114 protein-coding genes and 1 riboswitch (1 of these 115 running past the window's edge) are annotated in these 115,343 nt (G+C 38.8%); of the genes, 45 read left to right on the top strand and 69 right to left on the bottom strand.

Going from position 1 to position 115,343, the window contains the following annotated elements; translation table 11 throughout:
- The 3 genes from OQZ33_RS18820 to OQZ33_RS18810 form a co-directional block, all read left to right on the top strand.
- Nucleotides 1–1,636, top strand: partial view of a TonB-dependent receptor gene (locus OQZ33_RS18820; protein ID WP_265800842.1) — the 3' portion only. The gene continues 1,565 nt to the left of window position 1, outside the view; 1,636 of the gene's 3,201 nt are visible here — the last part of the coding sequence; its start codon lies beyond the left edge, outside the window; the stop codon is at nucleotides 1,634–1,636.
- Between the two features lie 104 nt (nucleotides 1,637–1,740).
- Entirely contained in the window at nucleotides 1,741–3,492 is a 1,752-nt protein-coding gene (locus tag OQZ33_RS18815; RefSeq protein ID WP_265800841.1) for an ABC transporter ATP-binding protein, read from the top strand.
- 14 nt (nucleotides 3,493–3,506) lie between these two features.
- A complete protein-coding gene (locus OQZ33_RS18810) occupies nucleotides 3,507–3,722 on the top strand; it encodes a PLDc N-terminal domain-containing protein (protein WP_265800840.1) in 216 nt (71 codons plus the stop codon).
- 460 nt (nucleotides 3,723–4,182) lie between these two features.
- On the opposite strand, the gene OQZ33_RS18805 is transcribed toward OQZ33_RS18810, so the two are convergent.
- The 6 genes from OQZ33_RS18805 to OQZ33_RS18785 all read right to left on the bottom strand — a co-directional run bounded on the left by OQZ33_RS18805 (nucleotide 4,183) and on the right by OQZ33_RS18785 (nucleotide 10,569).
- Nucleotides 4,183–5,466: an MFS transporter gene (locus tag OQZ33_RS18805; protein ID WP_265800838.1), complete on the bottom strand. Its 1,284-nt coding sequence runs from the start codon at nucleotides 5,464–5,466 to the stop codon at nucleotides 4,183–4,185.
- Between the two features lie 90 nt (nucleotides 5,467–5,556).
- Nucleotides 5,557–7,662 carry an ATP-dependent DNA helicase RecG gene (gene recG, locus OQZ33_RS18800; protein WP_265800837.1) on the bottom strand — a complete coding sequence of 702 codons (2,106 nt, stop codon included), beginning with the start codon at nucleotides 7,660–7,662 and terminating at the stop codon, nucleotides 5,557–5,559.
- Nucleotides 7,663–7,666: 4 nt separating this feature from the next.
- The gene (locus OQZ33_RS18795; RefSeq protein WP_265800836.1) at nucleotides 7,667–8,569 is read right to left on the bottom strand and encodes an EamA family transporter; all 903 of its coding nucleotides are present in this window, start codon (nucleotides 8,567–8,569) and stop codon (nucleotides 7,667–7,669) included.
- 2 nt (nucleotides 8,570–8,571) lie between these two features.
- Entirely contained in the window at nucleotides 8,572–8,952 is a 381-nt protein-coding gene (locus OQZ33_RS18790; RefSeq protein ID WP_265800835.1) for a RidA family protein, read from the bottom strand.
- 5 nt (nucleotides 8,953–8,957) lie between these two features.
- Complete coding sequence (locus OQZ33_RS24380; protein ID WP_323670582.1) at nucleotides 8,958–9,095, bottom strand: DUF6728 family protein; 138 nt, start codon at nucleotides 9,093–9,095, stop codon at nucleotides 8,958–8,960.
- 100 nt (nucleotides 9,096–9,195) lie between these two features.
- Nucleotides 9,196–10,569 carry an OmpA family protein gene (locus OQZ33_RS18785; protein ID WP_265800834.1) on the bottom strand — a complete coding sequence of 458 codons (1,374 nt, stop codon included), beginning with the start codon at nucleotides 10,567–10,569 and terminating at the stop codon, nucleotides 9,196–9,198.
- A gap of 171 nt (nucleotides 10,570–10,740) precedes the next feature.
- Between OQZ33_RS18785 and OQZ33_RS18780 the strand changes: the two genes are divergently transcribed.
- On the top strand, nucleotides 10,741–12,030 hold the full coding sequence (locus tag OQZ33_RS18780; protein WP_265800833.1) for an aminopeptidase P family protein: 1,290 nt from the start codon (nucleotides 10,741–10,743) through the stop codon (nucleotides 12,028–12,030).
- 58 nt (nucleotides 12,031–12,088) lie between these two features.
- On the opposite strand, the gene meaB is transcribed toward OQZ33_RS18780, so the two are convergent.
- On the bottom strand, nucleotides 12,089–12,988 hold the full coding sequence (meaB, locus tag OQZ33_RS18775) for a methylmalonyl Co-A mutase-associated GTPase MeaB (RefSeq protein ID WP_265800831.1): 900 nt from the start codon (nucleotides 12,986–12,988) through the stop codon (nucleotides 12,089–12,091).
- 67 nt (nucleotides 12,989–13,055) lie between these two features.
- On the opposite strand from meaB, the gene OQZ33_RS18770 reads away from it, so the two are divergent.
- The 6 genes from OQZ33_RS18770 (at nucleotide 13,056) to OQZ33_RS18745 (ending at nucleotide 19,639) form a co-directional block, all read left to right on the top strand.
- Nucleotides 13,056–13,931: a glycosyltransferase family 2 protein gene (locus OQZ33_RS18770; protein WP_265800829.1), complete on the top strand. Its 876-nt coding sequence runs from the start codon at nucleotides 13,056–13,058 to the stop codon at nucleotides 13,929–13,931.
- Between the two features lie 56 nt (nucleotides 13,932–13,987).
- Nucleotides 13,988–15,046, top strand: coding sequence for a glycosyltransferase family 4 protein (locus tag OQZ33_RS18765; RefSeq protein WP_265800828.1), 1,059 nt, complete (start codon nucleotides 13,988–13,990; stop codon nucleotides 15,044–15,046).
- Nucleotides 15,047–15,070: 24 nt separating this feature from the next.
- Nucleotides 15,071–15,874, top strand: a complete 804-nt coding sequence (locus tag OQZ33_RS18760) for a DUF5672 family protein (RefSeq protein ID WP_265800827.1) — start codon at nucleotides 15,071–15,073, stop codon at nucleotides 15,872–15,874.
- A 170-nt stretch (nucleotides 15,875–16,044) separates the two neighbouring features.
- A complete protein-coding gene (locus OQZ33_RS18755; RefSeq protein WP_265800826.1) occupies nucleotides 16,045–17,865 on the top strand; it encodes an ABC transporter ATP-binding protein in 1,821 nt (606 codons plus the stop codon).
- Nucleotides 17,866–17,876: 11 nt separating this feature from the next.
- Complete coding sequence (locus OQZ33_RS18750) at nucleotides 17,877–18,827, top strand: glycosyltransferase family 2 protein (RefSeq protein WP_265800824.1); 951 nt, start codon at nucleotides 17,877–17,879, stop codon at nucleotides 18,825–18,827.
- Between the two features lie 32 nt (nucleotides 18,828–18,859).
- Nucleotides 18,860–19,639 carry a glycosyltransferase family 2 protein gene (locus tag OQZ33_RS18745; protein WP_265800823.1) on the top strand — a complete coding sequence of 260 codons (780 nt, stop codon included), beginning with the start codon at nucleotides 18,860–18,862 and terminating at the stop codon, nucleotides 19,637–19,639.
- Here OQZ33_RS18745 and OQZ33_RS18740 read toward each other — a convergent pair.
- Nucleotides 19,617–20,516 (bottom strand): glycosyltransferase, encoded by a 900-nt coding sequence (locus tag OQZ33_RS18740; RefSeq protein ID WP_265800822.1) that lies wholly within the window; start codon nucleotides 20,514–20,516, stop codon nucleotides 19,617–19,619. The two genes, OQZ33_RS18745 and OQZ33_RS18740, sit on opposite strands and share 23 nt — an antisense overlap.
- A 5-nt stretch (nucleotides 20,517–20,521) precedes the next feature.
- Nucleotides 20,522–21,478, bottom strand: a complete 957-nt coding sequence (locus OQZ33_RS18735) for a glycosyltransferase (protein WP_265800820.1) — start codon at nucleotides 21,476–21,478, stop codon at nucleotides 20,522–20,524.
- A 155-nt stretch (nucleotides 21,479–21,633) separates the two neighbouring features.
- Between OQZ33_RS18735 and glf the strand changes: the two genes are divergently transcribed.
- Together glf and OQZ33_RS18725 are read left to right on the top strand one after the other, a co-directional pair.
- The gene (gene glf / locus OQZ33_RS18730; RefSeq protein ID WP_265800819.1) at nucleotides 21,634–22,758 is read left to right on the top strand and encodes a UDP-galactopyranose mutase; all 1,125 of its coding nucleotides are present in this window, start codon (nucleotides 21,634–21,636) and stop codon (nucleotides 22,756–22,758) included.
- Nucleotides 22,751–23,560, top strand: a complete 810-nt coding sequence (locus tag OQZ33_RS18725; RefSeq protein ID WP_265800818.1) for a DUF4422 domain-containing protein — start codon at nucleotides 22,751–22,753, stop codon at nucleotides 23,558–23,560. Before glf ends, OQZ33_RS18725 begins: the two co-directional genes overlap by 8 nt.
- Here the strand turns inward: OQZ33_RS18725 and OQZ33_RS18720 are convergent.
- From OQZ33_RS18720 to OQZ33_RS18700, 5 genes are all read right to left on the bottom strand, one after another.
- Entirely contained in the window at nucleotides 23,557–24,651 is a 1,095-nt protein-coding gene (locus OQZ33_RS18720) for an acyltransferase family protein (RefSeq protein ID WP_265800817.1), read from the bottom strand. The genes OQZ33_RS18725 and OQZ33_RS18720 overlap by 4 nt on opposite strands.
- 91 nt (nucleotides 24,652–24,742) lie before the next feature.
- Nucleotides 24,743–27,817 (bottom strand): translation initiation factor IF-2, encoded by a 3,075-nt coding sequence (gene infB / locus OQZ33_RS18715; protein WP_265800815.1) that lies wholly within the window; start codon nucleotides 27,815–27,817, stop codon nucleotides 24,743–24,745.
- Nucleotides 27,818–27,879: 62 nt separating this feature from the next.
- Entirely contained in the window at nucleotides 27,880–29,124 is a 1,245-nt protein-coding gene (gene nusA, locus OQZ33_RS18710; protein ID WP_265800813.1) for a transcription termination factor NusA, read from the bottom strand.
- A gap of 2 nt (nucleotides 29,125–29,126) precedes the next feature.
- The gene (gene rimP, locus OQZ33_RS18705) at nucleotides 29,127–29,591 is read right to left on the bottom strand and encodes a ribosome assembly cofactor RimP (protein ID WP_265800811.1); all 465 of its coding nucleotides are present in this window, start codon (nucleotides 29,589–29,591) and stop codon (nucleotides 29,127–29,129) included.
- Nucleotides 29,592–29,712: 121 nt separating this feature from the next.
- Nucleotides 29,713–30,144: a hypothetical protein gene (locus OQZ33_RS18700; protein WP_265800809.1), complete on the bottom strand. Its 432-nt coding sequence runs from the start codon at nucleotides 30,142–30,144 to the stop codon at nucleotides 29,713–29,715.
- A 17-nt stretch (nucleotides 30,145–30,161) separates the two neighbouring features.
- On the opposite strand from OQZ33_RS18700, the gene OQZ33_RS18695 reads away from it, so the two are divergent.
- Entirely contained in the window at nucleotides 30,162–30,506 is a 345-nt protein-coding gene (locus tag OQZ33_RS18695; protein WP_265800808.1) for a phage holin family protein, read from the top strand.
- A gap of 66 nt (nucleotides 30,507–30,572) precedes the next feature.
- Here the strand turns inward: OQZ33_RS18695 and OQZ33_RS18690 are convergent, their stop codons facing one another.
- The 4 genes from OQZ33_RS18690 to panC form a co-directional block, all read right to left on the bottom strand.
- Complete coding sequence (locus OQZ33_RS18690) at nucleotides 30,573–31,712, bottom strand: acyl-CoA dehydrogenase (protein WP_265800807.1); 1,140 nt, start codon at nucleotides 31,710–31,712, stop codon at nucleotides 30,573–30,575.
- 196 nt (nucleotides 31,713–31,908) lie between these two features.
- Complete coding sequence (locus OQZ33_RS18685; RefSeq protein ID WP_265800806.1) at nucleotides 31,909–32,892, bottom strand: lysylphosphatidylglycerol synthase transmembrane domain-containing protein; 984 nt, start codon at nucleotides 32,890–32,892, stop codon at nucleotides 31,909–31,911.
- A gap of 4 nt (nucleotides 32,893–32,896) precedes the next feature.
- Nucleotides 32,897–33,247 carry an aspartate 1-decarboxylase gene (gene panD, locus OQZ33_RS18680; RefSeq protein ID WP_056851131.1) on the bottom strand — a complete coding sequence of 117 codons (351 nt, stop codon included), beginning with the start codon at nucleotides 33,245–33,247 and terminating at the stop codon, nucleotides 32,897–32,899.
- Between the two features lie 151 nt (nucleotides 33,248–33,398).
- A complete protein-coding gene (panC, locus tag OQZ33_RS18675) occupies nucleotides 33,399–34,244 on the bottom strand; it encodes a pantoate--beta-alanine ligase (protein WP_265800804.1) in 846 nt (281 codons plus the stop codon).
- Between the two features lie 149 nt (nucleotides 34,245–34,393).
- Between panC and OQZ33_RS18670 the strand changes: the two genes are divergently transcribed.
- From OQZ33_RS18670 to glmS, 3 genes are all read left to right on the top strand, one after another.
- Nucleotides 34,394–35,218 (top strand): glycogen/starch synthase, encoded by an 825-nt coding sequence (locus tag OQZ33_RS18670; RefSeq protein ID WP_265800803.1) that lies wholly within the window; start codon nucleotides 34,394–34,396, stop codon nucleotides 35,216–35,218.
- Nucleotides 35,219–35,239: 21 nt separating this feature from the next.
- Nucleotides 35,240–36,640 (top strand): DUF4270 domain-containing protein, encoded by a 1,401-nt coding sequence (locus OQZ33_RS18665; RefSeq protein WP_265800802.1) that lies wholly within the window; start codon nucleotides 35,240–35,242, stop codon nucleotides 36,638–36,640.
- 133 nt (nucleotides 36,641–36,773) lie between these two features.
- Nucleotides 36,774–38,612, top strand: a complete 1,839-nt coding sequence (glmS, locus tag OQZ33_RS18660) for a glutamine--fructose-6-phosphate transaminase (isomerizing) (protein WP_265800801.1) — start codon at nucleotides 36,774–36,776, stop codon at nucleotides 38,610–38,612.
- A 34-nt stretch (nucleotides 38,613–38,646) separates the two neighbouring features.
- On the opposite strand, the gene OQZ33_RS18655 is transcribed toward glmS, so the two are convergent.
- From OQZ33_RS18655 to mutY, 3 genes are all read right to left on the bottom strand, one after another.
- A complete protein-coding gene (locus OQZ33_RS18655; RefSeq protein WP_265800800.1) occupies nucleotides 38,647–39,726 on the bottom strand; it encodes a hypothetical protein in 1,080 nt (359 codons plus the stop codon).
- Between the two features lie 8 nt (nucleotides 39,727–39,734).
- A complete protein-coding gene (locus tag OQZ33_RS18650; protein ID WP_265800799.1) occupies nucleotides 39,735–40,172 on the bottom strand; it encodes a single-stranded DNA-binding protein in 438 nt (145 codons plus the stop codon).
- A gap of 71 nt (nucleotides 40,173–40,243) precedes the next feature.
- A complete protein-coding gene (gene mutY, locus OQZ33_RS18645; RefSeq protein WP_265800798.1) occupies nucleotides 40,244–41,287 on the bottom strand; it encodes an A/G-specific adenine glycosylase in 1,044 nt (347 codons plus the stop codon).
- 167 nt (nucleotides 41,288–41,454) lie between these two features.
- Here mutY and OQZ33_RS18640 point away from each other — a divergent pair, with 167 nt between their 5' ends.
- The 5 genes from OQZ33_RS18640 to OQZ33_RS18615 all read left to right on the top strand — a co-directional run bounded on the left by OQZ33_RS18640 (nucleotide 41,455) and on the right by OQZ33_RS18615 (nucleotide 46,778).
- A complete protein-coding gene (locus OQZ33_RS18640; RefSeq protein ID WP_010601128.1) occupies nucleotides 41,455–41,757 on the top strand; it encodes an HU family DNA-binding protein in 303 nt (100 codons plus the stop codon).
- Between the two features lie 10 nt (nucleotides 41,758–41,767).
- The gene (locus OQZ33_RS18635; RefSeq protein WP_265800795.1) at nucleotides 41,768–42,646 is read left to right on the top strand and encodes a tetratricopeptide repeat protein; all 879 of its coding nucleotides are present in this window, start codon (nucleotides 41,768–41,770) and stop codon (nucleotides 42,644–42,646) included.
- 284 nt (nucleotides 42,647–42,930) lie between these two features.
- Complete coding sequence (locus OQZ33_RS18625; protein ID WP_265800794.1) at nucleotides 42,931–44,481, top strand: Rne/Rng family ribonuclease; 1,551 nt, start codon at nucleotides 42,931–42,933, stop codon at nucleotides 44,479–44,481.
- 115 nt (nucleotides 44,482–44,596) lie between these two features.
- Complete coding sequence (gene radA, locus OQZ33_RS18620; protein ID WP_265800792.1) at nucleotides 44,597–45,973, top strand: DNA repair protein RadA; 1,377 nt, start codon at nucleotides 44,597–44,599, stop codon at nucleotides 45,971–45,973.
- Between the two features lie 340 nt (nucleotides 45,974–46,313).
- Nucleotides 46,314–46,778, top strand: coding sequence for a DUF4920 domain-containing protein (locus tag OQZ33_RS18615; RefSeq protein WP_265800790.1), 465 nt, complete (start codon nucleotides 46,314–46,316; stop codon nucleotides 46,776–46,778).
- Between the two features lie 91 nt (nucleotides 46,779–46,869).
- Here OQZ33_RS18615 and OQZ33_RS18610 read toward each other — a convergent pair whose 3' ends face one another.
- Both OQZ33_RS18610 and OQZ33_RS18605 read right to left on the bottom strand, forming a co-directional pair.
- Nucleotides 46,870–47,934, bottom strand: a complete 1,065-nt coding sequence (locus OQZ33_RS18610) for a branched-chain amino acid aminotransferase (protein ID WP_265800789.1) — start codon at nucleotides 47,932–47,934, stop codon at nucleotides 46,870–46,872.
- Nucleotides 47,935–48,080: 146 nt separating this feature from the next.
- Entirely contained in the window at nucleotides 48,081–49,046 is a 966-nt protein-coding gene (locus OQZ33_RS18605) for a tryptophan 2,3-dioxygenase family protein (RefSeq protein WP_265800788.1), read from the bottom strand.
- Nucleotides 49,047–49,109: 63 nt separating this feature from the next.
- Nucleotides 49,110–49,171: riboswitch (Fluoride riboswitch) on the top strand.
- Between the two features lie 17 nt (nucleotides 49,172–49,188).
- Between OQZ33_RS18605 and OQZ33_RS18600 the strand changes: the two genes are divergently transcribed.
- The gene (locus OQZ33_RS18600) at nucleotides 49,189–50,478 is read left to right on the top strand and encodes a voltage-gated chloride channel family protein (protein WP_265800787.1); all 1,290 of its coding nucleotides are present in this window, start codon (nucleotides 49,189–49,191) and stop codon (nucleotides 50,476–50,478) included.
- 76 nt (nucleotides 50,479–50,554) lie between these two features.
- Here OQZ33_RS18600 and OQZ33_RS18595 read toward each other — a convergent pair whose 3' ends face one another.
- Together OQZ33_RS18595 and OQZ33_RS18590 are read right to left on the bottom strand one after the other, a co-directional pair.
- Nucleotides 50,555–51,856 carry an HAD-IB family phosphatase gene (locus tag OQZ33_RS18595; protein ID WP_265800786.1) on the bottom strand — a complete coding sequence of 434 codons (1,302 nt, stop codon included), beginning with the start codon at nucleotides 51,854–51,856 and terminating at the stop codon, nucleotides 50,555–50,557.
- Nucleotides 51,856–52,818 carry an NAD-dependent epimerase/dehydratase family protein gene (locus OQZ33_RS18590; RefSeq protein ID WP_265800784.1) on the bottom strand — a complete coding sequence of 321 codons (963 nt, stop codon included), beginning with the start codon at nucleotides 52,816–52,818 and terminating at the stop codon, nucleotides 51,856–51,858. Before OQZ33_RS18590 ends, OQZ33_RS18595 begins: the two co-directional genes overlap by 1 nt.
- A 71-nt stretch (nucleotides 52,819–52,889) precedes the next feature.
- On the opposite strand from OQZ33_RS18590, the gene OQZ33_RS18585 reads away from it, so the two are divergent.
- Nucleotides 52,890–54,071: a formimidoylglutamase gene (locus tag OQZ33_RS18585; RefSeq protein WP_265800782.1), complete on the top strand. Its 1,182-nt coding sequence runs from the start codon at nucleotides 52,890–52,892 to the stop codon at nucleotides 54,069–54,071.
- A 111-nt stretch (nucleotides 54,072–54,182) separates the two neighbouring features.
- On the top strand, nucleotides 54,183–55,328 hold the full coding sequence (locus tag OQZ33_RS18580; protein WP_265800780.1) for a TlpA disulfide reductase family protein: 1,146 nt from the start codon (nucleotides 54,183–54,185) through the stop codon (nucleotides 55,326–55,328).
- Nucleotides 55,329–55,566: 238 nt separating this feature from the next.
- Here OQZ33_RS18580 and OQZ33_RS18575 read toward each other — a convergent pair whose 3' ends face one another.
- From OQZ33_RS18575 to dcd, 6 genes are all read right to left on the bottom strand, one after another.
- A complete protein-coding gene (locus tag OQZ33_RS18575) occupies nucleotides 55,567–55,920 on the bottom strand; it encodes an SMI1/KNR4 family protein (RefSeq protein WP_265800778.1) in 354 nt (117 codons plus the stop codon).
- Nucleotides 55,921–55,923: 3 nt separating this feature from the next.
- Nucleotides 55,924–57,195, bottom strand: a complete 1,272-nt coding sequence (gene purD, locus OQZ33_RS18570; protein WP_265800776.1) for a phosphoribosylamine--glycine ligase — start codon at nucleotides 57,193–57,195, stop codon at nucleotides 55,924–55,926.
- Between the two features lie 53 nt (nucleotides 57,196–57,248).
- A complete protein-coding gene (locus tag OQZ33_RS18565) occupies nucleotides 57,249–58,130 on the bottom strand; it encodes an SDR family oxidoreductase (protein WP_265800775.1) in 882 nt (293 codons plus the stop codon).
- Between the two features lie 118 nt (nucleotides 58,131–58,248).
- Complete coding sequence (locus OQZ33_RS18560; protein ID WP_265800774.1) at nucleotides 58,249–59,010, bottom strand: enoyl-CoA hydratase/isomerase family protein; 762 nt, start codon at nucleotides 59,008–59,010, stop codon at nucleotides 58,249–58,251.
- Between the two features lie 85 nt (nucleotides 59,011–59,095).
- Nucleotides 59,096–61,786: a TonB-dependent receptor plug domain-containing protein gene (locus OQZ33_RS18555; RefSeq protein WP_265800773.1), complete on the bottom strand. Its 2,691-nt coding sequence runs from the start codon at nucleotides 61,784–61,786 to the stop codon at nucleotides 59,096–59,098.
- Nucleotides 61,787–61,867: 81 nt separating this feature from the next.
- Entirely contained in the window at nucleotides 61,868–62,404 is a 537-nt protein-coding gene (gene dcd, locus OQZ33_RS18550) for a dCTP deaminase (protein WP_265800772.1), read from the bottom strand.
- 71 nt (nucleotides 62,405–62,475) lie between these two features.
- On the opposite strand from dcd, the gene OQZ33_RS18545 reads away from it, so the two are divergent.
- From OQZ33_RS18545 to OQZ33_RS24570, 5 genes are all read left to right on the top strand, one after another.
- Nucleotides 62,476–63,117, top strand: coding sequence for a 4'-phosphopantetheinyl transferase family protein (locus tag OQZ33_RS18545; protein ID WP_265800770.1), 642 nt, complete (start codon nucleotides 62,476–62,478; stop codon nucleotides 63,115–63,117).
- 25 nt (nucleotides 63,118–63,142) lie between these two features.
- Nucleotides 63,143–63,862: a lipoyl(octanoyl) transferase LipB gene (lipB, locus tag OQZ33_RS18540; RefSeq protein WP_265800769.1), complete on the top strand. Its 720-nt coding sequence runs from the start codon at nucleotides 63,143–63,145 to the stop codon at nucleotides 63,860–63,862.
- Nucleotides 63,863–63,917: 55 nt separating this feature from the next.
- On the top strand, nucleotides 63,918–64,640 hold the full coding sequence (locus tag OQZ33_RS18535) for an SGNH/GDSL hydrolase family protein (RefSeq protein ID WP_265800768.1): 723 nt from the start codon (nucleotides 63,918–63,920) through the stop codon (nucleotides 64,638–64,640).
- 84 nt (nucleotides 64,641–64,724) lie between these two features.
- Nucleotides 64,725–65,090: a CD225/dispanin family protein gene (locus OQZ33_RS18530; protein WP_265800767.1), complete on the top strand. Its 366-nt coding sequence runs from the start codon at nucleotides 64,725–64,727 to the stop codon at nucleotides 65,088–65,090.
- 70 nt (nucleotides 65,091–65,160) lie between these two features.
- The gene (locus OQZ33_RS24570; RefSeq protein WP_416338763.1) at nucleotides 65,161–65,481 is read left to right on the top strand and encodes a DUF2752 domain-containing protein; all 321 of its coding nucleotides are present in this window, start codon (nucleotides 65,161–65,163) and stop codon (nucleotides 65,479–65,481) included.
- On the opposite strand, the gene OQZ33_RS18525 is transcribed toward OQZ33_RS24570, so the two are convergent.
- On the bottom strand, nucleotides 65,478–66,221 hold the full coding sequence (locus OQZ33_RS18525; RefSeq protein ID WP_265800766.1) for an RDD family protein: 744 nt from the start codon (nucleotides 66,219–66,221) through the stop codon (nucleotides 65,478–65,480). The two genes, OQZ33_RS24570 and OQZ33_RS18525, sit on opposite strands and share 4 nt — an antisense overlap.
- A 152-nt stretch (nucleotides 66,222–66,373) precedes the next feature.
- Here OQZ33_RS18525 and OQZ33_RS18520 point away from each other — a divergent pair, with 152 nt between their 5' ends.
- The 3 genes from OQZ33_RS18520 to rlmN all read left to right on the top strand — a co-directional run bounded on the left by OQZ33_RS18520 (nucleotide 66,374) and on the right by rlmN (nucleotide 69,137).
- A complete protein-coding gene (locus OQZ33_RS18520; protein ID WP_265800764.1) occupies nucleotides 66,374–66,937 on the top strand; it encodes a DinB family protein in 564 nt (187 codons plus the stop codon).
- An 81-nt stretch (nucleotides 66,938–67,018) separates the two neighbouring features.
- The gene (rluF, locus tag OQZ33_RS18515) at nucleotides 67,019–67,993 is read left to right on the top strand and encodes a 23S rRNA pseudouridine(2604) synthase RluF (protein ID WP_265800763.1); all 975 of its coding nucleotides are present in this window, start codon (nucleotides 67,019–67,021) and stop codon (nucleotides 67,991–67,993) included.
- An 88-nt stretch (nucleotides 67,994–68,081) separates the two neighbouring features.
- On the top strand, nucleotides 68,082–69,137 hold the full coding sequence (gene rlmN / locus OQZ33_RS18510; protein ID WP_265800761.1) for a 23S rRNA (adenine(2503)-C(2))-methyltransferase RlmN: 1,056 nt from the start codon (nucleotides 68,082–68,084) through the stop codon (nucleotides 69,135–69,137).
- Here rlmN and OQZ33_RS18505 read toward each other — a convergent pair.
- From OQZ33_RS18505 to OQZ33_RS18495, 3 genes are all read right to left on the bottom strand, one after another.
- Nucleotides 69,134–70,438 (bottom strand): leucine-rich repeat-containing protein kinase family protein, encoded by a 1,305-nt coding sequence (locus tag OQZ33_RS18505; RefSeq protein ID WP_265800760.1) that lies wholly within the window; start codon nucleotides 70,436–70,438, stop codon nucleotides 69,134–69,136. The two genes, rlmN and OQZ33_RS18505, sit on opposite strands and share 4 nt — an antisense overlap.
- Before the next feature lie 195 nt (nucleotides 70,439–70,633).
- Nucleotides 70,634–71,611 carry a relaxase/mobilization nuclease domain-containing protein gene (locus OQZ33_RS18500; RefSeq protein ID WP_265800759.1) on the bottom strand — a complete coding sequence of 326 codons (978 nt, stop codon included), beginning with the start codon at nucleotides 71,609–71,611 and terminating at the stop codon, nucleotides 70,634–70,636.
- Nucleotides 71,612–71,621: 10 nt separating this feature from the next.
- Nucleotides 71,622–71,981 (bottom strand): hypothetical protein, encoded by a 360-nt coding sequence (locus OQZ33_RS18495; protein ID WP_265800758.1) that lies wholly within the window; start codon nucleotides 71,979–71,981, stop codon nucleotides 71,622–71,624.
- 134 nt (nucleotides 71,982–72,115) lie between these two features.
- Between OQZ33_RS18495 and OQZ33_RS18490 the strand changes: the two genes are divergently transcribed.
- Nucleotides 72,116–72,382 (top strand): Type 1 glutamine amidotransferase-like domain-containing protein, encoded by a 267-nt coding sequence (locus OQZ33_RS18490; RefSeq protein ID WP_265800757.1) that lies wholly within the window; start codon nucleotides 72,116–72,118, stop codon nucleotides 72,380–72,382.
- A 397-nt stretch (nucleotides 72,383–72,779) separates the two neighbouring features.
- Here the strand turns inward: OQZ33_RS18490 and OQZ33_RS18485 are convergent, their stop codons facing one another.
- The 23 genes from OQZ33_RS18485 to OQZ33_RS18375 all read right to left on the bottom strand — a co-directional run bounded on the left by OQZ33_RS18485 (nucleotide 72,780) and on the right by OQZ33_RS18375 (nucleotide 91,915).
- Nucleotides 72,780–73,604, bottom strand: coding sequence for a hypothetical protein (locus OQZ33_RS18485; RefSeq protein WP_265800755.1), 825 nt, complete (start codon nucleotides 73,602–73,604; stop codon nucleotides 72,780–72,782).
- A 13-nt stretch (nucleotides 73,605–73,617) separates the two neighbouring features.
- Nucleotides 73,618–74,400 carry a DUF4099 domain-containing protein gene (locus OQZ33_RS18480; protein ID WP_265800754.1) on the bottom strand — a complete coding sequence of 261 codons (783 nt, stop codon included), beginning with the start codon at nucleotides 74,398–74,400 and terminating at the stop codon, nucleotides 73,618–73,620.
- Entirely contained in the window at nucleotides 74,401–75,588 is a 1,188-nt protein-coding gene (locus OQZ33_RS18475) for an ArdC family protein (RefSeq protein ID WP_265800752.1), read from the bottom strand.
- Entirely contained in the window at nucleotides 75,578–76,219 is a 642-nt protein-coding gene (locus OQZ33_RS18470; RefSeq protein WP_265800750.1) for a M23 family metallopeptidase, read from the bottom strand. The genes OQZ33_RS18475 and OQZ33_RS18470 overlap by 11 nt, the downstream gene beginning before the upstream one ends.
- Complete coding sequence (locus OQZ33_RS18465) at nucleotides 76,216–76,632, bottom strand: hypothetical protein (protein WP_265800749.1); 417 nt, start codon at nucleotides 76,630–76,632, stop codon at nucleotides 76,216–76,218. The genes OQZ33_RS18470 and OQZ33_RS18465 overlap by 4 nt, the downstream gene beginning before the upstream one ends.
- 11 nt (nucleotides 76,633–76,643) lie before the next feature.
- The gene (locus OQZ33_RS18460) at nucleotides 76,644–78,620 is read right to left on the bottom strand and encodes a TraM recognition domain-containing protein (RefSeq protein WP_265800748.1); all 1,977 of its coding nucleotides are present in this window, start codon (nucleotides 78,618–78,620) and stop codon (nucleotides 76,644–76,646) included.
- A gap of 12 nt (nucleotides 78,621–78,632) precedes the next feature.
- A complete protein-coding gene (locus OQZ33_RS18455) occupies nucleotides 78,633–79,454 on the bottom strand; it encodes a DUF4138 domain-containing protein (protein ID WP_265800747.1) in 822 nt (273 codons plus the stop codon).
- 10 nt (nucleotides 79,455–79,464) lie between these two features.
- Entirely contained in the window at nucleotides 79,465–80,619 is a 1,155-nt protein-coding gene (traM, locus tag OQZ33_RS18450) for a conjugative transposon protein TraM (protein WP_265800745.1), read from the bottom strand.
- Between the two features lie 6 nt (nucleotides 80,620–80,625).
- The gene (locus tag OQZ33_RS18445; RefSeq protein WP_265800744.1) at nucleotides 80,626–80,997 is read right to left on the bottom strand and encodes a hypothetical protein; all 372 of its coding nucleotides are present in this window, start codon (nucleotides 80,995–80,997) and stop codon (nucleotides 80,626–80,628) included.
- A gap of 8 nt (nucleotides 80,998–81,005) precedes the next feature.
- Nucleotides 81,006–81,626, bottom strand: a complete 621-nt coding sequence (gene traK, locus OQZ33_RS18440) for a conjugative transposon protein TraK (RefSeq protein ID WP_265800743.1) — start codon at nucleotides 81,624–81,626, stop codon at nucleotides 81,006–81,008.
- On the bottom strand, nucleotides 81,626–82,753 hold the full coding sequence (locus OQZ33_RS18435) for a plasmid transfer protein (protein ID WP_265800741.1): 1,128 nt from the start codon (nucleotides 82,751–82,753) through the stop codon (nucleotides 81,626–81,628). Before OQZ33_RS18435 ends, traK begins: the two co-directional genes overlap by 1 nt.
- Nucleotides 82,750–83,520 (bottom strand): hypothetical protein, encoded by a 771-nt coding sequence (locus OQZ33_RS18430; RefSeq protein WP_265800739.1) that lies wholly within the window; start codon nucleotides 83,518–83,520, stop codon nucleotides 82,750–82,752. The genes OQZ33_RS18435 and OQZ33_RS18430 overlap by 4 nt, the downstream gene beginning before the upstream one ends.
- On the bottom strand, nucleotides 83,517–84,185 hold the full coding sequence (locus OQZ33_RS18425) for a hypothetical protein (RefSeq protein ID WP_265800738.1): 669 nt from the start codon (nucleotides 84,183–84,185) through the stop codon (nucleotides 83,517–83,519). The genes OQZ33_RS18430 and OQZ33_RS18425 overlap by 4 nt, the downstream gene beginning before the upstream one ends.
- A gap of 1 nt (nucleotide 84,186) precedes the next feature.
- Nucleotides 84,187–84,837, bottom strand: a complete 651-nt coding sequence (locus OQZ33_RS18420) for a hypothetical protein (protein ID WP_265800736.1) — start codon at nucleotides 84,835–84,837, stop codon at nucleotides 84,187–84,189.
- On the bottom strand, nucleotides 84,834–85,496 hold the full coding sequence (locus tag OQZ33_RS18415) for a hypothetical protein (RefSeq protein ID WP_265800735.1): 663 nt from the start codon (nucleotides 85,494–85,496) through the stop codon (nucleotides 84,834–84,836). Before OQZ33_RS18415 ends, OQZ33_RS18420 begins: the two co-directional genes overlap by 4 nt.
- Nucleotides 85,496–87,931, bottom strand: coding sequence for a TraG family conjugative transposon ATPase (locus OQZ33_RS18410; protein ID WP_265800734.1), 2,436 nt, complete (start codon nucleotides 87,929–87,931; stop codon nucleotides 85,496–85,498). The genes OQZ33_RS18415 and OQZ33_RS18410 overlap by 1 nt, the downstream gene beginning before the upstream one ends.
- Nucleotides 87,928–88,203 carry a DUF4133 domain-containing protein gene (locus OQZ33_RS18405; RefSeq protein ID WP_265800733.1) on the bottom strand — a complete coding sequence of 92 codons (276 nt, stop codon included), beginning with the start codon at nucleotides 88,201–88,203 and terminating at the stop codon, nucleotides 87,928–87,930. Before OQZ33_RS18405 ends, OQZ33_RS18410 begins: the two co-directional genes overlap by 4 nt.
- Nucleotides 88,204–88,214: 11 nt before the next feature.
- Nucleotides 88,215–88,526 carry a DUF4134 domain-containing protein gene (locus tag OQZ33_RS18400; protein ID WP_265800732.1) on the bottom strand — a complete coding sequence of 104 codons (312 nt, stop codon included), beginning with the start codon at nucleotides 88,524–88,526 and terminating at the stop codon, nucleotides 88,215–88,217.
- Between the two features lie 13 nt (nucleotides 88,527–88,539).
- Nucleotides 88,540–88,857, bottom strand: coding sequence for a DUF4134 family protein (locus OQZ33_RS18395; protein ID WP_265800731.1), 318 nt, complete (start codon nucleotides 88,855–88,857; stop codon nucleotides 88,540–88,542).
- A complete protein-coding gene (locus tag OQZ33_RS18390) occupies nucleotides 88,854–89,168 on the bottom strand; it encodes a hypothetical protein (protein WP_265800730.1) in 315 nt (104 codons plus the stop codon). The genes OQZ33_RS18395 and OQZ33_RS18390 overlap by 4 nt, the downstream gene beginning before the upstream one ends.
- 27 nt (nucleotides 89,169–89,195) lie before the next feature.
- Nucleotides 89,196–89,816, bottom strand: coding sequence for a hypothetical protein (locus OQZ33_RS18385; RefSeq protein ID WP_265800729.1), 621 nt, complete (start codon nucleotides 89,814–89,816; stop codon nucleotides 89,196–89,198).
- Between the two features lie 86 nt (nucleotides 89,817–89,902).
- Nucleotides 89,903–90,874, bottom strand: a complete 972-nt coding sequence (locus OQZ33_RS18380; RefSeq protein ID WP_265800728.1) for a toprim domain-containing protein — start codon at nucleotides 90,872–90,874, stop codon at nucleotides 89,903–89,905.
- Between the two features lie 90 nt (nucleotides 90,875–90,964).
- Nucleotides 90,965–91,915, bottom strand: coding sequence for a toprim domain-containing protein (locus tag OQZ33_RS18375; RefSeq protein WP_265800727.1), 951 nt, complete (start codon nucleotides 91,913–91,915; stop codon nucleotides 90,965–90,967).
- A gap of 1,844 nt (nucleotides 91,916–93,759) precedes the next feature.
- Here OQZ33_RS18375 and OQZ33_RS18370 point away from each other — a divergent pair.
- The 4 genes from OQZ33_RS18370 to OQZ33_RS24560 all read left to right on the top strand — a co-directional run bounded on the left by OQZ33_RS18370 (nucleotide 93,760) and on the right by OQZ33_RS24560 (nucleotide 96,655).
- The gene (locus OQZ33_RS18370) at nucleotides 93,760–94,044 is read left to right on the top strand and encodes a PAS domain-containing protein (protein ID WP_265800726.1); all 285 of its coding nucleotides are present in this window, start codon (nucleotides 93,760–93,762) and stop codon (nucleotides 94,042–94,044) included.
- Nucleotides 94,045–94,200: 156 nt separating this feature from the next.
- Complete coding sequence (locus OQZ33_RS18365; protein WP_265800725.1) at nucleotides 94,201–95,895, top strand: S41 family peptidase; 1,695 nt, start codon at nucleotides 94,201–94,203, stop codon at nucleotides 95,893–95,895.
- Nucleotides 95,896–96,180: 285 nt separating this feature from the next.
- Nucleotides 96,181–96,387 carry a recombinase family protein gene (locus OQZ33_RS24565; protein ID WP_416338765.1) on the top strand — a complete coding sequence of 69 codons (207 nt, stop codon included), beginning with the start codon at nucleotides 96,181–96,183 and terminating at the stop codon, nucleotides 96,385–96,387.
- The gene (locus tag OQZ33_RS24560) at nucleotides 96,302–96,655 is read left to right on the top strand and encodes a PDDEXK nuclease domain-containing protein (RefSeq protein WP_416338764.1); all 354 of its coding nucleotides are present in this window, start codon (nucleotides 96,302–96,304) and stop codon (nucleotides 96,653–96,655) included. Before OQZ33_RS24565 ends, OQZ33_RS24560 begins: the two co-directional genes overlap by 86 nt.
- 63 nt (nucleotides 96,656–96,718) lie before the next feature.
- On the opposite strand, the gene OQZ33_RS18355 is transcribed toward OQZ33_RS24560, so the two are convergent.
- Nucleotides 96,719–97,594 (bottom strand): IS3 family transposase, encoded by an 876-nt coding sequence (locus OQZ33_RS18355; protein WP_265800858.1) that lies wholly within the window; start codon nucleotides 97,592–97,594, stop codon nucleotides 96,719–96,721.
- Nucleotides 97,579–97,869: a transposase gene (locus OQZ33_RS18350; RefSeq protein WP_265800724.1), complete on the bottom strand. Its 291-nt coding sequence runs from the start codon at nucleotides 97,867–97,869 to the stop codon at nucleotides 97,579–97,581. Before OQZ33_RS18350 ends, OQZ33_RS18355 begins: the two co-directional genes overlap by 16 nt.
- Before the next feature lie 371 nt (nucleotides 97,870–98,240).
- On the opposite strand from OQZ33_RS18350, the gene OQZ33_RS18345 reads away from it, so the two are divergent.
- The gene (locus OQZ33_RS18345) at nucleotides 98,241–98,885 is read left to right on the top strand and encodes a hypothetical protein (protein ID WP_265800722.1); all 645 of its coding nucleotides are present in this window, start codon (nucleotides 98,241–98,243) and stop codon (nucleotides 98,883–98,885) included.
- A gap of 297 nt (nucleotides 98,886–99,182) precedes the next feature.
- Nucleotides 99,183–100,766 (top strand): S8 family peptidase, encoded by a 1,584-nt coding sequence (locus OQZ33_RS18340; RefSeq protein WP_265800720.1) that lies wholly within the window; start codon nucleotides 99,183–99,185, stop codon nucleotides 100,764–100,766.
- A 450-nt stretch (nucleotides 100,767–101,216) separates the two neighbouring features.
- On the opposite strand, the gene OQZ33_RS18335 is transcribed toward OQZ33_RS18340, so the two are convergent.
- A complete protein-coding gene (locus tag OQZ33_RS18335) occupies nucleotides 101,217–102,119 on the bottom strand; it encodes a S41 family peptidase (RefSeq protein WP_265800719.1) in 903 nt (300 codons plus the stop codon).
- A 604-nt stretch (nucleotides 102,120–102,723) separates the two neighbouring features.
- Here OQZ33_RS18335 and OQZ33_RS18330 point away from each other — a divergent pair.
- Nucleotides 102,724–103,029, top strand: coding sequence for a hypothetical protein (locus tag OQZ33_RS18330; RefSeq protein WP_265800718.1), 306 nt, complete (start codon nucleotides 102,724–102,726; stop codon nucleotides 103,027–103,029).
- A 430-nt stretch (nucleotides 103,030–103,459) separates the two neighbouring features.
- On the opposite strand, the gene OQZ33_RS18325 is transcribed toward OQZ33_RS18330, so the two are convergent.
- The 3 genes from OQZ33_RS18325 to OQZ33_RS18315 are packed head-to-tail and all read right to left on the bottom strand — an operon-like array spanning nucleotide 103,460 to nucleotide 105,800.
- Complete coding sequence (locus OQZ33_RS18325) at nucleotides 103,460–104,371, bottom strand: helix-turn-helix domain-containing protein (protein ID WP_265800717.1); 912 nt, start codon at nucleotides 104,369–104,371, stop codon at nucleotides 103,460–103,462.
- On the bottom strand, nucleotides 104,371–105,336 hold the full coding sequence (locus OQZ33_RS18320) for an NADP-dependent oxidoreductase (RefSeq protein ID WP_265800714.1): 966 nt from the start codon (nucleotides 105,334–105,336) through the stop codon (nucleotides 104,371–104,373). The genes OQZ33_RS18325 and OQZ33_RS18320 overlap by 1 nt, the downstream gene beginning before the upstream one ends.
- A 26-nt stretch (nucleotides 105,337–105,362) precedes the next feature.
- On the bottom strand, nucleotides 105,363–105,800 hold the full coding sequence (locus tag OQZ33_RS18315; RefSeq protein WP_265800712.1) for a cupin domain-containing protein: 438 nt from the start codon (nucleotides 105,798–105,800) through the stop codon (nucleotides 105,363–105,365).
- Nucleotides 105,801–106,262: 462 nt separating this feature from the next.
- Between OQZ33_RS18315 and OQZ33_RS18310 the strand changes: the two genes are divergently transcribed.
- On the top strand, nucleotides 106,263–107,294 hold the full coding sequence (locus OQZ33_RS18310) for a hypothetical protein (protein WP_265800710.1): 1,032 nt from the start codon (nucleotides 106,263–106,265) through the stop codon (nucleotides 107,292–107,294).
- A 172-nt stretch (nucleotides 107,295–107,466) separates the two neighbouring features.
- Nucleotides 107,467–108,123: a hypothetical protein gene (locus OQZ33_RS18305; protein ID WP_265800708.1), complete on the top strand. Its 657-nt coding sequence runs from the start codon at nucleotides 107,467–107,469 to the stop codon at nucleotides 108,121–108,123.
- A gap of 1,013 nt (nucleotides 108,124–109,136) precedes the next feature.
- Here OQZ33_RS18305 and OQZ33_RS18300 read toward each other — a convergent pair.
- Nucleotides 109,137–110,156, bottom strand: a complete 1,020-nt coding sequence (locus OQZ33_RS18300; protein ID WP_265800706.1) for a DUF2268 domain-containing putative Zn-dependent protease — start codon at nucleotides 110,154–110,156, stop codon at nucleotides 109,137–109,139.
- A 380-nt stretch (nucleotides 110,157–110,536) separates the two neighbouring features.
- On the opposite strand from OQZ33_RS18300, the gene OQZ33_RS18295 reads away from it, so the two are divergent.
- Together OQZ33_RS18295 and OQZ33_RS18290 are read left to right on the top strand one after the other, a co-directional pair.
- Nucleotides 110,537–111,121, top strand: a complete 585-nt coding sequence (locus OQZ33_RS18295) for a hypothetical protein (protein ID WP_265800704.1) — start codon at nucleotides 110,537–110,539, stop codon at nucleotides 111,119–111,121.
- Nucleotides 111,122–111,722: 601 nt separating this feature from the next.
- A complete protein-coding gene (locus OQZ33_RS18290; RefSeq protein ID WP_265800702.1) occupies nucleotides 111,723–111,905 on the top strand; it encodes a hypothetical protein in 183 nt (60 codons plus the stop codon).
- 186 nt (nucleotides 111,906–112,091) lie between these two features.
- Here OQZ33_RS18290 and OQZ33_RS18285 read toward each other — a convergent pair whose 3' ends face one another.
- Complete coding sequence (locus OQZ33_RS18285; RefSeq protein ID WP_265800700.1) at nucleotides 112,092–112,694, bottom strand: hypothetical protein; 603 nt, start codon at nucleotides 112,692–112,694, stop codon at nucleotides 112,092–112,094.
- 585 nt (nucleotides 112,695–113,279) lie between these two features.
- On the opposite strand from OQZ33_RS18285, the gene OQZ33_RS18280 reads away from it, so the two are divergent.
- Nucleotides 113,280–113,414 carry a hypothetical protein gene (locus OQZ33_RS18280; RefSeq protein ID WP_265800698.1) on the top strand — a complete coding sequence of 45 codons (135 nt, stop codon included), beginning with the start codon at nucleotides 113,280–113,282 and terminating at the stop codon, nucleotides 113,412–113,414.
- A gap of 84 nt (nucleotides 113,415–113,498) precedes the next feature.
- Here the strand turns inward: OQZ33_RS18280 and OQZ33_RS18275 are convergent, their stop codons facing one another.
- The 3 genes from OQZ33_RS18275 to OQZ33_RS18270 all read right to left on the bottom strand — a co-directional run.
- Nucleotides 113,499–113,948, bottom strand: a complete 450-nt coding sequence (locus OQZ33_RS18275) for a DUF6705 family protein (RefSeq protein ID WP_265800696.1) — start codon at nucleotides 113,946–113,948, stop codon at nucleotides 113,499–113,501.
- 399 nt (nucleotides 113,949–114,347) lie between these two features.
- Entirely contained in the window at nucleotides 114,348–114,479 is a 132-nt protein-coding gene (locus OQZ33_RS24555) for a tetratricopeptide repeat protein (RefSeq protein ID WP_416338762.1), read from the bottom strand.
- 71 nt (nucleotides 114,480–114,550) lie between these two features.
- On the bottom strand, nucleotides 114,551–115,343 hold a 793-nt coding region (locus OQZ33_RS18270), incomplete at its 5' end, for a serine hydrolase domain-containing protein (protein ID WP_265800694.1).

Raw genomic sequence — 115,343 nt, 5'->3', positions numbered from 1 at the left:
ATATACAAACGGAGGTGCCACGGCTATCCAAAACTTCAACAATCTTGCTCCATATCTTTACTATCGTGAAGCCCCTTTGGTGGAAGACCCAACAGTTAAGGCCGGAATCTGGAACATGGCATTATATGGTCAAATGCAAACTAAGTTAGCTAAAGGCTTAGAGTTTGTCGGAGGTTTGCGTATGGACTACAGCTCATATCCAAAGTCGCCGCTAAACCAACAATTGTTTGATGCCATAGGTGTTAGAACTGACCATGAACTGAAACAGTTTCTTATTCAGCCAAGAATTCAGTTTAACTGGGATATCAATGAAAACAGAACAGATTTTGTTCGTTTCGGCGCAGGTATCTTTGGTTCAGACATTAACAATTACATGACTATTAATAACCTAACTTTCGACGGAAAGCATTTTGCTACCGTGGATGTTCAAGGGGCTGATGTGCCAAGACCAGATTTTATCGGTTACAGAAATGGGGTGGCTGCACCAACCTTAACAGCTTTACAGGTACCAACTATCAATACTTATGCTGAAGATGCTAAAGTACCCGTAATCTACAAAGCCAATTTATCATACAGTAAATTAATTACGGATAAATTTAAAGTTGGAATTACAGGTTACGCAAGTTTAGGTCGAAACAACTACATGTATGTAGATAGAAATATGGTAGCTAATCCTTTCTTTACCATTTCAAATGAAGATAATAGAGGTGTTTTCGTTCCTACTATCAATGCCTCAAACGGTGTTGTAGACTGGAAAGCGGGCCGCTTATCAAATCAGTTTGGACGCGTATTGGAAATGAACAGTAAAGGTAAAGTAAATCAGTTTGCAGTGGTATTAGATGCAACCTGGAATTACTTTAAAGATGGAGAAATTACAGCAAGCTATACCTGGAATGACGCAAAAGACAATACTTCTTACAATGGTAACGTAGCGAATACCGCAACATTATCACTTCCGGTAAAAGATGATCCGAGAGATTTAAGCAGAATGTCGTATTCAGATAATCACTTCCGCAACAAAGTAGTGGTTTACGGTACGCTTCCAACCTTTTACGGCGTAACCATTGGAGTTCGTTATTCAGGCATTGGCGGTACTCGCTATAGCTTGTTATCTGGAACAAACACCAATGGTGACTTCGTGGCCACTAACGATTTAGCTTTTATTTTCGACAGAAATAACCCTGCAGTCTCCCAAACAGTTCGCACCGGCTTACAAGCGATTATGGATAATCCATTGGCCAGCCAAAGTTTAAAAGATTACATCAATAAATATTCAGGACAAATGGCCGAAAGGAATGGTGGAGAAAATGGCTTTTATGGAATTGTAGATTTAAGAATCAGTAAAAAATTCAAGCTTTATAAAACTCACACACTTGAAATTTCTGGTGATATCTTCAACTTCGCCAACCTGCTGAATAAGAAATGGGGTGTGAATGAGACCTTGGGTACGCAAGCGCTTTACGCTTTAAACGGACGTGCGGCTGTACCTGCAACAGGCACTACACCTGCCGTTCCTGCAATACCTGCTTATTTTTCAGATAGCAGAACTTTCAATTACCGTGTAAATAATGCCGGTATTGTTAACCCAAGTGGCAATCCTTACCAGTTTCAAATCGGTTTGAGATACGGATTTTAGTCATTGAAAGATAGACTGTATCTTTCCAAAAAGTCATAAAAAAAGGGAATGGATTTTTATCCGTTCCCTTTTTTTATGTTTGCATTACAAACAACAAAACGTTAATGGGATTATTATTAGACTACCTGAAAAACCACAAGTGGATTGTGGCTTTAGCACTATTGCTTGCAGGTTTAAATATTGGCTTTTCACTTTTAGATCCATATATCACCGGAAGAATTTTAGACAAATTCATCAATCAAAAAGATAAATTAACTTATAGCCAATACCTATGGGGTTCGCTCGGATTAATTGGCCTGGCGATTGGCGCAGCAATGGTTTCGCGTATCGCTAAAAACTTCCAGGATTACTTCACTAGTGTTATTGTTCAAAAAGTTGGTGCAAAAATGTATGCTGACGGCTTACAGCACTCTCTAAAACTACCTTACCAGGTTTTCGAAGATCAGCGCAGTGGAGAAACATTGGGCATTCTACAAAAAGTACGTTTAGACTCCGAGAAATTTATTACCTCTTTCATCAGTATTTTGTTTGTGAGTTTGATCGGCATGATTTTCGTGATTGTTTACTCCGTTTCCATCAGCTACAAAGTAACACTGGTTTATTTTACGGCTATTCCAATTATCAGTTTTGTAAGCTGGTTTTTAAGCCGCAAAATAAAGACCATCCAGCGCTCCATTGTTGGTGAGACAACCGCTTTGGCGGGTTCTACAACAGAATCATTAAGAAACATAGAACTGGTAAAAAGTTTGGGTCTGGCCGATCAGGAAATTGAACGTTTGAATAAAACCACCTACAAAATTTTAGGTCTGGAGTTGAAGAAAGTAAAGTATGTCCGCAGTATGAGCTTTGTTCAAGGCACCACTGTAAACCTGGTTCGCAGCACGATGATCTTGGTTTTATTGTTGCTTATTTTCGATAATGCCATTACAGCTGGCCAGTATTTAACTTTCCTGTTCTATTCGTTTTTCCTCTTTGGCCCATTGCAAGAGCTTGGAAACGTAATTCTGGCCTGGCGTGAAGCAGAGGTTTCACTGGGTAATTTCAAAAAAATATTAAGTACGCCAATTGATAAAAAGCCAGAGAACCCCATTTCCATCAATAAAATTAAAGATTTAACTTTCAGCAATGTTGGCTTCAAACACCAAACTGCAAATAGAAATGCTTTAGAAAACATTTCGTTTAAAACGCAAAGTGGGCAAACCATCGCTTTCGTTGGTCCATCAGGAGCAGGAAAGTCAACTCTGGTAAAACTGTTAGTTGGCCTTTATCCAGCTAAAGAAGGGGAGATTTTATACAATGGCACACCAAGTAATGATATTGATTTAGATGCGCTAAGAGAAAAAATCGGTTTTGTAACGCAAGACACCCAGCTGTTCTCAGGCACCATCAGAGAGAATTTACTATTCGTAAATCCGACTGCTACCGATGAAGAGTGTTACAAGGTATTAAACCAGGCAGCTTGTCAAACTTTGCTTGCCAGAGCAGACAAAGGTTTGGATTCGTTAATTGGTGAAGGAGGTGTTAAAGTTTCAGGAGGCGAAAAACAGCGGTTATCTATTGCCCGGGCTTTGCTTCGCCGACCAGATATCTTAGTTTTTGATGAAGCTACATCCTCATTGGATTCTATCACAGAAGAAGAAATTACCAAAACCATTCGCTCTGTATCCGACTTAACAGACCACATTACAATCTTGATTGCCCACCGTTTATCAACCATCAAACATGCTGATGTAATCTACGTTTTGGAGAAAGGACATATCATCGAGCAAGGATCTCACGAAGCGTTGATCGCTCAAAACGGGTTGTATCAAGCCATGTGGCGACAACAAATTGGTGAAAGAATTGTTGAAGTATAATAAAACTTCATCCTATGTTAGTAGCAAAAATTGAAAGCAACGAAATTGGCATAATCATTATAATTGGCGCCATTTTATGGTTGGCGCTAATTTTAACCGCACTTTATCATATCTCGAGGAACAAAGGAATGCTGTTCCCGGTAAAAGCGCTATGGTTTGTTATCATATTACTGGCTCCATTTTTAGGGTCAATTATTTATTTAATTTGGGGTAAGAATAGAAAGTTTTAGGCTTTTTGCTTTATCCAGGGTTGATAAAATAAAAATTTAGTAAGAAATACTTCAGTTTGTATCTACCCCGCTGTATCTCCAAGCGCTATGAGAAATAGCGGCTTTCCGTCCCGTCCATTAGGTTCAATTTGCAATAGATTTCGTTTTGTTGAAAGTCTTTTACACTTGCGCTCATCTTTATAATTCACACCTGCGCTGGTTTCTAACAATTGCAATATAGCTTAACGGTTCCTGGCGTTTATTAGCATTTACCTTACTCACTACGCTCGTGTTAATGAGTGCAAAGAGCTCGTTTCCAATTATTAAAATGCAGAATATGCTCTAAGCTAAACCTAAGTGTACTAAAATCCGTTTTGTTTTTGGTTATTAATCGAATCGGCACAACCAGCGCAGAAAGATTGCGGAAAAGGCAGGCTCCAGCTCAATAGAGGCAGCGATGCCAGTTTTATTATATTTTATACTAACCTTTAGCAGTTTGCTCATTAATATCCTGTAAACTCAATTTGGTAAGAGATTTAGTTTTTAACCAGGTAATAAAAGCAATTGCGATGGTCATACTGCCGCCAAAAACTACCGCAGGAACTAGTTTCATATATTTTGCCGTTAAACCTGACTCAAACTCCCCAATCTCATTTGATGAGCCGATGAACATGCTATTTACCGCAGAAACGCGACCCCGCATATGATCTGGCGTGAGGAGCTGCATGATGGTTTGGCGTATAATTACGCTGACACTATCAAAAGACCCTTCTAAAAACAAAAAGAAAAGCGTGAGATAGAAGTTTTTGGATAAGCCATAACAAATAATACTGAGCCCAAAACCGGTCACAGCAATGAGCAAATTTCTCCACGGCTTGCCCATAGGAGAAAATCGCGTCATCAAAAGCATCGTAATCACTGCCCCAGATGAGGCTGCTCCACGCATCATACCCAAACCAAATGAACCTAAGTGAAAAACATCTTTCGCAAAAATGGGAAGCAGTGCCACTGCACCGCCAAAAAAAACAGAAAAAAGGTCTAAACTCATTGCCCAAACCATCATTTTGGTTTTAAAGACAAATTGAATTCCTTCTTTTAAACTGTGAAAGATATTTTGTGTTGGCGCAAAGGTAGCTGGATGCTTTTTAAAAGTGAAAATGCAGACGAGTGACACTGAAACTAGAAAAACGATAACGCTATAGGCAGCGGTGATTCCCCAAAGCCAATTAATTAATCCACCAAGTAGCGGACCAATAATGGTGGCCAGCTGCCAGCTGCTGCTACTCCAAGTGCTCGAATTCGGGTAGAGTTCCTTCGGGATGATATTGGCCATCAATGAAAAGGTCGCTGGTCCGAAAAAGCCACGAGCCAAACCGATACAGAAAACTAAGCCGTACATGATCAGTACAATTAAATCCTCTTTCAGGTTTAAATATTTACTGGTGATGATAAGCATGAGCACCGAAGCAAGCCATACACCCGAAAATATTTTAATCAGCAAGCCCCGTTTTTCACTTTTATCGGCGATGTACCCTCCATAGAGTGCAATTCCGATCGCAGGGATTGCTTCACACAAACCCACCAAACCAAGCTTCAATGCATCGTGGGTTAAATCGTAAATGTGATATCCGATAACCACAGCCTGCATTTGATAGGCCAACGTAAAGAAAAAACGCATTCCTAAAAAAGAACGAAATTCTTTAAAACGCAATGCTGCGAATGGATCCTGTTTAACTATAATGGGGTTGGAATCTGAATCTGCCACGAGAAAATATTTCCTACAAAACTAATGTTTGAAAAATTAAAAATCGCAAATGAATTAAACTCGGATTAGAATTGTTACCAGAAACCGATACTAAGAGATTTTATCAAATGAAATGCCTCTCTCTAGTTTTTGCAAATGCAGTTTCAAAACTTTATTCTCTGGTTTTTCCAATTGTGGATCATCTGAAAAAAGTTCTATAACTGTATTTCTAGCTTCAGATAGAATAATCTGATCCTTTGCCAAATCTGCCAGCTTCAAATCAAGGATACCACTTTGTTGGGTTCCAGAAATATCCCCAGGACCACGAAGCTGCAAGTCAATTTCCGAAATTTCAAAACCGTTATTGGTTCGCACCATGGTTTCTAAACGTACTTTACCTTCTTTACTGAGTTTGTTTCCGCTCATTAAAATGCAAAAGGACTGCTCCGCCCCCCTACCTACTCTACCGCGCAACTGGTGCAATTGGGAAAGCCCAAAGCGTTCAGAATTCTCAATTACCATAACAGATGCATTGGGAACATTCACACCGACCTCAATCACCGTAGTAGCTACCATGATCTGGCTTTTTCCATCAATAAACTGTTGCATCTCAAATTGTTTATCTGCATTTGGCATCTGACCATGCACAATGCTAATTTGATAATCAGGGCGAGGAAACTGGTAACTCAACTGCTCTACACCGGCTTCAAGGTGTAAAAGATCCAACTTTTCGCTTTCTTTTATCAATGGGTAAACGATGTAAACTTGTCGGCCTTTAGCAATCTCCTGTTTCATGAACCCGAACATTCTTAATCGTTGTCCTTCAAACAAATGCCGCGTTTCGATAGGTTTTCTTCCTGCAGGCAGTTCATCGATAATGGAAACATCAAGATCGCCATAGAGTGTCATCGCCAGCGTCCGTGGAATCGGCGTTGCGGTCATCACTAAAATATGTGGCGGAATGATGTTCTTCCGCCAAAGCTTCGCGCGCTGCTCTACCCCGAAGCGATGCTGTTCATCAATAACTACTAAACCGAGATTTTTGAACTTTACCTTATCCTCAATCAAGGCATGGGTTCCTATAAGAATATCTATTTCTCCATTTTCCAGTTGCTCATGCAGGATTGTCCTCTCTTTTTTCTTGGTGCTTCCGGTGAGGATTGCAACTTTAACCAAATCATCAGTTACCAATTCTGTAATTGAGGCGAAATGTTGTCGAGCCAAAATTTCTGTAGGAGCCATCATACACGCCTGGTAACCGTTATCGTTTGCTAAAAGCATACTCATCAAGGCTACAGCGGTTTTGCCACTACCTACATCGCCCTGAACAAGCCTGTTCATCTGAACTCCACGTTGTGTATCAATTCTAATTTCTTTAATAACACGCTTCTGAGCATTGGTTAGTTCAAACGGTAAAAACTCCTTATAAAATCGAGTGACCTTTTCGCCCACCTTATCAAAAGTCACCCCTTTAAATTTCAGTTGTCTCAATTGTTTGTTATGCAACAATTGAAGCTGAATAAAAAAAAGTTCTTCAAACTTCAATCTTCTCTCCGCAGCGTTCAAATCCTGTTGATTTTTTGGAAAATGAATACTCAGCAAAGCCCTTCTTTTATCTGGCAACTGATATTTATCAATAATATACTGAGGCAAGTTTTCAGGAACTTCTGTGATAACTTGATCTAGCAAACCAGCAATTAACCTTTGAATCCCCTTTGAATCCAAAGTAAACTTTTTTAGTTTTTCAGTAGAATTATAAACAGGCTGTAAACTTAAATTGCCCCTCCCTACAAGTTTGTTTTGGTACAGTTCCATTTCTGGATGAGAGATACTGAACGTTCCGTTAAATAAATTCGGTTTGCCGAAAGCCACATAAGCTGTTCCAACGGTAATATGATCATCTACCCATTTCAAACTTTGAAACCAAACCAGCTCCATCATACCCGTCTCATCTTTAAAAACAGCCACAATCCGCTTCGTTCTTTTATCGCCAATAACCTTTTTGCTGATTACACGACCAATAATCTGAATATATTGCGAATCGGGATTGATTTCATTGATTTTAAAATACTTTGTACGGTCGATATAGCGAAAAGGATAGTGCGCTAACATGTCTTGAAAAGTAAAAAGACCTAAATCCTTTTTCAAAACATCAGCACGACTTGGTCCTACGCCTTTTATAAATTCAATTGGTGTATCTAAAATCGAATGAAACAAATTTCTAAGCTTTTTTGTAAACAATGCTTTTTAGCAACTGCGCATTAAAAATAACAATCGACAACAGCAATAGCAAATAGGCGAAAAGCTGAAGCACATCTATCGGTTCCTTAAAATAGAAGAATGCAACTGCGAAAGCAACGATAGGATTTAGATAAATTAAAATACCTAACGCCGATGATGGCATTCCTAGTAAAGCATAAGAATTTAAAAAGAGTGGGATAATGGTAAACACCGCAGCAATTAAAAATATATGCGACCAAAAAAAATTATCTACAGGAAATGTGTTTGGGGTAAACAAATACATGGGCAACAACATCAGACCTGATAAAATTAACTGAACGCCTAAGAAATTGAACTTATCAATACCCTTAATTATTTTGAGCACAATAACATAAAGTGCATAAAATGATGCGATAAGTATTGCCCATAAAACCTCACGTAAAGACCCTGTGGCTAACAATGCAATGCTCATAGATGCAATAATCAGCGCAATTACTTTAGTCCTGGTAAGTTGCTCCTTAAGGATAACGAACCCACACAATGCGGTTAGAAGAGGACAGACCATATAAGCAAAAGCGGCAGCCCTTAGACTTACGCTGTTTACTGCATAGATGTATGTAAACCAATTCCCTGTTATTAAAAAGGCAGAAAGAAGGGTTAATAACAAGAACTTGGTCTTCTTAGGTGATATTAAATTCTTAAAGAAATTGAAATCATTTTTTAAGGCATCTTTCCTGAAAAGTAGAATAATTGTCCATACCATTATGATAGAAACAAATATTCTATAATAAAGAATTTCTTGAGGAGGAAAACCCTTGATGTTCCGTAGCGGAATTGACATTGTACCCCAGATAATGTAGGGAATAATGCCAGCTACAAAGTATTTCGCTCTAGCGGTTGCCAAAACTATTGAACGATCGCAATTACAGAAATCTCTACGTTCACATTTTTAGGCAGTACAGAAACCTGAACGGTTTCACGGGCTGGAAAATCAGCTGTAAAGTACTGACCATAAATTTCATTTACTTGTGAAAAGGTACCCATATCCGAGAGAAAAATAGTTGATTTTACAACGTTATCGAAAGATAATCCCGCCTCTAAAAGCACCGCTTTCAAGTTGCGCATAACCTGATGAGTTTCTTCTTCGATATTAACCAAATTTAGCTCTCCATTTTCTGGATTAATAGCTACCTGACCTGAAACGAATAAAAAATTGCCGGCTTGTACCGCCTGGCTATACGGCCCAATCGGAGCTGGAGCATTTGTAGTTGTAATGATTTTTTTCATAAAATTTATTTAGAAAGCCATTGAACGACTTTATAGGTTATACCTGCAAGAAAGATAATGATCGCCAATGCATTGATGAAATGCATAATTTTGATGTTGATGTTATTTGGCCTGTTAGGATCCTTTTTCCTGAAGAAATACATAATGCAAACTTAGATAAAAAGCCTTATACACAAAATTAAAAGGCATAAAAAAAGTCCCGATCTACATCGGGACTTTTCTATTAAACTTTATATTGAAATACTAGTTTCTAGAAGTTTCAACACGACGGTTTTGGATGCGACCTTCTTCAGTATCGTTAGAAGCAATTGGATTAGCTTCACCCATTCCTTTAGTAGCAACTTGACTAGCGTTAACACCAGAGTTTACTAAGTAAGTTTTAACAGAATTAGCTCTATCTTTAGATAATTTCATGTTATATGCAGCAGTACCTTCGCTTGAAGCGTAACCGTTTACAGTTACTTTACCACCGTTTTCACGTAACACTGAAGATAATTTATCTAAAGTTGGATAAGCTTCAGTTTTTAAAACTGATGAGTTGAAATCAAAACTGATTTTTTCGAAACCTGTTACATTACCAGTTGAAGTCGAATCAGCTTGAAATTTAGGAAGCGGACATCCTGAACCATCAACAGCAGTACCTGCAGGAGTTCCTGGGCATTTGTCGAATTGATCAGCAACACCATCACCATCAGTATCTTTTTTCAAATCTTCAACAGATTTTTCTACGTTAGATACACGGTTTTTCAAAGCTTCAACTTCCTGACGTAAAGTAGGATCTTTTAACTCATCATACATTGTAGCTAATGGGTTAGACCACTCTAAACTTGGTTTTGCAGAAGAACCTAAAGAAAATTCTAATCCAGCATATCCGTAAGAGAATTTATCTTGTGAAGTGCCTTTTGCATAAGTTCCGTCTAAGTTATCAGCATCAACAAAGTTCATAGTATAACCTAAGTTAAAATTAACACGCTCAGATACTTTGAACTTAACACCAGCACCTACTGGAATGTAGAAACCTTTAACGTAGTCATTTCTTTCACCTGTCTTAACAACGCTGTTACCATTTCCGTCATTACCACCAGCGTTACCTTTCCAATCAATAACGGTACCGTTATTCAAAGTAACCTTTGGTGCATAAGCCATATAACCGTAACCAGCAGTTAAAAAGAAACCAACTGAATTCTCACGACGTAAGAAGTCGATAGATCCCAAGTTTACAACACCGCGTAAATCTACCGCATATTGTAATTCAGTTTCAAATTCTCTGTTTGTAGAACCAGCACCTGTGAATGCAGCGTCATTTGAGCCAGAGATTTTACCACGTGTACCATTCAATTCTAATGCAAAAGAATGACCTAATTGTTTACGGATATTCAAACCGTAACCTAGGTTAACATCCCATTTGTTGTAATCATTAGTACTGCTGATTGGAGCGATTGGCATCAAAACACCACCGTTCAAACCAATTGACCAAGTTCTGTACTGACCTCTGCCACCAAATGCCTTGGTACCAGAAGTTGTTGCAGGTGCATCTTGAGCGACAGCAAGAGTAGCAACTCCTGTTAAGGCCACTAAAGAAAGCGCAACACTTTTCTTTAAAGTAGAATAATTCATAATCTTTTTTTCTTTTTAAGGGTAAACAATCTAATTGATTAATTTTTTAGTAATCGCAAAATTAAACAAAAATTTAAATTTTCAAACTTTTATACAAACTCCGTTCCAAACTTCTCTCTATTTAATCATTTTCTTACATTTGGCCATTACCTGATTAAAACTGTAATAACTATGAAATATCCCCAAATTGATCAATCACTTTTTATATTAAACAGAAAAAACTACACTAAACAACTAAAGAACAATTCGTTAGCTATATTCAATGCAGCTGATGAGTTCCCTAGAAGTGGTGATCAAAATTTTATCTTTAAACAAAATCCAGATTTATTTTATTTATCAGGAATTGATCAAGAGCAAACAATATTACTCCTATATCCTAATTGTCCTAATCCTTTGTACAGAGAAGTCCTGTTTTTAAGACAGACCAACGATTATATTAAGGTATGGGAAGGATATAAATATACAAAAGAGCAAGCAAGAGCCGCTTCTGGCATAGAAAATATATATTGGTTAGAGGATTTCGATAACGTACTGCACAGCATTGTACATTATGCAGATCATATTTATCTCAATACAAATGAAAATGATAGGTATTCACATTCAGTTCCATATCGCGATGTTCGATTTATTGAACAGATGCGCTCAAAATATCCATTGCACCATTATGAGCGCTCTGCTCCAATTATGCGTGGTTTAAGGGCTGTAAAATCTGAGCTGGAAATTGAACTGACTAGAAAAGCTTGTGCCATTACACGGGATGCTTTTGTAAGGGTGTTAAAATTTACTAAACCTGGAGTAAAGGAATATGAGATTGAAGCTGAAATTATCCATGAATTTATAAGGCAGGGCGGAACAGGACATGCTTATACACCAATTATTGCTTCGGGCCACAATGCAAACATTCTTCATTATAATGACAACAATCAGGAGTGTAAAGACGGCGATGTGATTCTTTTCGATTTTGGGGCTGAATACGCTAATTACAATGCAGATATGAGTCGGTCAATTCCTGTAAACGGAAAATTTACCCCCAGACAAAAAGAAGTTTATAATGCAGTTTTACATGTAATGAAGGAAGCTACTAAACTCATTGTCGCCAATACCGTTTGGAACACTTATCATGAACAGGTTGGAGAGATCATGTCGGAGCAACTCATTAATTTAGGTTTAATCTCTACAACTGAGGTTAAAAACCAAAATCCAAACTATCCTGCCTACAAAAAATACTTTATGCATGGTACATCCCATCATTTGGGAATAGATGTACACGATTTTGCTGGGAGATACACGCCGTTTGCCGAGGGAAATATATTAACCGTAGAACCTGGTATTTATATTCCTGAAGAAGGACTGGGGATTCGATTAGAAAACAACATTTTAATCAATGGCAGTGGCAATATCGATTTAATGGCTGATATTCCGGTAGAGGCTGATGAAATTGAAAGTATTATGAATAGTTAAAATAAATCTGAAGTCGATAGTCTGAAGTGCCAAGTCCCACTAGCCAAAATTGAAATGGCTAACTTTTCTTCGCGAAATCTGCTGCAAACTGATAAACATTAAAATCTGCTTTTATTAAGGCTGCCTGAATATCTTCTCGCAGCCTTTTTTTATCTACATCAATCATTTTTTGATTTTGAATCAGTCGCCAGGCTTTCTCGGCAAAAAGAAATTCCTTTCGCTGATTGGAACGCTTAATGGGTTTCGAAATCCATTTACATAATTCATCAATGCCAAGTTTTTTATCCGCGACGGTCTTAATGACAGGCAATGTCTTGATGCCTTGATGAACAATCTTTTTCAAGTTATTGGCAAAAGTATCAGCTCCTTCCCTATCGGCTTTATTAATCACAAAGCAATCGGCAATTTCCATCAAACCTGATTTAATATTTTGCACCTCATCGCCCGATTCTGGAACCAACACTACAATTGTTTTGTCTGCAAGTCCAGCAATTTCGACTTCCGATTGACCTACCCCAACCGTTTCAACAATAATCAGGTCAAAATTCGAAACTTTTAGCACATCTACCATTTCAATGGTTTTAGCCGAAATACCTCCCAAAGCACCTCTGGTTGCAAGCGAACGAATAAAAACATTTGGATTGTTAAATTGTGAGGCCATCCTAATTCGATCGCCCAGTAAAGAGCCAAAATTAAACGGCGAGGTGGGATCGATCGCTAGGATCGCTACACGTTGGCTTTTAGCGGTGAAATGATTTGTAATTGCATTAACCAGGGTACTTTTACCCGCACCAGGTGGGCCGGTAATACCAACCACCACTTTAGCCGATTGGCTATCCAGATTTTTCAGAATCAAATCCGCCGGCGCAATATCATTTTCAACGAGCGTTAATGCCCTCGCCAATGTCCTGTAATTACCGGCCTTTACTTCGCTTAAAATGGATAGATGGGTATTCATCAATAAAACTATCTTTGTACAAATTAACAAAATAATTAGCCACCAAGCGCAAAAACCAATATCCCGAATGAAAGTAACCGGATTTACCTTCTTAAGAAATGCGATTGCAAATGATTATCCTGCTAAAGAAGCCATACTTTCTGTACTGCCGTTGTGTGACGAATTTATCATTGCGCTGGGCGATTCTAGTGACACAACCGCGGAGTTGGTGAGCAACATTGGTCCAAAAATCAGAATTATCAACACCGTTTGGGATGAATCTATCCGCGAAGGCGGAAGAGTTTTTGCAGACGAGACCAACAAAGCCATTGCAGCCATATCTCCAGATACCGATTGGATGATGTACATACAGGGTGATGAAGCCATTCATGAAGACTACCTCCCATTGATCAAAACGGAGATGGAGCAAGAGTGGAAGAACAGTAACGTTGAAGCACTTTTGTTAAAATACAAACACTTTTACGCTTCTTACGATTACCTGGCAGAATCTCGCCGTTGGTATCGAAGAGAGGTTAGAATTATTAAAAATCTTCCTGGAGTTCGCTCTTACCGGGATGCTCAAGGCTTTCGAATTAACGATCGTAAACTGAGAGTGAAGTTGATTGATGCCTATATTTATCATTACGGCTGGGTAAAACCGCCCAAAGGTTTGCAGGGAAAAGTGAGAAACTTCAATCAATTTTATCAAACTGAAGAATGGATTGAAGAAAACTATCCCGTGCAGGAAACTTTCGACATGCATAATGCCGATCGGCTAGTTCACTTTAAAGGCACACATCCGAAGGTGATGGCCACAAGAATTGAGGCAGCAAACTGGAAATTCGATAAAGACCTCACTAAAGAGACGCCGAGAATGACTTTCAGAAGAAAGCTGCTGCAAAAAATTGAAGATCGGACTGGGTGGCGTTTGTTTGAGTATCGAAACTATAAAATTGTAAAGTAAGCGGTAATTTAAACTACCTATATTTGCCTTAACTTTAATAAAAAAAACCTTCTTTAATGAAAAAACCTCATGTTTTAGTCACTTTTGATTCTATGAAAGATGCCAACTGTGGCTATTTTTCTTTCGGAAAGGGACTCGGAGATGCGCTAATTAAACAAAATAAAGGAAAGTTTGAGCTAAAATTTTATCTATTTAAAAAAACTCAATATTTATTTGATGGCTTGGTTAATATTATTTATCTGTCCAGATTAGATCGGTTATTTTTTAAAGGTAGAAATGATTTTGACGTTGTTCATCTTTCTGACCAAACGTGTAGGTTGCGGCCAAGTAAAGTAAATGCAAAAAAAATAATGACTGTTCATGATATGAACAAGGTTCATTTGAAATTCAGCCGGCCTCATCGCATTAAAGTTTATCTCAAAAAACTTGGTAAATTGATATCTCAATGTGATGAAATTGTATGTATTTCGCAATTTGTAGCTAACGATGTTAAACACTATTTCCCCGAAGCGGCGTCAAAGATACAAGTGATTTACAATGGTGCCGATAAGTTGGTAGCTAATGCCCAACATCAACCAGGTTTCAGCCCGAAGAAAAATTTTCTTTTCACTATTGGACTTTTATCAGTTCAAAAAGGATTCCACTTATTACCTTCATTATTAGAAAATAACGATTTTGAGCTGGTAATTGCTGGCCGTGAAACCCCGCATAAGCAACGGATTTTAGAAGAGGCAGAAAAATATAACTGTACAGACCGGGTACATATCATCGGCCAGATTAGCGATGAAGATAAGGCCTGGTATTATAAAAACTGTAGTGCATTCTTGTTTCCGTCTGTTGCTGAAGGCTTTGGTTTGCCAATTATTGAGGCGATGCATTTTGGCAAACCAGTATTCTTATCGAAGTTTACATCATTGCCTGAAGTTGGAGGAGATGCCGCCTACTATTTCGACAACTTCGAGCCCGCGCACATGCAAAGTGTTTTCACCAACGGCATGAAAGATTTTATTGAGCGGAACAGAGCTAATGAAATGGTAAAGCAAGCCGAAAAATTTACCTGGGATATTGCCGCCAACCAATATTTAAGTTTGTACCAGAAATGCCTTGAAGAGTAAACATTTGTTATCAAGTTTATTAAATTGAAAAAAGTTGCCGTAGTAATTCCATTTTATCAAGATAAACTATCTGCTTATGAGGAGATAGCACTACAGCAATGCGAAAAAGTATTAGCCAATCACGACAAGATTGCAATAAAACCCATAGATTTCAACCTTCCGGCAGCAGCAGCAGGTACAGTAAACTTTCACCAAATAGTTAGTTTTGACAATCATTATTTTACAAGCATCTCCGGCTATAACAAGCTTATGCTCTCCGCCCAGTTTTATAAAGCATTCCTAGATTATGAATATATTCTAATCTATCAAATGGATTGCTTTGTTTTCTCAGATCAGTTGAATTTTTGGTGTAGCCAGAAATGGGATTATATCGGCGCACCCTGGATTAAAAAAACGTATCACAAAAGCACCCTGTCTTTACAGTTTTTAAAAATCAAGCATCATATTACATCTCGGTTTAATAGAGCAGACAATACGCAGCCCAATCAATATCAATTACATAATCAGGTAGGCAATGGAGGATTTTCATTAAGAAAAGTGAAAAAATTCTATGATTTAAGTTTACTTCTGCGCCCAACAATAGAAAAATATCTTTCTTTTGGAGGGAATTTATATAACGAGGATGTTTTCTGGAGCATTGAGGTAAATAGGGAAAATAGATTGCTGAATATTCCAGATTGTGAAACTGCCCTAAAATTTGCAATTGAAGTTCCACCTATTAAGTTAAGAAAGTTAAAAATTGCAGATTTACCATTTGGATGCCATGACTGGGATCATTACTTAGATTATTGGAAACCTGTATTTCAAAAACTCGGCTATACCATTTAAGAAGTATCCATTAATGTGCTGAAAATTCAACATCATTGTAATATTAAAAGAATGCGATGTTTGATTTTAAGCAGGTTTATTTGAAAAGCGTACATTTGCGAAGTTGTTATTTAGCGTTCTTAGAGCGCAAATTTTAGATTTTCTCATTAATATATATCCATTTTCATATAATGAAGATTTATTTTCGCCTATTATCATTTGCCAAGCCAATTGAGAAATTCGCTATTCCATATGTTATCGCTACGCTATTCGCAATTATTTTTAATACGTTTCTTTTTACCCTACTTGGCCCTTTAATGCAGGCTTTATTTTTAGGGAAAGTTATCGAAACGGATAAGGTAGCGGAAACCAAGGGCACATTCGATTTTCTGGGCCAGTTTAACAACTTCATGAACGAGGTAATTGCTGACGATAAAATCCATGCTTTGAAAGTAATTTGTGCCGTCATTGTAGTAACTGTAATCTTGTCTAATTTTTTCCGTTATTTTTCTCAGCGCTTTATGGAAGATTTACGTGTTCACACATTACTGAATTTAAGGAAAACCGTTTTCAATAATGTCATGAATCTTCATGTCGGTTTTTTCAACAACGAACGTAAAGGAGATATTATTTCAAAAGTTGCTTCAGACGTTCAAGTGGTCCAGTTTACGGTAACCAATACGCTCCAGGTCATATTCAAAGAACCCGTACAGCTTTTATTCTATATCGGCGTGTTAGTTTCCATTTCATTAAAACTAACGTTTTTTTCGCTGTTGGTGATTCCAGTCTCTGGATTTATTATTAGTAAAATAGTAAAAAGATTAAAGCAGCAAGCTACACAATCACACGAATCTTTTGCGAAAATGATTGGCTTTCTAGATGAGTCGCTTAGCGGCATTAAAATTATAAAGGCATTCAATGCAACTTCAAGAGTTACCCAAAAATTCGATGAAGAAAATAAATTCTATTCTTTTTTAAATAGAAAGATGGCTAGGCGACAACAGTCCGCATCTCCGGTTTCGCAAACACTGGGCGTAATTGTGGTGGTTTTTATCCTTTTGTATGGGGGAACCATGATTTTAAGTGGTAAAGGAGATTTGGAAGCAGCCGAGTTTGTTGTTTATTTAGCAACCTTTTCTCAGGTTATGCAGCCTATTAAAGCTATAACCGATTCTTTTAGTGGTATTCATTCTGGCATTTCTGCAGGTGAACGGGTTCTAGACTTAATAGATACGAAACCGGAACTAATTGATAATCCTGATGCTATAGAACTTCAAAAATTTAATCAAGCGCTGACTTTTAGTAACGTATCTTTTTTCTATGGGGATAAGCAGGTACTAAAAAACATCAATATTGAGATTGAAAAAGGGAAAACTGTTGCGCTTGTTGGACCCTCAGGAGGAGGTAAGAGTACTTTAATGGACTTGATTCCTCGCTTCCATGATCCAAAAACCGGCACATTAAAGATAGACGGCCAGGATTATAAAGATTTGATGGTAGAGAGTATCAGATCTAAAATGGGGACGGTAAATCAAGAATCTTTTTTATTCAACGATACTATTTTTAACAATATTGCCTTTGCTAAACCAAATGCCACTGAGGCCGAAGTAATAGCGGCTGCAAAAATTGCAAATGCCCACGATTTTATATTGAATACCGAAAATGGTTATCAATCTACAGTTGGAGACAGGGGCAATAAATTATCTGGCGGGCAAAGACAACGCGTTTGCATCGCAAGGGCGGTATTGGCAAACCCTCCAATCATGTTGCTTGATGAAGCTACATCAGCGTTAGATACAGAATCGGAAAAATTGGTTCAGGAAGCTTTGAATAATCTGATGAAAAACCGCACATCAATTGTTATTGCGCATCGTTTAAGCACCATTCAACATGCTGATAAAATCGTCGTGATTGATAAAGGTGAGGTGGTAGAAACAGGAAGCCATACGGAACTGATGACACAAAATGGGCTTTATCGCAGATTGATCGACATGCAGGCGTTTGGTGATTAACCGTCTTCAAAATGGCAAATGATATGGTTTCAATAATTATTCCGACCTATAATTATGGACATTTAATAGCACAAACATTAACCTGTTTAATTTCTCAAACCTATAATAATTGGGAAGCAATCATTATTGATGATGGTTCAAATGACGATACTGATGGAATAGTTCAATCTTTCCTGAATTCCGATTCAAGATTTTCGTATATAAAACAGGTTAACCAAGGTGTTGCCGTGGCGAGGAACCTCGGTTTAAAATTAGCTAAAGGAGAATTTATACAGTTTTTAGACGCTGATGATCTCATATCTGAAAAAAAATTGGACCTACAAATTTCTTATCTCGAAGCCAATCCCAGAGTAGACATTTCCGTTACGGATTACAGATATTTTGAGACCAGTAACCCCAAAATGCTCTATTCAGATTTTACGTTGAGAAATAAAACATTAGTTCAACCTGTTCATGGTTGCGGTTATCAGGTTATATCTGATTTTTTAATCCGCAATCCACTAGTAATACAAAGCCCGTTGATTAAAAGAGGTGTGATAGATAAAATCGGAAACTTTAGAAAAGGAATGCACTATCTTGAAGATTGGGACTTTTGGTTCAGGGCTGCTACTGCTAATTTTTGTTTCGGTTTTTTGGATCATAATGCCGCAATAGCATTAGTACGTGTTCATAAAGAGAGTGCCTCTCAACAGTCAGTCAAAATTATTGAAGCTGAGATTTCATTTAGAGATCTTGCAAAAGATAACATACTCCAATCGAATTTGATTGAGGCCGAAAAAATGAAACTTATTACAAGAAATGATGAGCTTCGAATCGATACTTATAAAAAAATGATGGCATACACTCATCTTTATGAACTAAGCAAATATGTTCGTTATTATAAAGAAATGCCGAGCACTGCAGCTTTTCTAAAAGCATTTATTAAAGCCCTTAACCTCAAAAGAAAACTTTTTACCAAATAAAAAGTATAGTTTCATATCCTACAAATAGTAAAATGAGTACAATTCAGCCTGTTAAAATAGACGTAATTATTCTAAGTTATGCGAAAAATGATATTTTAAAGCAAATGACTGAGCAGGGAATTAAATCCCTAATCAATTCAGAAAATCAGGATCAAATTGTATTCAATATCGTTGTAATTGAGTCTGAACTTAGTCTCGGGCCATTTAATTATGCTAACACTACAACCGTATACCCTAATGTGCCGTTTGGTTACCATAAGTTTATGAATATTGGAATCAAGCTTACGCAGAACCCATATTTGTGCATCTGTAATAATGATCTTCTTTTTCATCCAAACTGGGCTTCAGAAATATTGAGCGCATTTGAAGAAAATCCTGAATTAAGTAGTGCAAGCCCAATTTGCTCGATACATCATCCGGCAATTGGTATTTCTTTGAATTCAGGCGTGCATATAGGCTATGAAGTTAGGAAAGAAGTGGCGGGATGGTGCTTATTTTTTAAGAGAAGTAATCTTGAAAAAACGGGGCTTTTAGATGAAAAATTTACTTTCTGGTATGCGGATAACGACTATGCTACAACACTTGAAAAATATAATATCAAACATGCGTTAGTAACAACCTCAATAGTTGATCACCTTGAAAGCAAAACACTTAAAACTTTCGAGTTGCAGGAACAGATGAAAATGACTACAAGAGAACGTTTCTATTACGAATACAAATGGAAAAAGAGGGGCTATTTCTCCTATTTAAACCGGTTATTTAAAGCAAAAAGAGAAATTAATCGGCAAATTAGGAAATCAAGAGGCGTTTGAGCCCATACTTCGTGGCCTTCGCAATTAGTGTTAGGTAAAAATCCAAGGTGATTAGTTTAGAAGCTCTGCTTGCTTGGATAACCCGGAACATTTCCATTGATTTAAACCCCTCTCTGCACATCCTTCTAAAAATATTCTTAAATGCCCTCAACTCTCCTCTTTTAAGTTTTTCGTCATCTAAATTTGTAAAATTTATTGGCAGGTATCTACTCCATTTTGCGTGAATCTTTAAAATCTCCCGCAACCAATCTTTATTAAATTTTCCTTCAGAATAGTGCTCGATCAACACCTCAAATGTAACTGCAACCTCATGAGTTTGATTGATCCCCAAAGAAAAGTCTAAATCATAACCATGAAAACCTTGCAAAAGATTCTCATCAAAAGCATACGAATTGATAGCTTCTTTTGTACAGCACATCCACACGCCATCTAAACAAACTACCCTAGCCAGTTTTGTGTCCGTCTCATTCGAATAATCTTTTGTAGCTTCCTTATCTATATACTTATAATTTTGAATAATATTGTAATACATGATCTCTAACGCATCAATATCATAACAATGCCAACCTGATGGAGCCAAAGATTTATATTGACTTCCAGCGATCCCGATTAAGCCTAGTTTTGCATTGCTTTCGAAAATATCAGCAACAATTTTACCCCAATTCTTGGTATGAATTGTTATATCCTCATGCATAAAGCAAAGAATATCATATCGAGCCTGTTTTGCTCCCCGATTGTATATCTCACAGAGACCGATTTTTCCATTACTATTATCGAAGCTGATTACTTCAAATGGAACGCCTGCGTTAGTTTTAATATTATTTTCGACCTTCTCTAATAATGTTTTGCTCGTAGAAGCTATAATAATTGAAATCATATTTTTTAAATAAAACCCAAGACTTGAAGTTTACATTCAAGTACATCCTTTAAATAGCGATCAACAATTTTAAACCTCGTAGTACTTGTTATCCTTCGACGCTTATGCAAAGGAAAGAGTGTGTTGTAATGATATATCAGAAACATTAAGATGTATTTCCGCTCTATAATATTTGTTTTTTTTGAATAAAGTAAAACTAATGGCCTCATAAAGCTTTCATTATTATTCTTCTTAAGAAAATCATAAAAAATTTCCTGATGATACCTGCTTGTTTTGTATTGAGCTAAAGTAATCGCCACCGAATCAGGCGATGAAACTTCTTTTTGAATGACTGAATTTGAATGAATTCGATAACTTGTTAAACATTTATCTAAAAATACTATTTCTTGGTGATAGATGGCTAAAAAACCAATCCACCAATCGTAATACCCGTAATCTGGAAACGGTAAAGTTTTTTCTAAAAAAATAGTTTTCGCCAAAATGGTGTGCCCGGCAACAAAATTATTGATCAAGATAGACTTGTAATCTAAAAGATTAAAGTTTGGAGCCGCTAAGAGAAGTCTATTCATTGATAAGCCATCTTCATCTATCAATCTAGAATTTGAAAATATCATCCCTTTATCTCCAATATTCGCCATCAACTCCTCTATCTTATCCAAATCCCATATGTCATCTTGATCACAAATTGAAATGAATTCTCCCTTTGCCAACGTTATCGCTTTCTCGAAGTTTTTATTAAAACCTAAATTCTCAAGATTAAAAAATAAATTGATGTGAGCATAACGTGATAGATAGTCTGACAAAATTGATCTAGTGTTATCATCAGAGCAATCATCAACGATTACTATTTCTATGTTTTTATAGGTTTGAGCCACCAAGCTATCTAACTGATACTTTAAGTGCCTTTCACCATTGTATGTACACAGCACAATAGATATTAACGGGAGACTAGATCTATTCATCTCCAACGAAAGTAGCGAATCTATTTAAATACACCATAAGCAATTATTAAATTGTGCATATGCTTATTCTCTTAAATGTTAAAATGATTTGGTTAACCATTTGAAGTTGTATTTTTACGGCAAATGAGTTTTCAATAAGAAAATACGCCTTTTTAATGAAAGATATTAAAAATAAGAAATATGATTATTTGATTGTTGGTTCTGGTCTTTTCGGCGCAACTTTCGCTCATGAAATGACTAAAGCAGGAAAAAGCTGTTTAATTATTGATAAAAGAGATCATTCTGGCGGAAATATTCATTGCAAAAAAATTGAAGATATTAATGTACACTGGTATGGGGCTCATATTTTTCACACCAATGATAAATTTTTATGGGATTATGTAAATCAATTTGCTGAATTTAATCGGTATACAAATTCGCCTATTGCAAATTATAAAGGAGAGCTTTATAATTTGCCTTTTAACATGAATACTTTTTACAAACTTTGGGGAACAAAAACCCCGGAAGAGGCTCTAAAAGTAATCGCTAAACAAATACAGCATTTAGATATAGACGAACCAAAAAATCTTGAAGAGCAAGCTCAAAAGCTTGTTGGCACTGATATCTATGAAAAGCTAATCAAACATTATACAGAAAAGCAATGGGGAACTAAAGCTACAGACCTACCAGCTTTTATTATCAAAAGATTACCTGTAAGGTTCACCTTTGACAACAACTATTTCAATGATAAGTATCAAGGTATTCCTATTGGTGGCTATAATAAGATTATAGATGGATTGTTGAAAAATTGCGAAATCAAGCTAAATGTTGATTTTTTTGAGGACCGAAATTATTGGCTTAATATAGCCGAAAATATCGTTTTTACTGGCAAAATCGATGCATTTTACGACTTTCAGTTTGGTGAGCTAGAATATAGAAGCCTGAGATATGAATTGGAAATTCATGAAATCGATAACTATCAGGGAAATGCTGTAATCAATTTTACCGACGCGGAAACGCCATATACCAGAGTATATGAGCACAAGCATTTCGAATTTGGAACACAACCCAAAACAGTAATTACAAAAGAATATCCACTTAAGGGCATTAAAAATGCCGAACCATATTACCCTGTTAATAATGAAAAAAACATGTCTTTGTTGAGGAAATATCAGCTATTGGCAGAAAAAGAAACGAAGGTAATTTTTGGTGGACGATTGGCAGAATATAGATATTACGATATGCATCAGGTTATTGCTTCTGCATTAGCTAAATCTAAGGTTGAATTAAGAGGTGAATAAAGATTTAATTATATTTTCAGTTTTCCATAAGGATTTCGATAGTCCGAGTTGCGACTATATCCAGCCTATACAGGTAGGCAAAACTTTTTCCAAATTAGAATTAGGCTTTGTCTCAGATGATACAGGCGAAAATATAGCGCACAAAAATAAGACCTTTAGCGAACTAACGGCCTTATTTTGGATATGGAAGAACCTAGACACTATTGATACGAAGTGGATTGGGTTTTGCCACTACAGAAGGTATTTCGTACTACCAAAAATAAAAGTAAAGAAGAAACTATTTTCTAACAAGCAAATTATTGATCAAACAGAAAGCTATAACAAAAATTTTGATAAATCATTGTTAGAAGATGTTTGCTCGCAGCAATTAAAAGATAACGTCACAGAGGCGCTTTTAGCAGGAAGGATTATAGTTCCAAATCCAGCTCATCTTAGCTTAGAACTCAAAGTGAAGGCTACCATTAAAATGCACTACATCTATAATCATATTCCCGAAGACTGGCATTTAATGCGCACCACTCTAATAAAGTTATACCCAGATTACGAGTGTTCTTTTGATAGTTTCTTTGATCAAGAAACTAAAATGCATTGCTACAATATGTTTATTTCCAATACTAAAATCTTTAATGATTATTGTAGCTGGCTATTTTCAATTTTATTCGAACTTGAGAAAAAGATCAGGCTAAGCGAATATGAATATCAAAGGCGTGTTTTTGGTTTCTTTTCAGAGCGACTTTTCAACCTTTATGTTTTCCATAATAAATTACCAAAGCACGAACTTCCTGTTCTATTTTTTACCTAACTGCCACCAACGGCCCATTTAAGTTTCGTTTTGAGAATAACATGTGTCAAAGCGAAGGCCAATAAGTAAACAATTGCGAACCTCAAAATTGAATAGCCAATATTTTCTACGACGCTAAAAGTTGTGAAATTCCATTTATTCCATTTGAACACTTCAGGCAAAAGACGTATAATCAAAATCTGATGTATCAAATAGATACCGAAGGTTGTAGCTCTCGGTGTTAATTTTCTATCGATAAATTTAATACTGCCGATTTTAAGAAGTAAAAAAAACATGGTTAGTGAATAAGCTATATTCGAAATCCTTAGGGTATTATATTGATCATTGGAACCTTCATTAACAAGGTGAATAACTTCTAGACAGGACAAAACAAAGAAAGTGAGGTTAATGATGATTAACCAGCTCCACTTAAATTGCCTAACAAATGCCATCACCTTATCATAATAACGGTTTAGATACACTCCAAGCCATAAATAAAAAACAAATCCGAATAAAGCAGCAGAATGGTGGGTTACAAACCATTCTTGATAAAGGTTAACACTATATACCAAAGACACTACTCCCCATAATAGGCCAAACCAAAGGTTGTAGAGGTAGCGTTTAAAAATCAATAATATGCTGATACATATTAAAAAATTTAAAATGAACCAAAAGCTGCTTTCGAATAAAATATATCTGAACTGCTCTGCGAAATAGCCAAGTGGAGTCATTCCGCTAAAAAGATCATCCCCAGATTTTACATGCAATATCCAATTGTGTAGAAGATTTAGCATAACCAGAACAATGATCCAGAAAAGCCACGGTTTAATCGTATTCTTAAACCTTCTGCTTAGATATTGTAATGGTGTATATTCAGTAAACTTATAGTTGATCAAGAAGCCGCCAATAATAAAAAAAGCTATTGTAGCAAATTTCCAAAATTGCATAGCCATAATTTGTAACCAAGTATCAGCAGTGCTGGTATACTTTAAGCCCCACAATACTGCTGAGTGCTCATAAACTATCCCAATCATTGAGATACATCTAATAGTATCAACAAAATCGAAGCTCTTTTTTACAGGGATTTCATTCTTTTTTAATTCAATATCCATTAATAGTTTAGGTAGATAAAAGGCTAATATCAACTAAAAAAAAGAGTCCCGAATAAATTCGGGACTCTTTAACATTTATGTATGGGAAATATTACAATTTCCTAGCTACTTCTACTTGTTCGTAAGCTTCTACGATATCGCCAACTTCGATGTTGTTAAAGTTTTGAATGTTTAAACCACACTCGTAACCTTTATTCACTTCTTTCACATCATCTTTAAAGCGTTTCAATGATGCTAACTCGCCTGTGTAAACCACAACTCCATCTCTAACGATACGGATTTTGCTGTTACGGGTGATCTTACCATCCAATACCATACAACCTGCGATGGTACCCACTTTAGTGATTTTGAAGGTTTCACGAATTTCAACGTTAGCCACAATTTTCTCTTCAAATTCTGGATCCAACATCCCTTCCATTGCCGATTTGATCTCGTTGATCGCATCATAGATGATCGAATATAAACGGATATCGATTTGCTCGGCTTCCGCTAATTTACGTGCGCCTGTTGATGGACGAACCTGGAAACCGATAATGATCGCATCTGAAGCAGAAGCTAATAACACATCAGACTCTGAAATCTGACCAACACCTTTACTAATGATGTTGATTTGGATTTGCTCTGTCGATAATTTCAACAATGAATCGGCCAATGCCTCGATCGAACCATCCACATCACCTTTAACAATGATGTTAAGCTCTTTAAAGTTACCGATAGCCAAACGACGACCGATCTCATCCAAGGTAATGTGTTTCTGTGTACGTAAACCTTGCTCACGTTGCAACTGCATCCGTTTGTTTGCAATATCACGTGCTTCAGTTTCACTTTCTAAAGCGTTGAAACGGTCACCCGCTGTAGGTGCGCCTTGCATACCCAGAACCTGTACTGGCTGTGATGGGCCTGCAGATTCTACCTTCATACCACGTTCGTTGGTTAACGCTTTTACACGTCCGCTATAACTACCAGCCAAAATTGGATCTCCAACTCTCAAAGTACCAGCCTGAACCAATACTGTAGTTACAATACCACGACCTTTATCTAATGCTGATTCAATTACTGAACCTGTAGCTCTCTTATTCGGATTAGCTTTAAGTTCTAATAATTCAGCTTCTAATAATACTTTATCTAAAAGTAAATCTACATTTAAACCGCTTTTGCTTGAGATTTCTTGTGATTGATATTTACCACCCCAATCCTCAACCAAAATGTTCATTACTGATAACTGCTCACGAACTTTATCTGCATTGGCACCTGGTTTATCCACTTTAGTAAAAGCAAATACCAATGGTACGCCTGCTGCTTGTGCGTGGTTAATTGCCTCTTTTGTTTGAGGCATCACAGCATCATCCGCAGCAATAACGATAATGGCAATATCGGCAACCTTAGCACCACGGGCACGCATCGCTGTAAAGGCTTCGTGACCAGGCGTATCTAAGAAAGTTACTTTTTTGCCTGAAGGCGTAGTTACCATGTATGCACCAATGTGCTGCGTGATACCACCTGCCTCACCAGCAACCACATTTGCCTTACGGATATAATCCAGCAATGAAGTTTTACCGTGATCGACGTGACCCATAATCGTCACAACCGGGGCTCTTTCGATTAAGTCTGCTTCGTTATCAACTTCTTCAATTACGTTTTCTTCATCTTCATCTGGTTTAACGAATTGGATTTCGTAACCAAACTCATCAGCAACGATGGTTAAAGTTTCAGCATCTAAACGTTGATTGATTGATACGAACATGCCAAGACTCATACAAGTACCAATAATTTTGGTTACCTGAACATCCATCATGCTCGCCAACTCATTTGCCGTAACAAATTCTGTTACCTTTAATATTTTCGATTGAGATTCAAGCTCATTTGCTGCTTCTTCTGCATTATAAGCTACATCATCACGTTTCTGACGACGTAATTTAGCACGTTGAGCAAATTTACCAGACTTACCAGCTCCACTTAAACGGGCAAGCGTTGCTTTAATCTGATCTTGAATTTCTTTCTCAGTAGGTTCTTCCTTAGGTCCGCTAGGTGTAGCGTTTCTATTTTGGAAACCTGGTCTGTTATTATTTCTGTTTCCTTGATAAGGAGTTCCGCCTTGTCCGGCCGGTCTGTTACCTTGGTAAGGTGTGCCACTCGCTGGTCTGTTACCTTGATAAGGTTGACGTGGTTGCCCTGGCGCACCACCCTGGCCTTGGCCTGCAGGATTTTGCCCTTGTTGGCCTTGACCACCATGTTGCCCTGGCTGACCGGGAGCTCCGGGAGTTTTTTTACGTTTACGTTTACGTTTTGCAGCTTCACTATCGCTAGATGAGGCTACAGGACCATTTCTTCTATCTGGCGTAGTCGGTAAAACAATTTTACCAATAATATTAGGGCCAGTTAATTTAACAGTACGTGCTTTTATAACTTCAGGCTCATTACTTACCGGTTTAACCTCAGCAGGTTTTTCTTCCGCTTTAGGTTGTTCAACTGGTTTAGCTGGCTCTGGTGTTTTAACTTCTGGAGTAACTGGAGCTGATGGAGCAGGCTGAGCTACCGGAGCTTCTTCCTTTTTAACCTCTACAGGTTTTTCTTCTGCTTTTGGTTGCTCAACTGGTTTAGCTGGCTCCTCTGCTTTAGCGGCTGGTGCAGGTGGAGCAACAGGTGCTTCTTCCTTTTTAGAAGGACGCGTTTTCGAGTTAAGATCATTTAAATCGATCCTTCCTACAATTTTCACGCCTGGCAAACCGGTTTCCTCCGCTTTATCTTCAACCTTGGTTTCTTTCACTGGTTCTGCTGCCGCAGGAGCAGGAGTCTCTGTCTGAGGTGCTGGTGTTTCAGCAACCTTAGGTTTCTCTGCCGGAGGATTAAATGTCTGAGCATTCTTAATCAGAATCTCATCGCTTTTTTCAAAGTCGGTATTTTTCTTCGGCGCTTCTACTGGCTTTTCAGTCTCAGGCTCGTCACGACGTATTTTACCAATCACTATTTGTTTGGCTTCTTCTCTTACGATCTTATCTCCCTGATACTCTTTCAATAAGGCATTATACATGTCTCCCGTAAGTTTAAACATAGGGCTTTTCTCGGCAGAGAATCCCTTTTTGTTTAAAAACTCAACGGCCGTACCCATGCCTATATTAAGTTCTTTAATAGCTTTAATTAAAATGATTGGTTTGTCGTCTGACATTTAGCTCCTGTTATTTTATTCTTAATAATACAAAAGTAGTGTTTATTTGGCAATTACACCACTTATTCAAATTCTGACTGTAAAATCTGAACCACTTCTTTAATGGTTTCTTCTTCTAAGTCGGTGCGTTTTACCAAATCTTCTACTGTTAGTGCTAATACACTTTTAGCAGTATCGCAACCGATAGCCTTTAATTCATCAATAATCCAGCTATCAATCTCATCTGAGAATTCTTCTAGATCCACATCTTCGTCGCTTTCTTCACCAGCTTCACGATACACATCAATTTCATAACCGGTTAATTTACCAGCCAGTTTAATATTGTGTCCGCCACGTCCGATTGCCAATGAAACCTGATCTGGTTTTAAGTAAACCGATGCATGTTTAGTTTCATCATCCAATTTAATAGAAGTGATTTTTGCCGGGCTTAAAGCACGGGTAATATATAATGAAATGTTATTTGTGAAGTTAATCACATCAATATTTTCGTTTTTCAATTCGCGTACGATACCATGGATACGGGATCCCTTCATACCCACGCAAGCACCTACCGGATCAATACGATCATCGTAAGATTCTACCGCAACTTTAGCACGTTCACCTGGTTCACGAACAATTTTCTTAATGGTAATTAAACCGTCGAAAATCTCCGGAACTTCCAATTCGAACAAACGTTGTAAAAATTCTGGTGCTGTTCTTGAAATGATAATTTTTGGATTCGCGTTAATCATTTCTACTTTCGAGATTACAGCTCTCACAGAATCACCCTTTTTGAAATAATCCGCGGGAATCTGCTCAGTTTTAGGCATTAAAAGCTCGTTACCTTCATCATCTAAAACCAAAGTTTCTTTCTTCCAAACCTGATAAACTTCGCCGGTGATAATTTCACCTACACGATCTTTATATTTTTTGAAGATTTCGTCTTTCTCTAACTCCAATACTTTTGAAACCAATGTTTGGCGTGCAGCTAAAATCGCTCTGCGACCAAAACTCTCTAAGGTAATTTGCTCGATATAATCATCACCAACTTCTAAAGTAGTGTCTAATTTAGAAACCTCTGCAAGTTCAATTTCGAGATCGTCATCTTCAGAAAACCCATCCTCCATTACCTTTCTCGTTCTCCAGATTTCCAAATCCCCATTGTCCGGATTCACAATTACGTCACAGTTTTCGTCTGTTCCGTATTTTTTACGCAACATACTACGGAAAACTTCTTCCAACACACTGATCACCGTAGGGCGATCTATATTTTTAAAATCCTTAAACTCCTGAAAAGAGTCGATCAAATTAATTGTTGTAGTACTCATTTTTATTTAAATGAAATTAACACACTTGTTTCTAATATATCATTAAACGGCACTTCTGTTTGTACGGTAGCCGCTTTTTTCCCTTTTTCTTTAACCGATTCTTCAATTATTAGGTTATCTTCTGTAACCGATAAAAGTTTTCCTTCTTTTTTAAGCCCACCGTTTAATTTAATACTTAAAGTGCGTCCGATATTTTTAACATATTGGCGATTTAACTTCAAAGGCTCGCCAACACCCGGCGAAGAAACTTCTAAATTATAAGCTTGCTCGATTACGTTTTCTTCTTCTAAATGAAAACCAACATGCCTGCTTATGGCTACACAATCCTGTATGCTAATACCTTCGTCACCATCAACATGAATAATTAATTTATTGTTTGGCAACATTTTCACCTCAACCAGAAAAAGCTCTGGCCGATCTGCAATTTTTTCCTCTACAAGGGCTGCAACTCTCTTTTCTACCTGCATATTTTAACCTGATTTCATAGAAAAAGGGGACACGGTCCCCTTCTCTTTTCTTCGATTACGATGCAAATGTAAGAAAATTATATGTAAAATCAAACATCGCCCTTAATTATTCTGCTGATTCTTACCGCTTAAGTAGTTCTTTTTGTGGTTGTAGATTATAATTTGCCTTGCCTGTAATCAATTTCCCGGCATTGCCAAATTGCACATCAATATAACTCTCTACGATGTAGGTGCTACCTTCGGTAAAAGGCTCACCGGGCAAAAAAACAATGGAGTCTCCTGCGAATTTAAATTTCCCCGAAACCAGAATATCATCTTGTAAACTATCCAATTCTCCAGCCTGTTTGAACACAGATACCAACTTATTCGAATCGGCATCATTTAAATATGCATTTCTAACCTGCAACAGGCTCGACTCATCAAAATTTTTAATTATAATTGACGTACTATCACTAGAAAACTTAATTGATGGTTTGTTGTTTGAACCAGAACATGAAACAATAAACGATGTTATTACAACAGAAGCCAAAAATTTAAATAAGCTTTTAAACATTCACAAAATTAAACATTATGAGATTAATTATCGAAATCCTTTTAATGGGATTAGCCTTTTTTATCGGCGCAAAACTGGTACCTGGAGTCGAGGTATCTGGCTATACAAGTGCGCTTATTGCCGCAATTTTAATAGCCCTGGCAAATGCTACTATCGGTTTTATTTTAAGATTGCTGACTTTCCCGATAAACTTTTTAACCTTGGGCTTAGTCTCTTTCATCATTACCGTTTTGATGATTCTTTTGGTAGATAATATGATGACCTCTTTCAATACATCGGGTTTTCTGGCAGCTGCTTTCCTAGCTATTATTGTTGCCTTAATTAAAGCTATTTTCGGCGCAATAGCAGGAGATAAAGATTAGTACTTAGGCCTGAGTCTGTAGTCTTCAATCGATTTAGACTCTGGACTATAGACTCTGGGCTGAGGACTATCTAATCACTTCCCTCGAAATCACCATTTTCTGAATTTCTGAAGTTCCTTCGTAAATCTGGGTAATTTTAGCATCACGCATCAAACGTTCTACGTGATATTCTTTTACGAAACCGTAACCACCATGAACCTGTACCGCTTCAATGGTTACATCCATGGCCACTTTAGAAGCAAATAACTTCGCCATTGAACCTGCCTGCGTGTAAGGCAAACCTTGATCTTTTAACCACGCCGCCTTATAAACCAATAACCTGGCGGCTTCAATCTGCGTCGCCATATCCGCTAATTTAAAAGCAATAGCTTGATGCTCGGAAATTGGCTTACCGAAAGATTTACGTTCTTTTGAATACTGAGTAGCCAATTCAAAAGCACCTTGCGCAATACCTAAAGCTTGCGCAGCAATACCAATCCTTCCGCCTTCCAAAGTTTTCATTGCAAACTTAAATCCGAAGCCATCTTCCCCTATCCTATTTTCTTTAGGCACTTTAACATCGTTGAACATTAAAGAATGGGTATCAGACCCCCGAATCCCGAGTTTATTTTCCTTGGGACCAATTGTAAATCCCTCCATTCCTTTTTCTACGATAAAAGCATTGATTCCTTTATGTCTTAATTCGGGATGGGTTTGCGCAATGACCAGATATGTTGATGCAGTACCACCGTTAGTAATCCAGTTTTTGGTTCCGTTTAACAAATAATAGTCGCCTTTATCTTCGGCAGTTGTTTTTTGAGAGGTAGCATCAGATCCGGCCTCAGGCTCTGATAAACAGAAAGCACCGATTTTTTCTCCTGTAGCCAAAGGCTTCAAATATTTTTCCTTTTGTTCTTCACTTGCATAAGCCTCCAAACCGTAACAGACCAACGAATTGTTTACAGAAACCACCACCGATGCAGAAGCATCAATCTTGGAAAGCTCTTCCATCACCAACACATAGGAGATGGCATCAAGTCCGCTTCCGTTATATTTTTCACTCACCATCATCCCTAAAAAACCAAGTTCTCCCAGTTTTTTAACTTGTTCGGTAGGAAATTTTTGATGCTCATCTCTTTCGATTACACCAGGCTTCAATTCTTGCTGCGCAAAATCGCGGGCGGCCTGCTGGATCATTAACTGTTCTTCACTTAATTCGAAATGCATAACATTTATGTATAAAAGGTTAGTAAACAAATGTAACATTTCAAATCAGAATTACTATGGCTGCATAGTAATATTTTTAACAACTTACATCCGCTGGGGTTTTCTTTAAGCAGCATCCTTCTTGGCTGTTCTGCTGAGCGTAGTTGAAGCACAGCCGAAAAGATATATCAAACAGCGTGTAAAAACACCCAAATAGTTATTTGATTTTGGCTTCCTTACTTAAAACAATTAATAAACTGATGCTTCCAAGAAAAAGAATAAGTAGAACCTGCGAAGAGTGAATAATGGTTGCATAAGCTAAGCCATCTTTAAATGATACGCCGTATAATATTAATGCCTGGGCAACAACCCAATGAAAAACCCCAATTCCACCCTGAACAGGTGCAGCCATGGCAAAACCCGAAAATACAACCGCTGTAAAGGCGGCGTCAAAATGCAGGCCTGATGTGGATGGAATAGCCGAAAATGCAAAACACATAGACAATAAGTAAAACGTCCAAATACCAAGCGTGTAAACCAGGAACAAACCTTTTTGCTTCAATTTCCTGTAGGAACCGAAGCCTTGACGAAGATTTACAAAAACCCTCAGCAATTTTTTGCTAAACTTTTGCCGAAGAAAATAAATGCAGATAAAAATTATACCAACCAGTAAAACGGCTATGCCGATCAGCCAAAGCAAACCTATATTTGAAATTTTATAGAAAAGATTGAGGTAGATGGTATCGTGCAAAAATCCGGAAACCAGATCATATTGAAACATCACCATTGCAGCAGCGGTGAGCAGAAGCACGAGTACATCGAAAAGCCGCTCGGTTATTACTGTGCCTACTGAAGCAAACATAGGCACGATTTCCACTTTCTGCATCACCGAACAACGCCCGATTTCACCGAAACGAGGCAAGGCTAAATTAGCTAAATAACCAATGATTACAGCATGATAGGTGTTCCAAAACCTAACATTGTAATGGATGGATTTGTAGAGCATTTGCCACCTCAATGCTCTTAAAACATGTGCTATTAAAACAGAGATAGCAGAGGTAACTACCCAAAAATAGTTTGCTTTTTTAATTTCTAGCCCTATCCTAGCCAAATCCTGACCTCGAAATGCTAAGTACAAAACACCCATTCCTATTAAAAACAGGATGATGTACTTAAGCGCTGTTTTTAGGTCAAATGTCACAAAGTTATTTTAGCAAATGGTTATTATCATCAGGAAATACAAGTATCGGATTATATTTTTTAGCCTCTTCAATTGGGAGAGCGCCATAAGACATGATAATTAGTACATCACCTAACTGTGCCAAACGAGCCGTTGCGCCATTTAAGCAAATGGTTCCAGTACCGCGTTCGCCTTTTATTACGTATGTTTCAAATCTGGCTCCGTTATTATTATTTACAATCTGCACCTTTTCATTGGCAATAATATTCGCTGCATCCATTAAATCTTCGTCAATCGTAATACTACCCACGTAATTCAATTCGGCCTGCGTTACTTTAACACGGTGTATTTTCGATTTTAATATTGTGATAACCATTTGGCAAAGTTAGTAATCAGTTTGGAGTTTTCAGTCATCCGTCTGGAGTTTCAAATCCTTGAATCCAAAAATGAATTTAAAATTAGAAAGTAAAAGAATATCATTCAATGTAATAGAGACGCCATATTACTCTTTCTTTATACATGTTCCCTTATCTGATTATCATGTTATCGATTAACCTTGTTGAACCCACTTTAGCGGCCACCAGTGCAATAATGTTCAATTCGTTTTTCGATTTTGCCGGCTCCAAAGTATTGCCATTCGCGATGGTGAAATAATCTAAATCAATCCCACTAAGGTTTTGATAAAATAATTTGGCCCTATTTTCGAGTTCCGTTAACGGAAGCTTTTCAAAATTATTGATCACAAATTGGAGCGATTTACTCAACACTAAAGAATTTTCACGATCAATAGCAGTTAAGTGGATATTGCGGCTACTCATGGCAAGACCATCCTCTTCTCGAATAATTGGGCAAGTGATCAGGATAATGGGTAAATTAAAATAAGCCACCATATTTTTGATCATGAGCACTTGTTGAAAATCTTTCTGACCGAACATGGCTACATCTGGTTCAACTGCATCAAAAAGTTTTTTCACGATTTGAGTTACGCCTTGATAGTGACCTTTTCTAAAAGCACCTTCTAACAAAAACTCTGCATTTCCTAAATCAATATGCCAATTTTCATCAGCACCTTGCGGATACATTTCTTCTACAGTAGGCATAAAAACACCATGGCAACCCGCCTGGTTCAACATGGCTAAATCATGTTCGATGGGGCGAGGGTATTTCTCTAAATCCTTGGGATCAGTAAATTGGGTAGGGTTTACAAAAATGCTACAGATAATAATATCGGCACTTTCTTTGGCCAAATCAATTAAAGAAATATGGCCATTATGCAAAGCACCCATTGTAGGTACAAGTGCTATTTTTTTACCCGATGCTTTTAAAGGATTTAAGAAAGCCTTAAGCGCTGATTTGGTTTTAAATATTTCCAATTGGACAATCTAAGTTAAAGCAGTAAAGGTGTAAAATAATCTAAACGAAAGCAAACAAATGGTTGCCTATATTGATAAATAGTATTATTATGCTTACCTTTGCAGCTCATTATCTTTTATTTAACTTAATATTTTCTTAGAATATGGAGATGGCAAAAACGAAGCTGCTGATTGTTACAAACGAGATGTCGCCTTTCCTCGAGCTTACTAAAATTTCTGAAATCACACGTCAATTACCACAGGCGATGCAAGAAAAAGGATTCGAAATCCGCATCTTGATGCCAAAGTTCGGTAACATCAACGAAAGAAGAAATCGTTTACACGAAGTAATCCGCTTATCGGGAATGAACATCATTATTGATGACAACGATAACCCCTTAATTATTAAAGTAGCATCCATCCCAGCTGCACGCATGCAGGTTTACTTCTTAGACAACGAAGAGTATTTCCAACGCAAACAAGTATTTAGAGATGCGAGTGGTAAATTCTTTGACGACAATGATGAACGCACCATTTTCTTTTGCAAAGGCGCTTTAGAAACTGTTAAAAAATTAGGTTGGGCTCCAGATATCGTTCACTGCCATGGCTGGATGAGTTCTTTAGTTCCTGCTTACATTAAAACAACTTACAAAAACGATCCAACGTTTAAAAATTCTAAAGTTGTTTACTCAGTTTATGAGGATTCGTTTGAAGAAAAATTGAACGCTTCTTTCGCCAAGAAAGCGGTAATGGCCAACATGACTGAAGAGGATACAAAAGCTTTCTTACCTTCTGATTGTAATAGCATGCACATTGGAGCGGTAACTCACTCTGATGCAGTAGTATTAGCAGATGAAAACTTAGATGCAGCTGTGTTAAAATTTGTTAAAGATTCTAATAAGCCAACATTAGCTTTTAACTTAACCGAGAATTTTGAAAACTTCTATAATTTTTATGAAGAAATTTCAAATGACGAATTGGTTTCTCTTGCTTAATTAAGGTATTATTATTTAAATATGAAATTTACAAAACAAGACTTATTAACCCTGTTGATAGGTCTTTTTCTTTTTGCATCGTGTAAAAACCCTGATGGTGTGGGTTTAGATGTGGATCCAGGTACTGCTATTACCGGAACATTGGTCAATAATGAACCTATCAGATCGCAAACTATTAAAGAAGGCGATGTGAACACATCAGGCTTAACGGGCTATCCCTTAGGATACATGGTTGATCCTATTTTCGGCAAAACGGAGTCTAGTGTTGCAATGACTGTTGTTCCTGATGTACTGAGTAAAGATTTTGGAACAACACCTGTTTTAGATTCTGCAATATTGGTGTTAAACCTTGGAAGCCAGTTTTACGGAGATACAGCAACTACCAAATATAGTATTGATGTTTATCAGTTGACGAATAAAATCACCAAGTACAAGAGTTCTGATCTGCAGGCGCATAATGCTCAACTATTAGGCAATTTTAACAGTAAAATCTTCCCGAAAACAAAGATCAAAGTATTTGATATTGTTGCCGGAAAAGCAGATACGTTGAAAACTGTACCCGCACAAATCAGGATTAAACTGGATAAAGATTTTATACAATCTACCATCTTGAACCTGGCTCCTGCTGCAACATCTACTGAAGCTAAGTTTGTTGACTATTTCAAAGGATTATATGCTGAGGTAAACAAACAGAACACTACAGGTTCTGGGGGCGTAGCGTTTTTAAACTTTGCAAGTACAAGTTCGTATCTGCAATTGGTTTATAAAAAAACCAATACCACAAATGGCAAAGATACGGTATCGGTAAATTTCCCTTTAGCAGCAACTAACGCCGCAGCGAATATCAAACATGATTATACCGGAACCGAGGTAGCTACTCAATTGCTTCCAGCAAATGCAAATACGCAGTATAACGTTACTTACCTACAAGGTTTAGCGGGCTTAAAAACGAAGATTTCTTTCCCGACACTCGCTAACTTTACCAACACTTATGGCAAGGCTCTGGTAAATAAAGCAGAACTGGTTATTGATTTAAGCGCTGGTACTTTCGCCAATCCATTTGCACCTGCACAGCGACTTTCACTATATCGTTGGGATATTGCCGAGCAGCCTACATTTTTACCAGATAATAATCCTAATGATCCCCGGTCATCTATTACTGGGCCTTATTTCGATGGATATTTTGATTCATTAAAGAATAGATATGTATTTATTGTAACATCGTACGTACAAGATCTTATCGATAAAAAATTAACTGATTATGGTACGTTCTTGGCTCCAACATCATTGATAACACCTGCATCACCAACAAATGCCTATGTTTTGCCTGATGTTACATCGGCAGGCAGATCGGTAATAGGATCTGCAGGAAACGCCACTAACAAAATCAAACTCAATATTTATTATACCAAAATAAATTAAGAATTCAACATTCTGAAAGCGCTGCAACGATGATAAATGGTTGCAGCGCTTTTTTTTTGCGCTGTAAATTTTTGTTTACAATACAAAACAAACGTTTGTTTAGTATATTCGTGCAATTTATTATACTCAAATTATGTGTGGAATTGTAGGCTACATAGGCTATAGAGAAGCTTGGCCAATAGTGCTTAAAGGTTTAAAAAGACTGGAATACCGAGGTTATGATAGTGCGGGTATCGCACTTATGAACCAAAGCGGACAACATATTTATAAAAAAGCTGGCAAGGTTGCTATATTAGAAGAATTCGCTGAAGATCAAGATCGTACTGGTTCAATAGGAATGGGGCATACCAGATGGGCGACCCATGGTGTACCATCCGATCGAAATTCTCATCCGCATACTTCGAATAATGGCAAACTTTCAATCATCCATAATGGAATCATTGAAAACTACGCCACACTTAAAGAAGAACTAACAGGCCGTGGGCATGAGTTCAAAAGTGATACCGATACAGAAGTTTTGATTCATTTGATCGAGGAGATTCAAAAAATAGAACAAATCGATCTATTGGAAGCTGTTCGTTTATCGCTACACCAGGTTAGCGGAGCTTACGCTATTGTGATTATGGATAAAGAGAATCCAGACCGCTTAATCGCAGCCAGAAAAGGTAGCCCGATGGTAATTGGCGTTGGCAAGGGTGAATATTTTATTGCCTCTGATGCTACTCCAATCATAGAATATACAAAAAATGTGATCTACCTAAAGGACAATGAAATTGCATTGATCACTAAAAATGATCTTTTAGTTAAGCAATTGGATAATGTTGTTCAGACACCTCTTATTCAAGAGTTAGAGCTTAAGCTAGAAATGCTTGAGAAAGGCGGCTTTGACCATTTCATGCTAAAAGAAATTTACGAGCAACCTAGATCGATAAAAGATTGTATGCGCGGCCGCATTTATCCGGAGGAAGGAAAAGTTCAATTAGGCGGGATAAAAGAATTTGCCGAGAAATTAAAAAATATAGACCGAATAATCATCGTGGCCTGTGGTACCTCTTGGCATGCTGGTTTGGTTGGGGAATATTTGATTGAAGAATACGCCCGGATCCCTGTTGAAGTGGAATATGCTTCAGAATTTAGGTACCGTAATCCAATCATCACAGAGAAAGATGTAGTAATTGCCATTTCGCAATCTGGCGAAACAGCAGATACCATGGCTGCCATTGAAATGGCCAAAGAACGTGGAGCCACTATATTTGGCATCTGCAACGTGGCCGGTGCCTCAATTCCAAGACTATCACATGCTGGTGTGTATACTCACGCCGGACCAGAGATTGGTGTAGCATCAACTAAAGCTTTTACGGCCCAGGTCACTGTACTTACATTGATGGCTTTTTACATGGCGCAGCAAAGAGGCACGATTACCACGTCAAAAATGATCGAGCTGCTTACCGAGCTTGATAATATTCCAGAGAAAATCCAAAAGGCCCTTGAGTCTAACGATATCATCAAACAAGTGGCGGAAAAAATAAAAGACTCTACAAATTGTTTATTTTTAGGTAGAGGAAGTGGTTTCCCAGTTGCATTAGAAGGTGCGTTAAAGCTTAAAGAAATTTCTTACATCCACGCAGAAGGCTATCCTGCTGCCGAAATGAAGCACGGCCCAATCGCTTTAATCGATGAGGAGATGCCGGTAGTGTTTATTGCAACACAAAATTCATCATACGAGAAGGTAATCAGCAATATTCAGGAGGTTAAAGCCAGGAAAGGAAAAGTAATTGCAATCGTAACCGAAGGTGATACTGAAGTGAAAAAAATGGCAGATTATTGCATCGAAATTCCTGATGCGAATGAAGCTTTCTTACCATTATTGGCCACTATACCTTTACAACTATTATCCTATCATATTGCGGTAATGAGAGGTTGTAATGTAGATCAACCAAGAAATCTGGCAAAATCAGTTACTGTAGAATAAAATCATTAGACCTGCTCTTGAAAATTGAGCAGGTCTAATCATAAAGTTTCTCATATTTCAAGACCTTCTTATTATCCCATTTAATCGTCAAGGCTCTATTGTCGATCTGTAAAATCCGCGCTTCCCGGTTTAATTTAGGGTAGGTAATGATAACCGTACTATCCCGAATTTCATATTTCGCTAGTTCACTATCTGGATCTACATCATAATAATATTTTTCCCTAATTTCAAATGTATGCTGATTTTTGGAAGATGATACTGTTTTCCACCTGCCATATATTTTGAAGGGCTTCAAATTTTCAGAAGGTTTCTTCCCAATTGTAAGGCTCCAGGATGAGGAAAACTCAGTGCTTTTTTCTTCGTTATAACCTATCGTGGCTTCCTTCAAAAAAAGTTCTTTATCATAAGCTTTAATTTGTTTCCCTAAACTATCTGTAAGTGTAATTTTAAAACCTGCCGGAAACTGTAAACTATCTACTTGAATAATTGGCGTAATAAATCTTTCGCTTCTACCTGGGAGTAGCATTACGGTATCAATACAATTAAACTCATTGTTTAAGCTACTATCCTGAATAATGCTTGCATTGGAATATCTAAAATCAACAATGGCAATAAGTTTTGTATCTCCCTGATTATAGATATCAATTGATTTAAAACCATCCTCATAGCTGGGCGCGTCTCTCTTTTGAGTTGTTGCAACAAAACCAAAAAGAGAAGCGAACAGCAATGCCTTCGATAGCACGGCCTTAGCTTCAAATCGATCTGGCCGATTAAGACACAGGTAAGAAAAAAGTACACTTGTTAACGCAATATAGTCTGTGTAATCTACGGTTCTAAAGGTTTTAAAACCGAATAAATTTATAAAATCAATTACAGGCTGTGCACATTCCGCTTTCCAAAAACAAAAAAGCACTGCTGTGCCAATATGTACTTGTTTTGCCCTATCTGGAAAAACAACACTCCAAAAAAATGGGAAAGCAAACAGACCAACAAAATCTGATAGCTTCCCCGTAAAGGTATTGTGAAAAATATACTTAAGATAAAAATCGTTGATAATTAAAAGTGAAATTGATAATACAAAAAGTGGATGTACCAATTTGTTTTTATTACCCATAAAGACCTTTAGAAAGGTAAATCTCCATTTTCATCTGATGGGCCAATGGTAAACTCATCCTGAATCTTCGACTCTGTACTTTGCGGCACCGCGGTAGTAGGACTTTGCTCAAAGTCACTTTTTCTACCTAACATCGTGAAATTTTCCGCAACAATTTCGGTAACATATTTCTTTACCTTCTCTTTGTCTTCAAAAGAACGTGTTCTGAGTTTGCCTTCAATATAAACCAATTTTCCTTTTTGAAGATATTTTGATGCTACCTCTGCAAGGCCACGCCACAATACAATATTATGCCATTCGGTTTGTTCAACTCTTTTTCCATCCTTGTTATAGGTTTCTGATGTAGCTAAAGGAAAACTGGCTACAGTTACGCCGCCATCTAAATGACGTACTTCCGGGTCTTTGCCTAAGTGGCCTACTAAAATAACTTTGTTGATGCCAGACATAAATATTTTGGTTAGTTTTTTTTATAAATAATGAAATCCCCCCAATGGTAAGTTACTCCATTTTATTTCTCCTAAAGATATTCTTTTATAAAATCATGAATTACTTTCGGTTGTGGCAGATCATCCAGTTCACTTAAGGAAACCCAATAGAGTTCCTTTTGTTTACTAAAGTTAAATATATAATTTTTTAATGCAAAAAAACGTAAATGGATAATTTGGTGTGATAATATATGTTTTTTCGTAGCGATAAATGATACCTCAGCTCCTGATCCAAATGTAGATTTTAGTTTTTCTTCAAAAGAAATGTCTGTCCAAGGGATCTGCTCCTCCACGTCAATGCTGGGAAAATCATACAAATGCTGCCAGATATCACCAGCCTGACGTTCCCTAATCAAAACCTTCTCATCTGATTGGCAAACAAAATAGTCTAAAAAACGATGTTTTTGCGCTGCCTTTTTAATCTTAACAGGTAAGGCATTAACCAGGTTATTTTTCAGCGCATAGCAACTTTGATTTAATGGGCAAACGTTACAGTTGGGAGATTTCGGCTTGCATTGTATTGCCCCAAATTCCATAATCGCCTGGTTGTACAAAGCAGGATCTCCCTGATACAACAATTCATTCGCCAAAGCAAAGAACGTCTTCTTTCCTGCCGGAGAATTAATTGCTGTACTGATTCCGAAATATCGGGCAAGTACCCTGAACACATTTCCATCAACAACAGCTCTAGCTTCTCCTGATGAAAATGAAGAAATTGCTGCAGCCGTGTACTCACCAATCCCCTTTAACTTTAGTAGTTCATCATGCAGGCTTGGGAAGATTCCATTGAAATTATTGACTACAATTTGCGCAGTTGCATGCATATTTCTCCCTCTGGAGTAGTAACCTAATCCCTGCCAGAGCTTCAAAACTTTTGTTTCTGTAGCAGCTGCAAAGTCTTGTACAGTTGGAAAGTTTTCTAAGAATTTATTGAAATACGGTAAGCCTTGTTCAACACGGGTTTGCTGTAGTATAATCTCTGATAACCAGATAGTATAGGCATCTTTTGTATGCCGCCAAGGCAAATCTCTTTTGTTTGATTGATACCAATTTATCAATTCATTTTGAAATGTCATTACTGCAAATTACGGTCTAATTATCGGTTTAAAAAAAAACTTGCAATCGAGTGATAACTTAACTGATAAAAAAATCATCTTTTATTTCCCTATCTCATTAAAAAGCAATACTTTTGCAACCCCAAAACAGTAGTAATATAAAACACAATATATATAAATAAGTAAATATGACTAAGGCAGATATTATTTCAGAAATATCAACAAAAACCGGAATTGAGAAGGTTGATGTACAGGAAACAGTTGAGGCATTTTTCAAAGTTATCAAAACGAGTATGATTGGCGGTGAAAATGTTTATGTAAGAGGCTTCGGAAGCTTTGTTGTTAAAAAGAGAGCGCAAAAAACTGCTAGAAACATCTCTAAAAACACTGCAATAATTATCCCAGAACATTTTGTACCTAGCTTTAAACCAGCAAAAGTTTTTGTTGATAAAGTGAAAAGCAACTCTAAAAAAATTAGCGTAGAAGCCTAAGTCTTAATTTATGAATAGCAGCATAAGATCAAAACAAATCATCATTATCGGAGCAGTTTTATTGCTTGTTGCTTTTTTATTTACCAGAGACATTAAAGGTTTAGTTAAACCAACTGAAGAGAACGGAAAAATGCCTGCAAGCGGCCAGATGGCTGGAGCAGAAAGTTCTCCTACTTCATCTGTACTTAGTATCGAAACTTCTTCTACCGCTGCAAAGAATGTGCTAAACAAAAATTTAGCTACTGATATTACCGCATTAGAAAATAGTTATAAAGGCGCTAAGGGAACAGAGAAACTTGATTTTGCAAAACAACTGGCTCAGAAATGGGATGATGTTGAGCAAATCACACCATCAGCACTTTATTTAGAAGTTGTTGCGCAAGGCGAACCATCAACTAAAACATGGTTGGCTGCAGGAAACCAATTTATAAAGGCTTTTGAAAGTACACAGGATAGCTTGGCACAACCGGCATTATTGCAAAAGGCTAATACATCTTACAAAAAAGCATTAGAAACAGACTCTACGAATATAGAGGCAAAAACAGGTTTAGGTGTTACGATAGTAAACGGTTTGGGCGCACCAATGCAAGGTATTGCAATGCTGCTTGAAGTGGTTGCTAAAGAGCCTAAAAATGTTAAGGCTAACATGAACTTAGGAATCTTTTCTATTAAATCAGGTCAATTTGATAAAGCGATACCGCGTTTCAAAACAGTTATTGCAACATCACCAACACCTGAAGCTTACTTTTACTTAGGCACAGCCTTGGAAAATTTAGGCAGAAACAAAGAAGCAGTTGATGCTTACTTAGACAGCAAAAAATTAGCAGCTAACCCAACTTTATCATCGTTCATTGATAAAAAAGTGGCTGAACTAAAGAATAAAAATTAATTAACGGATTAATAAAAACATTTAAAACTTAAAACTATGCCAAGCGGTAAAAAAAGAAAAAGACATAAAATGGCTACCCACAAACGTAAAAAACGTTTAAGAAAAAACAGACATAAGAAAAAATAGTTTCTTATTTTGATTAAGCCTTTTAAGCCTCATAGTGTAAACTGTGAGGTTTAAAGTATTTATGTGATTTTTTTTTCTCATGATAAAAGGCTACTTCAAAGTTTTTTTTACGTTTACTATCCATTTGTTAATAGGCGAAAGCCTTAAATCTGTAGCTGTTGGTAAAAGAATTAATTATCAATTCGACTCCTGCCGGAGTTACCATAGCGTTGATTGAAGACAAACAACTTGTTGAGCTTCACAAAGAACAAATCAATAATAACTACGCCGTAGGCGATATTTATTTAGGCCGCATAAAAAAAATTATGCCCGGACTAAATGCTGCTTTCGTAGATGTTGGTTATGAAAAAGATGCTTTTTTGCATTATTTCGATTTGGGCCCTCAGGTGCAATCTTTAATTAAGCTAACTAAGATCAAGCGTAATGGCTCGGTTACAGGCACATTATTAGATAATTTAAAGCTAGAAGCCGATATAAACAAGGCAGGCAAGATTTCTGATGTGCTTTCCAAAAACATGCTCCTTCCGGTACAAATTGCAAAAGAGCCAATTTCTACAAAAGGTCCACGTTTGAGTTCCGACATTTCGATTGCCGGCAGGTATGTGGTACTGGTGCCATTCTCCAATACCATATCTGTATCAAAAAAAATTAAAAGTAATACCGAACGTAATCGCTTAAAAAAGATTATTGAAAGTATTAAGCCTCAAAATTTTGGGGTAATCATCAGAACCGTCTCTGAAGGCCGTGGAGTTGCCGAAATGCAAAAAGATCTTTTAGATCTAATTGCTAAATGGGAAAACTTCATTAAAAAGCTGCCTTCAACAGAGCCCTCAAAGCGAGTTTGGGGCGAAATGGACAGATCTTCTACGTTGATTCGTGATATTCTGAATCCTGATTTTACGAATGTTTACGTGAGCACACCTGAGCTTTTCGACGATATCCGTTCTTATGTACATGATATTTCTCCAGAAATGGAAAAAATCGTGAAGCTTTATAAGCAAAAAGAACCCATGTTCGATCACTTTGGGATAGAAAAGCAAATTAAAAATGCTTTCGGAAAAACAGTAAACCTACCGGGTGGAGCCTACTTAGTTGTAGAACATACCGAAGCACTTCACGTCATAGATGTGAACAGTGGAAACCGTACTGCCAGTAAAGAAAACCAAGAGGAAAATGCTTTACAGGTAAACAAAGAGGCGGCTAAAGAAATTGCTCGTCAGTTGCGCTTGCGTGATATGGGCGGCATTGTGGTAATCGATTTTATCGATATGCACAAGCCTACAAACCGTAAAATGCTATTCGATTATTTGCGTGAGCTGATGTTATTGGATAGAGCGAAACACACCATTTTACCTCCAAGTAAATTTGGTTTGGTTCAGATCACCAGACAACGTGTTCGTCCGGAGATGAATATTGTTACGGTAGAAAAATGTCCAGCCTGTGGAGGTACAGGAGAAATTAAAGCCAGTATCGTTTTGATGGATGATATTGAAAATAACCTGAATTATATTTTACGTGAACAGAATGAAAAAGGCGTAACCCTTTGCGTTCATCCTTACATAGAGGCTTATATAACCAAAGGGATTTTTAATTTACAGCGACGTTGGTTTTTTAAATATGGCCAATGGATCAAAGTAAAAGCTCAATCATCGTATTATCTAAACGAATTTCACTTTATCTCATCAAAAGATGAGGAGATAAAATTATAACTCAAAACATTTACTCAAAGCCTGAACTTTAAACGTTCAGGCTTTTTTGTTTAAAAGTGATTTAGCTTTTGCGAGCTTTAACACTTAAATTCGTAAATCTAAAATCAAGAATCACTTGGCAAAAACTAAAACAGCATTCTTCTGTCAGAGCTGCGGCTACGAATCGGCAAAATGGTTGGGTAAATGCCCCTCATGCAACCAATGGAATACCTTTGTAGAAGAAGTTATTGAAAAAAATGCATCATCAGTACCCACCTGGAAAACAGAAACCAGCGTCAGGAAATTAAGTAAACCCAGCAAGGTGGATGAAATTGAATCATCTATTGAAAGAAGAATTTTAACGGGTGATAAGGAGCTTGACCGCGTTTTAGGCGGTGGTTTGGTAGAAGGCTCATTAGTGCTTATCGGTGGAGAACCAGGGATAGGGAAATCAACATTAATGCTACAACTGGCATTGAACCTTAAAGGCAAAAAAATACTCTACATTTCCGGAGAGGAAAGTGAGCAACAAATAAAAATGCGGGCAGAAAGAATTAAAGAAAGTCCGTCTGCTGATTGCTATATCCTGACAGAAACATCTACCCAGAATATTTTTAAACAAATAGAAATTTTGGAGCCAGAAATTTTAGTGGTAGACTCCATCCAAACTTTGCATTCTTCGCACATCGATTCTACTCCCGGAAGTGTATCGCAAGTGAGAGAATGTACTGCAGAGCTTTTACGCTTTGCGAAGGAAACTGGGGTTCCTGTATTTTTAATTGGCCACATTACAAAAGATGGCGCCATTGCTGGCCCAAAAATACTCGAACACATGGTAGATACTGTTTTGCAATTTGAGGGCGACAGACACCATGTTTACCGCATCTTACGTTCGATCAAAAACCGTTTTGGAGCCGCAGCCGAACTTGGAATTTACGAAATGCAAGGGAGCGGTTTGAGAGAGGTTTCCAACCCATCAGAAATTCTTTTATCGCAACGAGATGAGGAGCTTAGTGGAATTGCTGTATCTGCTATGTTGGAAGGTGCCAGACCAATGTTAATAGAGACCCAAGCACTGGTGAGTGCTGCCGCATACGGAACTCCGCAAAGATCTGCAACTGGCTTTGATACCAAAAGGATGAATATGCTCTTAGCAGTACTTGAAAAACGTTGTGGTTTTAGGCTAAGTACACAAGATGTATTCTTGAATATCGCTGGCGGAATTAGGGTGGAAGATCCCGCAATCGACTTAGCAGTTTTAATCGCGATCATTTCATCACAACAGGATATTCCAATATCATCGAAAAACTGCTTCGCTGCAGAGGTAGGTTTATCTGGAGAAATAAGGGCGGTAAATAGAATAGAACAACGAATTGCAGAGGCAGATAAATTGGGCTTTGAAACGATCTATATTTCTAAATACAATTTAAAAGGTATTGACATTGCTAAATATAGCCTGGAAATTAAAGCGGTAAGCAAAATTGAGGAAGTTTTTGGAATGATATTCGGTTAGATATGCGCGGATGTTGGATAATATCTTCTACAAATTTATTTAGATAGTTGAGTTGTTTACCCATTTCCACAGTTGCTATTTTTTTGGCACGACATCCTAAAATGTATTAATAAATGATTATTAATACAATAAAGAATACCTACTTATACATAGGCACTTTGCATTAACATTTGCCTAACGCAATATGTTATATATCATGGGATGTGATCTATAACAATAGGGATGGTTTTCCTCGTTATTGGGAGCTAACGAGGATTTTTTTTTGCTTTCGCTATTAAGAAAAATTTTAAATAACTTTGGTTCAGATAGGAAACTGCAACAAATCTTAAAAATTAAAATAATGAAAAAGATCATTTTAAGTCTTGGTTTCTGCTTATTTGCAGCAATCGGCTTTGCACAAACTGCATATATAGGTCAGAAATTTGGCGAAGAAGTTAAGCCTGGCGACGTGAAACCTGCGGCTAAAATGGAAGCTGCCATGGGCGACAAAAAAACTATCGACATGAAGATTGAAGGTAAAGTTGTTGATGTTTGTAAGAAAAAAGGATGTTGGATGACTTTACAAATGCCAAACGGCGATCCGATGCGGGTAACCTTTAAAGATTATGCATTCTTCATGCCAATGGATATTGTTGGCAAAAACGTGGTTCTGGATGGTATAGCTAAAAAGCAAACCATTTCGGTAGAAACGCTACGTCACTATGCTGAAGATGCTAAAAAATCACCAGAAGAAGTAGCTAAAATCACTGACCCTAAAAGGGAGTTGGCTTTTGAGGCTAAAGGTGTTGTGATCTTAGATAAATAAGAATAAAGATTAAGGATCAAAGATTAAAATCAAGCTTGAAAAAAGCCTCGAAAATTTAAATTCTCGAGGCTTTTTTATGCTTAATTTAGACTTATAACACCCAGTTCCAGCCAAATTCATCAGGCGCTAAGCCATATCTGATATCATTTAACTTCTTAGCTATTCCATTAGAGATATGCCTTGTTGATGGATCTGATAATTGGTAGGTTTCATCTTTGTAACCAATAACGCCAACATGAGTAACTGTAGCCGCGGTACCTGCTGCAAAAGCTTCAGTTAGCGTGCCATTTGTAATGCCTTCAATTACTTCTGCAACAGAAACCCTACGTTCTTCAACTTCAATGCCTGCATCCTTAGCCAATTTAATAATTGTATCGCGGGTAACGCCATCTAATACCGTACTACGAATGGAAGGTGTAACTAACTTTCCATTGATTACAAAGATTAGATTTGCAGTGCCTGCTTCTTCAATATATTCGTGAGTTACAGAATCTGTCCAGATTAATTGATCAAACCCTTCTTTTTTGGCTTGCTCAAAAGGATAAAGTGATCGGGCGTAATTTCCGGCGGTTTTTGCAAACCCAACTCCACCTTCATCAGCACGGGTAAATTCTGTCTCAATTTTAACTTTTAAAGCAGAACTATAATAAGGGCCGGTAGGCGTTGTTAATAAAGCAAATTTGTAAGTATCTGATGCTCTAACGCCTAAATAAGGATCTGTAGCAAACATAACCGGACGAATATAAAGTGCATAATCTTCCTGGTCGGGTACCCATTTCTCATCAACATTAATCAAAGCGGCTAATCCTTGCATAAAAATTTCTTCAGGAATAGTAGCCATAGACATCCTCGCTGCAGATTTATTAAAACGCTCAAAGTTTTTGTCCGCTCTGAAAACACTAATCTTCCCGTCAGGTTGGCGATAAGCTTTTAAACCTTCGAAAATAGCCTGACCATAATGAAGGGCTGAAATTGCCGGACTCATTGGAATAGGTCCGTAAGGAATAATTTGTAAATTTTTCCATTCGCCATCTTCGTAATCGGCGGTAAACATGTGGTCGGTAAAAACTTTACCGAATGGTAATTGAGAAAAATCTGTAACTGTCAAACGAGTTTGATCAGCCTTTGTGATTTTTATATCTAGTGTCTCGGTCATAATTTAAATTTTGGGATGAGAGAATTTTGAATGATCGATTGATTTGCGGATCGCAAATTCACTCACTCTATCACTCAATCCATCTATCATTTTCTAATTGACGCAAATTAGCAAAAAACGAGCTTTTTTAATAGTGTTTTCTGATATTAATGTTTGTTTTTGAGTGTTTTGAGTACACTAAGCACCCAGCCTTTTCCCCATTCTCCCATTTGTTCATCACTCCATAAAAAAGGGTAAAAAATTCGTTTCTGAAAACGCGGAGGCAAATATTTCTGCCAGTTGGTACCGCCGGTTGCGGCTACATCAATCGGATCTTTTTCTAAATAACGCACTGCTGATTTATAGTGCGACAATGGCCACTCGACATTGACATATAAATCGAGCTTCTGCAATTCTTCTGCAAGCGCAGAAACATCAACACCCTTTGCTGCCAGCTGATGATATAAAGCCGAGAAATTTGTAACTGATCTATCTTTAGCCAGCTGTAAAAACTGAGCGGCATATTTTTTAATAAATTGCTTTAATGTTAAAGTTTGTTTACCAGATGATAACTCTGTAGCACCAAACTTCCAATAAATATGTTCAAACTGTTCTTCGATAGTAGCGGTGCTTAACGCTTCGCGTTTACTTTTATCAACCAAACGAATAAAATCTGTTGCGCATATCTCAATCATTCGATATTGCCCGGATTGAAAACCGCTAGCGGGCAATAAAGACATTCTGAATTTCAAAAATTGTTCTTTCTCCATTCCATCCACCATCACTTCGAAAGAAGTTGTTAATGCATTAAAATAAGCATTAATTCTTTTTACACGAGCAGTAAAAAATTCGACAGTTAAATTCTCTTTTTCGGCTATTTGCCTGCATTCATGCAACGCCAGCTTAAAATATAGCTCAGTAATTTGGTGGTAAATGATGAAAATCTCTTCATCAGGAAACGGCGTTTTTGGACTTTGTAAACTTAGCAGCGTATCCAAATGGATATAATCCCAGTAGGTGAGAAAATCGGCATAGAGCAACCCATCCAGGTAAGAAGCCATATCCTGCCCCATGGCTGTATATTTTTCTTGTAGCTGATGAAGTTTATCTTTTATTTCGGGTGTAAAATCCATTATTTGAAGTTAGCTTTACAAAGGTGTTAAAGATTTTGGAAGAAATTGCTAAAATTTATACATTTGAACAATGGCGATGGGGTACCGCCAAAACCGCCAAACAGGCTGATGACTCCTACAATTTTATTTAAATTGAATTCTAATGCCTGTTAAAAAACCAACAGAAGGATTCCTTCTGTCTATCAATTCCTTTATTAAAAAGGATTTAGGAGTAGTATTATTGAGCACTTTAAAATGGCTTTTAATAGCAGCGCTAATTGGTGCAATAGTTGGCTCTGCATCTGCCCTATTTTTAGTAACCTTAAATTGGGCAACAAATTACAGAGAAAGCCACCTTTGGATCATTTCATTTTTACCAGTTGCAGGTTTTTTAATTGGCTTAGCATATCATTATTGGGGCAAGGATGTAGTTAAAGGAAACAATCTTTTAATTGAAGAATTACAATCACCCAAAAAGGTAATTCCATTAATTATGGCACCATTAATTTTTGCAGGAACGATCATTACTCATTTATTTGGAGGATCGGCAGGAAGAGAAGGAACTGCTGTACAAATTGGAGGTGCTTTTGCCGATCAGTTTACCAAGCTATTTAAGTTAAAGCCACGCGACAGAAAAATTATTCTCATCTGCGGAATTAGTGCTGGCTTTGCGTCGGTATTCGGGACGCCATTAGCAGGTGCAATTTTCGGCCTAGAGGTTTTCGTGGTTGGTAGTTTAGTGTACACTGCAATTTTGCCTTCGTTTTTAACAGCTATAATTGCCGATTACGCATGCAAAGTTTGGGGCGTTGGCCACACCCATTATTCCATTGGTATTGTGCCACAAATGGATGCCATTAATTTGTTACTATCGTTGGGTGCTGGAATTGTTTTTGGCTTAGTGGCCAGATCTTTCTCCGCCTTGAACCATGGTTTTTCTAACTTGTTCAGTAAAATAAAGTATCCGCCTTTAAGGCCAGTATTTGGTGGGATGATTTTAATTGTGATTATCTATTTCTTGGGTACAACAAGATATATAGGATTAGGAATTCCTGTAATTTCTGAAACATTTACCCAACAGGAGCCTTATTATACGTTTGCCATTAAACTTTTTTTAACGGCATTAACATTAGGTTGTGGATTTAAAGGTGGAGAAGTAACCCCCTTGTTTTTTATTGGCGCAACATTGGGTAGTTTCTTGAGTGTTTTTATTCCCTTACCTATCGGATTATTGGCTGGAATAGGTTTTGTAGCCGTCTTCTCTGGCGCAGCAAATACGCCATTGGCTTGTATTTTTATGGGCGTAGAATTGTTTGGTGTAGCATCTGGAATGTACATTGCTCTTGCTTGCGTGGCGGCCTATCTATTTTCCGGGCATACTGGGATCTATCGTTCGCAAGCTATTGGTAGCCCAAAACATTTGTTATTAAAGAGACATCAGTTTTTGAGGTAAGCTTTGACAACGTTCTTTCTTAAGTCCTAGCAAGTTGTCAAAACTTAAACCCATTGATAATGGTCAAAACCTTGAGCTAATACAAGACCCTAAATTTTATAGTGTGCTCAATCTTTTTTAGTGATTTGAATAATTGTTTATCGTATTCAGCATTGATATCGGTAATTGCATATCCAATTTCGGGGTTTGTCATTAAAAACTGGCTTACAATGTTGATATCATGTTTGGCGAACACGGTATTTATTTTGGCCATAATGCCTGGAACGTTTTTATGGATATGAATTAACCTGTGCGATTTATCGATTTTCGGCAACTGCAAATTCGGGAAATTGGCACTCAAATAGGTAGCGCCGGTATTCATAAAATCAGCTACTCGTTTTGGAACAAAATCAATATTACGGGGATTGTTTTTCGGATCATCGAATACTACAATTCCTTGTTTAGTGCAAACATCAAAGTCGATTTTATTTTTTGCGCTCCCTAAATAACCAATCGTTTTAAGTTTCGCTGCATTTTTTAGTTGCTCTTTATCAATCTTTTCACCATCTGCTAAAACGATAATGCCGACATCTTTTACATATTTTTCTTCGAAAGAAGTTTTATGCCTGATGGACAAGCCGTCATTCTTCAGTATGGAAAGCGTTAATGGATCAACATCGCCAATAACTAAACAAAGAATCCTGTTTTTGGGGTAAGAAATTGCTCTTGGCAAATCATTCACATAGAGGAATTCGTCAAAACTTGGTGTTACGTGATCGGCTTTAGCAACAATGCTTTCACGGGCAATATTTTCTGTAAAAGCGAAAAACTTATTGATCAGCCCACTTTCCCGCAGCTGAAAATCTGAATATCCATCGCCAATACCGAAAAGTTCCCCTTCTAATTTTAAATGCTGCAATAACTTTACTTTCCCACCTTCTTCACTTAAAGGGTTCGCGTGATCATAATCTATAATTTTTCCATCGCCAGTGGTCACAAAAGTATTGGCATAAATATTTTCTTTTTTAATGTGATACTGGCTCACCACCGGCGTAATAAATTCTTTAAAACCGCCAGAAACGATTAAAACATCATCAGCATGTTTCTTGAAAAATTCTGCGTTACGCGAAAATGAGGTAGAAACTTTCTTTTTTAAATGTTTGATCAGTTGTTTCAAATGATCTTCATTTGCCTCCAGCAATTTAACCCGTTGCGCTAAACTTTCTGAAAATGAAAGCTTGCCTTCCATGGCTAAATTGGTGTAGTCCTCAATCTTCTGGAAAATCGCCTCTTTGTCTGGGTGGTTCTTCAAAGAGATTCTAGCGAGTTCATCAAGTGCTTCTACCTGAGTAAAGGTGCTGTCGAAATCGATAATGTAATACGCTTTTTGTTTGGGCATTATTTTAAGTGTTGGGTAATTTCATTTATACTTTGAGCAAGCGGTTTAAAAACGATCCCGGTTTGCTCAATCACTTTTTTATTATGGTAATAGCTTAAAGTGATACTACTTTTAGCAGTGTCTTTAGTTATTGATGGTTCATTTCTGGTAAATAAGGATGTGAATTTCAATGCTCTCCAGGCTATACCAAGCATCCATGCTTTTGCTTCTTTTGTTGGCGGCTCAACTCCAAAACCTATTGCTATCTGTGTAAATAAATCTTTGTAATGAATATCTTCAGATGATAAAATATAGCGCTCTCCTGAAACTTCAGCGTCCATTAACAAAATCATCGCTTTCACTACATCTTCTACATCTACAAAACCAGAAGCACCAGTTGTATAGAAAGGAAATCCGTCCTTTACTAATTTGAAGATGGCTCCGCTCCCCTCGAAACCTGCATTTTTCCCAATAATAACCGAGGGGTTTACAATTACGGCATCGAGCCCTTCATTAATTCCACGCCACACTTCCATCTCACTTTCATACTTCGATAATCCATAAGCATGTGCTTTTGAATCATATTCCCAAAAGTCTTTTTCAGAAATTTTATTTCCTCTTTTTGCTATTCCTAAAGCAGCAACTGAGCTCACATGTAAAAGCCTGCAATTATTTTCGGCACAGAGATTTACAATGTTTGATGTTCCATCGATATTGACATGGAACAATTGTTTTTTATGTTTAGCGCTTAAAGATACAAAAGCCGCACAGTGATAAACATGAGTTACTTTTTCAAAGGCTTCTTCCAGGTCAGCTGGTTCATTAATATCGCCCAAAACCCATTCAATTAAAGAATTGTCTTTAATTATAGCCGGAATTTTTGAATTTTCACGTTTCAGCGCTCTTACGGTTAAACCCTTATCGGTTAACTGTTTTAATAATTCAGACCCTAAAAATCCCGTTCCTCCGGTTACCAGTATCATTTTATTTTTTTCGAGCTATATGTGGAAATACGCATTCAAAAATAGATATTTGAGCCGAGAGTTTTAAATATATGTCATTAACGGATTTCTTTTCCCCAATAAACCCCGATAGTTTTATACCAAAGCAAGGATTTTTAACGAGCCAGCTGGGTTTGAAAGCACACATTTATACCGAATCGTTTCCTGATTTTGAAGAGAACACTTACGATTTGGCCATTATTGGTGTATTAGATGGAAGAGGCGCCGTAGATAATGAAGGGTGTGCGCTAGCACCTGATTATTTCAGGGAAAAATTTTACAAGCTTAACGAAGGCGCTTTCAGCACTAGGATTGTTGATTTAGGAAATATTAAGCACGGCGCAACGGTTGCCGATACCTACATTGCTATCAAAATGGTGGTGTCTGATTTGATCAAAAAAGACATTATCCCGATTATTATCGGAGGAGGCCAGGATTTAACCTATGCCCAATATTTAGGCTATGAAGATTTGGAGCAAAAAGTGGATCTGGTAATTATCGATAATCAATTTGATATTGGGGACGATGATACCCCTGGAATAGAAACAAGATCAGACTGTTATTTGAATAAAATCTTTCTTCATCAACCCAATTATCTTTTCAATTACAGCAACATTGGGTACCAAACTTATTTTGTGAATCAGGAAAGCCTTAGTGTGATGGATAAGCTTTATTTTGATGTTCACCGCCTTGGAGAATTTGCTCAGGACATCACGTTGACAGAGCCGATTATCCGCAATGCGAACATGATCAGTTTTGATCTGGGCGCGATCCGATCGGCAGATGCTGCAGCGAATGCAAACACTACACCTAATGGTTTCGACGGTGAAGAAGCCTGCAGAATTGCCCGATATGCCGGCATGAACGATAAATTGACTTCAATTGGTTTCTACGAATTTAACCCGGCATACGATAATAACGGGCAGACCGCGTTTTTACTGGCGCAGATGATCTGGTATTTTGTAGATGGTTTTTATGCCCGTAAAAAGGATTTCCCGCTTACACCAAAATCACAATTTATGATTTACAGAACCAGTTTAAAAGATGGTTCAGGCGAAATGGTTTTCGTGAAAAGCAAAAAATCAGATCGCTGGTGGATGCAGGTGCCATATCCTTCAGGCCAATCGAAAAACGAACGTTATCACCTCGTACCTTGTCGTTACGATGATTACCAGACTGCAGTAAGCGGAGAAATGCCAGATTTGTGGTGGCGTACTTTTCAGAAGTTGTCATAATCCAATAGGTAAACTGTAGAATTTCAAACATTCAAGCGCTACCATAATTTTACACAGGTAGTTGCGTTCTAGCTGTAGATATCACTACTTTTGAAAAAACAAATCTCATTCATGAAAAAAATATTATTATCTGCGCTGGCCTTGTTGCCTTTAGCAGCGTTGGCACAAAAACCGTTTACATTAAACGGCAATATAAAAGGATTAAAAGCTGGCGATAAAGTTTATCTGATTTATCAGGGCGATGGAAAAAATATTACCGATTCTACAACGGTAGTAAACGGAGTATTTTCTTTTAAAGGTACGGTTGAAAATCCTGCACAGGGAAGTCTTTATTTGAACAAAAATCCCTACGTTACCCGTCCTGCTGAAGGGGAAAAATTAGATGGTTTATCTATCTACGTAGAACCAGGAAATATTAATTTAACAGCTACAGATTCGTTGAAAAACGCTACAATTGCTGGCTCTCCGGTGAATGATGATGCTAGGAAATTAAAAGCATTAACCAAACCAGTTAATGATAAGTTGATGGCTATCGATGCTGAATATAGAGCATTTACTCCAGAGCAGAAAAAGGATGAAGCCTTAATGACTAAGTTAAGAGAGAAATTTGAAAAAGAATCAGAAGCGCTTCCGCCGCTTTTATTAAATTTCGCACAGAATAACCCGAAATCATATATCAGTTTGAGTGCGATTGGTCAATTAGCGAGCGATCCGGAACAAGCTGGTGCTGCTGAAAAGGCATTTACAGCGCTATCTCCAGAATTGAAGGCAACTCCCAACGGAAAACAACTTACACAAATGTTCGATGCGGGTAGAAAAACCGCTGTGGGTGTAATGGCCATGGATTTTACACAGGCGGATACTGCAGGCAAACCTGTTAAGTTGTCTGACTTTAAAGGGAAGTATGTTTTGGTTGATTTCTGGGCTTCATGGTGTCGCCCCTGTCGCCAGGAGAACCCAAATGTAGTATTAGCCTACAACAAGTTTAAAGATAGAGGTTTTACCGTATTGGGTGTTTCGTTGGATCAGCCTGGTAAAAAAGCTGCCTGGTTAAAAGCCATTGCAGATGATAAGTTAACCTGGACTCATGTTTCTGATCTGAAATTCTGGGACAATGAAGTTGCTCAAATGTATGGTATCCGCTCTATTCCAGCTAATTTGTTGATAGATCCAACTGGAAAAATCATAGCAAAAGATTTGAGAGAAGTAGCGTTGCAAGACAAGCTTCAGGAACTTTTGGGAAGCAAATCGAAATAGATTCCATTTTATAACCAAGCCGCAGATTCGCAGATTTTATTTAATAAACAATCTGCAAATCTGCGGCTTTTTGGTTTTAAGGATTGTTGTCTAACTTTCCAAAAAAATCAGAACTTCTTTAAAATAATCATTTAAGCCCTCATACTCATCTTCCCCTGGAATCCATGAGGCAAATTTCCAATAGTTCCAACTTCTATCTTCTTCTGAAGGTGGAATAATTAAAAAAAGTTGTTCGTTGCTACCTATTCTTATACTTTTTTTTAAGTTGCTGGGAAATATCGTCCAAAGACTCATGTCCACTCCATATCTCGATCAGTTGACTATCCAAATCTTTTAAATAGCCAACTTTTTCAATTGCATCAAAAGTTGGTTCAGTACTATCTCTAGGTGATAAAAATCCATTCGTTACTCTTAGAAACTCTTTATAATCATCTGGAAGACTTATGGAAAGCCTTTCCTCTGCCATAAGTATTTGTAACGCTGTTGCAGGCTCATATTCTAACCAATTAGACTGCATTACCTGATCGGGAAAATCCTGCTCGCCTAGTGAGATTGCAACGTTGGAAATCTGCTCCAATAGATCTGCTATCATTTATTATATCAAATCAAAACCAATATCTTCTCTAAAGTATTTACCATCGAAGTAAATTCTACCTGCATCGGCCGTAGCGGATTGCAAGGCAGTAAAAAGGTCTTTCTGTAAGCTTGTGATCGCAATAACTCTACCGCCATTGGTTTTCACTACATCATTATCAAGCAAGGTGCCTGCGTGAAAAGCATTTGAATGGCGTAAATTTTCAATCCCCGAAATCGCCTTGCCTTTTAAATATTCTCCAGGATAGCCACCAGCTACAATCATTACCGTGGCCGCAGTTTGTTCAGAGATCACAAGCTTCACCTGGTTCAACTGTTTGTTTGCTGTGGCCATAAATAGCTCTACCAAATCATTTTCGATGCGCGGAATCACACTTTCGGTTTCCGGATCGCCCATACGCGCATTGTATTCGATTACAAAAGGATCATCACCTACTTTGATTAATCCAAAGAAAATGAAACCTGTGTAATCGATATTGTCTTTCTTTAAACCTTCTACAGTAGGTTTAATGATTCGCTCTTCCACTTTTCGCAAAAATTCTGGGGTGGCAAATGGAACTGGAGAAACCGAACCCATACCGCCAGTGTTCAAACCCGTATCATTTTGCCCGATTCTTTTGTAATCCTTGGCTGAAGGAAGGGTTACATAGTTTTCGCCATCACTTAAAATAAAAACGGAAAGCTCAATGCCGCTCAAAAATTCCTCTATCACAACCGTTGCGCCAGCGGCACCAAATTTACCGCCAAGCATCAATTTTAATTCTTCTTGTGCTTCAACGGTTTCAGTGCAAATTAAAACGCCCTTACCTGCTGCTAAACCATCTGCTTTTAAAACTACAGGCAAAGCATGCGTTTCAAGGTAAGCTAAACCCTCTTGTAAGCTTTCGGGAGTAAAGGATTTGGAGGCGGCAGTTGGAATGCCATGACGCTCCATAAATTGCTTGGAAAAATCTTTACTTCCTTCCAGAATAGCCCCTTCTTTTTTCGGCCCGATTACTGGAATATGTGCAAGCAACGCGTCGGCTAAGAAAAAATCGTGAATACCATTTACCAAAGGTTCTTCGGGACCAACAACAACGAGTTCGATATTTTCTGCAAGAACTACCTTTTTTATCGAATCGAAATCATTGACGTTGATGTTGATATTGGTACCATAAACCCCTGTGCCACCGTTTCCTGGTGCAATAATCAATTTATCGCAGTGCGAAGACTGGCTCATTTTCCAGGCAAATGCACTTTCTCTGCCGCCTGAACCTAAAAGTAAGATATTCATATCGGCAAAGATAATATTTTAGTAGCAAGTAGAGAGTATCAAGACCTCAGAGTTTAACTGCCTTTGGCACTTCTGGTCATTTGTTCCAACATATCCCACATCTCATTCGGAATGGCTTCCAAACCGTTCATTTGTCCGGCGCCTTGCAGCCACTCGCCGCCATCAATCGTAATCACCTCGCCATTGATGTAACCTGAAAAATCGCTCACTAGGAACGCAGCAAGATTTGCCAGCTCCTGGTGTTCTCCAACTCTTTTTAAAGGCACACGGTTTTTGAAATCGAATTTTTTAGCTAAATCACCAGGCAATAAGCGCTCCCACGCCCCTTTCGTTGGGAAAGGACCCGGTGCAATCGCGTTGGTTCGGATGCCATATTTGCCCCACTCTACCGCCAATGATCGGGTTAAAGCCAATACGCCACCTTTCGCACATGCCGATGGAACCACATAAGCCGAACCTGTGAACGCATAAGTAGTGACAATATTCAAAACAGTGGCCGTTTGCTTTTCTTTGATCCAATGTTTACCAAAAGCCAGGGTACAATTCACTGTTCCTTTTAAAACTATGTCGATAATAGATGAAAATGCATTTGCTGACAATCTTTCGGTAGGAGAAATGAAGTTACCAGCAGCGTTGTTCAAGAGTACATCTACAGAACCGAATCGCTCTAAAGTTTTTGCCAGTACATTGTCTACCTGTTCGGGATCTCTTACATCGCAAGCTACAGCCAAAACTTTACCTCCTGTTTTTTCTTCCATTTCGTCGGCCGTTTTTTGCAAAACCTCTTGCTTGCGACTTGTAATAACAAGATTTGCCCCCAACTTAAGAAAGTATATTCCCATTGCTTTTCCTAGGCCAGTACCACCACCTGTAATTACAATGGTTTTGCCTTTTAGAGCATCTTCTCTAAGCATAGGAGAATTGTAGTTGAGCATGATATTTTGGTTAGTGGGTTTATTATAGTTAGATTATTATTAGGTTGAAAAACTGTTGAATGGCGAGAGTTGAAGCATAGTTCAATTTTCAGACGAAAACATCAAAATAAAAATCGCATTACCTTCTTTGCAGGCTTTCAATAATCGTTTTCAAAATATGGCGTGTAGCAGGCGACCACCATTGTGCAAGCATTTTTTCGAGAGAAGCGGATTGATCTGCAGACACTGCTGCGATTAATTCTTCGCGGATATTTAGTTTACTTTGCGACCAGGTATTGCTTTCTAATTCCATGAACTTTTTAATCTTTCGCGCTGCAGCGGTAAGCAGGCTTTCGTTCTTCACCAGCTCATCCACCAAACCAACCTTAAGGGCTTCTTCGGGGCTGTAAAGTTTACCTGTCAATAAGCTCCGGGTTGCTTCCGCTTTGCCCAACCAAAAAGAATACATCTGAAAAATGCTGTTTGGAACAATTATCCCAACCGGAACTTCATTTAAACCGATAATATACTGCCCTTCGGCCATAACACGATAGTCACAGGCAAGTGCCAAAACGCATCCTCCGGCAGGACTATGGCCACTGATTGCTGCAACAATCGGCTTCTTAAAGGAGACAAGATTGGCAGTGAAATTTAAAAACAGCTTCCAAAAATCTTTTGCTTCTTCCTCATTATAATTATAAAGTTCAACTAAATCTAAACCTGCTGAAAAGAATGGAGCCGTTCCAGTTAAAATTACTCCACCAACATTGTCATCAGCGGAGATGTTTTTAAGCATGTCATCTAGTTCGGTGATCAGTTGTCCATTTAATGCGTTAGACTTTCCTCTGCTCAATGTAATTGTTGCTAACCTATCGCTAACGCTTACTTTAATTGTTTCCATGTTAAATTTCAAAATGTAAATATTGATCGTATCAGGCAAACCTATAAGCTATGCTTGCATAATATTCAAATCTATCTATTTTTCTTTATTTCACCTCATAAGTATAAACTTTTCTGGCTAAATGGCCAAAAGCATCAATGCCTTCCATTACCATGCGGTATTGCCCCGGCTCATCGGCATTATAAAATTCGAATTTCCCTTTGCCATCATTCTCAGCAACAACCTGTGGATTCCAATAAATGGTTGTCCTTAAATCTGCCCGGTTACTATTCGTGCCTGCATCGTATTTTGGAGAATAAAATTCCCTGGAAACAGAAAACCCTTTCGGACTAAGCGTTACCACTCCTGGTGCATACCTGTTATAGTTTGCCGTCCCGCCACCGCGTTTAGTTGTAATGACGATTAAACCACCGCTACCCTGCGAGCCATAAATAGCGGTATTGCCAATGCTTTTTAAAAGTTCGATTGATTCTACATCTGAAGGAACAATGTTATCAAGAAAGTCGGCTTCAACCCGCATTCCATCCAATACAATCGACATTGGCGTATTTTGGCTCCGCATCAGATAAGGGATTCCTCCTTGAAAAATAACTCCCGGCAAACGCCCTTGTAAACATTGAGACAAAGTTATGCAGGTGGAAAGATCATCAGCTGTCATGATATAATCTGCTCTTCCTGCGCCATTTAAATTAGCAGAATTTTTTGCCGGATTTCTTTTTTCAGTGATGGTCACCTCCTCTAACTTTATCGTTCGCTCCAGCAAGCCTAGCCGTGTCATTTCGTTAAAATAATTGTCGCTTTCCTTAATATATTTCATCAAAGAATTATTCACATTTACTTCAACATCTCCTGTGTTTTTATTCTTGGTTACGATCTGGTTTGGTACCACATCCAAATTAATATCTACAAACTTACGTTCTGATTTGGTCCTCGCCTGAACCACAAATTTGGTGCTGTCAGGAAAATCTAAATTATCAAACACAAACCTTCCATCTGCATTGGTAACCGTATCTAGAATAAAAAATGTTCCTTTTGATGCCATGATCATTACCTTGCCCCCCGGAACCGGTTTGCCACCTTTGGTAACCGTTCCACTGATGCTAAGCGAATTTTCAGGCTTGTAAGTAATTGCAGGCCCTGTTCCGGCTGCTACATTGCGCCACAAAAATCTACTCCACCCATGCGTTAACATCAAATTATCCAACTCTTTCACTGTTTTAACGTCATCATTTAGAAAGTAATGATTAGGCTTTTCAATGTATCCAGTTAAATCTGAAGTTAACAATAACGATGTCAGGATATTCGACTCGTTATCCTCGTCAGGTGCCACTTTGGTAGCATTGGTAACGGCGACCGAGTAAACACTCAATACCGGCTTATTTTGGTTAGTGGCATCAAAACTAAAAGAGGATTTTCCCTTTCTGGTGGTTGACACGGCCGATGTATTCAAATTTAGATCGATTAAATCGACCTTATGATTTACAAAAATTAAACGTTCGGCTATAGGTTGGTTAGTTGTGGAAAATAAAGTGAATTGTACTACACCAATTGGTAAATTTTTCTTCGGGATATTGGCAACCAAAACCTGTTTATCCATTTTGGCTTTGGAAACATAAAAAACATTCCCACCCTGTTGTGCCACAACTTTTAATTCACTACCATTAATTAAGCTTTCGCTGGCCATTATTTTAACCGTAACCTTTGCTGTATCTGTATTGGTAACGGCGATGGCATATCCCGCTTTTTGAGCTAATGGAAGTTTCAAATCTTTGCTGGATCCATCTTTAAATTTAACTTTCGCTATATAGTTTTTTCCCGGCTGAGCATTAAAAATAAAGTTCCCCATCCCTAAATAACTGGTTTCAAATGAGGTAATCTCAGATCCTGTTTCGTCCACAATCGAGCCTTTTATATCTTCTCCATGTCCACTGGCATTTACTGTTTTAATGGCGATCTTTTGAGGAAGATTCTCAATCATCGAACCGCCTTCGGGTAAAAACTGTACATCAACATCGTTAGAAGTGGAGGTGATTGGAATTGTTTTTACCACTTTCTGCTTATTTTCTAAAGTGAGCGTTGCCACAATTTTCCCTGACTTATTGGCAAGCGCCTGGCTGCTGGTGAAATTTATTACAGCATCACCAGAGAGATTTGTTTTGACTTTGCCCTTGGCAACAGATCTATAATCAAGCTGTACATCGTAGCTGACTTCGTTCTCCTTATAGGCAATGCCATTTTTATCTTCGAAATGGATGGTTGCCTCAACCTTATCCACATTGCTTTCCTTTGTAAAGGTGTAATCAGTTTTCGTAAATACCTTGTTCGCCCAACTATTTCCGATTTTTATGGTTTTATCAAAAAAGAATTCAGTTCCAAAGTTTCGCATGTAATTGGTATATGCCCTAATTCGATAATTTCCTTCTCCTAACGAATCTGTTAGCTTAAAATCGCCCCATGTTATACCGCTAATTAATGGTAATTTCACTAATTTCTTTACCGAATCTCTTTCATTAATTAACTCTACATATAAAATTTTGCTCAATTGAGAAGGTGCAGTGGTTTTTGTATTGATCACATACCCTTTAAACCAAATATCATCTCCTATGGCGTAATACGGTTTATCTAAATGCAGGTATACCTTTTCCTGTTGATATTTATTGGTGTAATCCTCTAGCTTTTTCAAAAGCAAGGTAAAAGGATCATTATCGATCTTAAAAGCAGTAAAACCAATAAGCAGTGCGAGAAAACTGATTGCGAGTGTAATTTTGATTTTCATTTGTGGCTAGGGTGTAAAAAAATATGCCTCAAGGTACAAAACCGGAGGCATATTTTTATGAAGGTAACGTGAATTTTAGTTCTAAAATTTGTTCTTCCACATCATGCTTTCCACTGGTTTAGTAGTCTTATTATTATATTTTGCATTCCCTTTGGTATTATACATGGTTTCGATATTTCCTTCTACCACAAAATAAATTAACTGGCCTATGGGCATCCCTGCATAAATTTTTACAGGTTGAGCAACAGAGATTTCCAATGTCCAGGTATTGCAGAAACCCACATCACCCTTACCCGCAGTGGCGTGTATGTCAATCCCAAGGCGCCCGGTGCTGCTTTTTCCCTCTAAAAAAGGTACGTGGCCATGTGTTTCCGTGTATTCAAGGGTTACGCCAAGGTATAAGGTACCTGGGTGTAATACAAAACCATCTTTCGGAATTTCAAAATGCTCAATTTCATTATGCTGCTTGGCATCCAACACGCGGCTTTTATAGGTAGCCAGGTATTTCCCTAAATGGACATCGTAAGAATTTGTACCTAAGCTTTCTCTTTTAAAGGGCTCGATTATGATTGTTCCCTTATCAATTTCTTCTAAAATCCTTTTATCAGATAATATCATTTTTATGCGTATTTTTGGCCTAAATTATCAATTAATTAAGATAGTTTTGCATGCTAATCTCAATTTTATAAATGCCTATAATTTATAATAAAAATGTTGATGAGCATTCAGTTCTTGCAATCTGGAAAATTGAGGAAACTGAAGCTGAAATGTTGGCTGGCCTTCAGCTTAAGCAACATGAGCTTGATGTTATATCAACGCTGAACAGTGGCAAAAGGCTATTGCATTGGTTAAGCACAAGACTTCTTCTTCGTACCATGTTAAATACCAAAGAATATATCGATTGCCAATTTGATGAAGATGGAAAACCTTATTTAACCAATTTCGATTATCAAATCTCTTTAAGCCATTCGTACGACTATGCGGCTGTTATGATCAGCAAAAAAGATGCTGTTGGAGTGGATATAGAATTGATTAAACATAAAATAAAAAGTATACGCCATAAATTTTTGAGTGATCTCGAACTTGCCCAAAAACAAATTGGCGACAATATAGATGGCCTTTATGTGGCATGGTGCGCTAAAGAAGCTATTTACAAGTGGCATGGAAAGAAGGGTTTGGAATTCAAACGCGACATCCATATAAAGCCCTTTAAGCTTAAAAATGAAGGAAAATTAAATGCCATCGTGGCTCTTCCCTCGGGTTCAAGAGAACTAACGGTAAATTATTTCAAGACAAAAGACGGCTATATGTTGGGCTACGTTGTGCATTGAGTCTAAATGTTATTAAGAATTATAAATGGATGATCAACCTACAAACGCTCCTTTAGTTCCTACGCAATTTATTGATTGGGGCTTAACAGATTACCAGCAAGCCTGGGATAGACAGGAAGAATTGCTTAATAAAACAGTAGCATTAAAAACCGAGAATCGAGTAAACGGCACTCAGTTACCCACACCAAATTATCTTATTTTTAATGAACATCCTCATGTTTACACATTGGGAAAAAGCGGCCATCCAGAAAATTTATTATTGGATGAACAAGGCTTAAAAGATAAGGGCGCCACTTATTATAAAATTAATCGTGGTGGAGATATTACCTACCACGGTCCGGGCCAAATAGTGGGTTACCCCATTTTGGATTTGGATAACTTTTTTACGGACATTCACTTATATCTTCGAACACTTGAAGAAGCTGTTATTTTAACTTTAAAAGATTATGGCATTGAAGCTGGTCGTTACACTGGTTATACCGGCGTGTGGTTAGATGCAGATAACGAAAAAGCCAGAAAAATTTGTGCAATGGGTGTTCGCTGCAGTCGCTGGGTTACCATGCATGGCTTCGCCTTTAATGTAAATGTAGATCTCGATTATTTTAAAAACATTGTTCCTTGCGGAATTGACGATAAAGCCGTTACCTCTTTGGCTAGGGAACTTGGATATCAACCCGATATAGAAGAAGTAAAAGAGAGACTAAAAAATCATATCGCAGATCTTTTTAAAATGAATCTGATCTGATCTATAAGGATAGCGAACTTGAAACCGGTGATCTGCCATTTGCGTAAATTGGGTTATGAAAGTTTTATTAAGTGTCGTTTTGTTTTCTTTGTTAACTTCGGCTTGTAGTAAGCAACGAAATATGCCCGAAATCGATCAGCCTAACCCAAGCACAATACCTCCTTCTGGCCAAAGCCGAACCTACCTCGCTCTTGGGGATTCTTATACCATCGGCGAATCGGTTAAACAGAGTGAGTCGTTTCCCTTCCAGTTGCAAAGTATGCTAAAGAATAACGGTATCAATGTGGCAAGTCCTAAAATTATAGCCACCACCGGTTGGACAACCAGCGAACTGCAAAGCGCAATTGTGCAGGCTAAACTCACTCAGAAATTTGATATTGTTACCCTATTAATCGGAGTGAATAACCAATATCGAGGCAATTCCATCGAAACATATAAAAAAGAGTTTGCAGAATTGTTACAAACCGCCATTTCATTTGCCAATGGCGATAAAACAAAAGTTTTTGTGGTCTCTATACCCGATTGGGGCGTAACCCCTTTTGGTAAAAACGCTGGTAAAAGCCCTCAGGTTATCGCATCAGAAATTGATAGTTTTAATGCCATTAATGAGCAGATTACTATTTCGGCGGACATTAGCTATACCAATATCACGCCAGCATCAAGAAAAGCAAGTAGCGATTTATCCCTAATTGCAAATGATGGACTTCATCCAAGCGCTAAAATGTATTCCGAATGGGCGAATGCTTTAAATCCAAAAGTTAGCGCCGTTCTGAAATAATTTGAGGCCAGTTTACTCGGTTATTAAATTTAAAATTTTACTTTAGTTTAACTATTTAAATTAAAACCTTAAAAAACATTTATTATGGATGATCAAACACCTCAGGATCAGAAGCCTTTTGGGCAACAACAACCATTCGGTCAGCAACAGCCTTTCGGTCAGCAACAGTTTGGCGGAAATCACGGCCCTGCACCAAAAAATTGGTTGGTAGAATCAATTTTAGTTACATTGTTTTGTTGCCTGCCATTAGGAATTGTCGGAATTGTTAATGCTGCTAGTGTTAATAGCAAATACGCGATGGGCGATTTTGCTGGAGCTCAAGCTGCTTCACAAGCCGCTGGAAAGTGGACAAAAATTGGATTTTTCATAGGAATTGGCGTTTATGTACTCTATATTTTGTTTTTTGTTGTTTTAGGCTTTGGCGGGGCGATGATGAGTGATTACAGATAAATTAAAATACATCTTAGGATTGATAATTTGTGCTACACTATGTATAGTATATTATAATTTCAATCCTGAGATGTATAATTTTTTCCCAGAATGTCCCTTCCATCGGTTTTTACAACTTGATTGCCCAGGATGCGGATCACAAAGGGCAGTTCACTCACTGTTACATGGTGATGTTTTATTAGCCGCTAATTACAATTTATTATTAGTACTAAGTTTACCTTTATTAACTACGCACTTTTTCCTAAAGGTATTAGGATATGCTATCAATAGAGATTTTACTTTAACGGTTTGGCAAAATCCATTAACACCCAAAATAATATTTGTAATTGTAATATTATTCTGGATCGCTAGAAATCTGCCCTATGAACCTTTCAAGTATCTAGCTGCTTAAATGGTAAGGTTCGAAGTGATATAATTATAATCCTTCAGCACGGTTTCTAAAAACTGCAACTCGTTCATGCCTGCAGGCATATTCACAAGAATATGTTCTTTGGTTTTTGCAGCCATCGCATAAATTAGGCTGGCGTTTCCCGTTTGATAATAACCTGTAAGCACCTCGTGGATCAGTTCTACATCTCTATCGGTTAAATGCATTACCTCTTTAAATTGAGGTTGATATTCTTCTGGCAAACTAAGCTTAAAAGCTACCTGATTGAGTTGGGTACGCGGAATCATTTTTATCAGTGTCGTTTTGGCAAGTAAGTCTCCCAGCCGTTGATGATTTTCGGTTACCGCTACAGATGCCAATGCAATCACCCCCCAGCCTAATGGAAAACCAAAATCAATCATTCTGAATAACCACCTAATTAAGTATTGTCCGAAAGTTGGTTGTGTTCCATCCAGATTAATCACTTTAATTTTCATCACTCGCTTGCCAAACGATTGTCCGTTCATGGTGAGCTCGCAAACTAAATCATAAAACGCAAATATAATAAGGTAGACGATCAGAATTACCACACCTAATGTTCCAGAAACACTTATAGATCCGATGATAAACAAAATCCAGGCAACAACAAATAGTATCGCAAAGCCTGCTAAATCTATACATCTAGCCGCTATTCGCTCACCCAAACCTGCAATTTCATATTCAATATCGATATTTTGAGCAGTGTTAATTCTGATACTATCCATTTTTCAAACATAATTTTTTTTAAGGATAATCAGACTATTTTACCCCTAAATTTAAAATGAAATAAAAGTTGTTTTTTTTGAAGAAAAATTCCGCACTGCCATAGGGTTGTCACTCCGGCACCTTTTCTTTGTTTAAGCAAATCAAGAAAACCATGAGTATAGCAGATTTATTATTGATGGAAATAAACACAATAGAAAAAACAAAACAGCAAAATATGGATATTATTAAATTATTATTGAAAGAATTCGAGGCAGAATTCAACACCACTAACAAATTTTTGGCTTTGGTTCCTACAGAAAAATTTGATTGGGCACCTCACGAAAGAAGCATGAAAATGAAATCATTGGTGAGCCATATTGCAGAACTTCCAGGATGGGTAAGTTTAGCCATTACCGCAGATGGTTTGGATTTCGCAACCACTCCCTACGAAGAAAAAAAGGTAAGCACCAACGATGATTTGATTCATCTCCTGGAAGAGAGTTATCAAAGCGGAAAGCAAGAGTTAGAAAATGCCGACGCTCAACGGTTAAACAATCAATGGATTTTGCGAAATGGAGATCAAATTCTCGGCGATTTGACTAAATATGAAATGATCCGCCTAGCCTTTAGCCAGATTATTCACCACAGGGCGCAATTAGGTGTTTATTTAAGATTACTGAATATCCCTATTCCAGGTAGTTATGGTCCAAGTGCGGATGATCAAGGTTTTTCTTAAGTAAACAAAGAACACCAATTATTGTTGGTGTTCTTTGTTTCTTAGTGGTCATAACATAATTTATTTCCGTAAAATTGCATCATGAACAATAATGCTGCAACCCGGTTAAATAAATTTATAAGTGAGAGCGGTTTGTGTTCCCGCCGTGAAGCAGATCGATTTATCGAGAAGGGCAATGTTTTCATCAATGGCAAAAGAGCCAAAATAGGAGATCAGGTTTTTGCTGGTGATAAGGTGATGGTTAATGGTCATAACATCGAACCGAAGGAAGAATCAAATTTTATTTTATTGGCTTTTAACAAACCTGTAGGCGTTACCAGCACAACAGAATCTAATGTTAAAGATAATATCGTTGATTACATCAACCATAGCGAACGTATATTTCCTATTGGCCGGTTAGATAAAGATTCATCTGGGTTGATTTTCTTAACCAACAATGGTGATATTGTTAACAAGATTTTAAGAGCAGGAAATAAACACGAAAAAGAATATGTGGTTACAGTTAATAAGCCGGTAACCGAAGATTTTGTGTTTGAGATGAGTAGTGGTGTACCTATTTTGGGCGTAAACACCCGCAAGTGCAAGGTCCGTCAAGTCAGTACATTTGTTTTCAACATCATTCTGATACAAGGTTTAAACAGGCAAATCCGCAGGATGTGTGAACATTTTGGTTATGAGGTAACCAAGCTGGAACGTACAAGGATTATGAATATTAATCTGAAAGGCATTCCCACAGGTGAATTTAGAGAGTTGAGTGAAGAGGAGATGAATGGCATCATGAAGAGTGTCGAAAAATCTTCATCTGAGGCTGTAGCAAAACCGAAGAACAGCAAAAAGAAAACAAATTCCTGGGAAGAAATCCCCGAGTTGAAACAAGATCAACCTAAAAAAACATTTAAGTCCAGTAAACCAGTTTCGAAATCGGGTGGAGCAAAAAAAAGCACGTCTCATTCTTCCTCAAAATCTGCTGGGAAAAGTGGAGCTGCCCATAAAAATTCTAAACCTCAAAAAGGTAAACCTTCAGGAAAATCAAATACCAGACAAAGAGGCAGATAGCCTGCAAATTGTAAAATTCGAAACTAAGCTGTTAGCTTTCTGCTTTGATCTTTCAGCTTAAAAGCTTTTTTAAGTACCTTTGCAACAAATGGTAACAGCAAAAAAAATCGATATCCGCTCATTGGATTTGCCTCAATTGCAACAGCACTTAACCGCATTGCAACAGCCTGCATTTAGGGCGAAACAAATCTATCAGTGGTTATGGGAAAAATCAGCCACTACGTTTGATGAGATGAGCAATCTTTCTAAAGATTTGCGCAAAACATTAGATGAAAGTTTTGCCATTAATGCTGTTCAGGTGAACAATTCTCAGTTCAGTAACGACCATACTATTAAAAACACGTTTCGTCTTGCAGATGGAAATATCGTAGAGGGCGTTTTAATTCCGCTTGAAGATCGGATGACTGCTTGCGTAAGTTCGCAAGTGGGTTGTAGCTTAACCTGTAAATTCTGTGCAACGGGTTATATGGATCGTAAAAGAAACCTTAATGCAGATGAAATTTATGATCAGGTGGTTTTGATCGACAAACAAGCCAAGCAAAACTACAATAATCCCCTAACCAATATTGTGTACATGGGTATGGGCGAACCGCTTTTAAATTACACCAATGTACTTAAGTCAATAGAGCGAATTACCGCTCCAGATGGATTAAATATGAGCTACAAGCGGATTACGGTTTCCACTGCAGGCATTGCCAAAATGATCAAAAAGTTGGGCGATGATGGAGCAAAATTTAATCTTGCTCTTTCTCTCCATGCTGCAGATGATAAGAAACGCAATGAGATTATGCCCATCAATGAGGCAAATTCATTAAACGCTTTGGCCGATGCCTTGAAATATTATTTCGCCAAGACTAAAAATCCGGTTACTTACGAATACATTGTTTTCAACCATTTTAATGACGAGATTTCCGATGCGATGGATTTAGTGAAATTCTGTAAACATATTCCCTGCAAAGTAAATTTAATTGAATACAATCCAATTTCATTTGCAGATTTCACTAACGCCGAAGGCGATAAAATAGATGCTTTTTCAAACTATTTGAAAAGCCAGGGAATCAATACAAATATTCGCCGAAGTCGTGGTAAAGATATTGATGCCGCCTGTGGTCAATTGGCTGTAAAAGAAGAAGCTGCTAACTAGCTACTTCTAAGCAAAGTTAATTCAGTTAATATTTCATTGAAACCAGGCCGTAGGTGTTGGTTTTCAGATAAGCACAGATTGCGAAGTTTACAAAGCTCATCAAAAGCAGAAATATCCGCACTGCAAAGCGAAAGCAAATCATCGAGCAGAAATCCGAAGGCCTTTACTTCAATTCGTTCCAGATGGAAAGCTAAAGCAAGATCTCGCTTATCGTACGATGAAGCCGCACCAAAATCGCCGAATAATGTTTTCCCAGCATCATCAACTAGAACATTATGTGCATATAAATCCCCATGAATAATTCCTCTTTCATGCAGATGTGCACCTACAGAAGCCATACTAGTGGCAATTTCGAACAGTTGCTGATCAGTGAGTTTAAAGCCCTTATCAAAAACGTCCCGCGTACACGTATTCAAAGTTGGTGGTTTTCCAAGATTATAAAAGTGAGGAGGAATTAGTTCCATCACCAAACCCTTTTTACCCTGATCATCCAACTCTGTTACAGATTTCAATTTTACAATCGAAGGGTGATGCCCCGCGGCCAAATAAGTTTGCAACTCATCCTCCGGAAAGCCATCACTGGTAACACTTCCTTTAAATATTTTGATGGCAACCTCATCTTGGTTATTAACATCTATACTGGTCGCTTTAAATATCGTACCGGAAGCACCTTCTCCCAGTAACTGCCGAAGCTGAAATTGATCAATATTTACTGTTGCAAATGACTCACCTTTAATCTGGTTTATCATATTATTACCTGAAAAAGCCAGCCATGCTAAACCTGGCATTGAAACTAACCATTCAGGCAGCTTAGTTAAATGATTCGCTGCAATCCGCAACAGTGCAAGGCTACCGCAATCTGCAAGTTCCTTGGGCAACGCGGTCAACTTATTCCCTGCAAGCATCAGCTTTTCCAGCTTTGAACACTCACCAATAGATGCTGGTAAACTGGAAATCTGATTATTGGTAAGGATTAACCACCGCAGATTAGGATGTAATGAGTCATTTGGGATATGCGTTATTAAATTACTCTTAAAACCGATTATCTGGAGATTATCGCATCTGCCCAAAATAGATGGAAAAACGGTAAAACAATTATCTGATGCAAAAAATACCTTCAGCTTTTTAAACTTGCTAAAATCATCTGGTAAGGTTGTCAACTTATTGGATGATAAATCAAGGTATTCTAAGGTATCAGTAAGCTCAAAAAGCTGCCCGGGAAATGTATCAAGCCCTTCAGATATTTTTATAGTAGTGGCTCCCGAAAGTTCCCCGTTAATAAGTTGTGTTAAAGTTTGCAATATGAATTTTTTATCGAAGATAAGTTTTGTCTTGAGAACAATCAAAAATTGGAAATAATATTATTCTCTATTCTTCAGAAGCCGAGATCTATGAGCACAGTTATTAAGAATTTAAATAATTTGATCAAGCTCAGCATTTACAATCATCTTCAATAGCGCAATTTTCAAGGTAGTAAGATGGAAGGATGTAGATGATCATCGCCCATAGCGGGCCTTTGCCGAATAGATTTCTGAAGTTGATCTGTCTTCATTAGCAAGCATCAGGGACAATATCCGCGGAGAGGTGAATACATTTTTAGATAGGCGATCAATAACTATAACGCTGACCAATGTTTTTTTGTTAATATTATAGATCAGCTCCACATTATGGGCTTTTTTAAGATATTCAGATAGTTCAGACCGGTGAGCTATTACTGGATTATGTCTAATTACCTTATTTGACCTGTAAATCGGGTACCAAGTTTTATCAGAGAATTCGGAAGTGTGTAAAATGAGGGATTCAATTTCAGCTATTCTATATTTATCAAACGCATTTGTTAACACAAACTCTTTAACAACTTCTTCCTTTAATCTGAGGAACACTTTTCCATATCTGCAAATTTTAAGGATTCCGTCAGATAAGAAACTTTTATATCCTTGCTGTCGAAGCAGTAATCGAAAATCTGATAGGCACGAATATTTATATCCCATCATTCGGCTAACTTTTAGTTTAAACTCCTCGAGTGAGTCTAAGCCCAATAACTTATTGAGAGCCCCTAATGCTTTGGAATAATCAAATTCATCAGAAATCTTTGATCCGTCCATCCGAATAGTTGTAGAAACAATATGTATATGTCTATTTTGAGTATCCTTATGAAAAAAAATCATATAGGGCTGTTTTTCAAACCCCATTTCTTTCATCCATTTCATTCCCAAAACCTCGAAATTCTTCTTGGAAAACCTTTCTCCTTTTTCTGAAAATACCACATGGAGTTGATCTTTTTTACTAATAGAGTTTGCCCGTGAAACCGCGGAGAAATATTGCTCTATGTCTCGAGCACTAATATCTAAAAACCCATTAAGTATACCAGCGTTGGCCATACTTAAGATTTCAGCTTCACCTCTAGCCACTTTGGTCATATTATACTTAATGGCAGGAAAACCAACTGACTTTTTTAATATTTTAACTATCATTGAAACCAGGCTATTGTTTGATCATCTGAGATAATAACTTTCTAATAAGCCCTTCAAGAGCTTTCTGTGTATCTATGTATTTTAACAATAGTGTATTATTCAAGCCTTGCCCTTCTCTTGATAAGGCATCAAATCGGTTGCTCGATTTGATTGCTGAATTTATTTTTGCCATCTCATTACCTATACTTACAAACTTTGATAAGACTTCAGCGGAATTGATTCCGAGAAATTGTTCATTAAGTAATCGATACCTTATCATTTCTGATTTTGTCGATCCAAGTTGATGGCAGATCTTTTTGATTTTAATATCCTCTTCCTCCGTAAAACCAGCGGCATACCGGACAGTACGGTTCAATATTTTTCTTCCCATAGCAATATCAAAGGTTAATTGAGTTTTTTGATGAAATAGAAATTAACTAAAAGGCTTGCACTAATTGGATAACAAGGCAAAAGCCACGACCAGGCAAAATCGCATTCTACAACTGGGGGAAATACTTTCTTTTGGTGAGAGATTTACATGAATTTGGTAATGAATGTGCTCAAACAAATATCCAAAATGGAAAACCTTGTTTAGCAGGTAGCGATGGCAGCAATATTGGCGGGATCAATATGAAAACCACCAACGAAATGCTGATTGTTTATCCCGCTTTGTTCGATTGCCTGTGCCTGGTCCCATTCAGTATCAACCCTATTATCTTGATCCAAATCCTGATTCAAAACACAATGGTGAAACAAGGGGAGCCAGAGTTGCTGAGTTTTTTATCCGAATAGTCAAAAAGTGGCCGGACCAGGTGAAGGGAACTGGATTCGAAAGATTGGTGATAATTACGGTAGAAACTCTAGACAAACCAGGATTTGCGAGCACGGAAAACATCCCTATGAAATAGATCCTGGCAGCTTACTACAATGTTAAATTGGTGCATCAGCTCCTTATTCTCTCTGAAATAAATTAACCAAAATATAGAAGTTATAAATTGCTGCAGGCAATGGAATTTTGTGTATTTAGCAGGAAAAGGCAAGGAATTAACATGATATGTTTAAGCTATTTGACATCCGGACGGTTAAGGGATTTCTTCATCAAAAAGACATCAGTCAACTGCTTCCAAAGTTCAAAGTAATGCAAGAAAATATTAACGGAGTGAAGGCTCATTTTTTCTTCAGCATAAAACTATCGCCTAACGTAACGAGTTTCCCCGGACCCTTGTTGATGTTCCTGTTCACCGGTCATCGAACGCTCGGCCTGCGGGGAAACCGGACGGATTTTTTCAGCAAAAATCAAATCAGGATGAATACTTTGCATCTTTTGATCATAAATATTCAGCGTTTTATCTTCCGGCTCTGCCGAGATGTAAACCTCTTGCCTTTTCCCGTCAATTTCCATGGGAAGGCTAATCAAATTTCCATACCGCAAAGCTTTGATAGCAGATTCCCTCAAATCATTGTCAGTTAGCTCTAAGAAGGGAAACCTGCTGAAAGATTGCTCAAGATCGTAACCATGTTTAGGAAAGAACCATTTGATGGGATGTTCGCCAAGCTTGTCAACAGCATTGAAATTGAGCTTATACCATAAGTCTATCTTTTTATATTGCTTTGACCCGGGGTCGTCGGTATCCAAAATCAATGTTGGCTTTTCGAAAGAAAGTCCGCAAAGCAGTTTATAAGATTGAAGCGCGCTCATTCTGTTCTGCTGATCCAGCACAAACTTTTTCACGATGGGTTCAGTGGCATTATAACGCAAAAGTGAAGTTTCCATTGCATTCAGAAAGTAAACTTCACCGTTTTTAGAGCGGTTAAATTTTAGCTCAAAATGCATATCATCAAACTTTTTTTCCACCTGAGACCGGAATTCCGCGGGGATATAACGCTGATTGATTCCGATGGAAAAAAACTGTTCTCCTTTCGAGATAGCATTTTCAAGTGCCGCGTTTAGTTTAGTGCCAAAACCTAAATAGTCAAGGCTCTTTTGCAGGTATTCTAGATTATTTTGATTCATAACTGATAGTTGATTAATGGCGCGTGATTTTTCTTGGACCGAGATGTTGAGTTGTATCAGGCTGAAGGGCTTGCTGATCAATCTTTTTAGCACCTTCCATTTCTCCAAGTGCCTGGTTAAACGCAGGAGTGCGGTGATTAGCCTGAATGGCTCCATCTCTTAACGATTGTATGCTACGGATTAAAAGGTAACTGATTCCTCCATCCAGTAATACCGAAAGCACCAGGGCCTTCCGGTCACTGCGAATTCCATTTGGATCTGATGCCCTGTGCTGCACCCTTGTCCCATCGGTAAGCTCAATGAGTTCGCCCCTTTTAAAAGCAGACTTTTCTTCCTCACTCAGCAGCATCCCATTGATCCGATCAGGAGTTTGCACTTTGGAAACATCATAGCCTACAAAATCCCTTGTAACGGGATCATATTCGATGTTGTACATGGCCCATCTCCCCTCTTCCTTTTCAATGCGTCTGCCAACAAAATCCTTTCTTCCATTGATTAAATCATCCATTTCTCCAGCAGTAAGCAAAGGATGCTCACGTGCAACTTTATAAATGGGATGGATCATTAAGGAGAGTTCTCCGCTATCCTCACGCTGAAGAGACAACCTGGCATCGAGCCTTTCTATTTCAAACCCTTCGCCTTTTAGCCCGCTAAGAGAAATCAGATCGGTTCGCCTTCCGTTCAAAAGCGCCTGAATTTCTTCGGGACCGAGCAATAGCTGCTTGTCGTGATAAAGCCCTAAATCCTTGAACTGGGACAAGGGTAAATCCTTGATATCAAATAATGTAGTCATCATTTATCTTTTATTGGTTAATGAACTGTTTACTTGCGCCGGATCTGTAGTTCTATCCTGGCGCAGGGATAGCTTTTGATCAAGAAGCGAACGGTAGAGCGGATCAGAAGAAGAAAGGGTAAAATGAAGTCCGGAAGGCAGCTGTTCCATCCGGAGCCGGCCCTGCTTCAAGTGACCCTCGACCCTGTAGATGCAATCTCTGTAGGAAATCTGGTCTCCTGTAGATAGAAAGTTTTTTGGCCGCTGGTCAAAAAAAGAGACTTCAAGATCCGGCGAGGCTTCGATCTCGCGTTTACGTTCAATATTCATCAAAAAATCAAATATTTTTTCTGCATCCATCGCCGCAGAATGGATTTCAAAAGGAGTATCTTCCAATATCGACACCCAGCTTTCCACGTACGCGGCATGCTGACCGGTATCATGACCGATGCCCAGCTCACCTGCTATGAACATAGAGGCAATTTCTGCTCTAAGCTCTTCTTTGCTATAGGCAATCATTCCACTATTCATCAGCGTGGAGCGGTCCAGTCTGTCCGGATGCCCGGTCCAATGGGCAAGCTCATGGAGCGCGGTAGCATAATAGCCCTGCGCGTTTGCAAACTGTGCCCGCTCGGGAAGGGTTATACTGTCATAGCGAATATTATAAAAGGCGTTATCGATATAGCGGTGGCTGATATCCGCGCCGCTGGCCTGGATGAGCGCCTCGGCTCTTTCAATAGGATCCCAGGCGACTTCTTTTTTAGGTTCATGGGATAGTGCGGGAAGACCTGTAGTCTGCTCAGCGTTGAATACCCATGCACTGGAAACGATGGGTCTGGCAAGCTGCGTTTTTTCCATCAGCGGCTGCCCGAGTTCATCATAGATGATCTTACCCTTATCATCCCTCAGTTTTTTTTGCTGATGGGTTTTGATGAATTGTATGAGTGTGCCTTTTTCTCCCCTGTTTATTTTAGCATCTATTGCCTCTGCCTGCTTAAAGGTAAGCCACCTGGGATCTTCTCTACCGGAAATCATTAAGTTTATCGCATTAATTCCTCTATAACGGTTTCCGCTTTGCACATTATAGGGAAGCATGGGCAAGGGTATCCCCTCACCGCTCCAGGGCTTAAGCCAGGGCACTGTACCTTTTTTGAGCTGCTCGATAAGCGAATTTGCGACCTGGACATGCAAGGGAAGGTTTTTATTTTCCATTGTCTTCCTCCTCAAGGTCAGGTAACTCATCAGCGAATCCACTGCCATATTCTTCCGCCTGGGCGGGAGATAACAGGACTTTGTTATGATCGGTAAGTAGCATTAATAATGCAGGCAAACTCAGCTGATCCTCTTGAATGACTTGCTTTTCTTTCATGATTGGGATAAATTGGGAATGGATTATTTTTGTGATTACAGCTACCGGATCAATTGTCTTTCCCAGAAGACGCATGGCAAAATGAAGATGTGGGGCGGTAGTTCTGCCGCTATTTCCGCTCACTCCGATCTGATCCCCGCTTTCGACCAGGCTGCCCGAGCCCACCAACAGCTTAGATAAATGGCCGTATACAGTTTCAAGAATGCCATGTTTGATTCTGATGAACTTGCCCAAAATTTTATGCTCTCCACTTGCAATCACCCTGCCCTCCATTACTGCGAATACAGGTTCGTACCTCGCCCTGAAATCAGTTCCATAATGATGCTTGATCTGTTTTGATACCGGATGGCATCGAAGGCCGTAAGGGCTTGTGATCCTGATATGGGCTAATGGCAAGCAAAACTGCGCTACTGCTGAGGAGGTGATATGGCAAAGGAAAAGCAGCATAGCGCTACAGACTACAGTACCGTTCATCTTGAGAATACTTTAAGCGCTTCAGGATTTAGCGGCTGTTTGGAGCGTTGGAAATCTGAAAGGATATCAGTTGCGCTGTTAATAGCACTGGGATTGTTTTTTAATAAATGATAAGCTTCCAAAATCGAAGCCGGATCCCCACGGTCCTGCAGCATATTGATTTTGAAAAGTGTTTTGAAATCCCCAAGATCAATGTCAGCTGTACTGGACAGTAAGTGACGATATAAACTCGACCGGTCTTTTAAAAGACGTATATCATTGACATCTACAATTTCTCTGTGAAGATCACCAAAACTCACATGGGCGCTATTCTGGTCAATGTTTTTCTCGCCCATAAGCCCTATGCGCGCAGCTGCGCCAGGGTTCTGCCGATCGATAACAATGATCAGCGAACCGTTTAATTCATCTTTCATAATTTATTGGTTTAACTTTTTAGAAATCTACCTGTGATAAGTTTGATTTCGTTATTGATTTTTTTGAAGTTTTCAGAAAGTACCTTCATTTTATTTCCCTTAAAATCGTAGAATACAGGAAGTTGTAGATAGGATGCCTCTTCAGCCGCGACTGCTTTCAGATCAAGATTAATTTTGCAGTTAATGACTGAGGGTTCGTATGCTTCCGCATAATTTTCGTTGGGCTCCCTGGCTAAAATCCCTACCATTTCTCCAGTTGAAAGGGCAGCTATTTTTCCTGAAGGAATCAGATTTTCTAAACGTTCAGACAACGATATCGATAATTTGGACCGGTCAATGGACAGACTTTCAGACTCCTGCTTTACCCTTCCAAAGAGTTTTTCCAGCCAGTCCAGCGTTTCCTTACTTCTTACAGAGCCTGAAAGGACGTTTCCTACCACCGAGCAGATGGTGTTGGCTACTTCCTTTCCATAATGCTGGTGGAATTGGGGAAGTTCCTGCAACCCCATCAATACCGCCACTTTATTTGACCTGGCGGTCGCAATCAGATTTTCAATCCGGTGGACAAAAATGGTCGGAAGCTCATCGAGTATCAGTGCACTGGGCAGGTTGCCCTTGGAATTGATTAACCGGGTAAGCCGGTTAAGAACAACGGAATAACAGGTAGAGTTGATATTCTGGGTGGCGGGATCATTTGCAAGGACCAAAATCGAGGGGTGCTCAGGGTCACTGATCTTGAGCGAAAAATCATCCCCGGAAAAAACCCAGAAGGTCTCCAGAGTCGCCATGCGGGAAATAAATATTTTCAGGGTTCCCACCTGCCCTTCTAGCTGGTCAAAAGCTTTTGCGCGGTAGGCGCTCATAAAAGGGGAAAGCAGCGAGGAGAGCTCCTCATTACTGGTCAGACAGTCAAATATCTGCTGATAGGTGCAGTTTAAAAAGGAAAGCACATGGGGTAGGGTAGAATATTTTCCGCCTTCCAGCCTGGCAAAAAAATAAATACACGCTGCTAGAAAATTAACAGCGCTCTGGGTGAAAAACTGATCACTTCCCCCGGACTTATCTCCTTTTTTTAATGCCTCAACCAGCGCCTCAGCTGTTTCTGCCGCATCAGCGAGGGTCTTGATGTACCCGGAGTTAAAAACATTGATCCGCCGGCTCATTTCGACTTGATTGAGGTTAATCACATGAAAATCCATATTTACCCCCTTGGCCCTGTTATTCAGGTAGCGCAGGTAAGCAAGGCTTGCCAAATCGGGAAACTTAAAATCGTATAAGCATATGCAAAACCGGTTATCTATCAACTCACGAATGAACGGCATGACCACGCCAAAGGATTTCCCTGAACCAGGTGTGCCGATGAGTAAAGTGCCCCGAAAAATGTTTTCGATATTGATGAATCCCTTTCTGACTTTTTTTTTATAATAATAAAGCATAGGAATACTTACCGATAGAGGAATCCTGCTTTTATTTTCTTCCTGTTTAAAAGATTCTCCTTCCCTGTTCCAGATATCTTTCCCGAGTTTAGAGGAAACAATCTTTGAGATATTATCCAGGCCAAGGTGAAAAAGAATGGTCCCCGCTAACAGTAACAGCACATAAAATACCCATGGTTTTATGATTATACTCAGCCATACAAACGGCTGAAGGGAATAAAACAACAGGCCTGAAAAAAGTAGGATCAAGGAAACCGATAAGGGAATAACAATGTGCTTTTTCGCTGAAAGTTCGCGGCTTTTTTTACTTAATGTCCCTAATGAGGTTAAAAGAACAAGCAGCATAATAAATAACCGGCTATAAAGGGGCTTCTGATAGATCAATAAGCGGCTTAAACCTCGGTGCAGGTTTAAAATAGCCAGTTCACTACGTTCGCCTGAAAAAGTCAATACCGGCAGGATGATAAAGTAGGCGATATCCAGAGATACAAATAAATAGATGCTGAACTGCATGAAGCGGTGCAGTCCCTGAAGCTCTGTTCTTTCTTCCATAGATCTGGCCGCTTAAAAACTGTCTGCTCCCAGCAGCTTGCCATAGGATAATGCTAAACTCACCTGACGGGAACTGGGCTGCTTTTCACTGACAGTAACCACGAGCTGTTTAGAGGGAGAAAAAACGGCCTTTGGTAACACATAAATGTTCCTATGGCTTTTATCAAAGTGATCAGCAGGGTTTAACACGAACTTGGGGAGCATTGAAAACTGTTGAAAGTTTGTGGATCGGGATATCTTTTTATCCTCGATGGTAAAACTGACCTGCTCGATCTCATAGCCAATATGAGTATCATTGGTCAGTGTGAGATCTAGAAAAATAAGATCTCCTGCGCTAGCGATCCGGTTAAGCTGCAAACCGATTCCCTGTGAGAAGCGCTGAAGAACTGGTTTTTTTACCTTGCCGGACAATAGCGCAAGCGCCTTTTGCTTCATCTGGGGAGTAGAAAGAGACTGATCGGATGGCAAAAGCGGCACCATGTCTTTGGGCAATATCTCAACCTGGGTGGGATGGGTAAGTTCGGGAGAATCTGAATAGATGAGCTGGTACTGCGCTAAAAAATGCTCTCCGGTAAGGGTAAGTACCCCAAGATTTTTTCTGTCAGAAGGGGTAAAACTTTTATCCAGTCGCAAACGCAGCAGGTTTTTTAATGGCAGATCTCCGCTTAACATGCCTATGGGCAGATCCACATAGCTGATGGGCTCGGGAGACCTGAGGTGAATAGATGCCGATGGGCCGAGCCAAAGCACAGGAAGCGTTTTGATGTTCTGGCCATGGCTATAATAGCTCAGCAGCAAAAGATGGGCAACAAGAAATATTGTTAGATTTTTCATCAGATAAGTATTATTTGTGATTGGATTGATCGACCAGGTAAAGCATTGAGGGATAACGGATACGGGCCTTGTTTGATCGGATGAGTTTATTGAGCGCCCCGGTAGTGGATTGAAACATCCTGCCGAGCAGGCTCATGATCTGTTGGTTCTTTTCAGAAGAAGAATCCATGTCGATGCCCGAAACTGCGCTACTGGAAAGTTCCCTGCTGAATTCCCGGTAAATAGAAGAAGGAATATAAACCCCCTTTATTCCGTCCATATCATATACTTCAAGCTTTACGGGCAATATCTCCCCCTGATAAAAAATGGAAGAAATACTCAGATTCACCCTTTGGGAAGCAAAGCCGCTGATGATCGCATAAATGGTGGTTCCAGCTTTGATTTCTCTGCTTCCCACCCTTACCGGACTGGCAAGGCGAACGCTCACCCTGGATCCGGAAAATCCGGTAAGCGATTCGCCGATCATGGCCTGGATAAAAGTTCCCTTGTTTTCTTCGGCCCTGATCGTGTATGGATCTATGGATAACCCCGTTGATAACTTCACCTGTAGCGGCCTGGTCGTATCTGCCGGAATGGCTTTGTTTTTTGATTTTACAGGGGAAGATGTCGCAGAAGCTGAAGAAACAGCAGCTTTATTCATACTGTCCACAATAGCCATCTGCTGCCGAAAAATCCTCATCGGGTCTGAGGAAGGAACTGGTTTGTATTCTTTGGTACCAATCGGGGAGAAAACCTGGTTTAGCTTTTCAGCATCTGTGATGGCTTGGCGCTGCCGATAACCGGTCCGCTCTTGCAGATCCGGCGCCATGTAACGCTGCTTCTGGGATTTTAAGGCCGCACTGATAGAATCAAGCATCTGCTTTTCTTTTTGGTTGTAAAGGGATCCCTGCTCCTCTAGCGGGAGACCCTCTGGATCAATAGTAGCTAAAGCGGTATAGCCATCGCCTTTTTTATATCGCTGCTTATAAGCCTGTAGCTTATCTTCTATCGCTTTACCGGAAACCGCTGGGGCAACTGCAGAGATTTCGCTTTGCAGGGCGGGATCATCAGAAGCCACACTTTGACCCGCCGCATAAATCCGGAAGACATAAAATAGCAGTAATATAAAAGGCAGACAGATCAATGGGATTACGTAGCGGGGCTGCTTAAGGTTTATGGATTTCATTTGTGGTCAATTTTGATTGAGTTGCTGGATTCTTTTTAAAATCTGCTCCATCCGGAGACTGTCCAGGGGGCCTGGCTCATCTTTATCAGCGAATGATTTAAGCTCGGACTGTAAGGCTAACACCTCGAGTAGTGCACTTGGACTTATCTTGGGAGGAGTTCCGGGATATTGAGCGATCTTTGCAGAAAAAGATGTGGAGGGTTCCCCGGCCCGCATGAGTGTAAAACTCAGCGCTGCAGATAAGACCATCAGTATAATCATGCCCGTAACAATACTTCTGGGATACCGTCTTGCAGCAAGCGTTAGATATTTTCCAACAAAATGCAGGCGCGAGGCAAGAGCGCTGCTAAAAGCAGAAGAAAAAATGTTGTCTTTCATAAGCTAAACTATAATGGGTTTTTCTCTACGGTGGACCTGTCGGCATTTTCCAGGGTTTTCCAGGAAGTGATCAGCACCGCATGTGGATTATTTTCTGATCTGGAAGGTAGATCCCGCAAGTGGCCTTCTGTGACCAGTGAGCGCAGGGTAACTGCGCTTCTGCGGTCGATGCGCTGGGTAGCATAATACTTAAAATATCCTTTTTTTTCATCCAAAGTGATCGAATCCATATGAATGGTAAGCACCGCGGAGGAGGAAAGAACCGAACTGAAAAAATTTCTTTCTTTTAAGTTATTGTACTGCTGGGCTCCGCTTTCATCAATGAGATACATCGCCTGGCGCATCTGGGACTCAATGAAATTCTCATCGGGTATCAAAGAAAAAAACAGAGAATGAAACCTGGCAATATGTGCCCTGTATTCCGCTCCCCTGTTAATTTCAAGATCTGTTCTCCTGGCCAGTACCGGGCTGTTTCCGTCCTGCAGTACATAGATGGATTTTCTGGAATCCGAAACCTGCCGATAGGCATAGATGCTTACCGTAAAGCAAATGGCGAAAGCCAGGATGAAGCTTAAAAGCGACAGCCTGGTCGCCAGGCGGATCTTTTCTTCTATGTTTTTTACAATCATCACATACCTCCTACTGCGCTAGTGGCCATACTGCTGATTCTGGTGGCGCCGCTGCCCATTGCGCTCGCCGCTGAACTTACCCCTGAAGTGCTCACAATCCAGGTAGAAATACTCGGAACGGTAAACATGGTGATCGCGCCAATGATAAAGGTAATGATCACCATTCCAAAGGAGAGTACCCCGTTGGCGGCAAACCAGCTCAATTTTTCAATGCTTTCTCCCTCCCCGCTGAGCAGCTCGCTATAGCGCAGAATTTCAGCTTCCAGCGCATACTGCTGAAAAAGGGATGCGACATACATGACCAGATAAGCAATCCCTGAATACAGGCTTACTGAAACAAACCTTGCGATCCATTCGGTAAAAGACTGCCGGAAAGCGGGCAGAATACTTGCCGCTACCGAGAAAGGCCCGAGGATGATCAGGATGGTTGAAAAGATGATCTGCACAATAAAAATCACATAGACGCTGATCCTTAAAATCCAGATGGCCATGGTTTCCAAAAGCGAGCTGGCCAATAGCTGAAGGCCCACCTGCAGGCGGTTGCGCATTTCCACTACCGGATTCCAGACCTGGGAAAAGCCTTCCTTTACCGAACTCTTTACAGATTCCCACGCATTTTCATACCAGGTATCCGCTTCGCTTTTCGCAATTTCGGTACTGGCCTGGAGCTTAAAAAGTGCATCGGACACATCCACCATCAGCTTTGCCCGCTGCATCCGAAGGTCATTGATATGGCTTTGACTGCCATCAAAAAGCTGTTCGGTGCGGTTTTCTACCAACGCTCCGGGATAGGCGATAACTTTAGTGAAAGCTGGCCACCACAAAATGACCATCACCAGCCCAAAAGGACGCAGTAAGGGCATCACTTCTAGTTTTTTATCTCCCGAAATCATCCCGTAACAGATAATGGCAAAGTAAATCAGCATCAATATCGCGCATAAGGCCTGAGCATCGGCCAGGAACACATCGTAATGGGTCCAGATGGTTTCCTTCATGCCCTTTAAAAAGTGCATCATCCCTTCCTCATACACCCCATTGCCCTGCAGAAAATTGAAGGTATCCTTGAAAGATCCCGGAACCTCAACCTGGAGTATGGGCACCAGTTTGGAAAAATTCAGTAAGCTCATAATTTCGAATTTTTAAGAATTTTGTTTGCTATTTCGATATCGCTTTTAGCGCTTTGGCTTATGGCAGTTTCTCTTGTTTTCACCTTTTCTTTAGCAACGGAGAGATTTAAATAGCTTCTGCAATGGCTTTTTTTATCCTCCCAGGCTGCCCGGAGCTTTCGGTGTTCCAGTAATAGCCGGTGATAGGAAAGGATTCTGGATCCCCTTTCCATAGGCAGACTTCTGACCAGGGAAAGGCGCTCAGACAAAGAGGCATACTGCTCATCATACCACAGGCTTAACCCGCTGGAATTCAGGTAGGCGATTTCCCTGGGGCCAAGACCGCGAAACCTTTTGGTATAATCGGCGGAAAAGGCGGAAAATTCGCCCGAATAATACAGGGACCACAATGGGTCAAGATCGGATAGCGAAGGTGAATAGGCCGCATAATTCGCCGCTGAGGTCTGGGCGAGGGTATCGGAATGCTTTTTATAAGCCTGCGTTGAAACTCCCATAGCGATTGCCAGTGCTAAGCGCGTGGTCTGCGGCCCTACAGGACCCAGCGGCCTGAGATCCTGCTTTGGATAATTGGGATGAAGCCCCCAGGTCATCCAGTAAAGCGGATTGAGCCCCAAAAACCCCGAGGTAGGGGTAAACTTGTTTCGGTCCCATGATTTGAATACCATCCGCTCCTGCTGATTGATGATCGCACCGTCGCGGATTTTCATCTGGGCGTTCAAACCCAGGCTGAGTGAAAACAGGGTTAAACACAAAATTGTTAATTTCATCTTTTTAGCGTTTTATAGTTTAAAATAATTTGCCCGGCGAGCCTTCGATCGGTGTTGAGAAAATCCTTAAAGGGGTTGATGTGCATAATAAAGGAGCGCTGGGCAGCCCAGAACATGGTCTTGTGCAGGGAAAAGACCAAAGCCCGGATGAGCTTTAATTCAAGTGAAATCTTTTTTATAAGTGCATCACGCCTTTCAAAGTTCAGCAGTAAATTTTCGCCCTCCTTTAATGCCAGCTGGGATACTTCCTTTACCAGCCTGAGCCCCCTGTCTTTTAGCTGAGAAGAAACCTGCTCTGCGAAAAGTAAAAGATGAGGATGGCGGGAGGCAAAACCGACCATCTCCTGCGAGGCGGAAAAGATTTCACCACTCAAAGCAGAGATCTCTTTTACCGCCAGCGCAGTTTTGAGGCCCTGATCAACCTGGGTGAGCGAGCGGTAAATGAGCTGTTGGCTCAAAACCAGCGCCGAGGTATTGATTTTAATGTTTTTAAGACTTTGATTCATCTCATCGATTTTGACCTGCATCATCATTTCCGAAGATATCCGTGCAAAGCCGTTTTCATTCACAATAGCGAAGTGATCTTTATCAAAAACCACCGTTTGTGCCCAGCTGGATTTTCCCAAAAGCAATGGGAAGACCAGTAGTGTCCATAAATGTCTCATATTATTTGAGTTGCTTTATCCGGGAGAGAATCTGATCGATCAATTGCCTTTCCTTTTTGCCAGTATCAGAAAATACAGGCCCGCGGGAACGGAGTTTTTTCCTTGCAGATTTCAGGGCAGTGCTTAATCCGGACAGCATGAGCGAAACAGTCCTGAGCTCGCTCACCACAAAGCCCGAAAGAATACGCCGGTCAGCCCGCTCCATGGCATTGATCTGCCCTATGCTCAGAGAAATTCCATACAGGTAGTTCAGCAGTTTAACTGACCGATCTACAAGATCTGCCTGGGTTTCCATAGCTAGAACGATCAGCAGCGGGTCATCCGCGCAGAGCGATAAAACCGTTCTCTGCTCAGCAGCGATTTTGGAAATCAACGGAAGCGCTTCCTGCCCGATCTGAACAGCATCAATAGTGAGTCCGATGGCCGAAAACCGTTTTGCGTTGTTGCGGTAAGTGGTCTTCAGCCATCCCTGCTGAAGATTATTGCTCTGCTCAATTGCCGCGGACAACCCTTGCTTATCGCGCAGTTCGCTCTGGCGGGAATGCTCTGAGCGGCTGTTATCAATGAGCTGATGAAGCAGGGCAACATTCACCTGCGAAAAGCAGGAACAGCTGATTGCCATCAGCAAAAACATAAATCCCCCCGACTTCATTTTTTGATAAGTTTACTTTTGGAAAGCACCTCATCGGCAATTCGCTTATCCACGTTTATAAATCCCGAATAGGGATTTACCGAATTCCAGAATCCGCGCACCGATGCCCAGTACATGCCCCTGTAAATTCCGTAAATCACGCCCCGAAGAATAGAAAGCTCAGTTACAATCTTTGCAAGCATCCGGGAGCGTTCACCCGCATCCATGAGATTATCTTTGGATCCATGGAGTACAAAACCGCTTACCTCAGCTGACAGGCGCAGCGCCCTGGCATGAAATTCTTCGGCTCCCTGCTGTGCAAAAAGAAGCAATGCAGGATTTTTCGCTGCAATATTCATTGCTTTTTTCCCATCGAGAAAAATATCCTCGGTGATTTCGTAAATATCTTTCACGGCCAGCAGACTGCTTAGCGCGGAGGATACCTCGGTAAGCCCGCGGTATATCCTGCTCTGCAGATCATTGGCGATCGCAAGTTCCGCAGCTACGCTCAGCTGCGCACGTTGCAGCAGGGTGAGCTTTTCATTGCTGCTGTTCAACTGGGAATTGATCAGAACTGAATGGCTGGCCATTGCCGCAGACGTGCTCGGATCTACATAGATCTGGGCGCTGAGCAAGGTTGGGATACCGCTAAAAAGAAGTATATAAAGTTGTTTTTTCATCACGAAAGGGTATTGACTTGGTTGATAAATTCATTTAAAGAAAGGCCTGATCTTTCCTGATCCAAAATAAAAGCATCCAGCGCATCCTGATAGTTTCCATGATGCGCTAAGTAAAATTCAAGCGCTCGCTTTTCAGGCTTCTCGGTAGAAAAAGTCATGTACTGCCTGAGCGAAACCTCCACCCCATACACCTCTCCGGTGCTGCCCCGTTTGATGTAAACTTCCTTGAACCTTGAGCGGGCAGACTTATTATCCAGGGAATTGATGGTAAAGATTTTTTTCTGTTCGGTTTCATTTAAAGAAAGCAGCGCAGCGACTTTGGTATAGTCATCCCGGAATTTGCCCTGGTCAAGCAGACAGATGGTATCGGAATTGGCGATAATGCTGTTTTTGACTGTTGGACTGGAAATGATGTCTTCGAGTTCCTGGGTTACTACGATCGCCTCGCCATAAAACTTTCTCACCGTTTTATACATGTATACCAGATAAGAGGCCATTAGTTCAGATGCGATCGCTTTCCAGGCTTCTTCCAAAATCAGCGCCTTGCGCTGATGATCCCTGAGTCTCATTTTTTGCAGAAAAACATCCATGATAATCAGCGTGACGATAGGAAAAAGCACCTTATGTTCACGGATCGCATCAATCTCAAAAACAATGAGCTTTTCTTCCAACAGTGAAGAATCTGTAGCCAGGTTCAGCAGCAGACCAAATTCTTCACCCAGACAAAACTTCCTGAGCACAAAGCGGTAAGCATCCACATCAAAACCGACATGATCCTTGGCGCAGATTTCGCGTATCCTCTGAATGGAATAAAAATAAAAAGCATCAAAGTTGAGTTCGCTCTTTGCCTCACCTGCGCTAAAATGAAGGGCATAAAAGGAAGAGATGACGCTGGAAATGATGCTGTCCTCTACCGCTGATACCTCGCCATTTACCCCCTTTAGAAGCAGAAAGATAAGTGTCTTTAAAAAATCGCGCTTTTCGATATTATATTCCGATGCTTTAAAGGCAAAGGGATTCATCGTTATCGGCTCCTGTTCAGAGTAGGTCAGATACCTTCCCTTATAGTAGGCACAAAGTCCGCTATAGGAATGCCCGGTATCCACGATCACCACATCCATATTATAAAGCAGGTACTGTTCCACCAGGCTATTCATGAAAAAAGACTTTCCTGAGCCTGATCCGCCCAGAACAAACTTAGATCGGTTGGAAATTCTTCCGCTGCTCATCGGCAGGTCTGCAGGGTCAATGTTGATGGGAATTCCCCGCCTGTCGGTGAAGCGGATTAAAAATCTGGAATCTTCGCTCCTTGACTGCCTTTCTTTGAAAAACAGGCAGGCTGCAGCTTTGGCGCTGAGCAGCGCCAGGTCATACTTTTTTAAGGCAGATGCATTCGCCGGTAATGATGCCCTGAAGAGCTCAAGCTGATTGTAGGCGTTTCTGCTGGGAATAATGCCCAGTGAAAAAAGAGAAGACTCTACGAAATTTACAGCCTGCTGAAGCCCCTGGCCCTTGCTGCAGAGCATGCAGTTAAAATGAGCATGAACTAAAAGCTGATTATCCCTTGCTACCTCGGAAAGCAATTGCGCGATATCCTGCTCGCAAAGGCGGTTAGCAGGATCAGGAATACCTGCATGCCGCTTTTGCTTTAGGGTGAGCGAGGAGATAATGCCCCGCTGGGAGGGAATGGAAATGACCTGGTTATAAATCATGCACTCAATTCCCGGTACCTGGTGAAGGAAGGAAAGGTTGTCCATGGGAAAATCCCGCATGGACTTACCATCGCTTTTTTTCTGATATGGAGATAGCGCAGCAGGTAAATCCATCGCATCGCTGTCAATCAGGGATAAACAGCGAACCGACTTTTCTCCGATCTCCAACTGATGATCTGCGCTAAGGATATTGTTTTTTACGCCCAGGTTTCCGCTAAAATCCATGCAGAGGCATTGTTGTAGATAACGGTCAATCTCCGCCTTTTTCAATATCATGGGATCTCTTCCTGCCTGCTGTAAAAGATCAAATATTTTGGAGACTGAGGTGGAAAAACTGTGGAGTAATTTTTCATCAAAAACATAAAATCTTCCCCTGTCTACCACTTTGGTAAGAACCAGATAAGTTCTCATTTCGATGAATGGTCGACCTTCAAAGTGTGCATTATATGCTTTTTGAAGATATTCCCCGCTTGGTGGGGACTGAAAGTTCCTGGATATGAACACATCCTGTTTTTGTAAAAGATGACCCTCCCCGATCACCTTTATGATTTTCATCAGCAGCTCCTGAAAATCCTGGTATCCCCTTTCATCCGCACTGAGCACCAAAACAGGATTTTCAATCTGAATGACTACTGAATAATCCCCGGCTGAGGTGTAGAGCATGTCAACGCCTTCAAAATTGCCGTATCCAAGATAAGGCAACTCAAAAACATGGGTTTTCATAATCGAAGTCTGTTTTGGTGTATGAATAAACCACTGGTCTTTGTTTTATTGTATAATCCGCCTTTCTGACGGTACAGGGTATAGCTGAAAAGTCCACCCGAGAGTAAAATGCTCAGCAAAAACCCCAGATACATGCTCGATAACGCACCGATGAGTCCGCCAAAAAATAATCCTGAGCCTAGTGAGGCTATTCCCCAACCAATGAATTTTCCCTTTAGCCCTTTATAACTTAAGGGCTGTTCCAGGCCTTTGTAAATGGGGTAACGTTCCATAGGCATATGGTTTATACGCCAAAAAATGCTTTAATCACCACAGACACCAGTACCAAAAAGATGCACGATCCGCCCCAGCTCATGACCTCTTTACTGATATCCCGGTCTCCGGAATTCCACTTGATATACACCATAATGCCACCAATGATCCCCACGACAGCCCCGATGGCCAAAGTCAGGGTAGATACCGGATCGATGTAACTGGTAAGGGTAGAGGTTGCAGCATTGATTCCGGTGGTGCCTCCGCCGGTCTGAGCAGATGCCTTGGCACCCGCGAGTATGCCTATTAATAAGGCAATTGATAATTTTGAGTTTTTTTTCATGTTTTTTTGATTTTTATAATCTGAATAATCCGCGGAGAAATATCCCGCAGAGATTTAAAAAGAGGCAGGAATATAACCAGCCCGTCACCTGAGCATCAATATGATGCCTTCCCGATTGCCAGTTGGCGAAAACACGTAAGCCGCCCAGTAGCCCAGTGATCGCCCCGATCACAAAGGCCAGATCACTAAAAGAAAAATAGTGGTTTCGAATTTCAGCACTCGCCTGATAAAATTCGGGGATTCCCGGGACCTGGGCTCTTAGTATCCCTGAAGCGCTGCACAGAATAAGAATACCGAGCATTGTGCAGATCTGCCTGGAAGTGATTTTCATGAGTGCATGATTTTCTTTGTGCATTCGATGGCTTCCGCCTGCGCCTCCATGATCAGCTCGTCTAATTTCACAGCACCTGTAGCTTCTAGCGCTCCGGAGGAAAGCACCTGAGCTTCTTCAGGGGTATAGGATTCTTCTTGGGGAATCATGGAGGCATCTATTGGCTCGGGCTCCGTTTGGATCTGGTAAACCGGGAAAGGCTTAGCTTTAGCATCCCCCGGAGATCTGATAAGCAGATCCAGCAGGACGTTGACCAGGTAATATAAACCATATGCGCCAAGGAGATAAATAAGAAAGGTTGTCCAGTTCATTAGTGATGGATTATTAAGGTTAGCGAATTAATTCACCTGTAGGTACTGATCGGAAAGAAGTCCCAGGGGAGCCCAGAAATCAAAAAGAATTTGAGCCGGGATGCTCAGGCTTTCCAGGCTTTGTAGCCCCAGATGAAAACTTAAGGGTGCCGACAGCTTTCCTAATTTTCTCAGCAACTCCTGTGCATAGGCGCTATGTTCACCTGTGATATTTTCACCCTGTCCATTAGGCAGAAAAATGGTGTTAGCGTGTTTTGCAAGTTTAGAGGCGATCAATGCATACCGAACAGCAGCGCTAATGCCGAGCGTGCCATAGGTAAAGGGGATAATAAAGGTATTGATCTGCGTGAATATCCTTAGATAATGCTGATCTTCTGATAACTTGGGCAGATCAAAAAGTAACACCACATCTCCCTTGGAGAGCCTATTGATCAGCAGTAGTGCTTTGGAAAGGTCGGAGGAAAAAAATTCAAAAGGCAGTTTTTCTTCCAGCAGCAAAGATTTCTGGTGCAACATTTCTAGCGAACGCTCATGAGTGAGATCGATCAGATACACGGTTTTATTTAAGCTGGCCAAATAATGCGCCATGAGTAAAACCAGGGTCGTACTGCCGCAGCCGCCCTTTAGGTTGGAAAATGCAATGTTCATAGTTTTGTTTTTTTTTAGGCTTTAGCGTTGCAGAACCCTGCTAGCCTGGAAGCATAGCCGGCAGATTCTCCTTTGAGCTTCACTTTTCATCGGCTTAAAAATTTGGTTTCATCAACTGACCCGTTCATATCCTTGCTTTGCAATTTGCATTCCGGGAGCCCCCTTGCTTTCAGCTGAGATTGATGGTACTCATTGAAATCATTATATCCGGCATAAACTGCCGAGCGGTCTACTGCCCATGGGAATTGCTCTTTTAAAGCAGCAGTCGCGTTTTGTCCGGCCAGATCATGATCAAAATAAATATCAATAATGGGAAAGTGCCTGGCCAGCTTGATTCCAGAAGAAAGCAGCGAGACTGAATTGAGTATAATTGCGGCAGATCCTTGAGCACCAGATTGTACTTTCCAGCTCAAAAAGTCCATCATCCCTTCAAAAAAGCTGACCTTATTCTCATTTCCGGCAATAAAATTTACCCCTTTATTGCCCAGGCATCCTTTAAATCCGCTACTCCTCACCTCCCATCCTCCCAGATCATTTTTCCAGCCTGCTGCTGCAAAGGACATCCTTGTTTTTCCTTCCGGCTTTATTGAATAATAAAGTTCTCTTAAAGGAGAACTTTGATCATATACGCCTCTGGACTGGAGATAGGCTTTGATCTGCTTATTCCCACCAAGGGCAAGGTCTTCGTGAACGATGTAACTTGGATGGCGCAATGGAATTTCAAGCTGCGCGGGTTTTGGCTGTAGAGGTACATGGTTCTGGTGAGCGGATCCCATAGTTGCCAGAATCTTTTCCACGACATCCTTAAAGTCAAGCGTGGGCCATAGCGCTTTGCCCAGGTCGAAAATTGTTCCCCCTTTGCCCAAACCATGATCATACCAAAAACCCAGTTTGTCATTTACACAGAATGATGGATTTCTATCCCCGTCCCGGAGCATAGAGTGATAAAAGTGTTCACCTCCCGAATAGCGCTTAGGCTGCTGGCCGAGCTGGTGAAGAAAGGAACTAAGCGGGTATGCATTTCGGATCTGTTCTAAATCAAATCTGTTTTCATTCATAAAAATCTTGATTAAAACCGTTAGCCATCAGGATTATAAAAAGACGGATGTTTTAGAAACTGATATCGGTGCTGATGTATCGTTGACCTTTTAAGAGACCATTGAAGTCAAAAGCTCTCCTTTAGCTAAATTGGTTGTAGTCAAATCTGCCATTAGTTTTTCATTGTAGTTTTTGAAGCCCTCATAATTGAAGGAACAGTCCGCACTATTGCTTACTTCCCTGGTAAAATCCCGGGTAGCCGAGATACCAGCGTTATCCTGATCGAAATAAAGCTCGACCCATCGGAAGTGTTTGGATCTTGCCTTTGCCGCCTGAAGAAATGAAAGCGAGTTCAATACCAGTATAGATGCCTGGTCCCGGGGATGTTCCAGCTTCCAGCTTAAAAAATCAAAATAACCTGCGAACACGCTAAGTCGGTCAACTGATCCCTGGAGGAAGGTCATGCCCTTGTACCCAATGCAGCCTTTGACGTATTTGTTCCTTAACTCCCACCCTCCGTTTTCGTTGGGCCATGCGGATGCAAAATAATTCTTTCCCGGCTGTCTGTTATCCATAACAGCATAATGAAGTTCATATAAATAGCCCTCAGCAACATCAGCTATTCCCCTTGCTTTGAGGTAAGCGTCAATGGCTTCATTATCTATTGCTTCGGAAACCGCCATGACCTGATATTCGCGGTTTTTTTCAACCGGATGTTTACGTTTTCCTAGAACAACGCCGTTGTGTGGTTTACTCAAGTCCAGCTGCGCATATTCTACAATTTTTCTTAAAACCTCCGGAAAGGTTGAGGGATACCAATAAGCCAGGCCGAAATCGATTATGCTTCCACTTTTTATGCCCGATACCCCAGCCCCTGCATAGTCGAACCAGACACCAAGTTTGTCATTGATACATAACGAGGCGGTATATTCTTCACGCAGCATGCTGAGAAAGAAATGCTCTCCACCGGAAATTTTCTGGGGCGTAAAGCCCAGATTCTTCAAAAGTCCAAGAAGAGATACCTTCTCCTTGATCTCTTTCACGTTTAAAAAAGCTGACATATTGTTTTGGTTTTAGAAATTCATAAAATGAATAAGGGCTTAACGCCCCTCGAGATAGAAGTCTCAGAGAAGAGCCTCTATCTATAGTATAATTTGGAAATACCAAGGTCGTTTTAAAAACCGGACCCATCGTCCACCAGTACGCTTTCACTTTTTAGCATTATCTCAAAGCTTCACAAAACCTGATAAGCTTTCTCATCAATCGCTCAAGATCGATTTTGACCTCATTGTTTTCCGAGCTAAAGCCAAAGCCGCTCCATCACTAAAGCTGAAAGCAGTTCATCCTATTTAAGATCTTAGCATATCGTGCAAGCTGATAAATTTTGCACACAGCCCCCAGGAAAACTCCAGGACTTTAACATCCGGACCATTGTCCACCGGCATCCTTTCACCATCCAAGAGCGACTTCTTTTAGGTCAGATTCGCCTTTTTTTTATCTCGGAAGAACCTCCCACTAGCAGAAACCAGGTCAAACTTTCCTCTGGGTTAATTAGACATATTGTTTTTGATCCCTTCCCCCAAAACTAATGGCGGTCTACCCATCTATTTCATATGTAAAAGATCCTAAATGAACTGCTTTAAAACTTCAAAAAATGGAAAAGAGTTGCGAGTTTCCTTTACCCTTTATACCGAGGGGATCCATCCAAAGAATAAGGGGGGGGGGCTGTCAGGCACGGAACATCTTGCCAATAAAAAAAACAATACCTCATCCATATTAACCTGGCTCCACATATTAAAGAAACTAAAAAGAAAGAAGCTGAACGGATCCGGAATTTAAGGCACAAAAAAAGGGCCTCTCAGCCCATCCACCTTAACCAAAACACAAACAAACCATGTGCTCCAAAAAGGTAATTCGGAATTACTCACGTCAATCCATACGGACCGGGCCCTCGCCTGCCCCTGCGCTTTCGCCATATTGAAATAATCTCAGCTTCGCAGGATTTTCCGCTCCTCGCAGAATAATGCTTTATTCCCAAATGTCAAAGATCCCAAAGACCATGGCTGAAAGCAGCTTATGCTGCGCCCGGATAGATCCGTATCTGCCTAGCAGCGAAAAATGAGCTGGCTAATTTTCTTTAGACAAACCTATTAATGGATGAAGAACTTTGAAATTTTTGGACTGAAATGGGCTAAATTGGCCTGTATATGAGCTGGATATGAACCTAAATAACTTAATAACAAAAATATAGCTAGGCAAAACAATTACACACTAACTTGTTGTCTATCAAACTAAAGCTATGCAAGTGTATAATTTTGACATCAATACCTACAGAATTGATGTAACTACTGAGATCTTTTTGATCATTTGCCTATGCCGATTAACTTACTGATTACATGCACTTTGGTTTAAATAATTTAAGAGTTAAAAGTACTACTAAATACACTGCAACTGTAGTAAGAGGTTTATATGGTTCTGCTTTCTTTTGGTGTACCTTTTTTAAATTTGACGAAACTATCGTCACGCTGTCTAGCCATATTATTGCTTTTTGCCCGGACCAGGCGCAACTTCTTCAGGGATATTCTCTATTCGGAATCTGGCGTATAAAGCCTACACTGTTAGGAAGATTTGCAAACAAGGACCGCCCTGGATTGCATTGTAATGGACGGCCATATTAAATAAATAGGCCGAAGGCAGCTCTAAAACAGATGAAGTCGTATTAGCGGAAACGGTTTAACAACTATTTTGAATATTTCTTTTAACTTTGAATTTATCGACCCTATGATAAAAGCTTTATTGGACGAAAGGAATGCCATCTGGCGACAATAGTATCGAATTCTGATGATACGATTATCGGTAAAACCTGGATGGTATCATTGTGAGCTGAAACCCAGCGGCCGAAAAAATGTTCGGCTACCGGGAAGCTGCAGCTATTGGCAAACATATTTCGCTAATCATTCCGCCTGAACGTCTCGAGGAGGAAACATTTGTCATTTCGCAGATCAAGGAGGGTAAAAAAGTAGATCATTTTGAAATGGTCAGGTTAACCCAGTTTGGCACACTGGTTCCTATTTCGGTGACCGTTTCCCCTGTGATTGCTGCGGACGGCAAAATCATCGGGGCATCGAAGATTGCCAGAAATATTAGTGAGCAGATTTTATTACAGCAGGAAAAGGCACCATTTTTTTAAAACCCACCCTTTGTTGATAAGTTAAAGTATCATAAGTTGATTGCTCAAAAAGATCTCCATATTAGCAAGTCGAATGGCAAGGCGATATAACCGGTGCAACATCCGAATAGTGTTTACGTCATCTATTAAATTAACTGCCTGTAGCCAGACAAATCCATGAGAAAAACTAGAAATATTAGCTTCCTCCTTTTTTTTATTCTTGTATGTTCGTTACCTCAATACCTAAAAGCACAGGATAAAAAAGAGATTGCACAATTAAGCATCCTTTGCAAGAGCTGGGGATTGCTGAAGTACTATCATCCTGGTATTGCAACAGGAAAAATGGATTGGGATTCAGTACTCATATCCTCCCTGGATCGCCTGTCAAAATCGAAGACTAATCAACAGGTTAACATAGAGGTAGAAAAGATGTTAAAGCTGGCAGGAAAAGATACAGAGGCGCCATATTTACCCGAAGAAAACGCAGCTTTACATACCCGTAACCTTGACCACAAGTGGATCGGCAGCAATACAGATCTAAACGGAGCTAACAGACAGGCATTAGACTTCATCACCAGACATCCTTACAGAGGCTTAAACTTTTATGCCCAGCCAAATCCAGATAATGACAGCACCATATATACACCTAATGAGAAGCCATATCGGGAAATGTTATTTCCTACTGTACATTACAGGTTACTCGGCCTTTTCAGGTTCTGGAACGTCATCAATTACTTCTATCCATATAAGTATGCAATCGGCAGGCCCTGGGACAGTGTTTTGAATGAGCTGATTCCGCCGTTAATTAATGCGAAGGATACCGTCTCTTATCACAGGGCTTTGGCAAGAATGGCTGCATCCATCAACGACTCACATGGCGGCTTATGGCCACAGGTTTTCGATACCTTTACCGGAAAATACAGTCCCTCATTTGATTTTAGAATCATAGGGCATAAGGCTGTTGTCGTACGGATGGAAAGCGCCAATCCACATTCCTCTATTAAAACAGGTAGCGTTATCGAAGCAATGGATGGGGTGCCGCTGAAAAGAAAGATCAAAGCATACTGGGACTATATCCCCGCATCAAACAAAGGCGGAAAAATTAAGAATATGCATTATCTGCTGCTGAACAGTAAAAGTAAAACCGCTACGCTTTCTGGATACCAACCCAGCGGAGAAAAATTTGAAGCGGTCGTTGATCTAAAGGAACGGGATCTGCTAGAAGACTACAAGAACTTCTTTGAAATGGAAAGCGCTATTACATACCGGATGCTGGAAGACAGCATCGGGTATGTGTTTTTCAGCAACATCAATAAAAAAAACATAGACAGCATCATGCAGCCTTTAATGCATACAAAGGCTATCATTTTTGATATGAGGAATTATCCCACCAACGGTACCGGCACTTATCGAACCCCAGAATATCTATTGGCTGAACCGAAAATATATAGTCGTTTAACCCGACCAAATTTCAGTTTGCCGGGGACGTTCAAGTTTGAGATCGCCAATAAAGGAACAGCCTATTCACAAGTTGGAAAATCAAATCCCAATTTCTACCAGGGAAAAATTATCCTGCTTGTAGATAGCCGCACACAGAGTGCGGCAGAATGGGCTTGTATGACATTAAAAACCGCTGAAAATGTTACAGTACTCGGAAGTCAGACTGCCGGAGCGGACGGAAATGTGACCCGCACCGTTCTTCCCGGCGGTTACCGAATTAATTTTTCGGGATTGGGTATCTATTACCCAAATGGATACGAGACACAACGAATCGGTATCCACGTAGATATTCCTGTTTCGTACACAATTAATGACGTTATCAATAAAACTGACCCATTATTGAAAAGAGCATTAGAATTTATTAATCTCTGAAAGATTAAATCGGACTAAATTAAGAAAAGGGTTCACTCATTATTGCCGACTTATAGTTTACGTAAACCAGTATCTTGGTATTTAACCGTTTCATGATAATGATATTAGACTCATTTGCTCATCGTGTCTTTAAATTTAGTATTATTATCAAGAAACGGTGGTATTATAAGACTGTATAGCCGTTTTGATTCATCGTGGCGTATTCATTTACTTCCGCTTCCCAAAAACTTGTGTCACAAAACAAAGTTTACTATTTTTATAAATAAGCGTTTTAATGATACAATAATGAAGATCGGTTACGCCAGGGTTTCTAACAAAGAACAGAATTTAAATCTGCAAATCGAAGCACTAGAAAAAGCAGGATGTGAAATAATTTTTAGAGAAACAATTTCAGGAGCAACGATTAATAACCCATTTACAAAGTTTTCTATTAGAGCTGGGCAAAGGGTTTGCTTTCATTGGAAGGCAATACCGAATAACATTAGGCAATAGAAATCACTATGTAGACTTAGTATTTTATCATCGTATTTTAAAGTGTTTTGTTCTAATAGATTTAAAAAGAGAGGAAGCTAATTACCAGGATGTCGGACAAATGAATATGTACTTAGGCTATTTTGAAAGTGAAGAAAACACAGAGAGCGATAACCCTCCTATTGGCATTGTCTTGGCAAAAGAAAAAGATGAATTGGTTATACAATACGCAATGCACAATGTCTCTTCACAATTGTTTGTACAAAATGGAATTGCAATAGTACACTAGAGATTTTTTTTCGTCAGATATTTTTTTTTGAGATGCATTTATTTAGATTCCTCTAGATGCAAGTTATGCGGCTTTTTTGCTGTTCCTCATCGTTTTTTCAAACTCTAAAGGAGTCAAATAACCTAATGAGGAATGGATTCTTTTCCTATTGTACCAAACTTCTATATACTCAAAGATCGCCAGGTATGCCTGCTTTTTAGTTTTGAAGGCTTTTTGATAAACCATCTCAGTCTTCATCGTTTTGAAGAAACTTTCTGCAACTGCATTATCCCAACAGTTTCCCTTTCGGCTCATACTCTGGATTATTGGTGATCCCACCAACTGCTGCCTAAACTCTGAACAGGCATACTGAACTCCCCGATCAGAGTGGAATATTAGCGTATCTCCAATTTTCCTATTGGCCCTTGCCATCTGGAATGCGCTGACCGTTGTGTTCTTGGCCTCCATATTATCGCTCAGGGCCCAGCCAATCACCTTTCTATCCGCAAGATCGATAACCGTTGTCAGGTAAACCCATCCGGCCCCAGTACGGATATAGGTAAGGTCCGAGACCCATTTTTCTCCTGGTCTTGAAGCCGAAAAATCTCTGTTTAGAACGTTTTCTGCTACGGGGTGCACATGATCTGAGTCCGTCGTACTTGTCCATTTCTTGCGTATAACACTCTGTATACCCGCTTTGCGCATTATCCTGGCTACCCTGGGCCTTGAAGCGTGAATGCCTTTCTCAGCGAGCTTGCCAGCAATCCTCGGACTCCCGTAGACTTTCTTGCTGGCATGGTGCAACTCACTGATCTCCTCCAGCAACGAGTCGCTTTCAGCCTCACGTTTACTCTTGGGATGCTTTAGCCAATAATACAAACCACTGCTGCTAACCCGAAATACCCTACACATCATTTCAACTGGAAATATTCTTCGGTGCTCTCTTATAAATCCGAATATCTCCCGTCTCCCTTGGAAAAGATGCCGACCGCCTTTTTTAAAATATCGCGTTCCATTTGGGCATCTTTTAGCTCTTTTTGCAGCTTTTTTATCATCTTCTGGTCTTCAGTCAATCCGGCTACTCCTTGACTGGAATCTGATTCCCGTTGTCTCCATTTACTCAAGAGAGTCTGGCTAACGCCTAACTCATCAGCTACCTCTTTTACAGATCCTTTTGTGTAAGAAAGCTCTACTGCCATCTTCCTGAAGGATTCATCAAACATTCGTCTGCTCATATAATCAAATTTAAAAGTTTCTTTCTAAATCTGACGACTAAATTCCTCCAGTCAAATGTAGCAACTCCAAAAATACCAGTTGTATTTACCCAATAAAGATGAATTAAGAAAAGTAATTGAAGATCAGCTAAATAGTGAGAACTGATAGCCCGCATCAACATGATAAAATTAAATAATTATCAAGCAAAAAAAATGGTTCCCAGATATTGCTTCAGCCGATATCTCGGCGAGTTCCAATATTTAATCGTAAATATACCTAAGTTGAATTCAGGAGTTACATAAAGCATATTAACCAAGCGGTAGTGAAGAAGTATTATCCAAGCCATATGTCTAAGAAAACGAAGATATAACGCAATCAAAGTCTTAACTTAATGAAAATCCAGAAAATTAGAGGTCAGAAGAGAAGGTCAAAGAATATTCAAGATTGGATAGACACCAATTTGATTTACAATAAAAGCTACTTCTTTATGAACAATAGAGATAATTGTGAAGTTCTCGTGCACCCTTGGTGTGATATATCTATTATCAACAGCACAATTCCCGAGCCTCGGAGAAAAAATAGAATAAAAATTATCGCAGGATTACTCGATATTTATGAATCCTGGAAGACCGAACTAGATTCCTTAGCTAAAGATTATTACCTAAAAATCTGGTTATTTGAGCCTCATATTTCCAAATCACAGGTCGTTTGTGCAATTGATGACAAACTGCACTTTTATGATAATACTTTCCACCAAACGAATCCTCCGAAGTCATTTGGATTTAAGAGTTATGGTGAATTAGAAGACAGAATAAAGCAATACCAATGGAAACCTTTTGAACATGAAATGACTTTAGAGGACGATCACTTAGGTAAGCCCGAAGACTACCGTAACCTAAAGGATTACATAGAAATAAAAAAGTGGCTTGATAAAAAACTTAAAAAACCTCACCGAACATTTACTCTAATAGAAACTGGTATTGAAAGAACCTTTAATGCATTTCCACAGGGAACAATTTGGATTGGAGGCAGATAAGACTAATCATAATTTTAAGAGTGGTCAATTTCAATAAATATTAACTTTCATCTCACAAAATGAACTATTAAAATTCAACGTTTTCATTGATGTTGCTGATGCGCTATGTTTACATTAATTCTATTTATAGCATTTCCAAAAAAAATAGGTATTGTTTAAATTCATAGCTATTTTTGCGGTTTCGAAAACTTAATATTTAAAATTGATAGCTTTCCTTACATGACATTGATAGCGAGAAATTCCATTTTTACACTCCTTGCGTTTTTATTGTTGCTATCCGCATGCAAGAAAACCGAAATGCCTGAGACCCCAACACCAAAAATGCGAATGAACCTGGATAGTACGATCTTGGCAAATGACCAGTCTTTTGGCACCCGTCTTTCGGTCATCTTGGAAAACTATCCTCAAGGAACTTTAGATAAAGTAGAATGGCGGGTTGATAATCCACGTATTGCTGAAGTAACCACGGAGGGTATTGTATGGGCTAAAGGTGCTGGCATAACTTACGTTTATGCTAAACTATTAAATGCTAAGGGCGAAGCAAAATGTAAGGTTATCATTACCGATGCCAATGATTACAAACTACGGATCGTACTCAATGATAAGGGAATTTCTGATTATTCCATTTCCAATCCGCAGGCGTTTCTTTCGCCCAGAGCTATTGAGAGACGTTTTAAAAGAAACATCGCTATTGATGAAAGTGATTTACCTATATCAAATACTTACCTAAAAACCATCGCCGATATTGGAGGCAAAATAGTTACAAAAAGCAAGTGGCTCAAAACAGTATGTGTTAATGTTCAAGACCAGTTTTTAATTGATCGCTATAGGGCACTTCCATTTGTAAAAGAAGTATCTATTGTATACATGGGCAAAAGAAATCAGCAGTCAGTTGCTAAAACATACGTGGATGTTCCACAGAGTGGAAATACTGGGACCCTAGGTAAATCGATCGACTATGGAAGCGCGAATAAAAATATAAATATGGTAAAGGGCGAAGCTTTGCACCAACAGGGTTTTTTGGGGAAAGGAATAGAAATAGCAGTGATTGACGCCGGGTTTATCAATCTGAAGAGCAATCCAGCATTCGGAAATGTAAAAATCAAGGGGGCAAAATCTTTCGTGTATGAAAATGATGATCCTTACAGCATTGACAATCATGGTGTTTGGGTAACCTCAACTATGGCAACAAATAAGCCTGGAACGTATGTTGGAACAGCCCCGGAGGCTTCTTATTGGTTGCTTCGCACCGAGGATAGTGCCAGCGAATACCCTATTGAAGAAGATTATTGGACCAGCGCCGTAGAATTTGCTGATAGTGTAGGTGTCGATTTAGTGAATTCATCACTTTCCTACAGTGATGGTTATTATCAACCGATTACAAAGTATACCTCCGCAGATATGGATGGTAAAACAGCCATGGCCACCCGTGCAGCAAACATGGCTTTTGACAAAGGAATTTTTATTGTGAATTGTGCTGGCAATGAACAAAAATGGGTTGGTACGCCTGCTGATGCACCCAATGTGCTTACCTTAGGATCTGTCACCGCAAAGGGCCTGCCAGATAGTTTCACCTCTTTCGGAATAACGGCTGATGGACGGATTAAGCCAGACATAATGGCCTTGGGGGGCGGAGCTAGCGTGATCAATCAATATGGAACGTCCGAAAGTCGAAGTGGAACTTCCTACGCAAGTCCGATAATGTGTGGCTTGGTAGCCTGTTTGTGGCAAGCTTACCCAAAACTAAGCAACAAAGACCTGCTCGAGATCATTAGGGCATCCGCAGATCATGCCACAAATCCGACTTTGCCAGTGGGTTATGGTCTTGCGAATATGAAACAAGCAATGGACCTCGCTAAATTAAAGGCTGGGATGAGGTAAAAACTAAACACTGAGTTTGACCGCAGGTGAGAATTTAGCAATGAAAGACGATAATTTGGATATAGCTATCCGCTCACAAGAAATATATTCCTGTTGGTTTGACAGATAGGATATGTCCTGTGACCAATAATTAGATATTAATTTGGGTAAACTTGAAAGGTTGCTTGTTTTTTATACAATTGCAGGCATTCCTATCCCCTCCAATTCTTCCTAATCGCGAAAGAAAACCAGTAAGCTTAGAGATAGCGAAGTTCGAAACAAACTTTGTAGGCTAAAGAATCCACTAATTCTAATAAATCAGTTAACTACACAGCAGGGTTTCTCATAAAATCAGGTAAATGGTAATGATTTAGGTAAATGGTAATGATTTGTCTCAAAAAACGAAGATAATGGAGTACCTTAATTTGAGGTACCTATTTTTATGGTAAAACAGTTTATTATGTTTCCCTATTATTTAAGTTTATCTAGGATAATATCTACCCATTCGTTGTCAGGATAAAAGCTTAAATCAATATCTGGCAAAATTCCCTTGTTATCTATTGGACTGGTATCTGTCCAATATGATTTTGTAGTTGGACGCATAAGAGAATAACCTTCACAGGAAAGTTTTTCGGGGCCCAATAATTCGCTATAATCAAGTGTCCCTGCAGTATGTCTTCCATACAGTTTAACTTTTGTGCTATGTTTTGCGAGTAGCAAAAAATACTCAGAACTGCTTGCAGAATTTTCATTTACTATTATGCTGATTGTTTTTGGATATCGATAATTTTCCTTAAGCATAATTCTAAGTGAGTCTCTTTGTACAAATCCACCAAGGTTAGCCCTTAATTTAGGAAGGATAGCCTGCCTAGTTGAGTTCCTAGATATTTCGTAATTTTGAATAAGTTTTGGGGAAGCGAACAGAAAATCGCCTGGAATAGAAAATGGTTTTTCATATGCAAACCTCATTAGTGATAAAAATGAACTGTTTCCTCCAACATTGTTCCGGAGATCGATAATCAGATGAGTAATTTTATTTTCTTCTAAATGCGGGATAATTTGATTTACTATAATCGAATCAAAACTTCTGGCGTCTGTATTAAATGATGGTATCCCTAGATAGTAAATATCTTCCTTTACCTGTTTGTAAATAAATTTTTTATTGACAGAATAGGTTGATGTTTTAACTTCTATGTAACTTTCCTCATTATCCATTTTTTGCCAAATACCGTTTGGTTCAATCAGGAGGTTTTTAAGCCTTCGCCCTCGAAGTAAATCTGTTGTTAATGGCGTATTATAGTTCCTAATTCTAAATTCATGCTCATTTCCGATAAGTTCAAAATAAACTTCTCCTAATCTACCGTTCGGTTTCAAGATGTATCCTTCATACTTATTATCCGAGCCTTTTAAAATACTAACCACCAGCGAATCACTATTTCTGCGCCAGTTGCCAATAAGTTGTCCGGACGTTTTCTTAATTGTTCTTCCGGAAAATGAATGTTTTGAGGGTGATGCTTTTCGGTCACTAAAAATAATGTGATTGTCCTTAAAGAAATGGATATACTTTTCTATTATATAAAAGCAACTTTCACGATTAGTAGTAGTCATTGCTTGTGTGATGACCTTATTTTTCAACTTTTTGTAGTAAGTCTTTTTGCCAACATTTACTTTAGAGCGAAAACCCGGATAGTTGCTCTCGATATCGGATATTATTTCATTTACGGCTATTGTACAATTACAATCATTTCGATTCCGAGAATACGCGGAAATGAAATTCATAATTAATAAAAATGTTATTGTGATTTTGATTAGCATTTGTATCTTTTTTTATAAGACGTATCTGCCTTCGATTAAGTTGCGTATTCAATACATAATTATCAAAAGATGTTGATTTATGTACTGTATTGTCGGTAATAACTACATTCGTCTCAAAAAAGGAAAATATTTTCGAAGTTAATATATTGCAATAATGAAATGTTTGATACTTATAGATGAGATACAAATAGGCGAAGCGACTTCAGAAGTTATTGATGAGTATCTGGAAGCCATTGGGGGGATTTTTTCTCCTTCTTTAGCTTACAAGAATTTTCAGCATTTGATACAAGATCAATGTGTTCAGAAAGGTATTTCCAATATAAATGACTTCAATTACAAACTCAAGACTGCAGACGGTGAAGTACTGATTCCAAATGGCGGTATTGGTATTACAGACATGAATGGAATAAATGAAATCTATGTAGAAACCGCTGGATTAAATTTCATTCAAATAGAAAAGTTCAAATAAAAAGTCTCAAAAAACGAAAGTAAAAATTTCGACTATCCATCTTTTTTTCATCTGTAAATTTTTCGCGCTGATAATCGCAAAAAAAAGTGACTCACAGAAACGATAGCTTTTTAATGTTCGCTCTCGATGAAGAAAGAAGTTACAAGACAATGATATATATCTAAGGATGGTGAAAATATAGGATTGCCAGTATCTTTTAAAGAAATGGAAATCAACTAGAACCAGATTAAACATTTTATGCCCAAAGACCCTGGAAGTTACACTTTAATATAAAATGAGTTTATGATATTAAGTAGAGAAAACGGACTTATTGATCTCTTTTCTCGGTTAGCCGAAATCTTAATTTAGTTAGCAGCCATAAATTTCATCCCTTGCGCACCAATGGTAAATAGCATTGTATTAAATTGGTTTTTTGCATACGAGTTTTTTTTCAGTTAAATGACTGTCTAAATTCTTTTGGCGAAAGATTTGTTTTTATTTTAAAAAGTTTGCTGAATGACTGGATATGTTCGAATCCCAGTGAATAGGAGATTTCACTAACGGTAAGTTGTGATGTAGATAATTTTTCCTTCGCTTTCTCGATCAGTTTATCGTGTATAAGTTGCTGCGTAGTTTGTCCGGTTAGCGTTTGAAATAAACTGGAAAGATATTTCGGGGAAACATTCAATTGTTGTGCAATGTATTGAACCGTTGGCAAACCTAAATCAATTAAATTTTCACGATTGAAATAATCGTTTATTAAAATCTCGAAATCTTCCAATATTTGGTGGTTACTTTTTTCTCTTGTAATAAACTGACGGCTGTAAAATCTATCTGCGTAATTCAAAAGAGTTTCAATCTGCGATATAATAATATGCTTGCTGAATTTGTCAATGTTGGACTGCGTTTCCTTTCTAATGTTTTGAATAATGTGGTTAATGGATGCCTCCTCTTTTTCGGAAAGAAACAAAGCTTCGTTTAGTGTATAATCCCAAAAATTATAATTATTAATCGTCTTTGCCAAAGATGTGTTCCAAATAAAATCAGGATGGATATAAATAGCCCATCCTGATTTCTTCACTACTTCATTTTTGATGTCAGAAGTTATGCTAAAGACTTGTTTGGGCGACATAAAAGACATAACACCTTCATTAAAATCAAACGGTTGCTGACCGTATTGTATTTTTACATTGTGCATTCTTTTCACAGCGATCGAATAAAAATCCAATACCAATTGCTCTGAATTGCTACTGTGCGAATCCGGAAGTGCATTTGCGACATTTATGACGCTAATTAGCGAATGGTCTGGTTTTGGCAGATTTGTGTACTCGTGGAATTCACTGATGGTTCTAATATGCTTCATTAATTTTGTTCTCTTACCTGCAATATTAATTTTCCTTTAACAGATTTACTTTCCATCAACTTATGAGCTTCAACTGCATCACGTAATGCAAAGATTTTACCTTGTAAAACTTTTACCTTTCCTGACTCTATAAGTTTCCCGATTTCTTCCAACCATTCTGTTCTTGCCTGGTTCGCGGAAAGTTCAGCCTTACAGTTCTTAATGTTAAGCGCTTGAATTAGCTCATCATTAAACGCAAAATCGGTATTTACACTTACCAAAATACCATTATATTTTAAAACTTGCACAGATTTTATCCGTTCATTGTTATCGCGAACCGATGAAACCTCTAACACAACATCAACTTCCTTTACTAAGTCTTCAAATTTCTGTGTTTTGTAATCAATCAATTCATCTGCGCCAATTTGTCTAAGATAATCAAAGCTATCTGCAGATGCCGTTCCTATTACATAGGCTCCTATTGATTTTGCAAACTGCACTGCAAAACCACCCACGCTTCCTGATGCGCCTTGAATTAAAATCCGTTGTCCCATTTTTAATTTTCCAAATTCAAACATCGCAGTCCAGGCAGTAAGCGCAGCCAACGGAATTCCTGCTGCATCATTAAAACAAATATTAGATGGTTTAAGTGCAAATCGTGATGCTTTTGCAGCAACATATTCTGCATAACTTCCCTCGCCGGGAAAATTTGGTACCCCATAAACAGCATCTCCCTTTTGAAAACCGGTTACTTCATCGCCCAATTCTTCTATAACTCCTGCTGTGTCCCAACCAAGTGTTATCGGTAAGTTGAGATTATAGCTTAGCGCAGCATTACTTCCAGCACGTACCACAAGATCTACAGGATTTATGCCGCTTGCATAAACTTTCACCAAAATTTCGTCCGATTCAGGAACAGGCCTGTCTATTTCTTTTAATTCCATTACTTTCGGTAGTCCGAATTCACTTATTCTAATTGCTTTCATAAGCCTTATCTTTCGTTTTTAATAAATTACTTGTTAGGATTTTGATTGAGAAGAGTATGTCCTTTTGAATATTCTTCATCCGTTACTTTTTCTAAAAACCGCACAGCATTTCCATCTTTAGATTCGTGAATAGCAATGTAAGTTAGTGTTTGATTAGGCGTTGCGCCATCCCAATGCCTCTTCCCTTCCGGAAATTGAACGATGTCGCTGGCTTTGATTTCAAATATTTCTTCGTCTTCGCATTGTGCCAAGCCTATACCACCAATTATGATAAGCGTTTGGCCAAGAGGATTTATTTTCCAGGAGGTACGTGATCCAGGTTTAAAAAAAACAGTGGCGCCAATTAGTTTGCTTGGGTTTTCGCACTCAAAATAATTGCTAATTAAAACTTCGCCTGTGAAACTGATTTCTGGTGCCTTGATGTTTGGAAGGCTTCCTGCTTTGTGAATCTTAACATTTTCCATTTTACTACATTTCTATTTCTATTTGATACAAAGGTTAGAAATGATTGAAAGATGGATTTAGTCAAAATACCTTTTGTTTAAGTCAAAATACCATTTAGATTTTGAATTTGTTCATAAGGCTTTTTGCGCTCATTTGAATATTTAAATTCTTATTAGAGATCTTCTATCATATCCAGTAAATGAATCATAGCGTGGTTCTGCTGAAGTTAATTCCAAATACCCGTCATTAAAACTCACTTCAGAAATCTTAATCCTACCTCAAAGATGTTGAACGTTGAATAAAAGACCTCTTTACGAGAGTATGAAAATTTTCAGAAAAAGGTGGTTTTTTTGACGAGACTAAATACTTTCATTAAATGTTATTAGTCTCAAAAAACGAATGTATTTCCCCCGGTTGCTTCTTGCTTTAGATAATAATTTCCATAAAGTTCGGCAAAACCAAATCGCTCATAAAGTGTTTAGATGTTAAAAAATCTAAAGCCCTTGTCATTGAAATCTTTATCAAAAACCCGATGGCGGATTGAGCCGGACCGTATAACAGTTTACCCATACGGCCTATCGTATATTCTTGCTGCCGTACTATCCATTTTTTTCCTGAGCGGATACCTGGTCTATCTTTACTATCTGCGAAATTCTTTTACTTCTTCGCTGCCAATACTTCTTATCCTGATAACGGTAGTTACCTTATTCATCCTGTGGGCGGGCATATCTGTAGAGTTTGACATTAGTGCGGGCGTTATGCGAAAAAAACTAATGGGCTTGCTGACCATATCCTCCCTTCCATTTTCTAAAATATACGGTATTTCACCTGTTTCCAACATGGCTGGGTCATATACCTACAAGCTATTTAAAAAAAATGATCGATATGGAAAAGGAATATTGGTTTCATCCAGTTATGGAAAAAATGATGATCCCAATGCAATCGCATTTGTCGATCAGGTGATCACCCCACTACACCGTCATCTGGAGGCGCATGATAGCCCGGGAGATTTCGCCCCACAGTATATTGATGAGTATAAGTTTTTTATCCCAAATGGTGGCGCATACATTCTTAAAAGAAACAGAATCGGCAGTCTTCTACTTGGCGTTTGTCTTTTGGCGATAGGCATTCATGAACTTACGCCTTATGCATGGCTGGGCGGCGGCTTTAATATCGGGAGAGTTTGCTTTCTGCTCTTTACCCTGGTTGGAGGACCAGCGATTATCCTGTCGGGTTTTACCGAAATCACTTTTGACAAGGGTTCCAGGTTGCTAACGCGAAAAAACCCTATAGGATTGGGGAACAGAACTTATTCATTTGATGATTTCAATGGAATCCAAACGGTTAGAAAATCAACTAATATGATTTATTCGGGAACCGATGTACAGGTATATTTTTTAAGACCAGACAGGCAGAAAGAAGATGTATTAGTTTTATCAAGTTTCTTTGGCACAAAAAAAGTGGAACGCTTTGTAGCGGAAGTTAACAGCATCCTTATTAAACAAACCAAATAACTACCATAGACCAGTAAATAAAATCAAAAGAAGTTAAATATCAGCAAACGATTAGTTAAATAAGCTGTTATCAATGGCGACCCAAATTGAAACTCACAAAGAATATAGGTCTACGTGATTTTTTTTCAGGTTCCATACTATATATTAAATCATCATCTAAAAAAATTAAAGAATGAGACTATTTTTATTTTGCGCTATCTTTTGCTTAGCCACTCCTTTTTATACAAAGGCACAGAAAACTTCTGATATCGTCGAAACACTGGAACAAAAATACAATTGGGCGAGGGCCAAGGTGATCCAGGAGAGTGTCACAATCAATGGTCCATCGGAAATGTTTACCCGGATTATGTCTGATAAGCGCTCTTATGACATTTCAACCTTTTCCTATTTAAGTTCATATCTAGGTAAGTACTTTGATAAAGTTTATGGTACTGATATATTAAATACAGCAGAAAAAACAGCTGTGAATACAACAGCTGAGCAAAAAGCGGCATGTGCTAAAGAAATTGCAAAAATTTCTGGCAAATTGCATATTACTTTAAACGCAAATGGCGTTAAATTAACAGATAACAGCTACGAACTTGGTATGACAACCTTGACTACCATAGGAGAATTCCTGAATCCTGAAAGAGGCGTTGGGGTAGCATTGGGATGGAGACCAACTGCCAATAAAATTGCCATCACGATTAATACGCTAAACAAAACCGGGCAACCTGTAGTCAAATGGAGCAAGGATATGACTACCTGTACCATAGATCTGCCGATTGCAGGAGACACTAACTATTCCAGTATAATTATAGCAGGCCTCAAAAAGGGTGGAAAAATCTAGCAACCCATTTGTCTTCGGATCAACAAGCCAGTTAGTAAAAAAAGTATTTTCTTTCTCAATTAAAAAGGAATGACTACGAAAAACGGGCCTATCCTAAACCTTAAGGAAGAAAGGCTTTTGCGGTAACCAGATTTGCCGATATCCAGACTTGGAACATGAATGTCCGTGTAACGATTTTGGGAGAAGAAAAATTGCTTAAATAAATAAATCTAAAGTAAGAAAATAGGATCTTTACAAATCAAAAACATTTTAATTTAAGATTGCAAACTGAAGATCAAATATCACACAGAAGAGTTATAAGCAATTTTGGCACTTATTCAAGTATTAGATTGGTGGGAAACGAGGTGACATATGTTTTCAATCCGAACATTCAATTAAGGTTAATTTCTTTATTATTATTTTTCAATTGTTTAGTTTTCTCAGGCATATTCTTCTATTTAAACGACTTCATTTTTAACTTTCCGATAATAGTTTTTTCGGTAATATTTATTGTAATATCTGTTATGATGTTCCTGAAAAGTCTTTACAAAATTATAGTAAGCAAAAGCGAAAGAACTATCAGGAAGATTGGTATTTTATCGGAAGTCAAAATTTCAACCGATACTTTGATGAGAAGTTGTAGTATTTTGAAGTCCGACTTCATTTTTGCACGTAACTGGCCTAAAAAAACATTTTATTTGAATCTAGCTGAAAATAGGCAGATCAGACTTAATATAGGATTAGACCCTGATCACAAATTAACAGCAGAATTTGAAAGTATATTACAAGAGTTATCAGATGATTTTAACATAAAATATGTTTCAATGTAAAAAAATTGTAGTAAATACACTAACCGGAAATTTACAATAATTTAGGTCAATGTTAGCGTCTTTGAACGTTAACAGGGATTTTAGCTTAACTAAAAAGTGCTTATGTTATCTTAGATAAAGAACTCTCTGTCCAAAAAGAGTAATTTAATTCCGATTGTGCTTTCCGTATTTATAGGTTTAAGTTAAGAAATCATTATTAACTTATTATTGGCGAAGATTGTCTGCATATCCGCTACCTTTATAGATCTCATCACTTGTTAATTTATAGAGTTCTTTCCATGAATCTTTGCCATGATTTTTTACATAAGCTTCAATTATTCTAAATCCGAGCCAATAAAAAAGAGTCTTGGGAGCATCCGGGAATAATTTGAATTTATTATTATTTAATAAAGGATTATCAGCTGTTTCATCAAAACATACCTTAACCTTTTGGAATATCTCCCTTTCATGTGAAATGTACCATTGCCATTCGCCTTCAGACATGTTCTCGACCGCTTCATATTTCGGAATAGTTCCATCAAAAAACGTCCAGGTAAAATAACAGGCAAAGCCCTCGTCAATTGTTTGTGCTAGTGCAGTTCCATGTTTGGGGTCTTTCATTCTATTTGGTTCATAAGCCAGGTGATTCAGTTCATGTGGTATTCCTTTATTGATCGTGTAATCCAGATCATTATTCTCATAATTCAGCTCAAGTGCAAATTGCTCTGCACTACATCCCCCAAAACCGATGCCCTGAAATGGTGTAAACAATATACTAATAATCGCTGTGGGTTTGTAGCCAACCATTTTGTTGAACTTTGTTAAATTTACCTTGAGGACGGAATCTAAATTCATTGCCAATAGCGCTTTAGCCTTCGTGTCAAAAAGAGATTTGTTTTCTGGATAAAGCGTTTTATTCCATTTTATCATCCCAGTGGAATTATTAAACTTGGAAGCATTATCGGGTCCGAAGATTATCCCGTAACAACTGTCCCATAACTGCTTGTGAGGCAAGTAAACATTTTGTAAAATCATTGCGCTATCAAATTTGCCAACCTCACGATGAGCCAAAATTTGGCTTTTAAACAAGTTGTGTATTGTTATGCCCTCAACTCTAATACTATTGGATACCATATTCAGGCTATCCTGTAATGACAATGGTTTGGAATGGACCGACCCTCTTTGTGAAGAACACGAAAACAAAAACGTAAAACCAACAAACAAGACAAGTATATAATTCTTCATAAATGTAAATTTATAAAAAGTGGTCATTTAGTATGCCAATGTTTTAACTGCTCTGAAAGTTTGCAATAACCACACAATTGTTATTTATTGAGAGTCTAATTGTCCATTAATGAACATAAGATGTTCGATATTGAACGAACAGCCAAACTTGTCTTTAGACGTGGTAAAATGTATGTAAATTCTGATAGACTGACGAATTTACGATTGTGAATAATTCCTATATGAAAACGAAAATATCTGATCACTTGAATTTCTTTCTGAGTGTCGAAACTTCGTTTCAATCGACTACCAATCATCTTCTGAAGATGTTAATTAGTGTAAATAAAGTTAAAAAGGGTTAACTATTGCGTTTGTAAGACAAGTGCTTAGTAGTTTCGGATATGAAAATAAGGATTATACTTTTAATTACAGCATTTGGCGCACTAGGTGCAACCAAAACATTGGCTCAAGATTCACTGGTTAAACATTCTGTTTATGTTGCTCCCTTTATTGGTTTAAACTCCACAATCAAAGCCCCCGTTTATGGAGCTGAGGTTGGATATGAATTTAGGCTAAATAAACATTGGGGGCTTACTGCAGGGTTGAATATTGCTTATACGCAAAAAGATAATCCTGACATTTACGACGGGAATAATGGTGGTAAGCAAGCTATAAATTCTAAACTATTGCAAAATGCATTCTACGCAGGAGCCAAATATTACATTGGTAAATTTTACCTGTCAGCCGATTTTGGCTATCAGGATGCTTATTCAACAATAAACCATCAATACATGGGTACAGGATCCAGCTACAATTATGGCACCAATGCTTCAAATGGATTCTACCAGGCTTATGGTCTTGGATATCAAATACCACTGAAAAAAGGTGACAATATCGAACTCTTCACAAAGGGAACCAACGCAAATAGTAATACTTATTATGCTATTGGATTTAAATATAATTTTGGCCTTTTTAGGAGAAAATAGACTTAAAACTAAACTACCCAAGCTAGTGTACCGGTAGCTTGGGTAAGTTTAAAGAATGTCAGACTTAAAACACTTAAACGGATAATTTTGCTTTATAATTCCATTAACAACATATTAAAGGTACTTCGACAGACCATGTTGATGGACATTAAGACGTTGATGTTATCCTCTCAACGATCCTCTTATATGTACAAAACCGTCTCAAAAAACGAAAGTATTCATCCCCTAGTGTATATCTTTCTTTCAGGTGTAAGTTTAATTGAACCAATTACGGCAAAGAGAAAAAACATCTCATAAAGCTAATATTTTGCTAGTTCGAACCCTAATAGTATTCCGACCTATTGGATCGTGATTTACGAAAGAAGTACTTAAATTACCCCAGACAAGCAGCAAACTGTGTCAATAAACGAATATTTTTCCCATAAGCAATCGTAGATCTTATTTATTGATCCAAAATAATAATTGCTGTAAATTTCAATCTTATATTAATTAGAATAAATACAATGAGCTAAATCGATTATCGGATACTGATTATCAGATAATGTATGACAGATTTAGAATTATACGCCTAGTTTGGCGTAAAATTTGTCACTTTAAATTTATGAACATACAAATAGCTGGAAGCAGAGAAGCTTTGCAAAAATTGGCCAATTTCTTATCATCAAACGCCGAATTAGAAGGGTTTAAGGATCAAATTATTAACTCTTTGGATACATCCTTACATGAACACCAGAATGATATTCCTGCGGAAGGTGATAATCCTTATATCGAACGATCAGAATAGGATATAAATTAAGTCCTGTATAACTTACAAGGTGTCCATGAAGTCCTCATGTAGGAGCGCAGCGAGGTGACGTCAAAGGTAAATTGTTCAAAGAGAATTTTTCTGTTGATTCTTGTCTCAAAAAACCAAGAATAGAACTTTAATCAAATTCAAGCATGTTCAAGAGACTGATAAAATAGCTCTCATTTATAGTTTGAAGCAATCCCCTGCTGCATTTACCTTGACGTTTATCATTTGAGGTTTATGTCCGATTGGCAACCCCAAACAGGTTGGTAAACCAAAGTCATATAATTTAAACATATAATAATCGTCAATCTGCGCATACGAAGGTTGATAGGGCGGTCTTGAAGTAACGTTAAATCCGTTGTTTCTTAACCCCAGCTTAGCCTCCTCAACATTATCAATATTTCCGATAAATCCCCTGAAAGCAGATTTATTATTAATTAAGGATACCGATTTGTCCTTTTTAACCGCCACGATATAGTATGAGCAGAATGCTGGACCACAAGAGACAAAAAAGCCTGTTCTGCTAGAAATCCGCCTCGCAATTTTTTCATACTTCCGGTTCCCACTTGTCGCAACCACGTTTCGTTTTGCTTTGATTGGTTCAAACATAGTTGGATTATAAACACATTCCCAGTATTCGAATTGCTCATCTGAAACAATCTTTGTAAAATCTGAGTCATCCGAAGTCACGTATGTGAAATCGACAGGTTTTTGAAACACAAGCTCAGAGGATTGAACCAATAGTAAAGTGACCGAGGTGAAGAAGATAATCAACAATTTCATAACTGATAGATGTCAATATATGAAAAATTCCACAAATCTGAGTTACTGATAGATTTTATCGGTCTCCCATTTTTGATAAGCAACGAACAATATGAGGGACTGCTAGATGAAAAAATCTAAGCACCACAGAATACCGCATCTCAGATGCTCTGGTCTTGAGTAAGATAAAACTTCTGTATAGCTAACGCAATACAGAAACGATTTTCGGAAAAGAGCTTTGAAAATTAGTGAGGTTGATTTCATTGCGATTTGGCCCGGGTGAGAGAATTCAACTGGTGTATCATTACACCTATCTTTTGATGCTATGGAGGGCGGATATTATTCTCCATTTGATATTTTTCGGTACTGTTCCAGAACGTATTGAGCCATCAATTTTATTTGTCATTTCGCAGATCTGGTCCGTTCGCTTTCCATCCTGGGAATAGCGGATATTAGCAAATTTTCCACAGGCAGCATAAATCAACTTCTAATCAGGCATTCGGATTACCGCTTTAAGGGGAATCTACAGTTGGAATTTTATTATATAGGGATAAAAACAACTTTGAAACAGAATTTGCCTGAAGGGACATTAACAAGCCAATGGTAGTGAGCGAATTCGAATTGACCGAAATATTGCCAGATGATTTAAAATCGAATCTGCCTAGTATTAAAGAAATTGAGGAAGAGCTTAAAAAAATTGAAGTAAAAGTCTCAAAAAATGAAGCTATTAGCCATGCATAGAACTACTCTTTCATAATATTGATTTTCCTGAATACTAAGTTAGGGGGGAGCGTTCGACCAGATTTACCTCCTAACCATAATCCCTCAGTGTAAGTTGAAAAAAAAACTTAGAAGCTTTTCGCTTTTACTCAATGCCAATGTTAAGGCAAGTGACTTATTTTTTAACTGATCTCTGAGAGTTCCCGTAATTGTATCGCCCTTTTGATTCAGACCAGCAAGAATTGATGAAGCACCATTACTATGTAATAGATTCGATTTGGACATATTATCAAATATTTGCTGTTTGCCTTTTAAATATTTAATATAACCGATAATTACATCACCAGTTAATTCGAGGCTGCCTGGAAACTTAATGTTTTCAACTTTTAGTTTTAACCAGATTGTATCCTTTTGATTTATGCTTATCCAGCTTCCTGCGAATTTTTGAAGTTTTAGATTGGCAATATTGGAACCTTTTGGCGGATGGTCTTGAGCCCTAGTGATTTTGAATAGAAGAATCAAAAGCATTAACATCATATAATTTATCGTTTTCATATAGTGTCTATTTGCATGGGTTTGCTACAACAGTGTTATTACTCGAAATACTAAGGGGTGTCCCGTCTGGTATGTCCACCTTAATTAAGATCGTCGTTTTAATGTAGATTAAACTTTTCATTTATTAATATTTCGTCGCACAAAACGAACTTTAATTTGCTATTATATATTATCATTTACTCATTATCAAAAACTAAAAATTAAATTTGATTAATGAAATGAGTTTATGATAAAATAGGAAAAAAGCGGAGTACTTTAGGACAATAGTAGGCAACTCTGCTTACTTTTATATTCTCAAGCCCTACCTCCTGAAACTTATTAAATAATCAGGGAATATCGAAAGTAACCTCTAATTGATGTTTAATCAATTGACCACAAATCTCAGACATTTAGGCTTTCTTATTTTAGTTCTTGAATCATTTTCCTTGCTGATTCTAACTTAGGATCTAATTTAAGTGCGATAGTATAATTTTCTAAAGCTTTACTCTTGTTACCTTGGACGTAATAAGCTTCTGCCAAGCTATCAAACATATTTCCTGAATTGGGAAACAATTTAGTATTAAAAGTGAATACGGCAATCGCATCAGCGAATTTCTTATTATTTAAAAGAAGTAGCCTACTTGGTTGAGTATTTTTTCACCATCAAAACTGTATTGATCTGGCTGTTCATCCTTAATTTTTCGATATAAAGCAAGCGTTTGCTCGCCGTTCATATTTTCCAGTGATTTCTCGAAATCATCGACAAAGGACCTTCTCACTTGTATATATGGCTTTCCTTCAAGAATTGAAATAACAGACTTACTAATAGCATCTAAATTGCCTTGTTTATTGTTGGTCATTAAAATGATGGTTCTGGATGAATTTGCGTTACTAATTAATAATGCCTGATAATTTTTCGCTGTTCCATCATGTCTGTGCGTTGTTAGTATATTACCTTCTACAGTTCCGTGCCCCAGTCCTGTTTGATCGTCGGTAGAGAAAGGACTTACAATCTCCTTAGTGGAGGCGGGCGTAATCAAGCGGAAAGAACTAATGCATTCAGACCATTTATAAAAATCTAGGGGATTTAATGCTGGCCAACCGTCAATCTCCCATTGGAGATTATCCTGTATTTTTTCGTCGTTGTAGGATCTGGCAATCAGTGTGTCCGTTTCTTTAGGATCAAAAATAGCGCTCTTTATACCACTTGGCTTAAACAAGTTATCCGTCACAAATAGTGCGTAGGATAATCCAGTGATTTTTTCGATTATTCTCCTCTGTAGGAATACGTCATTATTGTTGTAGTCATATTTAGTACCTGGCTCAAAAGCAAGTTTTGTAACTGACTTAAGGTATTTCATGTTATCAGCATCTCCTTTTATTTCATTCCAATTACTTTGGGGAATTCCGCTAGTG

This window comes from Pedobacter sp. MC2016-05 (assembly GCF_026239735.1).
GTDB lineage: Bacteria > Bacteroidota > Bacteroidia > Sphingobacteriales > Sphingobacteriaceae > Pedobacter.
This window is presented reverse-complemented; position numbering and strand designations above follow the sequence as displayed.

Excerpts from the sequence above, each read along its gene's own strand:
- OQZ33_RS18815 (WP_265800841.1), top strand. The coding sequence starts at position 1,741 with ATGGGATTATTATTAGACTACCTGAAAAACCACAAGTGGATTGTGGCT.
- OQZ33_RS18810 (WP_265800840.1), top strand. The coding sequence starts at position 3,507 with ATGTTAGTAGCAAAAATTGAAAGCAACGAAATTGGCATAATCATTATA.
- OQZ33_RS18790 (WP_265800835.1), bottom strand. The coding sequence starts at position 8,952 with ATGAAAAAAATCATTACAACTACAAATGCTCCAGCTCCGATTGGGCCG.
- OQZ33_RS24380 (WP_323670582.1), bottom strand. The coding sequence starts at position 9,095 with ATGTATTTCTTCAGGAAAAAGGATCCTAACAGGCCAAATAACATCAAC.
- OQZ33_RS18785 (WP_265800834.1), bottom strand. The coding sequence starts at position 10,569 with ATGAATTATTCTACTTTAAAGAAAAGTGTTGCGCTTTCTTTAGTGGCC.
- OQZ33_RS18780 (WP_265800833.1), top strand. The coding sequence starts at position 10,741 with ATGAAATATCCCCAAATTGATCAATCACTTTTTATATTAAACAGAAAA.
- meaB (WP_265800831.1), bottom strand. The coding sequence starts at position 12,988 with ATGAATACCCATCTATCCATTTTAAGCGAAGTAAAGGCCGGTAATTAC.
- OQZ33_RS18770 (WP_265800829.1), top strand. The coding sequence starts at position 13,056 with ATGAAAGTAACCGGATTTACCTTCTTAAGAAATGCGATTGCAAATGAT.
- OQZ33_RS18765 (WP_265800828.1), top strand. The coding sequence starts at position 13,988 with ATGAAAAAACCTCATGTTTTAGTCACTTTTGATTCTATGAAAGATGCC.
- OQZ33_RS18755 (WP_265800826.1), top strand. The coding sequence starts at position 16,045 with ATGAAGATTTATTTTCGCCTATTATCATTTGCCAAGCCAATTGAGAAA.
- OQZ33_RS18750 (WP_265800824.1), top strand. The coding sequence starts at position 17,877 with ATGGCAAATGATATGGTTTCAATAATTATTCCGACCTATAATTATGGA.
- OQZ33_RS18745 (WP_265800823.1), top strand. The coding sequence starts at position 18,860 with ATGAGTACAATTCAGCCTGTTAAAATAGACGTAATTATTCTAAGTTAT.
- OQZ33_RS18740 (WP_265800822.1), bottom strand. The coding sequence starts at position 20,516 with ATGATTTCAATTATTATAGCTTCTACGAGCAAAACATTATTAGAGAAG.
- OQZ33_RS18735 (WP_265800820.1), bottom strand. The coding sequence starts at position 21,478 with ATGAATAGATCTAGTCTCCCGTTAATATCTATTGTGCTGTGTACATAC.
- glf (WP_265800819.1), top strand. The coding sequence starts at position 21,634 with ATGAAAGATATTAAAAATAAGAAATATGATTATTTGATTGTTGGTTCT.
- OQZ33_RS18720 (WP_265800817.1), bottom strand. The coding sequence starts at position 24,651 with ATGGATATTGAATTAAAAAAGAATGAAATCCCTGTAAAAAAGAGCTTC.
- infB (WP_265800815.1), bottom strand. The coding sequence starts at position 27,817 with ATGTCAGACGACAAACCAATCATTTTAATTAAAGCTATTAAAGAACTT.
- nusA (WP_265800813.1), bottom strand. The coding sequence starts at position 29,124 with ATGAGTACTACAACAATTAATTTGATCGACTCTTTTCAGGAGTTTAAG.
- rimP (WP_265800811.1), bottom strand. The coding sequence starts at position 29,591 with ATGCAGGTAGAAAAGAGAGTTGCAGCCCTTGTAGAGGAAAAAATTGCA.
- OQZ33_RS18700 (WP_265800809.1), bottom strand. The coding sequence starts at position 30,144 with ATGTTTAAAAGCTTATTTAAATTTTTGGCTTCTGTTGTAATAACATCG.
- OQZ33_RS18695 (WP_265800808.1), top strand. The coding sequence starts at position 30,162 with ATGAGATTAATTATCGAAATCCTTTTAATGGGATTAGCCTTTTTTATC.
- OQZ33_RS18690 (WP_265800807.1), bottom strand. The coding sequence starts at position 31,712 with ATGCATTTCGAATTAAGTGAAGAACAGTTAATGATCCAGCAGGCCGCC.
- panD (WP_056851131.1), bottom strand. The coding sequence starts at position 33,247 with ATGGTTATCACAATATTAAAATCGAAAATACACCGTGTTAAAGTAACG.
- OQZ33_RS18670 (WP_265800803.1), top strand. The coding sequence starts at position 34,394 with ATGGCAAAAACGAAGCTGCTGATTGTTACAAACGAGATGTCGCCTTTC.
- OQZ33_RS18665 (WP_265800802.1), top strand. The coding sequence starts at position 35,240 with ATGAAATTTACAAAACAAGACTTATTAACCCTGTTGATAGGTCTTTTT.
- glmS (WP_265800801.1), top strand. The coding sequence starts at position 36,774 with ATGTGTGGAATTGTAGGCTACATAGGCTATAGAGAAGCTTGGCCAATA.
- OQZ33_RS18655 (WP_265800800.1), bottom strand. The coding sequence starts at position 39,726 with ATGGGTAATAAAAACAAATTGGTACATCCACTTTTTGTATTATCAATT.
- OQZ33_RS18650 (WP_265800799.1), bottom strand. The coding sequence starts at position 40,172 with ATGTCTGGCATCAACAAAGTTATTTTAGTAGGCCACTTAGGCAAAGAC.
- mutY (WP_265800798.1), bottom strand. The coding sequence starts at position 41,287 with ATGACATTTCAAAATGAATTGATAAATTGGTATCAATCAAACAAAAGA.
- OQZ33_RS18640 (WP_010601128.1), top strand. The coding sequence starts at position 41,455 with ATGACTAAGGCAGATATTATTTCAGAAATATCAACAAAAACCGGAATT.
- OQZ33_RS18635 (WP_265800795.1), top strand. The coding sequence starts at position 41,768 with ATGAATAGCAGCATAAGATCAAAACAAATCATCATTATCGGAGCAGTT.
- OQZ33_RS18615 (WP_265800790.1), top strand. The coding sequence starts at position 46,314 with ATGAAAAAGATCATTTTAAGTCTTGGTTTCTGCTTATTTGCAGCAATC.
- OQZ33_RS18610 (WP_265800789.1), bottom strand. The coding sequence starts at position 47,934 with ATGACCGAGACACTAGATATAAAAATCACAAAGGCTGATCAAACTCGT.
- OQZ33_RS18605 (WP_265800788.1), bottom strand. The coding sequence starts at position 49,046 with ATGGATTTTACACCCGAAATAAAAGATAAACTTCATCAGCTACAAGAA.
- OQZ33_RS18600 (WP_265800787.1), top strand. The coding sequence starts at position 49,189 with ATGCCTGTTAAAAAACCAACAGAAGGATTCCTTCTGTCTATCAATTCC.
- OQZ33_RS18595 (WP_265800786.1), bottom strand. The coding sequence starts at position 51,856 with ATGCCCAAACAAAAAGCGTATTACATTATCGATTTCGACAGCACCTTT.
- OQZ33_RS18590 (WP_265800784.1), bottom strand. The coding sequence starts at position 52,818 with ATGATACTGGTAACCGGAGGAACGGGATTTTTAGGGTCTGAATTATTA.
- OQZ33_RS18585 (WP_265800782.1), top strand. The coding sequence starts at position 52,890 with ATGTCATTAACGGATTTCTTTTCCCCAATAAACCCCGATAGTTTTATA.
- OQZ33_RS18580 (WP_265800780.1), top strand. The coding sequence starts at position 54,183 with ATGAAAAAAATATTATTATCTGCGCTGGCCTTGTTGCCTTTAGCAGCG.
- OQZ33_RS18575 (WP_265800778.1), bottom strand. The coding sequence starts at position 55,920 with ATGATAGCAGATCTATTGGAGCAGATTTCCAACGTTGCAATCTCACTA.
- purD (WP_265800776.1), bottom strand. The coding sequence starts at position 57,195 with ATGAATATCTTACTTTTAGGTTCAGGCGGCAGAGAAAGTGCATTTGCC.
- OQZ33_RS18565 (WP_265800775.1), bottom strand. The coding sequence starts at position 58,130 with ATGCTCAACTACAATTCTCCTATGCTTAGAGAAGATGCTCTAAAAGGC.
- OQZ33_RS18560 (WP_265800774.1), bottom strand. The coding sequence starts at position 59,010 with ATGGAAACAATTAAAGTAAGCGTTAGCGATAGGTTAGCAACAATTACA.
- OQZ33_RS18555 (WP_265800773.1), bottom strand. The coding sequence starts at position 61,786 with ATGAAAATCAAAATTACACTCGCAATCAGTTTTCTCGCACTGCTTATT.
- dcd (WP_265800772.1), bottom strand. The coding sequence starts at position 62,404 with ATGATATTATCTGATAAAAGGATTTTAGAAGAAATTGATAAGGGAACA.
- OQZ33_RS18545 (WP_265800770.1), top strand. The coding sequence starts at position 62,476 with ATGCCTATAATTTATAATAAAAATGTTGATGAGCATTCAGTTCTTGCA.
- lipB (WP_265800769.1), top strand. The coding sequence starts at position 63,143 with ATGGATGATCAACCTACAAACGCTCCTTTAGTTCCTACGCAATTTATT.
- OQZ33_RS18535 (WP_265800768.1), top strand. The coding sequence starts at position 63,918 with ATGAAAGTTTTATTAAGTGTCGTTTTGTTTTCTTTGTTAACTTCGGCT.
- OQZ33_RS18530 (WP_265800767.1), top strand. The coding sequence starts at position 64,725 with ATGGATGATCAAACACCTCAGGATCAGAAGCCTTTTGGGCAACAACAA.
- OQZ33_RS24570 (WP_416338763.1), top strand. The coding sequence starts at position 65,161 with ATGTATAATTTTTTCCCAGAATGTCCCTTCCATCGGTTTTTACAACTT.
- OQZ33_RS18525 (WP_265800766.1), bottom strand. The coding sequence starts at position 66,221 with ATGGATAGTATCAGAATTAACACTGCTCAAAATATCGATATTGAATAT.
- OQZ33_RS18520 (WP_265800764.1), top strand. The coding sequence starts at position 66,374 with ATGAGTATAGCAGATTTATTATTGATGGAAATAAACACAATAGAAAAA.
- rluF (WP_265800763.1), top strand. The coding sequence starts at position 67,019 with ATGAACAATAATGCTGCAACCCGGTTAAATAAATTTATAAGTGAGAGC.
- rlmN (WP_265800761.1), top strand. The coding sequence starts at position 68,082 with ATGGTAACAGCAAAAAAAATCGATATCCGCTCATTGGATTTGCCTCAA.
- OQZ33_RS18500 (WP_265800759.1), bottom strand. The coding sequence starts at position 71,611 with ATGATAGTTAAAATATTAAAAAAGTCAGTTGGTTTTCCTGCCATTAAG.
- OQZ33_RS18495 (WP_265800758.1), bottom strand. The coding sequence starts at position 71,981 with ATGGGAAGAAAAATATTGAACCGTACTGTCCGGTATGCCGCTGGTTTT.
- OQZ33_RS18485 (WP_265800755.1), bottom strand. The coding sequence starts at position 73,604 with ATGAATCAAAATAATCTAGAATACCTGCAAAAGAGCCTTGACTATTTA.
- OQZ33_RS18480 (WP_265800754.1), bottom strand. The coding sequence starts at position 74,400 with ATGATGACTACATTATTTGATATCAAGGATTTACCCTTGTCCCAGTTC.
- OQZ33_RS18475 (WP_265800752.1), bottom strand. The coding sequence starts at position 75,588 with ATGGAAAATAAAAACCTTCCCTTGCATGTCCAGGTCGCAAATTCGCTT.
- OQZ33_RS18470 (WP_265800750.1), bottom strand. The coding sequence starts at position 76,219 with ATGAACGGTACTGTAGTCTGTAGCGCTATGCTGCTTTTCCTTTGCCAT.
- OQZ33_RS18465 (WP_265800749.1), bottom strand. The coding sequence starts at position 76,632 with ATGAAAGATGAATTAAACGGTTCGCTGATCATTGTTATCGATCGGCAG.
- OQZ33_RS18460 (WP_265800748.1), bottom strand. The coding sequence starts at position 78,620 with ATGGAAGAAAGAACAGAGCTTCAGGGACTGCACCGCTTCATGCAGTTC.
- OQZ33_RS18455 (WP_265800747.1), bottom strand. The coding sequence starts at position 79,454 with ATGAAAAATCTAACAATATTTCTTGTTGCCCATCTTTTGCTGCTGAGC.
- traM (WP_265800745.1), bottom strand. The coding sequence starts at position 80,619 with ATGAAATCCATAAACCTTAAGCAGCCCCGCTACGTAATCCCATTGATC.
- OQZ33_RS18445 (WP_265800744.1), bottom strand. The coding sequence starts at position 80,997 with ATGAAAGACAACATTTTTTCTTCTGCTTTTAGCAGCGCTCTTGCCTCG.
- traK (WP_265800743.1), bottom strand. The coding sequence starts at position 81,626 with ATGATTGTAAAAAACATAGAAGAAAAGATCCGCCTGGCGACCAGGCTG.
- OQZ33_RS18435 (WP_265800741.1), bottom strand. The coding sequence starts at position 82,753 with ATGAGCTTACTGAATTTTTCCAAACTGGTGCCCATACTCCAGGTTGAG.
- OQZ33_RS18430 (WP_265800739.1), bottom strand. The coding sequence starts at position 83,520 with ATGAAATTAACAATTTTGTGTTTAACCCTGTTTTCACTCAGCCTGGGT.
- OQZ33_RS18425 (WP_265800738.1), bottom strand. The coding sequence starts at position 84,185 with ATGAGACATTTATGGACACTACTGGTCTTCCCATTGCTTTTGGGAAAA.
- OQZ33_RS18420 (WP_265800736.1), bottom strand. The coding sequence starts at position 84,837 with ATGAAGTCGGGGGGATTTATGTTTTTGCTGATGGCAATCAGCTGTTCC.
- OQZ33_RS18415 (WP_265800735.1), bottom strand. The coding sequence starts at position 85,496 with ATGAAAAAACAACTTTATATACTTCTTTTTAGCGGTATCCCAACCTTG.
- OQZ33_RS18410 (WP_265800734.1), bottom strand. The coding sequence starts at position 87,931 with ATGAAAACCCATGTTTTTGAGTTGCCTTATCTTGGATACGGCAATTTT.
- OQZ33_RS18405 (WP_265800733.1), bottom strand. The coding sequence starts at position 88,203 with ATGGAACGTTACCCCATTTACAAAGGCCTGGAACAGCCCTTAAGTTAT.
- OQZ33_RS18400 (WP_265800732.1), bottom strand. The coding sequence starts at position 88,526 with ATGAAAAAAAACTCAAAATTATCAATTGCCTTATTAATAGGCATACTC.
- OQZ33_RS18395 (WP_265800731.1), bottom strand. The coding sequence starts at position 88,857 with ATGAAAATCACTTCCAGGCAGATCTGCACAATGCTCGGTATTCTTATT.
- OQZ33_RS18390 (WP_265800730.1), bottom strand. The coding sequence starts at position 89,168 with ATGAACTGGACAACCTTTCTTATTTATCTCCTTGGCGCATATGGTTTA.
- OQZ33_RS18385 (WP_265800729.1), bottom strand. The coding sequence starts at position 89,816 with ATGAACATTGCATTTTCCAACCTAAAGGGCGGCTGCGGCAGTACGACC.
- OQZ33_RS18380 (WP_265800728.1), bottom strand. The coding sequence starts at position 90,874 with ATGAATGAAAACAGATTTGATTTAGAACAGATCCGAAATGCATACCCG.
- OQZ33_RS18375 (WP_265800727.1), bottom strand. The coding sequence starts at position 91,915 with ATGTCAGCTTTTTTAAACGTGAAAGAGATCAAGGAGAAGGTATCTCTT.
- OQZ33_RS18370 (WP_265800726.1), top strand. The coding sequence starts at position 93,760 with ATGTTCGGCTACCGGGAAGCTGCAGCTATTGGCAAACATATTTCGCTA.
- OQZ33_RS18365 (WP_265800725.1), top strand. The coding sequence starts at position 94,201 with ATGAGAAAAACTAGAAATATTAGCTTCCTCCTTTTTTTTATTCTTGTA.
- OQZ33_RS24565 (WP_416338765.1), top strand. The coding sequence starts at position 96,181 with ATGAAGATCGGTTACGCCAGGGTTTCTAACAAAGAACAGAATTTAAAT.
- OQZ33_RS18350 (WP_265800724.1), bottom strand. The coding sequence starts at position 97,869 with ATGAGCAGACGAATGTTTGATGAATCCTTCAGGAAGATGGCAGTAGAG.
- OQZ33_RS18345 (WP_265800722.1), top strand. The coding sequence starts at position 98,241 with ATGAAAATCCAGAAAATTAGAGGTCAGAAGAGAAGGTCAAAGAATATT.
- OQZ33_RS18340 (WP_265800720.1), top strand. The coding sequence starts at position 99,183 with ATGCCTGAGACCCCAACACCAAAAATGCGAATGAACCTGGATAGTACG.
- OQZ33_RS18325 (WP_265800717.1), bottom strand. The coding sequence starts at position 104,371 with ATGAAGCATATTAGAACCATCAGTGAATTCCACGAGTACACAAATCTG.
- OQZ33_RS18320 (WP_265800714.1), bottom strand. The coding sequence starts at position 105,336 with ATGAAAGCAATTAGAATAAGTGAATTCGGACTACCGAAAGTAATGGAA.
- OQZ33_RS18315 (WP_265800712.1), bottom strand. The coding sequence starts at position 105,800 with ATGGAAAATGTTAAGATTCACAAAGCAGGAAGCCTTCCAAACATCAAG.
- OQZ33_RS18310 (WP_265800710.1), top strand. The coding sequence starts at position 106,263 with ATGTTAAAAAATCTAAAGCCCTTGTCATTGAAATCTTTATCAAAAACC.
- OQZ33_RS18305 (WP_265800708.1), top strand. The coding sequence starts at position 107,467 with ATGAGACTATTTTTATTTTGCGCTATCTTTTGCTTAGCCACTCCTTTT.
- OQZ33_RS18300 (WP_265800706.1), bottom strand. The coding sequence starts at position 110,156 with ATGAAGAATTATATACTTGTCTTGTTTGTTGGTTTTACGTTTTTGTTT.
- OQZ33_RS18295 (WP_265800704.1), top strand. The coding sequence starts at position 110,537 with ATGAAAATAAGGATTATACTTTTAATTACAGCATTTGGCGCACTAGGT.
- OQZ33_RS18290 (WP_265800702.1), top strand. The coding sequence starts at position 111,723 with ATGAACATACAAATAGCTGGAAGCAGAGAAGCTTTGCAAAAATTGGCC.
- OQZ33_RS18285 (WP_265800700.1), bottom strand. The coding sequence starts at position 112,694 with ATGAAATTGTTGATTATCTTCTTCACCTCGGTCACTTTACTATTGGTT.
- OQZ33_RS18275 (WP_265800696.1), bottom strand. The coding sequence starts at position 113,948 with ATGAAAACGATAAATTATATGATGTTAATGCTTTTGATTCTTCTATTC.
- OQZ33_RS24555 (WP_416338762.1), bottom strand. The coding sequence starts at position 114,479 with ATGTTTGATAGCTTGGCAGAAGCTTATTACGTCCAAGGTAACAAGAGT.